The organism is Mumia sp. Pv4-285 (genome assembly GCF_041320275.1).
Lineage (GTDB): Bacteria > Actinomycetota > Actinomycetes > Propionibacteriales > Nocardioidaceae > Mumia > Mumia qirimensis.
Genome location: NZ_CP162023.1, coordinates 1 through 113,200, shown reverse-complemented (window position 1 = coordinate 113,200; position 113,200 = coordinate 1). Strand labels below are relative to the sequence as shown.

Below are 113,200 nucleotides of genomic sequence, written 5' to 3'. Positions count from 1 at the left end.
ACGTCGAACACGGCGTGCTCGGTGTAGACGCGGCTCACGCAGGCGAGCCCCGTCACCGGGTAGCTGAGCGACTCCACCAGCTTGCTCGACCCGTCCTTCGCGAACAGCGACATCATCACGAACACGCGCTTCGCGCCGACCGCCAGGTCCATCGCGCCGCCGACCGCTGGGATGGCGTCCGGCGCGCCGGTGTGCCAGTTGGCGAGGTCGCCGTGCTGCGACACCTGGAAGGCACCCAGGACGCAGACGTCGAGGTGGCCGCCGCGCATCATGGCGAACGAGTCGGCGTGGTGGAAGTACGAGGCGCCGGCGAGCTCCGTGACCGGGACCTTGCCGGCGTTGACCAGGTCGGGGTCGACAGCGTCGCCGGAGGCAGCGGGCCCCATGCCGAGCATGCCGTTCTCGGTGTGCAGGACGACGCCCGACTCGATGTCGAGGTGGTTCGCGACCAGCGTCGGCTGGCCGATGCCGAGGTTCACGTACGACCCGGCCTCGATGTCGCGGGCGATCGCCTGCGCCATCTCATCGCGTGACAGGGGTCCACGGTCGGCGTGCTCGACGGTGCGTACCGGAGAATCGACGGCGGTCATGCGCTCGCTCCTTCGCGGGCGGCGACGCGCTGCTCGGCACCGAGGGCGACGACGCGGTCGACGAAGATGCCCGGCGTGACGACGGCCTCGGGATCGATCGCGCCGGCCTCGACGACGTCGTCGACCTCGGCGATGGTGAGCGTCGCCGCGGTCGCCATCACGGGGCCGAAGTTGCGCGCGGTCTTGTGGAAGAGCAGGTTGCCGGCCGTGTCCGCACGGCGCGCGGCGATCAGGGCGACGTCACCGCGCAACGGGTACTCGAGGACGTAGCCGCGACCGTCGATGGTCCGCGCCTCCTTGCCCTCGGCGAGCATCGTGCCGTACCCGGTCGGCGTGAAGAACGCCCCGATGCCGGCCCCGGCAGCCCGCATGCGCTCGGCGAGGTTGCCCTGCGGGACGACCTCGAGCTCGATCTTGCCGGAGCGGTAGAGCTCGTCGAACACGTACGAGTCGGCCTGCCGCGGGAACGAGCAGATCATCTTGCGGACCTGACCTGCGGCGAGCAGAGCGGCGAGACCCGTGTCGCCGTTGCCGGCGTTGTTGCTCACCACAGTCAAGTCGCGAGCGCCCTGACTGACGAGAGCGTCGACCAGGGTGAAAGGCATGCCGGCGGTGCCGAAGCCGCCGATGAGGACCGTCGAACCGTCCGCGACGTCGGCGACGGCTGTCTCGGCGTCCACCACCCGCATCAGGCCGACGCCCCACCCTCGGAGGAGCCGGTGTTCTCGAGGACGACCGCCAGGCCCTGGCCGACACCGATGCAGATCGCGGCGACGCCCCAGCGCTGGTTGGTCGTACGGAGCACGGCGGCGAGCGTGCCGAGGATCCGGCCACCCGAGGCACCGAGGGGGTGACCGATCGCGATCGCGCCGCCCCACTGGTTGACGATGTCGGCGTCGATCGGCCACGCGTCGACGCAGGCGAGGCTCTGGACGGCGAAGGCCTCGTTGAGCTCGACGGCGCCGACCTGGTCCCAGCCGATCCCGGCACGAGCGAGCGCGCGGTTGGCCGCCTCGACGGGGGCGTACCCGAAGGCTTGGGGCTCCAGAGCCATCACACCGCGACCGGCGATTCGGGCCAGGGGATCGCGCCCGATGAGCTCCGCACCGCGCTCGGATCCGAGGAGGACCGCGGACGCTCCGTCGTTGAGCGGCGACGCGTTGCCGGCGGTGATCGTTCCGTCGGGGCGGAACGACGGCTTGAGCCGCGCGAGGGTCTCCGCCGAGGAGTCGGGACGGATGCCCTCGTCGCGCGTGAGCTCGGCGCCCTCGACGCCGACGACGAGGTCGTCGTAGTGACCGGCCTCCCAGGCGGCGTACGCCCGCTGGTGCGACGCCGCCGCGAACGCGTCCTGCCGCTCGCGGGAGATACCGAAGCGCTCCTGGAGCTGTTCGTTGGACTCGCCGAGGGAGATGGTCCACTCCTTCGGCATCGCCGGGTTCACCAGGCGCCAACCGAGTGTGGTCGACACGGCCTCGACGTTGCCGGCAGGGAACGCGCGGCTCGGCTTCGGCATGACCCACGGCGCGCGGCTCATCGACTCGACGCCCCCGGTCAGGACCACGTCGGCGTCGCCGACCTCGATGGCGCGCGAGCCGGTGATCGCGGCGTCGAGGCTGGAGCCGCAGAGGCGGTTGATCGTCGTGCCGGGGACGCCGACGGGCAGTCCGGCGAGGAGTGCGGCCATGCGGCCGACGTTGCGATTCTCCTCGCCGGCACCGTTGGCGTTGCCCCACACCACGTCACCGATGGCCTCGGGGTCGAGTGCCGGGGACCGCTCGAGCGTCGTACGGACGACGGTCGCGGCGAGGTCGTCCGGTCGGACGCCGGAGAGAGCGCCGCCGTAACGGCCGAAGGGGGTCCGGACGGCGTCGTACACGTACGCGGACATCGTGCTCCTCGAAGATCTGCGATGTTCGCTATGCGAACACAAGTGCGTTACGTGAACACGTTAGCACGATCGGCGCTCAGGTCTCCTGGTCCAGATCGGCGAAGACGCCCTGCATCACAGCGAGCGAGGCGTTCGTGACGGGCACCCCGGCGTACACCCCCGTGTGCAGCAGCACCTCGGCGATCTCTTCGCGCGTCAGCCCGTTGCGCAACGCCGCCCGGACGTGCATCGCGAGCTCCTTCTCGTGCCCGAGCGCGGCGAGCAGCGCCAGCGTGATCATCGACCGACTCCGGCGGTCGAGCCCGTCGCGCCCCCAGACGTCCCCCCATGCGTACCGGGTGATCAGCTCCTGGAACGGACGTGTCAACGGGTCCGCGTTCGCGGTGGCGCGGTCGACGTGCGCGTCTCCGAGCACCGCGCGCCGTACGTCCATGCCCCGCGCGTACGCATCCGCAGCGTCCGCGATTTGTGCAGGTGATCCAGGTTCTGTCCCCGGGATTCCTTGACCAACTGCACGAATCGCGGACGCTACCTCCGCCGGCGCCTCCACAGGGGCGAGATGCGCGACGTCGGGGAGGAGGAGCAGCTCGCCGTCCTGCACTCCGGCGACGATCTCCTCGAGCTTCGCGGGCGGGGTCGCGACGTCATGAGCGCCTGCGACCGCGAGCACAGGGACGGTGATCTCGCCCAGCCGATCACGCACGTCGAACGTCGTCAACGCCTCACACACCTGCGCGTACCCCTCCGCGTCCGCACCCTGCAGCACGTGCAGCAGCGCCGACCCGGCCGCGGGCTCACGCTCGAGGAACCCCGGCGCGAACCAGCGCTGAGCCGACGTCGTCACCAGCGCCGGCGTCCCCGACGCGCGTGCGGTCGCGGCGCGCTCCTGCCACATCGCGGCGTCCCCGATCTGCGCGCCGGTGCAGAGCAGGACCGCGGCGGTGACGGCGTCGGGGGCGTCGAGCATCAGCTGCAACCCGACCGCTCCACCGACGGAGTCACCCGCGTACGCGAACCGCAGTGCCTCGTCCCCTCGCGCCTCGGCCGCACCGCCGGCGAAGGCGAGGACGCCCTCGGCCAGCTCAGCGATCGAGAACGCCCCTCGGACGGGTCCGTCGGCGTGACCCGGCAGGTCCCACCCGATCACGTGGAAGGCGTCGCCGAGCTCCTTGGCCGCAGCCGACCACAGCGCCCGAGCCGACGTCCCGAGCGACGGACCGACGACGAGGAGGGGGAGCGCGCCGTGCCCGGCCAGCTCGACGCCGGTGATGCGGGGGACGGTCATGCAGGTTCCTCCAGGAAGGTACGGGCGCGGGCGAGCGCCGTGTCCACGAGCAGGTCGGTGGCGCCGAGGTACGAATCGGCGGTGTGGTCATCCGCGGGCGTGGTGGTGGCCGAGGCCCCCGATGCGAGCCGCCGGATGCCGTCCCGCTCGGCGAGGACTCCCGGCCGAGCAGCATCGAGGTTGGCGCGCATCCGCTCGGCATCGACCCGCAGTCCCGCGAGGAGCTCACCGGCCTGCGACGAGGCGACGACGGCCCGGCGCGCGAGCGTACGAAGGGTGTCCCACTCGGCGTGCCAGGAGCCGTCCGGTCGCTGGTCCACGGCGAGCGAGGCGGCGGTGTGCAGCAAGGAGGCGAGCGGGGGCGCGGCGAGCGCGGCGCGACGCAGGAGCACCGACAGGACCGGGTTCTGCTTCTGGGGCATGGTCGACGAACCTCCACGCCCCTCCTTCGCAGGCTCGGCCAGCTCACCGATCTCGGGGCGGGAGAGCGTGACGACGTCGGTCGCGATCTGGCCCCACACGTCGGTGGCCGCGACCAGCGCGTCACCGACCCGCGTGACCGGCCCGCGGCGTACGTGCCAAGGCCGCGCCGCGACCAGCCCGAGCGATCCTGCGGTCTGCTGCGCGACCCGAGCTGCCGTCGACTCCGGATCAGGCAGACCCGCGAGCCGCGCCAGCTCCGTGCTCGCCGCCAGCGTGCCGACGGCGCCACCCACCTGGACGGGGAGCGACGCGCGGACCCGACCGATCTCCTCGCCGGCGTCGACCACGCCGTCCAGCCACCCGGAGGCGACGAGCCCGAAGGTCGTCGGCCCGGCGTGCTGGGTCAGCGTGCGTCCGACCATCGTCGTCGAGCGGTGCGCCTCGACGAGCCCGATCAGCGATGCCGTCTGGTCGCGGACGTCGGCCGTGATCCGGTCGAGAGCGTCGCGGACGACGAGCATGAGCCCGGTGTCGACGACGTCCTGGCTCGTGAGGCCCCGGTGGATCCAGCTCGCGTCGGACTCCACCGCACCGGGCGGCACCGCGCGCTCGCGCAGGAGCGTCACGAGCCCGATCACGGGATTGCCGCCGCCCTCCGCGCCGGCCGCCAGCGCCGACACGTCGTCCGGACCGACGAGGCCGACCAGGTCGAGCGCCTTCGGGGCGAGCCCGGCGTCGACGAGCGCATCGAGCCAGGCCTGCTCGACCTGGACCATCGCCGCGAGGACGGCCGCGTCGGACAGCAGGCCTCCGGCCCGCTCGTCACCGGGCCAGAGCAGATCCGTCATGGGTCTCAGTGTCCCGGAAATCGGAGGAAGACCGTCTCGTCCGCGCCCTGGAGGCGGATGTCGAAGCGCAACCCCTGCGCGTCCTCGACCGCCAGCAGCGTCCCCCGACGGTCCTCGTCGACGGAGCCGAGCAGCCGATCCGCGGCCAGCGCGGCGTCGTCACCCGGGACGTACGCGCGCGTGAACAGGCGGTTCGTCAACCCCCGCGCGAACACCGTGACCGCGAAGAACGCCGCCGCGCCCTCCTCGGTCGGCCCCGGCACCAGCGTCGAGAGGGAGTACGTCCCGTCGCGCCGCGTGCTCGCCCGCCCGAAGCCGGTGAACGTCCAGCCGTCGCGCCGCAGCGAGCCCGGCTGCTGGACGACCGTGCCGTCATGGGCGGCCTGCCAGATCTCGATCAGCGCGTCGGGGATCGGCGCGCCCGCGCCGTCGTACACCGTGCCGTGCAGCTGGATCGCCCCTGCCGTGCCCGGCGGCACGATCTCGCGGTCGCCGTCGTACGGGAGGGCGTAGTGGAAGAACGGTCCGACGGTCTGGCCGGGCGTGGGGGTAAGGGCGCTCATGCTGTTCCTTCGCTCGAATCAGCCTCGGGCTCCATGTAGGTCCGGTTGCTGCCGGTGAGCACGATGTCCCAGCGGTAGCCGGTGGCCCACTCGTGGCTGGTGACATCGTGGTCGTACGTCGCCACGAGCCGCTCGCGCGCCTTCGCGTCGGTGACGGTCTGATAGATCGGGTCGAGGGGGAAGAGCGGGTCGCCCGGGAAGTACATCTGCGTGACCATCCGCTGCGTGAACTCGGTGCCGAAGAGCGAGAAGTGGATGTGCGCCGGACGCCAGGCGTTGTGGTGGTTCTTCCACGGGTACGGCCCGGGCTTGATCGTCTGGAACCGGTAGACCCCGTCGGCGTCGGTGAGGCAGCGCCCGATGCCGGTGAAGTTCGGGTCGAGCGGCGCGGGGTGCTGGTCGCGCTTGTGGATGTAGCGGCCGCCGGCGTTGGCCTGCCAGAGCTCGACCAGCTGGTGGCGTACGGGGCGCCCCTCTCCGTCGACCACACGACCAGTGACGACCATGCGCTCACCGATCGGCTCGCCGTTGTGCTGGATCGTCAGGTCAGCCTCGAGCGGATCGACGTCGCGGTGCCCGAAGCAGGGCGCCCAGAGCTCGATCGTCTCCGGGTCGGCGTGGTGGAGGTCCTTCGTCGGGTGGCGCAGGATGCTGCTGCGGTACGGCGGGTAGTCGCGCCGAGGCTGCGTCTCCTCGACGCCGGAGCGCTGGTAGGCGGCCTCGATCTCCCGGATCTCGGCGGTGACCTCGGCCTGGGAAGCCATCGCGCTGTCGGAGCTGGGCGGAGGTGTGGTCATGTCCCGCACGCTAGGTGACCGCGCTCACGCGATGAAGACTATGATTCCGTCCAGCGGAAGGATCCGTACGAGGGACGTGAGGCGGCCATGGCGGGCAACACGTCGGCACCCGGCACCACGGTCGCCACACGCATCCTCGCGCTGCTCTCGGCGTTCGACGCCGACCACCGACGGCTCACCCTCAGCGAGCTCGCCCGCCGTGCCGACCTCCCGGTGCCGACAGCGCACCGCCTCGTCGGGGAGCTCGCCACCGCTGGCGCGCTGTCGCGGCGCCCGGACGGCCGGTACGTCATCGGCCGCCTGATCTGGGACATCGGGCTGCTCGCGCCGGTGGAGGCCGGCCTCCGTCAGGTTGCCGAGCCGTTCCTCCACGACATCTACGCCGCCACGCTCGCGACCGTGCACCTGGCGGTGCGCGACGGCGACGAGGTGCTCTACCTGGAGCGGATGCGCGGTCGCACGTCGGTGCCGGTGGTCAGCAGCATCGGCTCCACGCTGCCGATGCACGCGACCGGCGTCGGCAAGGTGCTGCTCGCCTACGCGCCGGACGACGTACGCCGCCGCGTCCTCGCGTCGCTGACCCGCGTGACTCCCTACACCGTCACCCAGCCGGGGATCCTCGAGGACCAGCTCGTCCGGGTCCGGCGCGACGGCTACGCGACAACGTACGAGGAGATGTCGCTCGGCGCCTGCTCGGCCGCCGTCCCCGTACGCCGCGGCGACCAGGTCGTCGCGTCGATCGGCGTGGTCGTCCCGAACCTCAAGCGCGACCGCGGCCGCCTCGTCGCCGCCCTGCAGGTCGCGTCGCAGGGGATCGGGCGCCAGCTGTGACCAGGCGGGTTTCGCCCAGCGGAAGGCTTCGTTCGCGGCTCGACCGGTCGCGCGGTGCAATGGCGCCATGAATCCCGCACCGTCCCGCACCCAGGTCGCCATCATCGGCGCCGGACCCGCCGGTCTCCTGCTCTCGCACCTGCTCGCCGCCCGCGGGATCGACTCGGTCGTCCTCGAGACCCGCAGCCAGGAGTACGTCGGAGCGCGCATCCGCGCCGGGATCCTCGAGCAGAGCAGCGTCGACCTCCTCACCGAGGTCGGGCTCGGCGACCGGCTGGCACGCGAGGGCGACCAGCACCGCGGCATCTACCTGCAGTTCCCGCACGAGCGGCACCACATCGACTTCCAGGGCCTGATCGGCCGCAGCGTCTACGTCTACGGGCAGACCGAGGTGCAGAAGGATCTCGTCGACGCCCGCGCCGCCGCGGGGCAGCAGTGGGTCTACGAGATCAGCGACACCGAGCTCCACGACCTGGACAGCGACCGCCCGTCCGTGACCTACCGGGACGCCGACGGCGCACCGCAACGCCTGGAGGCCGACGCGATCGCCGGCTGCGACGGTTCGTTCGGCCCGAGTCGCTCCGCGATCCCCGGCGGTACGACCTGGGAGCGGACCTACCCGTACTCGTGGTTCGGCATCCTCGCCGACGTCGCGCCCTCCACCGACGAGCTGATCTACGCCTGGCACCCGAACGGGTTCGCGCTGCACTCCATGCGCTCGGAGAGCGTGAGCCGGCTGTACCTCCAGGTCGAGCCCGGCACCGATCCCGACTCGTGGTCGGACGACCGGATCTGGGACGAGCTCGCGACCCGTCTCGGCCACGGCCAGGACGGCTGGCAGCTGGAGCCCGGACCGATCACGGACAAGAGCGTGCTGCCGATGCGTTCGTACGTCCATGCTCCGATGAGCCACGGGCGCCTGTTCCTCGCCGGCGACGCGGCCCACATCGTCCCCCCGACGGGAGCCAAGGGCCTCAACCTCGCGATCGCGGACGTCGCGCTGCTGGCGCCCGCGCTGGCCGAGCTCGTCGGCAAGGGCGATGCGCGGCTCACCGACGCCTACTCCGACACCGCGCTGCGCCGCGTCTGGCGCTGCACCCACTTCTCCTGGTGGATGACGACCATGCTGCACCACAACGGCGACCCGTTCGACGAGCAGCTCCAGCTCTCGCAGCTGCGCTGGGTCACGTCGTCCGAGGCCGGAGCGAAGGGGCTGGCCGAGAACTACGCCGGCATGCCGTTCGAGATCTGACACGGACGGCTCGGTTGTCGGCGGGGCGCTCTAGGGTGCGTCGCATGGGAGGTCAGCCGCCGACGTACGCGTTCGAGTCCCGGGTCTGGTGCGTGCCCGGCGACGCGGCCTGGCACTTCGTCACGCTGCCGGCCGATGTCTCCGACGACATCCGGGCGCGGAGCGACGGCGGCGGCCGGCCTGGGTTCGGGTCGGTTCCGGTCCACGTACGGGTCGGTGAGAGCCGGTGGGAGACGTCGGTGTTCCCCGACGCTCGCAGCGGCTGCTACGTGCTGCCGCTCAAGAAGCCGGTGCGGCAGGCCGAGGGCCTGGAGGAGGGCGACGCCGTCACCGTCGAGGTCACGGCGCGCTAGCGACGTCCGGCGCGTCACTCCTTCGCGGCGTCGGCCGGACGGTCACCCTCCAGGAAACGCGGCCCCGGACCGAACGCCGCCGCGCGATCACCAGGGTTCGACAGCTTGCAGCGGTTGAGCGACAGGCAGCCGCACCCGATGCACGCGTCGAGCGTGTCCCGCAGGCGCTCCAGCTCGGCGATCTGGGCGTCGAGACGGGGGCGCCAGGCGCGTGACAACCTGCTCCAGTCCTTCTTGGTCGGGGTGCGGCCCTCCGGCAGCGTCGCCAGGGCGTCGCGGATCTCGTCCAGGCTGAGACCGACACGCGACGCCGTGCGGACGAAGGCGATGCGGCGCAGCGTGCTGCGGGCGTAGCGGCGCTGGTTGCCGGCGGTCCGCTCGGACTGGATCAGCCCCAGTGACTCGTAGTAGCGCAGTCCGGACGGCGCCACGCCGCTGCGCTGGGCGGCCTCGCCGATCGTGAGGTGGGGCTCGGTGATCACGTCGCTCCTCCCGAAGGCTTGATCTCAAGTGAACTTTAACTTGCACGATAGCCGGTATGACCACGACGACCGTCCCGCCGCCCGTCCTCGGGCTCCTCGCGCGCATCACCGGTGACGAGAAGCACGACCCGAGCGCCCACTCGACCCTCGACGTCGTGTGGGTGCTGTACGACCAGGTCCTCGACGTCGCGCCCGACCGGACCGACGACCCGGGACGCGACCGCTTCCTGCTGTCGAAGGGCCACGGCCCGGCCTCGACGTACGCCGTCCTCGCCGCGAAGGGGTTCATCCCGCACGCCTGGCTCGACGACGTCGCCTCGTGGGAGTCGCGCCTCGGCCACCACCCCGACCGCGTCCTCGTCCCCGGGATCGAGATCGGCAGCGGCTCGCTCGGGCACGGCCTCCCGATCGCCGTCGGTCTCGCGCTCGGCCTGCGCATCCAGCACAGCTCCGCCCGCGTCGTCGTCCTGGTCGGCGACGGCGAGCTCGACGAGGGGAGCAACGCGGAGGCGATCGCGACGGCCGCGCGGCTCGGGCTCGGCAACCTCACCTGCGTCGTCGTCGACAACCGCAGCGACAAGCTCGGCTGGCCGGGCGGGATCGCCGCCCGCTTCGCCGTAGAGGGATGGGTCAGCGCCGACGTCGCCGGACGCGACCACGCGGCCCTCCGTACGGCGCTCCTCCGCACCGCGCCCGACCGGCCGACCGTGGTCGTCGCGGCCACGACCGACGAGTTCCGTGGAGCCGACCAGTCAGATACGGCAGTGACCGATCTCACCGCGAAGGGAGCAGCCGCATGACCCGTACGCCGATGCGCGAACGCTTCTACGCCGAGCTCGGCTCCGTCCTGGACGAGGATCCGCGCGTTGCGGTCGTCCTCGCCGTGATCGGGGCCGCCGCGCTGGCCGACACCTCCGCCCGCCATCCCGACCGCGTGATCGACGTCGGGATCCGTGAGCAGACGATGGTCGGTGTCGCCGGCGGACTCGCGCTCGCAGGGATGCGGCCGATCGTGCACACCTACGCGCCGTTCCTCGTCGAGCGAGCGTACGAGCAGGTGAAGCTCGACCTCGGCCACCAGGACGTCGGCGCCCTCCTCGTCAGCACCGGTGCCTCGTACGACGCGAGCACCGCAGGCCGCACCCACCAGGCGCCGGCCGACGTCGCGTTGATCTCGGCGCTGCCGGGTTGGACGGTCCACGTCCCGGGCCACGCCGACGAGCTGGCCCGCATCGTGCGCCGCGAGGCGTCGACGAGCCGACGCGTGTACGTCCGGATGTCGTCGCTGCAGAATGCAACGGCCCACCCCGTCGACGGTCTGCTCCACCTCGTCCGTGGGGGCGCACACGCGCTGCCGCTGGTCGTCGCGGTCGGGCCGCTCCTCGACACCGTGCTCGAGGCGACGAGCGACCTGCCGGTGCGGGTCGCCTACACGTCGACACCGCACCCTCTCGACACGCAGGGCCTCCGGACGCTGGCCGGCCCGGCGCCGAGCCTGGCGCTGGTCGAGCCGTACCTCGAGGGCACCAGCGCCGCCGCCGTCGCTGCCGCACTCGCCGACCGACCGAGCCGCGTGCTGCACGTCGGCGTCCCCCGTGGGCAGGAGCTGCGCCGCTACGGGTCACCCAAGGACCATGCCGCCGCGCACGGGCTCGACGCAGCCGGGATCCGTGCGCGGGTGAAGGAGCTGCTCGGATGACCACCGTCGCAAGAACGGCACTCGACGCACCCGACGTCCCGTGCCGCGTCCTCGGGCCGGACCTGTGGTTCGCCGAGCAGTCGGGCGACGTCGAGCGGGCGAAGGCGTTGTGCCTGGAGTGCCCGATCCGCGCGGAGTGCCTCGCTGCCGCGCTCGACCGCCAGGAGCCTTGGGGCGTCTGGGGCGGAGAGGTGTTCGTGAAGGGGCGTCCGGTCGACCACAAGCGCGGCCGCGGTCGGCCCCGCGTACGCCGCGCAACCCCGGACGAGGAGCGCGAGGACTGCGAGCCCTGCGCGGCGTGACGTCAGGCCGATCGCACGCTGGATCGCTAGGCGTCGCGTCGCTCTCCGTCCGTCCCGAACCCGTCGAGAGACCGCCGCTCATCGAGCGTCATCAGCTCCTCGAACAGGGTGATCTGCAGGCCCGCAGGAGCGTCGAGGCGCGAGTTGAGGGAACGCCACGGCGTCTCGCGAGGGGACGCGACGAGCGTCGCACCGGCGTCCACCAGACGCCTCGTACGTGCCTCGCCGTCGAGAACCTCGAACGCGACGCGGAGGCGCGGAGTGGTCGGGCGCCCGACCTCGACGTCGTCGATCATGCGCCGCTGCGCCGGGTTGGCCAGCTCGAGCGTCGCCCGTCCGGCGTCCAGGATCGTGACGCGGGCGTCGCCGTCGCCTTCGTACGCGGCTTGCTCGGGCAGACCCAGGACGTCGCGGTAGAACCGCACCGCCTCGTCGTAGTCGTCGGCCTCGACGACGAGTCGCAGCTGCAGGACCGGGTTGTCAGTGGTCATCTCCGCAGGCTAAACCCTGACATCACTGTGAAGGTCAAGTGCGGGAGGGACTCGCGGTCAGCCCTGAAGCACCGACGCCGGCGCGAACCCGGCCTCGACCATCTTCTGGTTCATGGCGTCCCTCAGCGCGATCACGGCCGACAGCGGCCGGACCATCACGGTGAACTCGCTGATCAGTCCGTCGTCGTCCAGCTGGAGCAGGTCGAGCCCGTGGATCGCCTTGCCGGCGACGTTCGCCCGGAAGACGAGGATCTCCGACGGCACCGCGTCGCCTTCGTCGGCACGCGAGCCGGTGCCCTCCAGCTCACCCACGTAGCGGAAGTCCTCGAACACCTGTGTCACGAAGCCGAGGACGGCCATCACCATCGCCTTGCCCGCGAACGGCGAGAACTTCACCGGGCTGTGGAACGTCACGTCGTCGGCGAGCAGCGCCTCGGCCGAGGCGATGTCGCCGCTCTCGACGGCGGCGCGGAACCGGTCAGCGGTGGTGGACATGGTGCTCCTCGGTGTTGAAGGGTCGATCAGTGAAGGCTCAGTCGTCGGTGTTGAAGAAGGTGCGGTGCGCCGACAGCAGGTCGAGCCCGGGGCGACCCGCGACGAACTGCTCGACGCGGTCCAGGACGTCGATGACGTGCGCGTTGTCGCCGGAGACGGCCGCGACACCGACCGTCGCCCTGCGGTACAGGTCCTGGTTGTCGGTCTCCGCCACCGACACGTCGAACGTGCGCCGCACGTCGGCGACCAACGGTCGCACGAAGGAGCGCTTCTCCTTCAACGTGTGCACGTCACCCAGAAGCAGGTCGAACTCGATCGTGCCGACCCACATGCTCAGGAGTCGGAGAGGCTCGAGTCGAGGACGTTGCGCGCACCCGGCGTCGCGTCGACGGAGTCGGGGTGGATGACGACGACGGTCGCGCTGGCGTGGCGGACGACCTGCTCGCTCACCGATCCCAGGACCAGGCCCTTGAACCCTCCGAGCCCACGGCGTCCGACGACGACCATCGACGCCTTCTCGGAGGCCTCGATCAGTCGCGGTGCGGGCTTGCCGTGGACAGCGCACGTGCGGACGTCCACGTCGGCGAAGTCGGTGCGGAGGGGGACGAGGTCCTCCTCGAGCCGCTCCACGACCGCTTCGGCGAAGTCTTCGAGCGGCGGCATGTAGCCAGGCTCCCAGGTGCGGGGACGCGGCGCGGTGGTCAGCACCCACGCCCGGACGACGGTCACCGGCTGACCGGTGAGCTTGCCGTACTCGAGAGCCCAGAGGACCGCCTGGTCAGAGAAGTCGGACCCGTCGTGCCCGACCAGGATCCCGCCGTCGAAGTCGATCTCCTTCGTGGTCATGCCTCACGGTATCGCGCGACGCTCGAGGTCGGTGAGCCCGATGCCCGGCCCGACCTCGCGCACGCCGACGACGACGAAGCCGAGCCCGGCGTACAGGGCGAGGGCCGGTGCGTTGACGGAGCCGGTCGACACGATCGTGCGGTGCGTGGGCTCGAGGAGGGCCAGCATCTCCAGCAGCGTCGACGCGATGCCCTGGCGGTGGGCGTCGGGGTGCACGAAGAGGCGGTAGATGTCGACGGTCCCGTCGTCGAGCCGCTTCCACGAGACGGCCCCGACGAGCACCCCGTCGGCGTACGCCCCCAGGAACTCCTCGTCGCTCGCCATCAGCTCGTCGAGCGTCTCGTGCAGCATGGGGAGCTCCGGGAATCCGATCAGCTCCGCCTCGATCGCGTACGACGCCCGCTGCACCGACAGCAGCGCGACGGCGACCTCGTCGTCGGTCAGGTCCAGCGGCACGATGTCGAGGGCTTTCACCCCGCCACCGTACGGCGCACTCAGCCCGCGGCGCGGTGTTGTGCGGAGGCTGCCAGCTCGAGCAGGGCGCGACGGTCGTGCGCGTTGCCGGCCAACGTGGCGGCGCTCTCGAACTCCGCCGCTGCCTCGGCGTCTCGACCGAGCCGGACGAGCAGGTCCGCGCGCACGCTGGGGAGCAGGTGGTAGGCGGCCATCCTGGGGTCGCGCCGCAGCGGCTCCAGCGCTTCCAACGCCTCGCCGGGCCCGTACGCCCGGCTGACCGCGACCGCCCTGTTCAGCGTGATCACGGGTGACGGGTTGAGCTCGGCCAGGGCGTCGTACAGGGCGACGATGCGCTTCCAGTCGGTGTCGCCCGGCGTTGCGGCGCGCGCGTGGCAGGCAGCGATCGCCGCCTGGAGCGTGTACGGCCCGAGCGGGCGCTTGAGCGCGACCGACCGGTCGATCGCGCCCAGGCCGTGGCGGATGAGAGTACGGTCCCAGCGGCCGCGGTCCTGGTCGTCGAGCAGGACCGGGGCCCCGTGACGGTCGGTACGCGCCGAGAACCGCGACGCCTGGATCTCCATCAGGGCGACCAGCCCGTACGGCTCGGGCTCGCGCGGCAGCAGAGCAGTCAGGACGCGCCCGAGCCGCATCGCCTCGCGGCACAGGTCGTCGCGGATCACACGGTCGCCGGAGCTCGCCGAGTAGCCCTCGTTGAAGATCAGGTAGACGACCTCGAGCACCGCTGCCAGCCGCGCCGGGAGGTCTTGCGCGGAGGGGATCTCGAAAGGGACCTGCGCCGCCGTGAGAGTCCGCTTCGCCCGCGAGATGCGTTGTCCGACGGTCGCCGACGGTGCGAGGAAGGCGCGGGCGATCTCGTCGGTCGACAAGCCGCCCAGCATCCGCAGGGTCAGGGCGACCTGCGCATCACGGGCCAGGACGGGGTGGCAGGCGACGAACACCAGCCGCAGCACGTCGTCACCGACCGGATCCTCCACGATCGCGTCCGGATCGGGGGTGGCGGCGCGGCGGTCGTCCTCGAGGTCGGGGGCGAGCACCGCGTACTTGCGGGTGAGGTTCTGGTCGCGCCGGACCCGGTCCACCGCGAGGTTGCGCGCGACCTTGGTCAGCCACGCGCCGGGGTTGTCGGGGATGCCGTCGCGCGGCCACTTCTCGAGCGCGAGGACGAGCGCGTCCTGCGCAAGGTCCTCGGCGTAGCCGACGTCGTTCACGACACGCACGAGCCCGGCGACGACCCTCGCCGACTCGATGCGCCAGATCGCATCGATCGTGCGATGGGTCTCGCCAGGCATCGTCGTGTCGTCCCTCTGCTCCGCTCGTTCGCCGTCAGGAGCCGTGCTGCTGCTGGATCGTCTCGCGGAGCTGATCGTCCTGCTGGCGCAGCTCCGGCGTGTACTCGTCGCCGAAGTCCGCGGCCTCGTGGAGGGGTCGCAGCTCGAGCTGGCTCGGCTCGGACGGGTCGTGGGGGCAGCGCTTGGCCCACTCGACGGCCTCCTCGAACGACTTGACCTCCCAGATCCAGTAGCCGGCCAGCAGCTCCTTGCTCTCGGTGAACGGGCCGTCGACGACCCGGGTCTCGCCTTCGCCGAAGACGACTCGGGCGCCCTCGTCGCTGTTCTTGAGGCCGTCGCCGTCCAGCATGATGCCGGCCTTGACGAGCTCCTCGTTGTACTTGCCCATCGCCTCGAGCATCTCGGTGGTGGGGATCTGCCCCTCGGCCTCCCAGGCGGGGGTGGACTGGACCATGACCATGACGCGCATGATGTTCTCCCTTGTCGGTTCGGTGCCGCCTCGACCCTAGTGCCGGAGGGGCCTCTCACCCCTACGCCGAACGGGCGCCCCGGGTTTTCGACAGAGTGCGCGAACTTTCTGGAGATTTCTTTCCGACCTGGTCGCGGACCAGAGCCTCGAGCTGGTCGGCGAGCTCCGACGGGCGGCTGAGCGCGACGAGGTGACCGCCCGGCATCTCGTACGGGTCGAGCCCCAGCCGGTCCTGCGCGACGCGACGTTGGAAGGCGATCGGGAAGATCCGGTCGTCGGTCCCGGCGATCACGGCGGTCCGAACCTCGGGCCACGCGTCCAACGGCCAGGGCTCGGCGAACGAACGATCCGACGGCTCGCGGTCCCCGTTGGCGAGGATCTCGGCCGCGAGGTCGTCCGGCACGTCGTGGAAGAAGTCGCGCGCGACGTCGAAGTCGTCCCAGCCTGCCTCACGGCGCGCGGCGGACGACCCGGTCGCCGACCACCACTCGCTGGCGGTCTCGCCCGGCGACGGGATCATCGGATTCAGCAGGACGAGCAGGTCGGCCGGGACCCGGGTGCAGACGACCGGGCCGATGAACGCCCCCATCGACTGCGCGACCACGACAAGCTTCTCGCCGCTCGGGGCGTCCTTCGCGGTCATCGCCTCGAGCACGGTCTGCACGTGGTCCTGGATCCCCGTCGACGCGTCGTGCTGCGGCACGTCGACGGGGATCGCGGTGTGGTCGCGGCGTTCGAGCTCGGGCACCAGGAGCGACCAGTACGCAGGGTCGCCGCCGGCTCCGGGAATGAGGACGAAGGTAGTCATGAAGGAACGACCCCGTGCTGCGGCCGAACTCATCGCGGTGAGCCACACGTACCAGTGGTGAGCGCGGGTTCAGTACCGTCGCTCACCACCGGCAGACGTGGCTCACCGTACGGGTGGGGCCGGGTGGCCCCCTACGCGTCAGTGCAGGAGCTCGACGATCCCGCGGTCGGCGATGTCGTCGGCGATCTGCGCGAGGTGGTACGCCTCGTTGCCGAGCGTCCGCTCGAGCACCGTGAGGCGCGCGGCGTAGTGGCCGATCGAGTACTCGGCAGTGACGCCGATGCCGCCGTGCAGCTGAATCGACTCCTGGCTGATGTGGCGAGCCGTACGACCGAGCTCGGCCTGCAGCCGCGCGGCCACGAGGACGTCGGGTCCCTTCTCCGCGAGCGACATCGTGGCCCACAGAGAGATGGAACGAGCGAGCTCGAGCGACGTGTAGATGTCGGCCGCACGGAAGGTCAGCGCCTGGAACTTCGACAGCGTGACACCGAACTGCTTGCGCGTCTTGAGGTAGCCGACGGTGGTCTCGACCGAGACCTCCATCGCGCCGACCGCTTCTGCGCCGTACGCCGTCTGGAGTCGGGCGAATGCGGACGCCAGCGCTGCCTCGCCTCCCTCGCCGAGCGGGGTCGCTGCCGCGCCCGAGAACACGATGCGAGCCGCGAACCCGTCGTCGGGAGTCGCGTACGTCGTACGGGTGACGCCGTCGGCCGTCGCGTCGACGACGAAGAGACGGGTCGTGTCGCCGTCCTTCGCGCTGACGATCAAGACGTCGGCCACACCGCCGTGGCGTACCGGCTCCTTGACGCCGTCGAGGGTCCAGCCGCCGTCGGCGGACGTGGCCGTCACGCCGTAGGCCGCGGTGCCGTGGGGCGCGCGCGCCTCGCTGTGCGCGATGACCGCGACCAGCTCGCCGGAGGCGATCTTAGGGAGGAGGTCCTGCTTCTGCTCGTCGGTACCCGCGTCGGCGATCAGCTCGCCGGCGCCGACGACCACGTCGATGAAGGGTTCGGGAGCGAGGACGCGCCCGATCTCCTGAGCGACGATCCCGACCTCGACCGCGGTCGCGCCGGCACCGTCGTACGCCTCGTCGAACGGCAGGCCCAGCAGGCCCATGTCGGCGAGCTTGCTCCAGACGTCGCGGTCCCAGCCGGGCTCGGTCGCCGTGACCTTCTCACGGTTGCCGGCCGACTCGCCGAGGATGCCGCGGACCGCGCCACGAAGGGCGGTCTGCTCCTTGTCGTAGTTGAAATCCATGTCAGTCCCTCACAGTCCCAGGATCGTGCCGGCGATGATCGTGCGCTGGATCTCGTTGGACCCGCCGAAGATCGACACCTTGCGGAGGTTCAGGTAGGTCGGCACCGAGTGGCCCGCCCACGACGGAACGTCGGAGTCGTCGTCGGCACCCGCGGCCAGGACGTCGCCGCCGGCCAGGTCGACGGCGAGCTCGCTGACCTCCTGGATGAGCACCGAGCCGCGGAGCTTGAGGATCGACGAGACCGGGTCGGGCTTGCCGTCCTTCGAGGCGCCCGCAACGCGGAGCGCGGTGAGCTCGAGCGCGAGCAGCTGGTTCTCGAGCGATGCGAACCGTGCGGCGACGGCAGGGTCGTCGATCGGGCGGCTGCCGTCGGCGAGAGGCACGGAGGCGTGCTCCTTGAGGACCTCGAGGCGGAGCTTGGTGCTGCCGGTCGCACCGATGCCGTCACGCTCGTTGCCGAGGAGGAACTTCGCGTAGTCCCAGCCTCGGTTCTCCTCCCCGACGAGCTGGTCGGCAGGAACACGAACGTTGTCGAAGAAGACCTCGTTGACCTCGTAGCCACCGTCGATCAGCTTGATCGGGCGCACGGTCACGCCAGGCGTCGACATCTCGAACAGCACGAACGAGATCCCCTGCTGCCGCTTCGGCGCGTCCGGGTTCGTGCGGACGAGGCAGAAGATCCAGTCGGCGAACTGGCCGAGCGTGGTCCACGTCTTCTGGCCGTTCACCACCCACTCGTCACCGTCACGGACGGCGGTCGTGCGCAGCGAGGCGAGGTCGGAGCCGGCGTCCGGCTCGGAGAAGCCCTGGCACCACCAGATGTCGAGGTTCGCGGTCGGAGGGAGGAAGCGCTCCTTCTGCTCCTGCGAGCCGAACGTCGCGATCACCGGACCGACCATGCTGGCGTTGAACGCGAGCGGCGCGGGAACAGCGGCGGTCTGCATCTCGTCCAGCCAGATGTGGCGCTGCAGCGGCGTCCATCCCTTGCCGCCCCACTCGACGGGCCAGTTCGGCACCGCGTACCCGCCAGCGTTGAGCACCCGCTGAGCCTCGATGATCTGCTCCTTGGTGAGCTCCCCACCGCTGCGGACGGTGTCGCGGATCTCCTGCGGAACCTTGGTGGTGAAGAACTCGCGCAGCTCCTGCTGGAGCTGTGCGTCCTCCGCTGACAGGGCAAGCCTCATGTTCGCTCTCCTGGTGGCGTACGACCTGGTGATGGGGACAGCCTAGGTAAGCGCGCGCTTAGCCGGCTACCCGGGGGTAGGTATCCAGCCTAGGCCCCGCTCTGCCGGTCGACCCGGCGCGCTGCCGACGCCGACGCGAGCTCGGCGAGCAGCCCTTCGGTGACGTCCCAGCCGATGCACGCGTCGGTGACGCTCTGACCGTACGTGAGGCCGGCCGGCGCCGGCGCCTGCTTGCCGGGGACCAGGAAGCTCTCCAGCATCACCGCGGCGATCCCGCGGTCACCGGCCGCGACGTCGTGCGCGAGCTCGCGCACCACCGCGGCCTGGCGTACGTGGTCCTTCCCCGAGTTGCCGTGGCTCGCGTCGACGACGAGCCGCTGCGGCATGCCGGCCCGCTCGAGCAGCTCGAGCGCAGCGCGCCGCGACGCCACGCCGTAGTTGGGGCCGTCGTGGCCGCCCCGCAGGATGACGTGGCAGTCGGGGTTGCCGCTGGTCGACACGACGCTCGCCCGCCCGTCGCCGTCGATCCCGAAGAACGTCTGCGCTGCGGCTGCCGCACGGCACCCGTCGACGGCTGCCTGGACCGACCCGTCGGTGGCGTTCTTGAAGCCCACCGGCATCGACAGCCCCGACACCATCTGCCGGTGCACCTGGCTCTCCGGCGTACGCGCACCGATCGCCCCCCACGAGACCGCGTCGGCGAGGTACTGCGGGCTCGTGGGCTCGAGGAGCTCGGTGCCCGCCGGCAACCCGGTCGCGAGCACGTCGAGCAGCACCGACCGGGCGAGGCGCAGCCCGCGCCGCACGTCGTACGACTCGTCCATGCCGGGATCGTTGATGAGGCCCTTCCACCCGACCGTCGTCCGCGGCTTCTCGAAGTAGACGCGCATGACGATCTCGAGGTCGTCGGCGTACGCGGTCCGCAGCGGCGCGAGGCGGTGGGCGTAGTCGAGCGCGGCGCTCGGGTCGTGGATCGAGCACGGCCCCACCACGACGAGGAGCCGGTCGTCTCGGCCGGACATGATCGCGGCAGCCGCATCCCGCGAGGCCGCCACCAGATCGGCCGCCGCGTCGTTGAGCGGGCGAGCCGCGACGACCTCGCGCGGCGGCTCGAGCGGTTCGAGCGACTGCACGCGCAGGTCGCTCGTACGGGGCGGGGTCGTGGTTCCGGTCTGGACCGGGGCTGTCGATGACATCGGCGCTTCCTCTCGGCGGCGCCGATGTCGAGCCGGCACCGCCACGAATGACGAAAGGCACGGACCGTGTGGTCCGTGCCTGTGCTGGCTAGCTGTGCGAGTCGGAAAGGTCAGACGCCGACCGCTGGCTGCACCAGCACGTCGCGCCCATAAAATCGTCCGCTCATCACGTCGCAGACGCTAGCACGACGGCACCAGCGGAACGCGCGCGGGGGAATGGGAAGACCCCGACCGCTGCTGACGGGGGATACAGCAACGACCGGGGTCTGACGTGAACTCTAAGGCATCCTGTACAGGCGTTCAAGAGGGCATTTTGTGACCTGGCTCACGCGCCGTACGAAGACCGGCCGAGGCCCTCAGCGGACGGTGATCTGACGGTTCGCGAGACCGTTCCTGGCGCCCCGCTGCTCGGTCGTCAACGGCGTCGAATCCGCTAGCGCGTCGTTCAGGCGTGACTGGAACGCCGCCACCGGTCCTTCGAGCTCAGCGGCCTCGGTGGGCTTCTCCATCTCCCACACCGGGACGAGGAGACCGTGCGCGCGGAACGAGCCGATGAGGCGTACGTCGTCGCCCAGGCGGTCGTCACCGGCGACGTGGAGCCGGGCGAGCGCGCTGAGCAGCGTCTCCTCGTCGTGGGGCATCACCCAGCGCAGGAACTGGCGCTCGCCGAGCTGGGTCCAGTAGGCGGCGTCGACCTCCTCGAGGCGCGCCGTCGGAGTCGCCAGCTGGTTGGCCTGCTCCATGCCGGCAGCGATGTCACCGGTCGGGTCGTCCACGCCGGCGGTCCAGAAGTCGAAGCCCTCCTGGACATCGACGGCGAACTCCGACGCGGGGTCGACGATCTCCTGCAGGCGTGGACCGACGCCAGGGTCGGTGGCGACGATCTCGGAGCCCGGCTCGAGTCCGAGACCCTGCTCGATCGCTGCAGCGATGTCACGGCTCACGTCACCGAAGTTGTGGGTCACCTGGAGGCCGACCCAGAGCTCTCCGTCGGGACGGACGAGTCCGGGCGCTGCCGCCGGCAGAAGGGTGCAGACCCGGACGGTGGCGTCCACCGCGATCTCCGGTCGGAGCGTGACGACCGCCGTGGCCGACGGCACGAACTCGCGCATGGCCACCCAGTCGCACTCACCGGGCAGCCCCTCGAACGTGCGCGCGCGGAACGGCACCCGCTCGACCTTCGCCGGCTTGACGCGACGACGCGACTTCTTGCCCATGGTGGGTTCTCCTGAGTGAGTGACGGGTACGACGCGGGTCGAGGCGGCTCAGCGGCCGCTGCTCGGACCCTGCGGCGGGTAGGGGCCCTGGCCGTACGGAGGCTGCTGGCCCTGCTGGCCCGGCTGACCGTACGGCGGCTGCTGGGGCTGCTGGCCGTACGGCGGCTGCTGGGGCTGCTGGCCGGGCTGACCGGGCTGGCCCGGCTGGCCGTAGTGGGGCTGGCCGTACGAAGGCTGGCCCGGTTGACCGTACGAGGGCTGTGGCTGGCCGTACGGCTGCTGCGGACGCTGACCGTACGGCTGCTGGCTCGGCAGCTGCTGCGTCGGCTCCGGCTGCGAGGAGGGCTGACCGTACGGGGAGGGCGCCGGCGCGGCAGGCGCCTTGCGCGACCCCAGGATGCCGAGGATGCCCAGGACGAGACCCAGCGCGACCAGCGCGGTGCCTCCACCGACGAGCAGGTAGCCGGTGACTGCGTCGTCGACGTCGTCGGCGCTCTCGACGCCGCTCGTCATGGCGGCGCCGGCACCCGCGACGATCCCGCCGAGCACGACGACACCCAGGCCGGCCCATCCGACGATCGTGCGGCCGCGTCCACCGGCGAGCGCGACGGCCCAGAGAGCAAGGGCGACCAGCACGACGACGACGGTCGCCACGACGAGGATCGAGTTGAGCGAGTCACTGTCCTCGGCGACGCTGCGGCTGACCGAGCCCGGGTCGTCGGCGAGGTCGGCGAAGATGCCGCGACGCGACGTCAGTGCGTAGATCGCGTAGCCCAGCGACACCAGCGCCGCGATGGCGAGCGCGACGACGGCGACCATGCCCCACGGGGAGGACGACGACTCGACGTCACGGCCACGCGAGGTCGGAGGAGCGTGCGGCGTGGACCAGTGCTGACCGCCCTGCTGCTGCCCGGGCTGGCCACCCTGGCCACCCTGGGACGACGGAGCGGGCGAACCGCCCCACGACGAGCCTGCGGGCTGTCCGGGACCAGAGCCGTACGGGCGTCCATACGGGTCCTGCGGGCCTTGCGACATGAATCCTCCTCGGGCCGGTACCGCCCATGCGCCCGGCGGGGTCAGCCTAACGAACGCCTGCGCCGGGAGGACAGTTGTGGCTGCTGAGAGGATGGACGGCATGGAGGAGATCACCATCCCGACCGTCGAGGTCGCAGGCGTTCCGGAACCCGTTCCCGCAGGCCTCGTCGTCGTCGACGTCCGCGAGCCAGATGAGTGGGCGAGCGGTCACATCGACGGCGCGCTTCACATCCCCCTCGGCGACCTCCCGTCTCGCGCGGACGAGATCCCCGCCGACGGCCAGGTGCTCGTCTACTGCCATGTCGGCGGCCGTTCGGCTCGCGCCACCGCGTTCCTGCAGCAGCGCGGCGTCGACGCGGTCAACCTCGCCGGCGGTGTGATCGCCTGGCACCAGGCCGGCCGTCCGCTGGTCTGACCTCACCCCCGCTGGTCTGACCTCACCCCCAGTGGTCGAGGCGCGAAGCGATCGAGACCGCGCCACCTCACCCCCGCTGGTCGAGGCGCGAAGCGATCGAGACCGCGCCACCTCACCCCCGCTGGTCGAGGCCGGAGCGCCAGCGGAGGATCGAGACCCCTACCGCAGCAGCTTCGACATCCGCCGGTCGGCGAGCGGCTTGCCGCCGGTCTGGCAGGTCGGGCAGTACTGCAGGGACGAGTCGGCGAACGACACCTCGCGGACGGTGTCGCCGCAGACCTCGCAGGTCTCACCCGTACGGGCGTGGACGCGCAGCCCCGACTTCTTCTCCCGCTTGAGCTCGGACGCGGCCAGTCCGTCGGAGCGGGCGATCGCGTCGCGCAGCGTCGTACCGATCGCCGCGTACAGCGTCTCGAGGTCCTCGTCGGACGCGACGATCGCGCTCGCCGGCTTGAACGGCGACATCTTCGCGACGTGCAGGATCTCGTCGGAGTAGGCGTTGCCGATGCCGGCGATCTGGGACTGGTCGCGCAGCACGCCCTTGATCTGCGACCGGCCTGCCGCCTCGAGGATGCCGCGGAAGACGTCGAGCGTGAACGCGTCGTCGAGCGGCTCGGGTCCGAGCCGGGCGATGCCGGGGACCTCGGCGGGGTCGCGTACGAGGTAGACCGCGAGCCCCTTCTTGGTGCCGGCCTCCGTGAGGTCGAAGCCCGACCCGTCGTCGAGGACCACACGGAAGGCGAGGGGGTTCTTGCCGCCACCCGGTCGCGGTGGCGCCTTCGGCTGCTCGTCCTTCCACCGCAGCCATCCCGCACGGGCGAGGTGGATGACGAGGTGGAGACCCCCTGCGGAGATGTCGAGGAACTTGCCGCGGCGCGTGACGTCGTCGACGAGGAGGCCGGCGAGCGCGCTCACGGGCGGGTCGTACGTCTTCAGTGCACTGATCGCGGCCGGGTACGCGGCGACGATCGCACGGGGCTCTCCCTCGGAGACGCCCAGGCGACGCGACAGGTCGCCGACCAGCGCATCGACCTCCGGGAGCTCAGGCACGCCACCAGTGTGCCGTCCCGTCCCCGATTTGTGCAGTGGGACAAGGAATCGGAGATGAGTTCCCTTGTCCCGCTGCACAAATCGGGGTCGGGGCGTGCGGAAACGCGAGGGACCCCGGGTCGCTGGTGCGTACCCGGGGTCCCTTCGGTGGAACGTCTTACTTGACGGCGCCCTTGAGCTTGCTGCCCGCGGTGACCTTCACGCCGTAACCGGCGGGGATCTCCAGGGTCTCGCCGGTCGCGGGGTTGCGGCCGGTGCGCGCGGCGCGCTCAACGCGCTCGACGGTCAGCAGGCCCGGGATCTGGACCTTCTCGCCCTTGCCGACGGCGTCGATGAGCGTGTCACCGAAGGCGCTGAGGACCGCGTCGGCGTCGGCCTTGGTGGTGCCGGCGGTCTCGGCGACGGCGGCTACGAGTTCAGTACGGTTCACGGGATTCCTCCGACGTGCGTTGGACGGTTGTCTTGTGTCCACACCAGCATAGGAAGAAATGCCAGAATTCCCCGTATTTACGGGCTCCCACGCCGGTGTGGTGCGACTCGACAGTAGCCCACGACGCGCACGGTTTCAGCGCCACGGACCCGGTAACGGCGTTTCGAGGACCTGCGGGAGCGCCTCGAGGTACTTCTCGCGGGGCCACTCCTCGACCCCCAGCGAGGCCAGGTGCGGGGTCAGCCACTGGGTGTCCACGAGGCGCTGGTCGGCATGCTCGTCCGACAGCATCTCCACGAGCCCGACGAGCGCCGCCTTGGAGGCGTCGCGCTCACGGTGAAACATGCTCTCACCTGCGAAAAGGCCACCGATCGCGACGCCGTACAGACCGCCTGCGAGCGCGCCTCCAGCGGTCCGGACCTCGATCGAGTGAGCCCATCCGAGACGGTGCAGACGGCCGTACGCGTCGGCGATCTGGCCGTCGATCCACGCGCCCTCGCGGACAGGGTCCGCGCAGGCCGCGACGACCTCGTCGAAAGCCGTGTCGATGGTCACGGCGAAATGTCGCGTCGACTTGCGCAACGAGCGGGTCACCCGGAGCTTGGAGAGCTCCAGGACGCCACGCCGTACGGGTGACCACCACCCGATCGGGCCGCCCGGCTCCACCGGCATGGGAAACATCCCCGCCGCGTAGGCGGCGACCAGCGTCCCCGGCTCCAGGTCGGCACCGACCCCGACGAAGTCGTCGTCGACCGGCCAGTCGTCGCGCCCGAAGTCCCATCGGTTCAGCGGAAGCGGCTTCGGTGTCACCCTTCAAGTATCTCGCGCCACGTGAGCCCTGTCGGGTCGTTGACGATCCTCGTCTGCACGTCCGGACGTGGTTGAGCGGCCGTCCTACGATGGGGAGTACCCCGTCCACAGGAGGCTGAAGGTGGGCATCGCCAGATCGACCGCCAAGCTCGTAGGCCCGCGGGTCGCGTCCGCCGCAGGGCCGAAGGTCACGTCGGGCTACGTCCGTGTGCTGCTCGAGCGCGCGATCGACGGCGCCGGTCCGTTCAAGCCCGTCCGGGTCGCCGCCGACGCACGGCTCGCGCTCGCGGGTGGACGCGTGGAGGACGCCATCGACGACGTCGTACGCGTCCACGTGCGCTACGCCAGCGCGCAGGGGTTCCTCACGAACGTCGGCGGGGTCGCGTCCATGGTCGTCACCGTGCCTGCGAACGTGACAGGCCTCGCCGTCCTCCAGTGCCACATGGTGGCAGCGATCGCCTACCTGCGCGGCTACGACCTCGACGACCCGCGCGTCCGCAACGCAGTGATGGCGTGCCTTCTCGGCAAGGACGAGGTCACCAAGGCGATCAAGGACCAGCGCCTCCCGTCGACCCCCATGGGTCTGGCGACGTCGCCCGTCCACGACCCGCTGCTCGACGACCGGATCGCCCGCGAGGTCACGACGGCGATGTTCGGGCGGGTCAGCGGCAAGCAGGGCGCGTCGGTCCTCATCCGCAAGGTGCCGATCCTCGGCGGCAGCGTCGGCGCGGTGAGCGACGCGGTCCACACCGCCAAGCTCGCGGGGTACGCCCGCTCCGAGCTCCGCGACCGCCGTCTCGCCCTGCCCCGCTGAGCACGTAGGGCGGCACGTCTGGCGGCCTTCACTCTGCGTTGGCCCCCACGAAGACGCCACGCCCCACCGCAGGTGATCGGTGGGGCGCGACGGTTGCGTGGGGGCCAACGCAGAGTGTCAGACGGTCACTTCAGGTCGAAGCGGTCCGCCTCCATGACCTTGACCCAGGCTGCGACGAAGTCGCCGATGAACTTCTCCTTGGCGTCGTCGCTCGCGTAGACCTCGGCGACCGCGCGCAGCTCGGAGTTCGAGCCGAACAGGAGGTCGACGCGGCTGCCGGTCCACAGCTGCTCTCCGGTCTTCCCGGAGAGGCACGCGTAGATGCCCTCGGATCCGTCGACCGACTTCCAGGTGTTGCCGAGGTCGAGCAGGTTCACGAAGAAGTCGTTCGTCAGAGCGCCCGGAGTCTCGGTGAGGACACCCAGGTCGGTGCCGCCGTAGTTCGCGCCTAGGACCCGCAGGCCACCGACGAGGACCGTTGCTTCGGGCGCGCTCAGACCGAGCAGACTCGCGCGATCGACGAACAGGAACTCCGCCGGAAGCGGGTGCCCCTTGCCGAGGTAGTTGCGGAACCCGTCATGGGTGGGCTCGAGGTAGGAGAACGACTCGACGTCGGTCAGCTCCTGTGTGGCGTCTCCACGACCAGGAGTGAACGGCACCGTGACCGAGTAGCCAGCGGCCTCGGCGGCCTTCTCGACGCCGACGCCGCCGGCGAGGACGACCAGGTCGGCGAACGAGACCTGCTTGCCGCCCTCGGCGTTGAACGCCTCCTGGATGCTCTCGAGCGCCCGGACGACCTGCGCCAGCGCGTCGGGCTCGTTGACCTCCCAGGCACTCTGCGGCTCGAGGCGGATCCGGCCGCCGTTCGCGCCGCCGCGCTTGTCGCTGCTGCGGAAGCTCGACGCGGACGCCCAGGCGGTCGACACCAGCTGCGCGACCGAGAGGCCGGACTCGGCGATCCTGGCCTTCAGCGCCGCGACCTCGGCGTCGCCGAGGGGCTCGCCCTCCGGCGCGGGAACCGGGTCCTGCCAGAGCAGCGTCTCGCTCGGGACCTCCGGGCCGAGGTAGCGCTCGACAGGACCCATGTCGCGGTGCGTCAGCTTGAACCAGGCCCGTGCGAACGCGTCGGCGAACTCCTCGGGGTGCTCCAGGAACCGGCGCGAGACCTGCTCGTAGACCGGGTCGAGCCGCAGGGCGAGATCGGTCGTCAGCATCCGCGGCTCACGACGGCCGTCACCGAACGCCTCGGGCACCATGTCGCTGCCGGCACCGTTCTTCGGGCTCCACTGGTGCGCACCGGCCGGCGACGCCGTCAGCTCCCAGTCGTACGCGAAGAGGATGTGGAAGAACTCGTTGTCCCAGCGGGTCGGGTGGTAGGTCCAGGTGACCTCGAGCCCGCTCGTGACCGTGTCGGGCCCCACACCGGTGCCGTACCCGTTCTTCCAGCCGAGGCCCTGCGCCTCGAGGGGCGACGCCTCCGGGTCCGGGTCGAGTCGGTCGTCGGGGTGGGCGCCGTGGGTCTTGCCGAAGGTGTGCCCACCGGCGATGAGCGCGACGGTCTCCTCGTCGTTCATCGCCATCCGGCCGAAGGTCTCACGGATGTCGCGAGCCGCGGCGACTGGGTCCGGCACGCCCTCGGGGCCCTCGGGGTTCACGTAGATGAGCCCCATGTGAGTCGCGCCGAGCGGCTTCTCCAACTCGCGCTTGTCACCGCCCGAGATGCGCTTGTCGCTGCCGAGCCACTCGGTCTCGGCACCCCAGTAGACGTCGTTGTCGGGCTCCCACACGTCTTCACGGCCACCGGCGAAGCCGAACGTCTCGAGGCCCATGGACTCGAGCGCGACGTTGCCCGAGAGGACCATGAGGTCGGCCCAGGAGAGCTTCTTGCCGTACTTCTTCTTCACCGGCCAGAGCAGACGGCGGGCCTTGTCGAGGCTGACGTTGTCGGGCCAGCTGTTGAGGGGGGCAAAGCGCTGCTGGCCTGCGCCCGCGCCTCCGCGCCCGTCGCTCACCCGGTAGGTGCCGGCGCTGTGCCAGGCCATCCGGATCATCAGCGGGCCGTAGTGCCCGAAGTCCGCGGGCCACCACGGCTGCGAGGTCGTCAGCACCTCGAGGATGTCCCGCTTGACCGCAGGCAGGTCGAGGGTCTCGAACTCGGCGGCGTAGTCGAAGTCGTCGTCCATCGGATCCTTGGCCGGGGCGTGCTTGGCCAGGATGTTCAGGTTGAGCCGGTTCGGCCACCACACACGGTTCGCGTCGCCCTGGGTCGGGTGCGGCATGCGGCCGTCGTGGGCGACGGGGCACCCGCCCGCCGCGCGCTCCTCCTCCGGCAGGTCCTCGTCGGTGACGGTGACGCCGTGCTCGTTGGCGCCGTGCGGGTTCTCGGTCATCGTTCTATTCCTTCCGATGGACGGGCATGAGGGAGTTCGGTGATCAGGAGTCGGCAGCCATGCAGTCGGGGCACGTCCCCCAGTAGATGACCTCGGCCTCGTCGATGACGAAGCCGTGGTCGTCGGCGGCAGTCAGGCAGGGAGCCTCACCGACGGCGCAGTCGACGTCGGCGATCTCTCCGCAGGAGCGGCAGACGACGTGGTGGTGGTTGTCGCCGATGCGGGCCTCGTAGCGGGCCAGAGAGCCGGACGGCTGGATACGGCGTACGAGTCCGTGCGCGGTCAGCGTGTGGAGCGAGTCGTACACGGCCTGGTGAGAGACGGCCGGCAGCTCCGCGCGTACGGCCTCGAGGACCGTGTCGGTGTCGGCGTGCGGCAGCGCATGGACGGCGGTCAGCACCGCGACCCGAGGACGTGTCACCCGCAGCTCCGAGGCACGGAGCATCTGCTCGACATCGCTGGCGGTGGGCACCTCGCCAGTCTGCCTCGCTTTCTTGAATGAGTCAAAGAAAGTTCGCGCCAACGCAGTGGCTGCTGACCCTCTCCGTGTGCTGCCATGGTCGGACGAGAACTGACGAGTCAAGGGGGACATCATGGCCAGACGTGGGGTACGAATCGGGGCAGTTGCCGCAGCGACGGTCCTGGCCGTCGGGCTGGTGCCGGGAACTGCGCACGCGGCGACCGGGAACGTGAACGACCCGCGCGGCGACGCGCCGAAGGTCGCCGACATCACCAAGCTGAAGTTCAAGAACGGCACCTACCGCGCCACCGGCGTGATCACGGTGCCGCACCGCAAGCTCAAGAAGCTGGCCTTCACCAACCTGGAGATCAAGCCGAAGCGCAACGCGGGATGGATCTACATCGTGTCGATCCACCGCGACGCCGCCGGCAAGGTCACCGACAAGACGCTCGCCTGGCAGCAGGGCGACGACCCGAGCACCTACACGCCGGTCCCGTGCACCGGCATCCGGCAGGCGTGGATCGGCAAGCGGACCAAGATCTCGGTCCCGCAGTCCTGCCTGACCAAGCACCACGGCACGCGCTTGAAGGCACGCGCCGGCATCCTCGCGCGGGTCGGTCCGGGGCACGACTTCTACGACGACCGCACCCGCTACACGCGCTACCTCAAGCGCGGTTGAGCGCGCGCCGGTTCGATCACGCACGGACGGCCCGAGATCCGAGTCACCTGGTGGCTCGGATCTTCGGCGATCATCCTGCCGCGAGGGCCCGCACGACCGCGGACGGCGACGGGCGACCGAGCTGCTCCGCCATCCACGTGCTCGTCTGGACGAGAGCGGGCAGATCGACGCCGTGCGCCACGCCGAGACCGTCGAGCATCCACACCAGGTCCTCGGTGGCGAGGTTGCCGGTCGCGGACTTCGCGTACGGACACCCGCCGAGGCCGCCCGCGGAGGCGTCGAAGGTCGTGACGCCGCGCCGTAGAGCCGCGTACGCATTGGCGAGCGCCTGACCGTACGTGTCGTGGAAGTGCATGGCGAGCCGATCGGTCCCGACCCCGGCGGCGGCGAACGCGTCGAGCATCGCCTCCACGTGGTGCGCCGTCCCCACGCCGATCGTGTCGCCGATCGACAGCTCGTACGCCCCCAGGTCGAGGAGCCGCTTGCCCGCGGTGACGACGCGGTCGATGGCGACCTCGCCCTCCCAAGGGTCTCCGAAACACATCGACAGGTACGCCCGCACCGCCACGCCGGCGTCGAGCGCACGGCGTACGACCGGTTCGAACATCGCGAACTGCGTCTCGTAGGTGCTGTTGAGGTTCTTGGTCGCGAAGGTCTCCGTCGCGCTGGCGAAGATCGCGACGTGGGTGACGCCAGCCTCCAGGGCACGGTCGAGGCCACGCTCGTTGGGGACCAGGACCGGGTACGGGACGACGCCGTCCAGGTCGAGGCGAGCCACCAGGTCGGCGGCGTCGGCGAGCTGCGGAACCCACTTCGGGTGGACGAAGCTGGTCGCCTCGACGATCGGCAGACCCGCGGCGGTGAGCCGCTGCACGAAGTCGAGCTTGGTCTCGAGCGGGACCAGCGCGGACTCGTTCTGGAGGCCGTCACGCGCGCCGACCTCATAGATGGTCACGCCCTCCGGCAGCGCCGGGTCACGGTGCACCGCGGGGAGACTCATGCGTCGTCTCCAGCAGGTGCGTCGAGACCGTCCACGCGGAACAGCAGCGCACCCAGCGCGACCTGGTCGCCGACCGCCGCACCGACGCGGGCGACCGTGCCGGCGTAGGGCGCCTTGAGCGCGATCTCCATCTTCATCGCCTCCACCACTCCGAGGACCTGCCCTTCGTCCACGGTCTCACCTGCGGACACCGCGACCGACAGCACGGTGCCGGGCATCGGCGACACGACGTCGGCGTCGCCGATGCCCTCGCCGGCGCGGTCGCGGGCTGGATCGGGATGGCGGAAGGTCCACGCCTGCCCCTCGTACGCGACGACGACACCGGCGTGGTCCACGACCGACGTTCCGTCCTCGGGACCGGGGACCTCGTAAGACCCGGGGGCGAGCGCGAGCTCGGTCGGCGCGCCGTCGACGTCGACGAGCGACACCAGCACCGGCGCTGGCCCGGCTGCGGAGCGCCATCCGTCGGCAGCCCCGAACGGGTCGTCGGCGGGGGACACGTACGACCGCGCCCAGGCCCGAGCAGCGGAGCGGGCGGCTCCCTCGGGTACGGCGGGGCGGGTGGTGAGCTCCTCGGCCGCGGACGAGTCGAGCCACGCGGTGTGGATCGTCGCGTCGCGGAACGCGTCGGATGCCACGAGCCGCCGCAGGAATCCGGCGTTGGTGGTGACACCCAGGACGGCGGTCCGGTCGAGAGCGTCGACGAGCGCAGCACGAGCCGCCTCGCGGTCGGGTCCGTGCGCGATCAGCTTGCCGAGCATCGGGTCGTACGCCGTCGTGACCTCGGCGCCCGACTCCAGGGCGGCGTCGACCCGCACGTGCTCCGGCCAGACCACCGTGGTGGCGCGGCCTGCCTGGGGGAGGAATCCCGTGTACGGGTCCTCGGCGTAGACGCGCGCCTCGATCGCGTGACCGGTCGCGGCCACGTCCTCCTGCGTGATCCCGAGCGGCAGGCCCTGCGCGACGCGCAGCTGGATCGCGACGAGGTCGAGGCCGGTGATCGCCTCGGTCACGGGGTGCTCGACCTGGAGGCGCGTGTTCATCTCGAGGAACGCGATCGCGCTGTCGTCCTCGCCGTGCACCAGGAACTCGACGGTGCCGGCGTTGACGTAGCCGACCTCGCGGCACAGCGCGACCGCCGCCTCGGTCAGGCGGGCGCGGGTGGCGTCGGAGATGGTCGGTGCCGGCGCCTCCTCGAGCACCTTCTGGTGGCGACGCTGTGCTGAGCAGTCCCGCTCGAACAGGTGCAGCACGGTGCCGTGCTCGTCACCGACGACCTGCACCTCGACGTGCCGACCGCGCTCGACGTACTCCTCGACGAGCAGCGTGTCGTCACCGAACGCCGACGCGGCCTCGCGGCGCGCGGAAGCGACGGCGGCCTCCAGGTCGGCGGGGTCGCGGACGACCCGCATGCCCTTGCCGCCTCCGCCGGCCGCGGCCTTGACCAGGACGGGGTACGCGACGGCGCCAGCACCACGACCGCTGGTCGAGGCCGGAGCGCCAGCACCACGACCGCTGGTCGAGGCCGGAGCGCCAGCGGAGGATCGAGACCCCACCGGCACGTCGTACCGGCGCGTCACCGGCACCCCCGCGCGCTCGGCGACCTCGCGGGCGCGGTCCTTGCGCCCCATCAGGTCGATGACGTCCGCGGTCGGCCCGATCCAGACGAGACCCGCTCCGACCACGGCACGGGCCGCGTCGGCGCGCTCCGACAGGAATCCGTAGCCGGGGTGCACGGCCTGGGCGCCGCTGCGGCGGGCGGCGTCGAGGATCGCGTCGAGCGACAGGTACGGAACGGTGGTGGCGGCTCGTAGCGGCTCGGCGTGATCGGCGAGGAGGACGTGTGGGGCTCGCGCATCGGCGTCGGAGTGCACCGCGATCGCCCGGAGCCCCGCGGCCTGCACGGCGCGGACGATGCGTACGGCGATCTCGCCGCGGTTGGCGACGAGCACGCTGTTGAATCTCTGGGTCATCGCACTCACATCCGGAAGACGCCGTAGTGGGGTTCTGGGATCGGCGCGTTCGACGACGCCTGCAGCGCCATGCCGAGTACGCGCCGGGTGTCGGCGGGGTCGATGATCCCGTCGTCCCAGAGCCGGGCGGTGGAGTAGTAGGCCGAGCCCTGCTCCTCGTACTGCGCGCGGATCGGCGCCCGGAACGCCTCCTCGTCCTCGGAGCTCCACTCCTCGCCGCGCGCCTCGATGCCGTCGCGGCGGACGGTCGCGAGCACGGACGACGCCTGCTCGCCGCCCATCACGGAGATCTTGGCGTTGGGCCACATCCAGAGGAACCGCGGGTCGTACGCCCGGCCGGACATGCCGTAGTTGCCGGCACCGTACGAGCCGCCGATGACGACCGTGAACCGCGGCACGACCGAGGAGGCGACCGCCGTGACGAGCTTGGCGCCGTCCTTCGCGATGCCGCCGTTCTCGTACTCGCGCCCGACCATGAAGCCGGAGATGTTCTGGAGGAAGACGAGCGGCACACCCCGCTGGTTGGCGAGCTCGATGAAGTGTGCGCCCTTGAGCGACGACTCCGAGAAGAGGATGCCGTTGTTGGCGACGATCGCGACCGGGTAGCCCCAGATCCGGGCGAACGCACACACGAGGGTCTCGCCGTAGAGCGGCTTGAACTCGTGGAACGTCGAGCCGTCGACCACGCGCCGGATCACGTCGCGCACGTCGTACGGGGTGCGCGAGTCGGTCGGCACCACGTCGTACAGGGTGTCGGGCGCCTCGAGCGGCTCCACCACGGCGCTGCGCTCGAGGCTCGGCGGCGTGCGGCGTTCGAAGGTGGAGACGATGCTGCGCAGGATCGCGAGCGCGTGGGCGTCGTCGTCCGCCAGGTGGTCGACCACGCCGGACCGGCGTGCGTGGACCTCTCCGCCACCGAGCTCCTCCGCCGTGACGACCTCGCCGGTCGCGGCCTTCACCAGCGGGGGACCGCCGAGGAAGATCGTGCCCTGGTCGCGGACGATGACGGTCTCGTCGCTCATCGCGGGGACGTACGCGCCGCCGGCGGTGCACGAGCCCATCACGGCCGCGATCTGGGGGATGCCCCGCGCCGACATCTGCGCCTGGTTGAAGAAGATGCGTCCGAAGTGCTCACGGTCTGGGAACACCTCGTCCTGCATCGGCAGGAAGGCGCCGCCGGAGTCGACGAGATAGAGGCACGGGAGGTGGTTCTCGGCGGCGATCGTCTGGGCACGGAGGTGTTTCTTGACGGTCAACGGGTAGTAGGTGCCGCCCTTGACGGTCGCGTCGTTCGCGACGATCACGCACTCGCGCCCCGACACGCGGCCGATGCCGGCGACCGCACCGGCGCTCGGGACCGCGTACGGGTCGCCGTCGGCGCCGTACATCCCGTACGCCGCGAGCGGCGCGATCTCGAGGAAGGGCGAGCCGGGGTCGAGGAGACGGTCGACGCGGTCGCGGACGAACAGCTTGCCGCGCTTCTCGTGCTTGTCGCGGGCACGGGCGGGGCCGCCGGTGCGCACGGTGCCGAGGCGTTCGCGCAGCTCGGCGACGAGCTCGCGCATGCCGGTGGGGTGCATGCGTCGATGTTAACGGTTGTTAACCTCCGGCACCAACGGTGCGACGACGAGCAGCGTCTTGCCGATCGCCGTACGCTCCTCCAGCCCTCGGTGCGCGTCCGCGGCCGCGTCGAGCGGGTACCGCTGCCGGATCACCGGCGACCACCTCCCACCCCTCAGCATCTCCAGCGCCTGGACGGTCAGCGCCCGGATGTCTTCGTCCGCGAGCTGAACACCCGCGATGCCGTCCACTTGGAGTCCCCGGCGGCGGACCTCGCGCTCGTCCGGCTCCAGAAACCCACCCGCTGCCCCGTACGCGACCAGCCGGCCGCCATCGGCCAGCACCGTGAACGCCTCCTGTCCTGGCGTCCCACCGGCACCGTCGAGCAGGACCGTCGGCGGCTGACCACCCAGCGCGGCGACGACCTTCTCCGTCCACCCGGGCAGCGAGTAGTCGACCGCCTCGGCTCCGAGCTCGCGGACCAGCGCGAGCTTGCGCTCACCGCGCGCAGCCCCGACCACGGTCGCACCACGCTCGAGCGCCGCCTGGACGACGAGCGCCCCGCAGCCGCCCGTCGCCGCGTTGACCAGCACCCGGTCGCCCGCACCGACACGGGTGACGTCGAGCAGGCGGAGCGCCGTCACACCGTCCCGGGACAGCGCCGCGGCCTCCTCGTCGCCGACCTCGTCCGGCAGTGCGACGGCCAGCACGTCGGCGACCGCGACACGCTCGGCGTACGCCCCCTGCGTCCCCGAGCGAGCGACGACCCGCTCGCCGATCCGCGCCGGGTCGACCCCGACACCGACCGCGGCGACCGTGCCGGCGACGGCACCACCACCGACGTACGGGGTCGACATCCCCCAGCCCTCGCCACCACCGCCGCGCAGCAGGGCATCCAGGAAGATCACGTCCGCGACCGCGACGTCGACCACGAGCTCACCTGGTCCGGGCACCGGAGGCGGGAGGTCGACGACCTTCATCACCTCGGGATCTCCGTACTGCTGCACCTGCACCGCTCGCATCGTCGCCTCGCTCGGGGTCATGGTGACCCAGTGTCGATGCTCAAGTCGACTTGAGGTCAAGCCCTCTCAGTGCGCGTCGAACTGCACCGACACCCAGTGGTCCGACGACGGCCACGCCGGGACGACGAGCGTGTGCGCCCGATGGGAACCACGCGGCACCGCACGGAGCCGGATGCCGCTGAACCGGCGCGGCGCCGGAAGGTACTGGTCGACGCCGGTGATGAACGGGACCGCGGCGAACGCGGCGATCGGCTGACCCAGCACGCTGGTGCCGTCCGCGAGCTGGTCGCCGACCGCGATGCCGATCGCACGCTTGGTCCGGGGCGCGATCCCGTCGAGGATCTCGGCGCCGTCGATGCTGAGGGTGTCGTTGCGGTCGCCCTGGTCGCTCCACCACTCCTTGTTGCGGCTGATCGTGAGGTTCGTGTGCCGTGGCGACGCCGTCATGATGCTGCGGACGATGCCGCCCGGCTGGTCGGTCATGAGGCGGACGAACCGGTCCGAGCGCGTGAAGGGCTCCGTGTAGAAGTGGTGGGTGATCTCGCCGCGGGTGAGCTCGAACTCGTACCGCGCGAACGGCGCGGCCACGAACGGGCCGAACGCACCGTCGGTGACCGCGAACGTCGACACGGGACGGCCGACGCGAGCACCGTTCAGCCTGTTGACGCGATAGACCTTCAGCGTCCCGTCGACCACGGGCAGGTTGCTCACGAAGAAGTGGACCCGGCCCGAGACCACGCGGCGACCGCGCTCGGGGCGGACGTCGACGGTTGCCGGCGCACGGCCGGTGAAGAACCGGAACATCTCGCGGAAGCTCTTCTCGGAGGTGACTGCCTCGGTGTGCCCCTGCTCGCCGAGATCGACGTTCGTCGCACCGGTGATCTCGCGCGTCACACCGGGGTAGCGCCACGGCTCGGCCCACAGCGCCAGAGTGTCGACGCCTCCGGGCGGCGCGGTCGCCGTGACGCCGTCGATGTTCACGTAGTGGGCCACGCGAGCGGCCCGATCGGGGGAGCTGTTGAGGTACTGCTGGGAGACGTAGGTGCCGAGCGAGTGCCCCACGAGGTCGACACGGTCCGAACCCGTACGGCGCAGCAGCGCCGCGACCGCGGCGTCGATCCGCGCGTGGACCTGGGCGAGCGTGTTGGTCTGGAACTGGGTGTCGTACTCGACGGCCTCGATGTCCTCCGCCTCGTACCCGTTGCTCGCGAAACGCAGCGCCGGTGTCTGGAACTGGCTGGCCGAGCCCGCGGACCCGTGCACGAAGACGATGGGACGGACTTCACGGTCATGACCACGGGACCCGCCAGGGGACCCGGCCGACGCCGGTGACGCGAGGACGGCGAGGAGGAGCAGGAGGACGACGACGACCGAACCGAGCGCACGCTTCACGGAATCTCCTGAGGGCCGGAATGTGATCCACGACACTAAGCGCCCGCTCAGGTGCGGTCAACGGACGAGGCGCGAGACGGCGTCTCACGCGTCACCACACCGCAGAGCCCGCCCGTCCGCGGTCGTGACTAGAGTCCGACCGTGAGCACTCAACACGTCACCGTCGTCACGGGCGGCACCCGGGGGATCGGCGCCGCCGTCGCACGTCGGCTCGCCCGGGACGGACACGCGCTCGTGCTCGGCTACGCCCGCGACGACGCGGCGGCGGCCTTGCTGCGCGACGAGCTCGCGACCACCACCGCGGTCGAGATCGTCCGTGCGGACGTGACGACAGACGACGGCGTCGAGGCGGTCTTCTCCGCCGCCGACCGGCTCGGTCCCCTGACGGGTCTCGTCAACAACGCCGGAGCCACGCTCCACGTCGGCCCGCTCGCCGAGACGCCGACCGAGACGGTCCGTCGCGTCGTCGACCTCAACCTCACCGCCGCCGTGCTGTGCGCACGTCGGGCGGTGATCGCCTTCGACGCCGTCGGCGCCGCGGGCACGATCGTCAACATCTCGTCGGGTGCGGCGACGACCGGCTCTCCGGGCGAGTACGTCCACTACGCGGCTGCCAAGGCCGGTGTCGACGCGCTCACCCTCGGGCTCGCCAAGGAGGTCGCCGGGCGAGGCATCCGGGTGGTCGGCGTCGCGCCCGGGACGATCGAGACGCGCATCCATGCCGATGCCGGCGACCCTGGCCGCCCGGCCCGTGTCGCGGCGCGCATCCCGCTGGGCCGCGCGGGGGTCCCCGACGACATCGCGCCGGCCGTCGCCTGGCTGCTCTCGGACGAGGCGTCGTACGTGACCGGCTCGACCTTGCGGATCGCCGGCGGGCTCTGACCGCTAGAGCCAGCCCCGACGCTTCGCCGCGACACCGAGCTGCAGGCGCGTCTCGACCTCGGCCTTCTCCATGAGGTTGCTCATGCGGCGCTGGACCGTACGCGCGGAGAGCCCCAGCTGGTTGGCGACCTTGTGGTCGGTGAGGCCCGCATTGAGCAGTCGGAGGATCCGTGCGTCGGTCTCGTCGAGCTCGCTCGGACCTCCCTCGGCGGCCGCGCTCTCGAGCAGCGGCGCACCGGCTGTCCAGAGCCCTTCGAACAGCGCGATGAGACTGTCGAGGAGTCCGCTGCGGTGCACGATCAGCGCGCCGCCGCTCAGGTCGTCCGGCGCCGCCATCACCGGCACCATCGCGATCTCCGAGTCGACGATCAGCAGGCGGGACGGGAGCGAGGCGGCGAGGCGTACGTCCAGGCCCTGCCCGTCACGGAACTCGCCGAACGAGTTCGGGCGATCGAGCACGCCACGCTCGGAGAGCAGGCGGAACGTCACGCCGCGGTCCAGCGCGCGGCGCTCCTCCACGAAGTCGTAGCCGTCCGAGGTCAGCTTGGTCGTCCGGATGGTCATCCGCGCCTCCCGGCGGGCACCGCGGAGCAGCTGGTTGATCCGCTGCATGCCGGCCTCGCGTCCGGGCACGAGGTCGACGAGGTCGGAGGCGGTCCGGTCGTCGGCCGCCTTCCGGTAGAGGTCGTTGAGGCGCTCGAGCTCGATCTCGGCCCGCCGCAGCCAGCGCTGCCGCTCGACGATGAGCGACCCGATCGCGACCGTCGGCGGCGACGCGGTGAAGTGGGCGGGGTGCTCGTTCTCGTGCCTGCTGACGAGTCCTCGCTGCTCGAGCGAGGCGAGGAAAGCGGCGACCTCGTCGGTGTCCATGCCGACCGTCGCGGCGAGCTCCGCCGCCGTGGCGCTCGCGACCTCGACGAGCGCGCGGTACAGGTCGAACTCGTCGCGGGAGAAGCCCAGCACCTCGAGCACGTTCCACCTCCCTCGTTCTCTCTTCTCGATGCGCGATCGTCCCACGTGGACTACGGCCCCTGTCCTGGAATTGCGGGAATCACAGGGCACGCCGCCATCGTGTGGCGTATTAATGACATGGCTGCATTCTGCCATTCCCACAGCGGTGAATTCATGGCAGATTTCTCTCTGTAACACCCCGAACCTCTTCCGCGCGGCCCCCGTGACGCGGAGGAGAAGCGTTCGTGAGCGGACCCGAGACCGCTCACGGACCAGCGGCCGGCGGTTCTCCGCCGGCCGCTTTTTTTCACGCACTTCTCTCTGGTCCGGGCGCCGACAGGGACGGGCGTACCGCTGCGGCCTAGCATGGCCGCGTGGCCACCACCCGTCAGGAGCAGATCCTCACCACCGCAGCCTCGCTCTTCGCCGAGCGCGGTTTCCACGGCGTCTCCGTGCACGACATCGGCGCCGCGTGCGGAGTGTCGGGTCCGGCGCTCTACCGTCACTTCGCCGGCAAGGACGCGATCCTGTCCGAGATGCTGATCGGCATCAGCCACACCCTCCGCAGCGGCGGTCGTACGCGGGTCGACGAGGCGACCGACGCCAAGGAGGCCCTCGACGCACTGGTCGCGTTCCACATCGACTTCGCACTCTCCAACCCGGCGCTGATCGTCGTGCAGGAGCGCGAGTGGACCAACCTCGACGAGGCGAGCCAGGAGAGCGTGCGCGAGCTCCAGCTCGACTACGTCGACACCTGGGTCACCGCCCTCCGCAGCCTCCGCCCGGAGCTCGACCAGCGCACCGCCCGCGCTGCCGTGCAGGCGACGTTCGGCCTGCTGAACTCCACCCCGCACAGCGCCCGGATCTCGACCGACGCGATGGCCGAGCTCCTCACGCAGATGGCCCGACGCGCCCTGCTCGGATGAGCACCCGCCCGGTCGTGGCACGATCGGCTGCATGACCGACGCACCTCTGCTCCGCACCATCGGCGGGACCAGCCCTGACCTCGATCCGACCTCGTACGTCGCACCGACGGCCGTGCTCACCGGCAGCGTGACGCTCGGGCCGCAGGCGAGCGTCTGGTACGGCGCCGTGCTCCGCGCCGACAACGCCCCCATCACCATCGGCGAACGCAGCAACGTCCAGGACGGGTGCGTCTTCCACGTCGACACCGACAAGCCCGTGAGCCTCGGCGCCGGTGTCTCCGTCGGCCACCGGGCGGTGCTGCACGGCTGCACCGTCGAGGACGACTGCCTGATCGGGATGGGCGCGGTCGTGCTCAACGGTGCTCACATCGGCGCCGGTTCGATGGTCGCCGCGGGCGCCGTCGTCCTCCAGGACACCGAGGTTCCGCCGGGATCGCTCGTCGCGGGCGTCCCGGGCAAGGTGCGGCGCCCGCTCACCGACGAGGAGCGTGAAGGGTTGAAGACCAATGCCCGCAACTACCTCGCGCTGAGCGAGCTGCACCGCGACGCGGACTGACCCCGGACGCGCCCGTCCCCGATTTGGCGGGTTTGACAAGGAATCCGGTCACGAAAACCTTGTCGTACCCCCCAAATCGGGGACGAGGTGGGACCCGCTACTGCAGCAGCGTGCCGTTGGCGGAGAACGCCGGCTTGAGACCCCGCATCTGGGTCCGGTTCACCTCCGCCGCCGGTCCGCCGTACACCGCGTTGTAGAGCAGGTTGAACGACGAGCGGGGCAGCGACCGGAACGTGATCTCCGACCCGTACGTCACCACCTTGCCCTTGCCGATGTCGAACGACACCACGTTGGCGTCACCCGCGATGTGCTCCTCGCCCTTGAGGTAGCCGCTGGCGAGCACGTTCGACTCCGGGTACGTGGAGACCACGTCCGCCTTGCGACCCGTCGGCGTCCACGCCTGCGTGTTGTACAGCCACACCGGCCACTCGTCCGGCATGCCCCACGCCACCATGTCGGTGTTGTCGAACTCGTGGTTCAGCAGGCTGCCGCCGGTCGCGAACTCGTCACGGTCGGTCGGCAGCGACGGCTCGATCGGCAGGTCCAGCAGCTCCTTGGCCGTCGCCACCGACGACCCGATCGCGAGCAGCGTGCCGCCCTGGCGGACGAACTGGCGCAGCTTCTTCCAGCCCTCCTCACCGACGCCGTACGCCCACGCGAACTCCTCGTCGTAGCGCTCCGGGTCGAGCCCGTCGACGATGCGCGACTTGGAGATGCCCTGCGGCAGCACGATCGTGTCGTACACATCGATGAGCTTCCCGCTCTGGAAGTCCTGAGCACCGACGACCTCGTAGTTGACCTTGTACTGGTCCATCAGCCACATGTCCCAGCCGCCGGGCATGTTGTTCGCCCCACGGAGCAGGCCGACCCGCGTACGCGGCTTGAGCTGGATGCCCTCGACCCTCGGAGCCGCCGCGGTCGCCGCCACCGGGACGCCGACCTTCTTGCTCGCCGTCGCCAGGACGGAGCGCGCCTGCGGCGTCGCCGGGACCACGTACGTGCCCGCCGGGTACGTCGTGCCACCGTCGGCGAACTCCTTGCCGGCGCGGAAGGTGGTGATGTTGGACTTCTGCAGCGCCGCCACCATCTGGATCGTGCCGTACGACTCAGGCCGTACGAGGTACGCCCCGGATGCGCCCGGCGCTGCCGGCATCGTCACCTCGGGAACCTCCACCGACTCGACCCGCTCGACCTGCGCCTGGACCGGCTCCTTCACCTCGTCGACCGCGACGCCCATCTGGATCGGTAGGCTCGTCGTCGCCTCGGCGTACGGCAGGTCGTCGGTCGGGTAGGTGTCCTTGCCGAGCACCTGGTCGACCCAGTTGCCGCGCGGCTGCTTGGTCTGGATCACGTACGACCCGGCGGCGTACTCCTTGCCGCCGGCGGTGAACGGGGCGGTCGCCCGATCGATCTCGACCTGTGTCCAGTCGAGGCGCTGCAGCATCTCGTACGTCGCGTACGGGTCGCGCTGCTCGGCGTCGACGACGTACGCCTGGACCCCGGACTTCACACCGTTCTCCATGTACTCCTGCGGGACCGCGAAAAGGTTGTCGTACAGCAGCTTCTCGCCGTTCTGCGCGACGTACTCCATGCCCGCGTACGTGGCCGTGTTGGCGTACTCGACGATGTCCTTGAGCGTCCAGGTGTCCTTCTCGTACGGCTCGATCAGCGCCTGGGTCGGGACCTGCGGGCCGAGCGGCTTGCCGTCGTTCGACTTCTGCGGGTACGCGAGGTCGACGGCCGAGGCGAGCTCGGTGAGGTACGCGCCGGTGCCCGTGAACGGGAAGAATCCGACGGGCTGCTCCAGGGTCCAGAAGATGTGGTAGTCGTCCGTCCCCACACCGGACTTGCCCTCCGCCGCGAGCTGCCGCATCGCGTGCTGACCGACGGCGGAGCTGAGGGCGTTCATGTTGGGCGGCACGTTGGCGCTGGTCACGCCCCCGTACGGCGGAACGAAGAGGCGCTCACCGGAGTTGCCCTGCTGATGCAGGATGTGCGTCATCACCGGGCGGTACTTCTTCTCCAGCTCGAGGCGGTACTGAGCCTCGATCTGCGTGAACATCGTCCAGTCACGGTTGTCGTCGTGCCCGGTGTACTTGTGGTAGAGGTCCGGGTACGTCCTCGCCAGGTTGGTGCCCGCGGTCCGGTTGAAGTGGTCCACGACGAGGTGCTGGCCGTCAGGGTTCTGCGACGGCACGAGCATGATGACCGAGTTGGTGAGGACCTCTTCGGTGAACTCGGAGTCCTCGGTCGCGAGGCGGTGCACGATGTCGTTGATCGCCTGCCCGTTGCCGACCTCGGTCGAGTGGATCGTGGCCTCGAGGTGGTAGATCGGAAGGCTGTTCTTGGCGAGCGCCTTCGCCTCGGCCTCCGACGTGTTGCGCGGGTCGGACAGCTTCTGGTTGGCCGCGACGATCTCGTCGAGCCGCTCGAGGTTCTTCGGTGCGCTGATGAAGACGGTCGCGTACTCGTTCCCCATCGTCGTCTCGCCGACCGTCTCGTAGTCGACCCGGTCGGAGCTCTTGGCGATGGACTTCATGTAGTCGAGGACGTCGGGGTACGCGGCGAGCTTCCCCTCCGCTCCCATCTCGAACCCGAAGAACTCCTCGGGTGTCTGGATGCCTTCCGCTGCGGCCGGCAAGGTGACCCGGTACGGCGCCTCCGCGGTGGCGGTGGACGCGACCAGGCTGGTCCCGAGCAAGGCGACCGACGCCGTGACGACGGCGGCGGAGAGCAATCGGCTGTGTCTCATGTGCTGCCCTTCCACGTGAGCCCGCCGCTGGTGCGCGGCGGGGTTGCCTCACGTTAATGAGCGTTCACGAGACCGGACCTGTCGCGATTGTTCGGCATTGTGCGGACTTCCCGGTAGGACACGTGTCCGCTTCCGGACAGCGGAGTGGCGGCAGGTCGCCAGCCGGGTTAAGAATTCACCATGACGGGAAGGCATCGTCGACTCAGCGTGTCGATGCCGGCTGCTGAGCTCGCCGCCGGCGTGACAGAGCCGTCCGCCCGCGGGATCGCCGACCACGTCTCGCGCCTGATCCGCCAGGGGACGCTCCCCGACGGCACGCGGCTGCCTACCGTCCGCGCGACCGCCTCCGCGCTGCACGTCGGTGCGACAACGGTGGCGACCGCGTGGACGCTGCTGCGCCACGAGCACCTCGTCCGGTCCGACGGCCGCAACGGCACCTTCGTCCACGACCTCAGCACGCTGTCGTCCCGCCCGGAAGCCGGTGCCGAGACCCCGGTACGGATCGACCTCGACGCGCCGGCGTACGACGTCGACCTCGTCCCGGACCCCGGCCCGTACCTCACGGCCGCCGCAGAACGGCTCGCGTGGCACCGCACGGAGACGAGCGAGGTCGACGAAGACCTCGCAGGAGTCGCGTACGACTCGTGGCCGTTCGTGCCGGACGGGCTCGCCGTCGCGTGGGGATACGCCGATGCGCTCGCGCAGCTCGCCGCGCTGGTCGTGCACCCCGGCGACCGGGTCGCGGTCGAGTCGGCATGCTCACCGGACACGAGCGCGGTCCTGGCTGCCGTCCGCGCGCAGGTCGTCCATGTCCCGTGCGACGAGGCGGGCATGATCCCCGAGGCCCTCGAGGAGGCGCTTGCGTCGCGACCGGTGATGGTCGTGATCCAGCCACGGATGGCCGACCCGCTCGCCCACCACCTGACAGCGGGCCGGGCCCGCGCGCTCGCCACCGTGCTGGCCGAGCGCGCCGTCCTCGTCGTCGAGGAGGACGGTGCGGCGAGCCTCGCGAACCGGTCCGCGGCATCGGTCGGACGCTGGCTCCCGGACCAGTCCGTGCTCGTCCGCGGCTATCAGCGCTCGCTCGGCCCCACGATCCGGATGGCGCTCGTCGGCGGTTCGGCCGCCGTCACGGACCGGCTCCGCGCCCGCCAGGACATCACCGGTTCCTTCACCCCGCTGACGGCGCAGCGGAAGGTCGCCCTGATGCTCGGCGACCCCGCCGTCCAGGCGATGGTGTCGCAGGCGGCCTCGCGGTACGAACAGCGGTGGCACACGCTCGCAGGCGCACTGCGGCGCCGGGGCATCAGCGTCCCGGGCGTGAACGGGCTCGCGCTGTGGGTGCGGGTCTCGGACGCGCCGGCCGCTGCTCGGCGTCTCGCTCGCGCCGGCATCCGCGCGGGACTGGGAACCGAGATCTCCGGGCCGGTCGAAGGATCACGCCACCTTCGACTCGCGACGGCCGGGCTCCGCTTCGAGCACGACATCGTCGCGTGGCTCGTCGCGTCCGGTCAGCGCTTGGCCTCCTGACCACGCCTTCCTCGATTCGCTCGGTCGCGGACTTCACTTGCCTACCTTGAGCGTCCGGCGATCAGCCTCTCTGGCTTCTTCGAGTCCGCGCCCGCCGATTTGACGCCGTATCCACGTTCTCGCCGCCAGATTCGGTGGATAACGCGTCAAATCGTGGGGCGCACCCGGTCACCGCCCTCTCGCGCCGGCCTCCTGGCGAGCGACCTGGCCGCGACCCGTGATCAGGTAGCCGACGAAGCCGATCGCGAGTGCGGCGACGACGCCGAGGTTGGCGAACGCCCACTCGCCCTCCTTGCCGCCGAGTCCCAGCGGACCGAGCAGGTAGCCCTGCCAGGACAGCCAGTCCGCGAACGTGTTGATGACGGTGCCCCATCCGACGACGACCGCGACCAGGAACCAGACCACGGTCCACACGTTCCAGGCGCCGTACCGCCCCGAGGGGTCGTACAGGTCGAGCGCCGCGTAGTCGCGCCGCCGCAGCGCGATGTCGGCGATGAAGATGCCCGCCCAGGCCGCGATCGGCACGGCGAGCGTGATGAGGAAGCCCTGGAACGGCCCGAAGAAGTCGTCGGCGAACCACAGGAAGTAGATCGCGCCGATCACCATGATGACGCCGTCGATCCCGGCCGCGACCCAGCGCGGCGTCTTCAGACCGAGCGTGAGCAGCGCCAGGCCCGAGGAGTAGATGTCGAGCACGGCGCCACCGACCAGCCCCGCGAGAGCGACGAGGAAGAACGGGACGAGGTACCAGGTCGGCAGCAGCGTCACGAGGGTGCCGATCGGGTCGGCGCTGAGCGAGGCGAGCAGCGCCGCATCGGATCCCGCGAGCAGCAGGCCGTACACCACAAGGAACACCGGAGCGACCGCCCCGCCGAGCGTGGTCCAGAGGACGACCCCGCCGGCCGGGGCCGTACGAGGCAGGTAGCGCGAGTAGTCCGCGCCCGAGTTCACCCAGCTGATCCCGAACCCCGCGGTCGCGAAGATCGCGAGCCCGACGACCGCGGCCGTCCCGCCCGACGGCAACGACGACGCGACGTCCCAGTCGACGTGGTCGATCGTCAGCGCCACGTAGCCGACCGTGAGGACCGCGGTCGCGATCGTGATCCACCGCTGCAGCCGCATGATCGTGTCGAAACCGAGGATGCCGGCGCCGATCACGACGGCTGCAGTGAGGACGAACCCGAGGATCCGTGCGCCGTCGCCGCCGGTCCCACCGAGCTCCTCGATCACCGCAGCGCTCGCGAGCGCTGCGAGGGCGACGAGCACCGTCTCCCAGCCGACCAGCAGCACGTACGAGACCGCGCTCGGGAGCGCGTTGCCGCGTACGCCGAACGCCGCACGCGAGAGCACCATCGTCGGCGCCGAACCGCGCTTGCCTGCGATGGAGACGATGCCGACGAGCAGGAACGACAGGATCGTCCCGATCAGGCCCGCGACGAGCGCCTGCCAGAAGGACACGCCGAAACCGAGGAAGTACGCCCCGTACGCGACGCCGAAGACCGAGATGTTGGACGCGCACCACGGCCAGAACAGCGAACGAGGCGTGCCTTTGCGCTCGGACTCGTCGATGACGTTGATGCCGTTCGCCTCGATGGCGCTGGCGGGCGCACTCACTGGGCCGGCTCCGGGCGGTGGCGTGGACGGGTCGGGGAAGTCGTAGCGGGACATCAGGTCTCCTCGGGCTCTTCGGCGTCCGGCAGGGTAGCGGCAAGGATGCTGTGGATCGTGCTGCCGAACCCGGTGGCGGCGGCTGCTGCGGTCTCGACCACGGCGTCGGGGTCGGTGATCTCGGGGTGCCGTCCGTCGGCGTCGAGCTCGGTGGTGGTGACGACGGAGATGCCGAGGACCTCCATCCCGGCGGCTCGGGCGGCGATCGCCTCGTGCACGGTCGACATGCCGACCGCGTCCGCACCGAGCGCGCGGAGCATCCGCAGCTCGGCCACCGTCTGGTACTCCGGACCGCGCAGCATCGCGTACGTGCCCTCGACCAGGCATGGGTCGAGCTCGCGCGCGACCTCACGCAGCCGCGGGGACCAGCAGTCGGTGAGATCGACGAAGGCCGCCCCCTCCAGCGGCGAAGTCGCAGTGAGGTTGAGGTGGTCGGCGACGAGCATGCCCGTCCCCGCGTCCCACTCGTCGCGCAGGCACCCGTTCGCGCTGGTGAGCACGCACACCCGAGCACCGCACGCGGCGGCGGTCCGGACGCCGTGCGCGACCGCCTCGACGCCGCGCTCCTCGTACAGGTGCGTGCGTCCGCTCAGGATCAGCACGTGCACCACCTTGCCGTGGTCCGTGCGCAGAGGCACGGAGGCGACGGCACCGGCGTGCCCGGGTGCGGTGGGCGCCGCGAAGCCCGGGAGGTCCGTCGCCGCCGCGGTCCAGGTCGGGTCGCCGATCGACTGCAGCGCCCCGCTCCAGCCGGACCCGAGCACGACGACCGCGTCGTGGCGAGCCACGCCGCTCGCCTCGGCGATCGCCATCGCTGCCTGCCGGGCGCGATCCTCGTGCATGACGGCATATTTGCACGGGTTTAGCCACGCGTGCGCTGGGTAACGTGCTACGACCCGCCATCCGGACTGAATGTTCTGTGGCGGTATTTCCTCCGAGCGAAACAAATTCAGGCTCTAGACGGATCGTACGAACGAGCCTACGTTTGCTCGGGTCAACCGTTGCAGAAGGGGAGAGAAGTCTTGAGACGACTCAGCACGGCACTCATCACGATCGGCGTCGCGGCCTCGTTCGGCGCCGCGTACGCCTCACCGGGATCGGCGTCTCCGGCACCGCCCGTCACCGCCGCCGAGAAGTCGGCGAAGGACCACGAGCTTCCGAACCCGCTCGAGGACAAGCGTCGGGCCCTCCGCGAGGAGGCGATCACCTCGGTCGTCAACGGCGAGTCGAAGCCCGTCACCAAGAACGGCACGAGTGTCGTCAAGGTCGGCAAGTCCTACTCGCCCGCCGAGGCCGCCGCGCTCGGCACCGCCCGCGGCCGCAAGGCGCTCGCGAAGGCCGGGACCAAGGCCCAGAAGCAGGACCAGTACGTCGAGCTCGAGCAGGAGCGCGCCGACAAGATCTTCGTGATCCTCACCGAGTTCGGCGACGAGCGTCACCCCGACTACCCCGACGACGGTTGGGAGACCGAGGAGGGCGCGGTCGAGCCGCAGCGCTTCGGCGGCCCTCTGCACAACGAGATCCCTGAGCCCGACCGCACCAAGGACAACTCGACGGTCTGGCAGGCGGACTACAACCGCGAGCACTACGAGGACGTGTACTTCAAGACCGGCAAGAAGGCCGAGTCCGTGAAGACCTACTACGAGGCACAGTCGTCGGGTCGCTACACCGTCGACGGCGCCGTCTCGGACTGGGTGAAGGTCCCCTACAACGAGGCCCGCTATGGCCGCACCACGTTTGACGAGGACGGCAACCCCGACGAGACCAACTCGTGGGCCTTGATCAAGGACGGCGTCACCGCCTGGGTCGCCGACCAGAAGGCCAAGGGTCAGACCGACGCCCAGATCAAGCAGACGCTCGCCTCGTACGACGCCTACGACCGCTACGACTTCGACGGCGACGGCAACTTCAACGAGTCCGACGGCTACATCGACCACTTCCAGATCGTCCACGCGGGCGGCGACGAGGCCGACGGTGACCCGATCTACGGCAGCGATGCGCTGTGGTCGCACCGCTGGTACGCCTACATCACCGACGCCGGCATCACCGGCCCGGCGGAGAACCCGCTCGGCGGCACGCAGATCGGCAACACCGGCCTGTGGGTCGGCGACTACACGCTCCAGCCTGAGAACGGCGGCCTGTCGGTCTTCGTCCACGAGTACGGTCACGACCTCGGTCTGCCGGACGCGTACGACACCTCCAGCAAGGGCGACAACTCCAACGAGTACTGGACGCTGATGGCGCAGAGCCGCCTCAACGACGCCGGCGAGCCGCTGGGCACCCGCCCCGGCGACCTCGGCGCGTGGGAGAAGCTGCAGCTCGGCTGGCTCGACTACGAGGTGGTCGCGGCCAACCAGAAGAAGAAGCTGGAGCTCGGCCCGCAGGAGTGGAACTCCGACAAGGCGCAGGGCGCGGTCGTCGTGCTGCCGAAGAAGCCGGTCACGCGCAGCTACGGCGCACCTGCCTCCGGGACGAAGCAGTTCTTCTCCGGTGCAGGCGACGACCTGGCGAACTCGATGACGACGGAGCTCGACCTCACCGGCAAGACGTCGGCGTCGTTCGCAGCGAAGGCGCGTTGGGACATCGAGGCCGGGTACGACTACGCGTACTTCCAGGCGTCCACCGACGGTGGCAAGTCGTGGACGTCGCTCGACGGCACGGTCGACGGCAACCCGTTCGACCGCGACGCCTCCGACGCCCCGGCTCTCGACGGCGCCCACCCGGCCTGGGGCAACCTGGTCGTGCCGCTGGACGCGTACGCGGGGCAGAAGATCCTGTTCCGGTCGTACTACAAGACCGACGGCGGCCTCACTCGTCCCGGTCTGTTCCTCGACGACATCGTGGTGACCGCCGACGGTGCGACGGTCCTGTCCGACGGTGCCGAGGACGGCGGCGCGGCCTGGACCTTCGACGGCTACAGCATCGTCGGGGCGACCACGACCATGCTCTACAACAACTACTACGTGATGGGCCACCGGTCGTACGTCGGGTACGACAAGTACCTGCAGACCGGGCCGTACAACTTCGGCTGGCTCAACACGAAGCCCGACTGGGTGGAGCACTACCGCTACGGCCAGGGCCTGCTGATCTCGTACTGGGACACGTCGGTCGCTGACAACAACACGACCGACCACCCCGGTCAGGGTCGGAACCTGCCGATCGACGCCCACCCGGAGCCGATCATCAACCTCGCGACGGGCGCCCCCTGGCGTGCACGCATCCAGGTGTACGACGCGCCGTTCGGGCTGAAGAAGGCCGACTCGATGACGCTGCACACCAACGGCCAGCCCAGCTACATCCGGGCACAGCCTGCGCAGCCGGTGTTCAACGACACCAAGAAGTACTGGTACGCCGAGCTGCCGAACCACGGGGTCAAGCTCCCCGCGGTCGGCGTCAAGGTGAAGGTGCTCGAGCAGCAGGGCACCTCGATGACGGTCAAGTTCAACTGACCTGACTCGACGACGGGAGCGGGCCCTGGGGAGAGATCCCCGGGGCCCGTTCTCGTGTGCGTCCGCCCGCCTCCGCGTTTGAGGTGCTCACACCGCAAGCGCTGGGATCGCACCCCATATTCGAGGTGGGATCCCCTCGTTTGAGGTGTTCACACCCCAAACGGGGAGCGGTCAGCGCTCGGCGTCGCGCAGCGTGAACCACGAGACGGCCGCGGCGCCCAGCGCGACGAGGATCGCGATGGTCGTGGTGGTCTGGATCGCGTGGTCGAACGCGAGGTGAGCCGACGACGCCAGCCAGTCACCGACCTGGGCGGGCAGCGACGACGCGAGGTCCATCGCACCCCCGAGCGTCTCCCCGGCGGCCTCGCGCTCCGTGTCGGTGGTGCCGACCAGCGGCGGCACCACGACCTCCGACCGGTACGTCGCGGTCAGCACGCCTCCGAGCACCGCCGTACCGAGCACGGCACCGATCTCGTACGCGGTCTCTGACAGCGCGGACGCGGCTCCCGACTTCTCGGCCGGGACGCTCGAGACGACGACGTCGTTGGTCAGGGTCTCGGCGAACCCGATGCCGGTCCCGAGCACGAGGAACGCGATGGCGATCGACGTGGCCGACGGCACCGTCCCGGCGAACGCGGCGATCGCGTAGCCGGCGGCCGACAGCCCGAAGCTGGTGGTCACGACGGCGCGGACACCGAACAGCGGGACGAGCCGTACGACCAGGAGACCGGCCGCGATGGTGGCGACGAGACCCGGGACGAGCACGAGGGCGGCGTCCATCGGCTCGAGCCCGACGACGAGCTGCAGGAACTGCGCCGCGAAGAGCAGGAATCCTGTCAAACCCATCAGGCTCAGCAGGTTGGCGACGAGCGCGCCGGAGAAGACCCGGTTGCTGAACATCCGGACGTCGACCAGCGGGTGCTCCCGGACGAGCTGACGCCGGACGAACACGACGAGGCTGGCGACGCCGAGGGCGAGCGCCCAGCCGACGACACCGGTGAAGCCGTGCTCGGCGAAACCCTTGATCGCGTAGACGATCGGGATCATCGCCGTCATCGACAGCGCGATGCTGGTCGGGTCTACCGGACCCGGGAACGGGTCGCGCGACTCCGGGACGAGCCACAGCGCCAGGGGCACGAGGATCGCGACGACCGGCAGGTTGATGAGGAACACCGAGCCCCAGCTGAAGTGCTCGAGCAGGTAGCCCCCGATCACCGGCCCGAGCGCGGCCCCGGCCGAGAAGCCGGCGGCCCACACGGCGATCGCGACGCGGCGCTGCTGCCGGTCGACGAAGATGTTGCGCAGGAGCGACAGCGTCGAGGGCATCAGGGTCGCACCGAAGACGCCGAGCAGGGCGCGCGCGGCGATGAGCTGGCCGATGTCGGACGAGAACGCGGCGAAGAACGACACCGCACCGAACCCGACGGCACCACCGATCAGGAGCCGGCGGCGCCCGATGCGGTCGCCGAGCGAGCCCATCGCGACGAGCAGGCCGGCGAGCATCAGCGCGTAGATGTCGACGACCCACAGGAGCGCGGTGCCCGAGGGGTGCAGCGAGGAGCTGATGTCGGGCAGCGCGAAGCTGAGGACGGTGTTGTCCATGCTCACCATGAGCACGGGCAGCATGAGGACCGCGAGCGCGCTCCACTGGCGCCAGCCGGCACGGTCAGGGGTCGGCGTGTACGCACGGGGGTTGGTCGTGGTGGTCATCGGGTCCTCCTCACGGGTTCATGGTGTCTAACCGTCCAGACGGTACAGTCATTCCCGTCCAGACGGTACAGTCCCGAATCCGTGCGGCTCAAGCCGATTTGTGGTGTTCTGCGCCACGCGCCGCGGGGCTACCCCAGGAAGTGGTCGGCGGTGACCGGCAGCGAACGCACCCGTACCCCGGTCGCGTGGTACGCCGCGTTGGCGACGGCGGCAGCCGTGCCGACGATCCCGATCTCGCCGATCCCACGCGACCCCATCGGGTTGAACCGATCGTCCGACTCCTCGAGCCACTCGGCCTCGATGCCGAGCACGTCGGCGTGCGAGGCGACGTGATAGGTCGCCAGGTCCTGCGTCACCACGTGGCCGAAGCGCGCATCGCGGTACGACTCCTCGAACAGCGCCGCGGACAGACCCATGACGAGTCCTCCGAGGAGCTGCGAGCGAGCCGTGGTCGGGTTGACGACCCGCCCCACCGAGTAGACGCCGAGCATCCGCGGCACCCGGATCTCACCGGTCCAGCGGTGCACGCGCGTCTCCGCGAACACGGCTCCGAACGAGTGGAACGCGTACTCCTTCATTGCCGGGTCGTCGGCCGCCGACGCTGTCGTCTCGACCCCCGGATCAGGCGTGTCCCCGTGGTCGGCGCGGAAGCGCTGCGCAGCCGCGACGATCGCCGTACCCCACGAGCTCGTTCCCGAGGACCCGCCCGCGACGCTCGCCGGCGGCAGCGACGAGTCGGCGATCTCGAGCGCGATCGCGTCCGCCTCGACGCCGAGCGCGTCGGCGGCGATCTGGGTCAGCACGGTCCGGGCGCCGGTCCCGATGTCGACGGCACCGATCGCGACGGCGTACCGACCGTCGTCGAGCGAACGCACCCGCGCGGCGTTGCCGGGCATCCGCATCGCCGGGTACGTCGACGAGGCGACGCCGGTCCCGACCCACCAGTCGCCGTCGACCGTCGCCCGCGGTTCGGTGGGTCGGCCGGCCCAGCCGAACCGGTCCGCACCCCGACGCAGGCACTCGATCAGCCGCCGGTCGTTGAATGGCTTCCCGGTCTCGGGGTCGACCTCCGGCTCGTTGCGGACGCGCAGGTCGATCGGGTCGACGCCGGCCGCGACCGCCAGCTCGTCCATGGCGATCTCGAGCGCGACCATCCCGGGCATCTCGCCCGGTGCACGCATCCACGACGGGACCGCCACGTCGAGCCGCGCGAGGCGGTGGCTGGTCCGCCGGTTCTCGGCGGCGTACATCATCCGGGTCGGCGACGCCGACTGCTCGGCGTACTCGCGGACGGCCGAGGTCTGCTCCTGAACCGCGTGCTCGATCGCCGTGAGCGTGCCGTCCGGGCGGGCGCCGAGGCGTAGGTGCGAGATCGTCGCGGTGCGGTAGCCGGTCAGTGCGAACATCTGCTGCCTCGTGACCGCGAGCTTCACGGGACGTCCGTCGGTCGTACGCGCTGCCAGCGCCGCAGCCATCACGTGCGCGTGCGCCTCGCCCTTGCTCCCGAAGCCGCCGCCGACGTACGGCGCGCGGACCCGCACCTGGTCCGGCTCGAGACCGAGCATGGGGAAGAGCGACTGCACGACGCCGTGGACGCCCTGCGTCGAGTCGTACATCGTGAGGGTCGGGCGGCCGTCCTCCTCACCCCACCACGCCAGGGTGGCGTGCGGCTCGATCGGGTTGTTGTGCTCGTACGGCGTGCGATACGTCGCGTCCACGACGACGTCGGCCGCGGCCAGGGCGGCGTCCACGTCGCCCTCGGCGGTGTCGGTCGCCTGGCCCGCGTTCACCTCGTCCGGCTCGTACGTCGCGTTGTCCTCGCGCAGCTCGGCCTCGTGCGGCTCGGCGTCGTACCGGACGTGGACGAGCGCCGCACCCTCGCGTGCTGCCTCGGGCGTCTCCGCCAGGACCAGCGCGACGATCTGACCGCGGAAGTGCACCGCGCCGTCCTGGAGGATCGCGAGCTCGCCGTTCGTGGTGTCGTCCAGCCGGGGCGCCGTGGTGTGGTCGATCACGGCCACGACGCCGGCGTGCTCCAGCGCGGCGTGACCGTCCACGTCGACGACCCGACCCTTGGCGACGGTCGACTGCACGAGCCACAGGTGCAGCGGGTCCGCGAGTCCGTCGGACGCGGCGTGCTCGAAGGCGTACGTGGCGCGGCCGGTCACCTTCTCGACGCCGTCGACGCGTCGCAGGTCCGTTCCCATCGACCGGGCCTCGATCGGCCGCGTCTGCTGCTCGGTCATCGCGTCCTCCCCTCCGCCAGAGCGAGCAGCGTCCACGCCGTCGCGTTCCTCACCATGGCGGGCTTGTACGCCGTCTCGTCGTTGGTCTGCGCCGCCTCGAGCTCTTGGTCCACGGCCGCCCGGACGTTCTCGTCCGTCAGCGGACGCCCGGCGAGCGCCGCCTCGGCACGCTCGGCCCGCCACGGCTTGTGCGCGACGCCACCCCACGCGACGCGTACGTCGCGCACGACACCGTCGTCGAGCTGGAGCGCGGCCGCCACCGACACGAGGGCGAAGGCGTACGAGGCACGGTCGCGCACCTTCGTGTAGGTCGAGCAGCGCGCCACCTCCGACCACGGGACGTCGATCGCCGTGATCAGCTCACCGTGCGCGAGCGTCGTGTCGCGCTCGGGATGGTGACCGGGCAACCGGTGCAGGTCCTGGAACGGCACGCGCCGTTCGCCGTCCGCGCCGAGCACCACGACGGTGGCGTCGAGAGCGACGAGCGCCACCGCCAGGTCGCTGGGATGCGTGGCCACGCACGCCTCGCTCGCCCCGAGGATCGCGTTGTAGCGCCCGTACCCGTCGATCGCCGAGCAGCCGCTGCCGGGATCGCGCTTGTTGCACGGCGTGGTGACGTCCTGGAAGTAGACGCACCGCGTGCGCTGGAGGAGGTTGCCCCCCGTCGTCGCCTGATGGCGGATCTGTCCGGACGCTCCGGCCAGCAGCGCGCGGGCGAGCACCGGGAGCCGCGACCGGACCGACGGGTGTGCGGCGAGATCGCTGTTGCGGACGTTCGCGCCGATCCGCAGGCCGCCGCCCTCCTCGGCGTACTCCTCCACCTGGTCCATCGGCAGCCTGCTGACGTCGACGAGGACCTCGGGCGACGTGACGCCGAGCTTGAGGTGGTCGACCAGGTTGGTGCCCCCGCCGAGGAAGCGCGCCCGGGGGTTGTCGGTCACCGCGGCCACGGCGTCCTCCGCACTCTGCGGGCGGACGTACTCGAGGGGCCTCATCGGCCCGCCACCTGGCGGACCGCGGCGAGGATGCCGGCGTACGCACCGCAACGACACAGGTTGCCGCTCATCCGCTCGCGGATCTCGTCGTCGCTCAGCTCGACGTCGCCTTCGAGGTCGTCGGTCACGTGGCTCGGGTGGCCCTGCTTCGCCTCGTCGATCACCCCGACGGCCGAGCAGACCTGGCCCGGCGTGCAGTAGCCGCACTGGAAGCCGTCGTGCTCCAGGAACGCCTCCTGCACGGGGTCGAGCCTGTCGGCGGCGAGGCCGTCGGCCGTCACGATCTCCGCTCCGTCGTACGCGACGGCGAGCGCGAGGCAGGTGAGGTGACGGCGTCCATCGAGGAGGACCGTGCACGATCCGCACTGACCGTGGTCGCACCCCTTCTTGGGGGACGTGACGGCGAGCCGCTCCCGCAGCGCGTCGAGCAGCGTCGTACGGGTGTCGACCTTCAGCGTCCTCGAGCGACCGTCGACGGTCAGCGTGATGTCAGCGTCCATGCTGTCCCTTTACCCGTTGGTGCCGCGACCCATGCCGCCTGCGCCGCCTCGCTAGAGTGCTCGCATGCCCGCCCGTACCGACGGCGCCTCCACCCGCGACCGTATCCTCGACGCGTTCGAGACGCTCCTCGTCGAGGGCGGCGGCAAGATCGCGACGCTCGACGCCGTCGCCGCGCGGGCCGAGGTGTCGAAGGGCGGTCTGCTCTACCACTTCCCGAGCAAGGACGCGATGGTCGACGCGATGCTCGACCGGCTCCGCGAGCAGGGGCGTGCCGACGTCGTGAAGATGAAGCAGGCGTCCCAGGGGCCGGTCCGTTACTACCTCGAGACTTCGGTCGACACCGGCTCGGCGTTCGACCGCGGACTCATCGCGGCGTCGCGGGTCGCGCAGGACGACGTCCGTGCACGCGAGACGCTGGCGGAGCTGCGCAACGGATGGTTCGAGGTGCTCGCCGAGCACTACGGCGACAACGCACTCGCCCGTACGGTGCAGCTGATCGGGGACGGGCTGTACTTCGACGACACCACCGGACTCGCGCACAAGCGTTCGCTCGACCACGTCCGCGACGTGCTCGGCCGCCTCGACGCCCTCTGACGCTGAGGCCCCGTCCCCGATTTGTGCAGTTGATCAAGGTCCTTGTGGCGCAGAACCTTGACCAAGTGCACAAATCGGGGAGGAGACGGGGGAGTGCGACGTCGCGGAAGCGCGAACCCTTGACCCCGAGCGGGCAGGAGGTCGTGGTCGCCGCCCACAGGTCCTCCTGTCACGCTGCCTCAATCCGCAATAGTTGCCATCTGATGGTGGCCAAACCGTCACACGTTGTGGGAGCGATCGTTACCGCAAGTCGCTAGGGTCAGCGCATCCACGTCATTTCGAGGAGTCCCCTGATGCGACCGAGCCACCGTACTCTTCTCCGGCGATCAACCCTCTTCGCCGCCACCGCCGCGCTCGTCGCGGCCCCCCTCGCCGCCGTCCCCGCCGCGTACGCCGCACCGGAGGACGAGGTCACGCTGACCTTCTTGGGCATCAACGACTTCCACGGTCGGATCGACTCCAACACGGTGAAGTTCGCCGGCACCGTCGAGCAACTCCGCGCCGCCGGCGGCGAGGACAACACGGTGTTCGTCGCGGCAGGCGACAACATCGGCGCCTCGCTGTTCGCCTCGGCCGTCGACCAGGACAACCCGACGATCGACGTCCTCAAGGCGCTGCAGCTCGACAACTCGGCCGTCGGCAACCACGAGTTCGACCAGGGCTTCGAGGACCTCACCGGCCGCGTGATCCCGCGGATGGGCGACAACCGGTTCGGCACGCCGGTGTTCCTCGGCGCCAACGTGTACGAGAAGGGCACCGAGACGCCGGCGCTCCCCGAGTTCGCCGAGTACACGGTGGCCGGCGTCGACGTCGCGATCATCGGCGTCGTGACCGAGGAGACCGCGTCTCTGGTCAGCCCGGCGGGCATCGCCGACCTGGAGTTCGGTGATCCGGTCGCGGCCGTGAACCGCGTCGCAGGCGAGCTCAAGGACGGCGACGACGCCAACGGCGAGGCCGACCTGGTCATTGCCAGCTATCACGAGGGCGCTCCGTTGTCCGAGCCTGCCGCGACCCTTCCGCAGCAGGTCGCCGCGAGCCCCGTCTTCGCGCACATGGTCAACGACACGGTGGCGTCGGTGGACGCGATCTTCACCGGCCACACCCACCAGCGCTACGCGTACGACGCGCCGATCCCCGGCGGCAGCGGCACGCGTCCGCTCGTCCAGTCCGGCAACTACGGCGAGGGCGTCGCGAAGGTCGAGATCACGTACGACACCGCGACCGACGACGTGACGACCTACACCCGCTCGGTGGTCGCCCGCACCACCACCGACGACGCGACCCTCGTGTCGACCTACCCGCGGGTCGCCGCGGTCAAGACGATCGTCGACGCGGCGCTCGCCAACTCGGCGGCCGTCGGCAACACGCCCGTCGCTGAGATCAGCAACGACATCACGACCGCCCTGACCGGCGGGACCTACGAGAACGGCGTCTACACCCACCCGACGCCGACCGCGACCGGCGTCCGCGACGACCGCGCCTCGGAGTCGACCCTGGGCAACCTCGTCGCCAACTCGCTCCGCGACAGCCTCGACGACGAGCAGGGTGGCAACGCCGAGATCGGTGTCGTCAACCCGGGCGGTCTGCGTTCGGACCTCATGTACGCCCCGGACCCGGCGATCCCGACCGACGCCGACGGCGTGGTGACGTACGCGCAGGCGAACGCCGTGCTCCCGTTCGTCAACAACCTCTGGTCCGTCACGCTCACCGGCGAACAGTTCGTGACGATGCTCGAGCAGCAGTGGCAGCGCAACGCCGACGGGACGGTGCCGTCGCGCTCCTACCTCCAGCTCGGCCTGTCCGACAACGTCGAATACACGTTCCACGAGATCGACGACCCGGCCATCGCCGGCGCCAAGAAGGGCGTCATCGACTCGGTGACCATCGACGGCGTGCCGATCGACCTGGCCAAGAGCTACCGCATCGGCACGTTCAGCTTCCTCGCGACCGGCGGCGACAACTTCCGCATCTTCACCGAGGGTGAGGCTCCGAAGGACTCGGGCCTGGTCGACCGCGAGGCATGGATCGCGTACCTCGAGGAGGGCTCGCCGGTCAGCCCGGTGTTCGAGCGGCGCTCGGTCAAGCTCGATGCAGCGGCGCCGACCGGGCTCCTGCCTGGCGCCTCCGCCAGCGTCACGCTCCCGAAGCTCGACCTCACCTCGCTCGACAGCCCGCAGAACACGACGGTCTCGGCCACGCTGAACGGGACCTCGCTCGGCACCTTCCCCGTCACCAACGGGTCCGCGACCGTGACGTTCACCGCCCCGGCGAGCGCGGGGACGTACGACCTGGTCGTGACGGCGCAGCCGACGGGGACGACCGCACGGATCCCGGTCACCGTGGTGAAGGGCTCCTCCTCGGTCAAGGCGGTCGTCCGCGGCAACGCGTACGGCAACGGCGGCGCCGTCCAGGCGACCGTCACCCCCGCCACCGCGACCGGCACCGTCACGGTCAAGCTCGGCACCAAGGTCCTGGGCACCGGCACGGTGAAGAACGGCAAGGTCACCATCCCGATCAAGAAGAAGGCTCTGCTGCCCGGCACGCACACGTTGACCGTCGCCTACTCGGGTGACGGCGCGACGAACGCGTCGAGCACCACGGTCAGGCTCTCCGTCACCAAGGCGGTCTCCGCGACGAAGGCCAAGAAGAAGACCAAGACGATCCGGGCCAAGAAGACGAAGGCAAAGATCACCGTCGCCGTCCTCGCTCCGGCCGGAGTGCCCGCCAACGGCAAGGCCACCGTCACCTACAAGGGCAAGAAGGTCGGCACGGCCACCGTCCGCAACGGCAAGGCCACCGTCACGCTCAAGAAGTTCTCGAGCAAGGGCAAGAAGAAGCTCCGCATCACCTACGGGGGTTCCTCCACCGTGAGGGCCAGCTTCGACAGGCTGACCATCACCGTCAAGAAGCGCGGCTAGCACCACCGACGGCCCGGGCACACACGCGAACCACGTGTGCCCGGGCCGTTCTCATCTCTGGAACAGCACGGTCGAAACAGCACAGTCCTGACAGCACGGATCCAGGAGGATCAAGGTGTCTTCACCCATCCCACGCGCCTTCCGCGCGACGTCGCTGCTGGCTGCGGGTGCGCTCGCTGCCGGCACGCTGGCGGCGGTCGCTGCAGCGCCTGCCAGCGCCGCGCCCGCAGACCATCTCGTCATCAACGAGGCCTATCTCAACGGCGGCAGCGCCGGCGCCACGTACCTCAACAAGTTCGTCGAGCTCTACAACCCCACCGACGCGCCGATCGAGGTGGACGGTTGGACGGTCCAGTACCGCTCGTACAGCTCGACCACGGCGTTCACCGGCAAGATCGCGCTGACCGGCACGATCCCGGCGGGTGCGCACTACCTCGTGAGCGGCAACGCTAACTCGACCAACGGGGCCGCGCTGCCGACGCCGGACGCCCCCTCGACGATCGCCTTCTCGGGCAACGCGAACGGCGGCACCCTCGCCCTGACGAAGACCGCTGACACGCTCTCGGGTGACGGCGCGACCGTCGTCGCCAACCCGAACGTCGTCGACCTCCTCGGCTACGGCGTGTCCAACACGTCCGAGACCGCCCCCGTCGCGAGCGGCTACTCGGTAACGGCGTCGGTCAACCGGACCGACGGGATCGACACCGACAACAACAGCGCCGACTTCACCTCAGCGGCTCCGTCGCCGACTGCCTGCGGCGAGGACTGCGTCCCGGTACCGAACCCGGTCGAGGAGTACGCGATCGCTGACATCCAGGGCGCCGGTGCCACGAGCGACCTCCAGGGCGACACCGTGATCACGCAGGGCGTCGTCACCGCGGCGTACCCGACGGGCGGCTTCAACGGCTTCTACCTGCAGACGGCAGGCAGCGGCGGAGCCACCGACGCGACTGCCGGCAAGTCCGACGGCATCTTCGTCTTCGGCAGCGCAGCGGTGGCGAAGGTCGCGGTCGGCGACCACGTGAAGGTGACGGGCGGGGTCAGCGAGTTCGGAGGCATGACACAGATCACTCCGGCGGCTGCCGACGTGGTGGTGCTCGACGAGCCGGCCGAGGCGGTCAAGCCGACCGAGCTCGCGCTTCCGCTCGGCGACGCGGCCCGCGAGGCCCTCGAGGGCATGCTGGTCACCCCGAAGGGTCCCTTCACCGTGACGAACAACTACACGACCAACACGTTCGCCGAGATCGGTCTCGCAGCGGGTGACTCCCCGCTGTACGTCCCGACCGAGATCGCCGCTCCCGGTGCCGCTTCGCAGGCGGTGGACGCCGAGAACGCGACCAAGCGGATCACGCTCGACGACGGCTCCTCCACGAACTACACCGGTGCGGGCAAGGACACGCCGCAGCCGTGGATCGACGCGGACACCACCATCCGCGTGGGTGCGTCGGCGACGTTCACCAAGGACGTCGTCCTCGACTACCGCAACAGCACGTGGAAGCTGCAGCCTCTCGCGCAGCTGACCGCGGCCGACGCCAACGGCGTGCTTCCGGCGACCTTCACGGGTGCCGAGCGGCCGCAGTCGCCCCCGCAGGTCGGCGGCGACTTCACCCTCGCCGCGTTCAACGTCCTCAACTACTTCGTCACCACCGGCGAGGAGTACGAGGCGACCACGGGCATCTCGTGCGAGTACTTCGTCGACCGCGCCGGCGTCCCGACGACCGTCGACGAGTGCGTCGGCCAGGCGGGTCCGCGCGGAGCTGCCAGCGCCGTGCAGCTCGAACGCCAGGAGAAGAAGATCGTCGCCGCGATCAACGCCCTCGACGCCGACGTGGTGTCGCTGGAGGAGATCGAGAACTCCGTGCAGTTCGGCAAGGACCGCGACGCGGCGCTCGCCTCGCTCACCGACGCGCTCAACGAGGCGGCCGGTGCGGGCACCTGGGCGTACGTCCCGTCACCCGACCCGTCGGCGCTGCCGCCGGTCGCGGAGCAGGACCTCATCCGTACGGCGTTCATCTACAAGCCGGCGGTGCTCGCAACGGTCGGCACGTCGACGGTCCTCGTCGGCGACCCGGCGTTCGCGGATGCTCGCGAGCCGCTCGCCCAGGCCTTCCAGCCGGTCGCCGGCACCGAGGACGACCGGTTCGTCGCGATCGTGAACCACTTCAAGTCGAAGCGTTCCGGCACTCCCGATCCCGACCAGGGGGCGGGCAACGTCGAGCGGGTCGCGCAGGCCAACGCCCTGGTCGCGTTCGCCGACTCGGTGAAGGCCGCCGCGGGGACCGACAAGGTCTACCTCACCGGTGACCTCAACGCGTACTCGAAGGAGGACCCGATCACGGTCCTGCGCAACGCGGGCTACGTCGACCTCGAGGAGACGTACGAGACGGCGGAGACCTACCAGTTCGACGGCGAGATCGGGTCTCTCGACCACGTGTTCGCGTCGCCGGCCGCTGCCCCGGACATCACGGGCATGGGGGTCTGGTCGATCAACGCCATGGAGCCGATCGCGTACGAGTACAGCCGCTACAACAACAACGCGACGCTGTTCTACGACGAGAGCGCGTTCCGCTCCAGCGACCACGATCCGGCGCTCGTCGGCATCGCGCTCGAGGAGCAGCTCACGCCGACGACCGTGAGCGCGGTCGCCACGCCGGGCATCGCCCCGTTGTTCGGTCCGATCGTGGCGGCTCAGGTGAAGCCGAGGGCGACCGGCACGATCCAGGTCCTCAAGGGCACCACCGTGCTGACGACCCAGAGGCTCGTTCTCGGTGTCGCCATCGCCGCAGTGCCCGCGAAGGCGCTGCCGCCGGGCAAGCACACCCTGACCGTCCGCTACTCCGGTGACGCGACCCACGCGCCTTCGGAGACGACGGTGACGGCCCGCGTGCTCGGGTTCTGACGGGACCCCGCGAGACAAGGAAGGTCGACAGCGCGGTAGGTCCGAGCCACCCCGTGGCTCGGGCCTACCGCGCTCCTGCACCACCGGTCGTACGCCTGAGGGTGGTCAGGGACATCCCTGAAATCGGTCTCCGACCGCTTACCGGGACCTGGCTGAACGTTAGTCTTGTCGGACTATGCGCAAGATGACGACGGACCTGCTGACGCGGGTCGCCCAGCGGACCTTGCTGCGGTCGCAGAAGGACGGCATCGATCTCTCGAAGCTCACCTTCGTCCCGAACCGATGGCTGATGCCGCTGCGTCGTGTCGGAGTCGATCCCGTCCCGCAGCTCGGCCGGGTCCGTGCCGAGGCGCCGGTCAAGCGTCTCGCCGGCCTGTTCGGGATGAACATCTGGCTGGTCAGCGGCTACGCCGAAGCCCAGGCGGTGCTCGCCGACCGCACCTCGTACAGCAACGACATCCGCCCGTTCGTCGGAGAGGTCGGGGCGGCCGACGGCGACATCGGCGGGCTCGGGTTCACCGATCCTCCCGAGCACACGCGGCTGCGCAAGCTCCTGACACCCGAGTTCACGATGCGCCGCCTCTCTCGCCTCACCCCCAAGATCGACGAGATCATCGAGCACCAGCTCGACCTCATGGAGCAGAAGGGCCCCGAGGTCGACCTCATGGCCGACTTCGCGTTCGCCGTCCCGTTCCTGGTGATCTGCGAGCTGCTGGGCCTCCCGGACGAGTCGCGCGAGGAGTTCTTCGCGCTCGGCTCCGCCCGATTCGACGTGTCGGGGGGCGGCGCCGCCAGCTTCGGCGCGATCTCGGAGTCGCGCACCTTCCTGATGAACGCCACCAAGGCGCAACGCGATGCCCCGGGCGACGGCCTCATCGGCAAGATCATCGAGGAGGTCGGCGACGGCATCTCCGACTACGACCTCGGCGGTCTCGCCGACGGCGTGTTCACCGGCGGGCACGAGACGACGGCGAGCACGATCGCCCTCGGCGCGATGATCCTGATGAACGATCCCGACGCGCGCGACCGCCTGATCGCCGACGACTCCTTCGCCGATCCCGTGGTCGAGGAGATGCTGCGCTATCTCACCGTCGTCCAGATCGCGTTCCCACGCTTCGCGAAGGTCGACCACGACCTCTTCGGCAAGCGGATCACCGCCGGGGACGTCGTCGTCTGCTCGCTGTCGGGTGCGAACCGCGACCACCGTACGGCCGACGCCGACCTCGAGCGCTTCAACCCGCACCGCGACTGGCCGGTCTCCCACGTCGCGTTCGGCTACGGCTTCCACCGCTGCGTCGGGGCCGAGCTCGCCCGGATGGAGCTGCGCTCGGCGTACCCCCGCCTGTTCCGCAGGTTCCCCGACATCACGCTCGCATGCGACCCGCGGGAGCTCGCGTTCCGGCAGCGGTCGATCGTCTACGGCGTCGAGAAGATGCCTGTCCGCCTGTACGGCTGACGCCGCCCTCTTCGCGACCCGGCTCCCACGTCGGCATCGGCAGCGCAACGCCCCACGGCCCTGGTCGCAGCGTGGGGCGTTGGCGTCTGCAGGCAGCTAGCCGAGCTGCTTGAGGTCCTTGCGGATCATGAAGGCGGAGACCAGCCAGAAGAGGCCGATCAGGATCGCGTAGATGCCGATCAGGACGATGAGGGTCTTGGCGGCGATGTCGGGCCACGCGATGAGCACGATGCCGAAGAGGATCGAGACGATGCCGGCCGTGAGGAGCCAGCCCCATCCGCTGCCGGGCACCTCACGGATCTGGAGTGCACCGGAGATCTCGAGGGCGCCGATCATGATCGACCAGAAGGCGATCACGATGACGATCGCGAGCCCCACCGTCTCGGGTGCACGGAACGCGATGATGCCCGCCGTGACACCGAGGACTCCCTCGAGGAGCAGCCACCCCCAGGAGCGTCCGCGGTGGGTGAAGATGCTGACGAGCGCGATGATGCCGTCGACGAGCGCCCACACGCCGAAGAGCGCGATGATCACCTTCGCGGTCGGCCCTGGCCAGACCAGAGCGACGATGCCGAGCCCGACGGCGACGACGCCACGGACGACGATGATCCACCATGCGGTCCTCGCCGCGGATGTCACCGACATTGTCAGGTCGCTCATGGCTTCCCCTTCGCTCGCCGTGCAGTGCTTTTCACCCTAGAGCCGCTGGGAGGACTGGGATGCGCGGACACGCCGCGCGTCAGGGGAGCGGGACGCGCAGGAACGCCGGACGGTAGAGGAACGGGTTGCGAGCGACCTTGCCCACGTCGGTGTTGTTGCGGCTGTACGAGACGACGACCGAGCCGCGCTCGGGAAGGATGCCCGGGTGGGCCAGCGGCATGTAGCGCAGCTGGCCCGTCGCCGCGTCCGACGGGATCGTCGCCGCGGTCGACGCCACGGTGAACGGTCCCGTGGGGGACGGCGCCTTCCAGATCACGAGGTTGTGGCCGAGGAACTCGTCCTGCTTGCTCACCGCGTACCACGAGCCGTCCTGCTCGAACACGCTCAACGTCTGCGAGACGCCGCCCTGGGCGGAGATGAGCGCCTGGGCGGTGTCGGCGTCGCGCCGCCACCGGCTCCCGTCCCAGTAGCGCCACGCGGTCTGGTCGCGGATGTCGTCGATGCGCACGCGCGCCACGCGCATCGAGTAGCCGAAGACGCCGTCGGTCTCCGGGTTTGCGGTGCCGTACAGGTAGACCCAGTCGTCGTGCACCGCGACGGCGGCACCCCAGGTCGGGCGCGTACGGCTCGCGTCGTCGGGTCCGAGATCCTTCACCTCGACGAGCTGTGGGGTCCCACCCCGCTTCACGTGGAACACCGCGATCGCCGGTCCGAGGTTCTCGAACTCGGAGGTGTTGGGGCCGCCGGTGCTGCGGACCCGCTGGACGCCGACGCCCACGACGTCGGTGTCACCGCGCTGCACCCGCCCGACCGACATCGGCCAGTAGCCGACGCCGTCGGCGCGGTCTGGGATGAGTGCACCGTTGTCCTCGGGCAGCACCGTCCGTGCGCAGCCCGGTGAGATCAGCAGCATCGAGTTGCGTACGAACCGCTGCCCGTCGAAGTCGTCGGACCGCAGCGTGTCGCCGACGACCCAGATGCGCCGGCCGTCCTGGAGCTCGAGGTCGGCGCCGACATCCCCGCCCTGGAGCTCGGGGCCACCTCGCACCGTGTCCACGATCGTCTGCAGGTCGTCGATCGTCCGGAGCTCGGGGATCGCGACGCAGGCCGTCTCGTACGCCCCGCTGCCGGCCGAGGGTGCGTCCTCGTCGTCGCCCCGGAGGACACCGGGAAGGAGGACGGCAGCGACCACGAGGGCGGCGACGACCACGAGGGCGGACACGACGACCAGCACCGCGGTGCCGATCCGTCGACCCGGGGTGCTCGCCGGTCGGTGCTGCTCGGGATCGTCCATGCTCGCTCTCCTTCGACGTTAGAGCGTGGCGGTGCCCCGGACACGGGATCGCGGCGTGACGTCCGTGACGCTGCCGGACAACGGGTCTCGACGGAGTACGCCGGGATGTGCGATATTGTCGCCACCCTCTCGAAACGTCGTTCCATGAGGCGGAACACGGACTTCAAGGAGCACGTCATGCGTACCCCCACCCGAACGGCCACTACTGCGTTGGCCTTCGCCGCCGCGGTCGCGGCTGCTGCGATGGCGGGCAGTCCCGCCGCCGCCACCGACGGCACCTCGCCCTTCACCCGGACGCTCGTCGCCGAGGACGTCGTCGGTCCGGCCTTCACCTCCGTCGGCGACCTCGTCGGTGACTCGCGACCCGAGCTGGTCTCCACCAGCTACGGCAAGCTCACGATGCAGGGTCCGGCGGCCTTCCCCGAGCCTGGCTCGGTCACCGTCTACGAGAACGCCGGCAAGAGGCGCGACGGCGGCGTCGACTCCTGGACCACGACGTCAGTGGTCGAGCCGTCGGACGGCATCATCTTCCCGAGCGAGCCGACCCTCGCCGACGTGGACCGTGACGGCGACGTCGACATCATCCAGCCGGCCGGCTACTTCTGGGACACCGGCATGGGCTTCAGCCGCGGATCGCTGACCTGGTGGGAGAACCACGACACCCCCCGCAGCGTGCGCGAGATCCTCGCGCTCGCGAAGTGCCCGCTGACCTCGCAGACGCTCGCGGCGCTCAAGGCGTGCATCGCCGAGCTGCGCGACTGGGAGCGGCACGACATCGTGACCGGCAGCCCTTTCGCGTACCACGACCTGCAGTTCGTGGACTTCGACGGCGACGGCCGCAAGGACATCGTCACGGTCGGCGAGCAGGGCTTCGTCCCGTCGAGCACGACCGACGACGTCGTCGCGCTCCAGTTCTTCAAGGGTGACGGCAAGGGCGGCTTCGCCGAGCCCATCAAGCTCGCGGACCGAGGCGGCAGCAGCCCGGTGGTCGCCGACGTCGACGGTGACGGCGACCTCGACATCGCCTCCGCGCAGTACTTCGGCGTCAGCCCGGTGGTCCTCGGACCCCCGAGCGGCGAAGCGTCGTTCGTGTGGTTCGAGCGTGTGGGCGACGCGACCGACGGCCTCTCGGCGTCCGACTTCCAGATGCACGAGATCAGCCGCGGCCAGGGCCCGTCGTTCAGCATCCACAAGGCGGACGACCTCTTCGGGGACGGCGTCGACCGCTGGGTCGGCGTCAACCACACCAACCTCGACAACGCGGGGCCGCCGGCCGTCCTTCGCGCCAAGCCGGACGTCTTCCTCCTGACCCCGGGTGCCGACCCGCGCACCCGCTGGACCGTCGCGCCGCTCGCCGCAGGCGTCGATCCTGGAGCGGAGTTCGTCGGGAGCACCCGTCCGGGCCAGGCAGCGCCGGGCAAGACCGGGTTCGGCGACATCGACGGTGACGGCGACACCGACCTCGCCGTGTCGGGTGACGGTGCTTTCCGTCTGTACTGGTTCGAGCAGACCGCCTCCGGCGTCTTCCAGCAGCGGTTGCTGCCGGAGTCGGAGGGCTGGGGTCAGGCCGGTGGCGCCAAGATCGCCGACCTCGACCGCAACGGCTCGAGCGACATCGTGTTCTCGAGCTTCGAGAACAACAAGATCGGGATCTGGAGCCACACCCCCTAACGCTTCCAGACCCTCGGAGGGCGGGCCGTCGATCATCGACGGTCCGCCCTTCGGCTTGTCCCACTCTTGCGCTGGCTCGACCTGCGGTCTACAGTCCTTCTTATACGTATATTGATACGCATAGCAGAACGGACTACGATGAGCGCATGCCGAACAAGACGATCTACGTCTCCGACAGCGACCTGCCGGTCTACCAACGCGCTCAGGAGCTCGTCGGAGGCAACCTCTCCAAGGCGATCGCCACAGCCCTCCGACGGTTCGTCGACACCGAGGAGGGCAAGCTCGAAGGCTTCTCGGAGATCACCGTCAAGGTCGGCGTCGGCAAGGGCCACCGCCAGCGGTTCGTCGCGGTCCAGCTCGCCGAGTGGGGCCGTTCCACGAAGGACCGGTACGAACGCTTCCGCGTCTACCAGGGCCGTACGGGCAAGTTCGTCGTCCACACCGAGCGCTCACCGGAGGTCGTCGCCACCGCAGGCGCCGACGGGAAGGCGACCGGATGGCGCCGACACTTCGCGAGCGACCAGACGTGGGGCACGGGTGTCGCGACCGCCTCCCTCGACGTCTACGACACACCCGCCGAGCTCGAGGCCCACGTCCCGGCCGAGCTGTACGCCCTCGTGAGCTCCGCCGTGGCCACACCGCCTGTCGAAGACCTCGACGTCTGACCCACGGTCCTCGCGACCGCCACCACCTACGCCGTCTGAACCCCGGCGGGCGCGAGCCTGCCCTCCTGCCGCACCCCATCTCTCGAGACGAGGAACCCATGACCACCCACGATCCGCGACCGCCCGCCCTCGAAGCAGCCGGTCTCCGCAAGTCCTACGGCGACAAGGTCGTCCTCGACGGCATCGACATCACCGTCGCCGCCGGTACGGTCTTCGCACTCCTGGGCCCGAACGGCGCAGGCAAGACCACGGCCGTCGAGATCCTGTCGACCCTCATCACCTCGGACGCCGGTGACGCTCGCGTCCTCGGCCACGACCTCGCGACCGCGCCCGACTCCGTCCGCGCACTGATCGGCGTCACCGGGCAGTTCTCGGCGGTCGACGGACTCCTCACCGCGGAGGAGAACCTCCTCCTCATCGCGGACCTGGTCCACCTCGACCGTGCGGAGGGCCGCCGACGCGCAGCCGACCTGCTCGCGCGGTTCGACCTCTCCGACGTCGCCACGCAGCGCGCTGCGACGTTCTCCGGCGGGATGAAGCGCCGCCTGGACCTCGCCATGACGCTGATGGGAGACCCACGCCTGATCTTCCTCGACGAGCCGACGACCGGTCTCGACCCGCGCAGCCGCCGGGCGGTGTGGGACATCGTCCGGGAGCTCGTCGCCGACGGCGTGACGATCTTCCTCACCACCCAGTACCTCGAGGAGGCCGACCAGCTCGCCGACACGATCGCGGTGCTCGACCACGGCAGGCTGATCGCCCAGGGCACGAGTGCCGAGCTCAAGCGGCTCGTCCCGCTCGGCCACGTCGACGTCGCCCTCACCGGCGGAGAGACGCAGCGGCTTCCGTACGACGGCGACGTCCGCACGCTCCGCGCCATCCTCGACGACCTCGACGCCTCGGGCGAGCAGGTCGCCGATCTCACGATCCACACCCCCGACCTCGATGACGTCTTCCTCGCCCTGACCGGCAACGAGTTGCCCGGCACACCGCAGCCCCAGGAGGCAGGACGATGACCACCGCTCTCGCACCCACCAACCGCCCGCAGGTCGTCCGCGACTCCGTCACGATGCTCCGCCGCAACCTCCTGCACGCGCTGCGCTACCCCGGCATGTCCGCGTGGACGATCGTGCAGCCGGTGATGTTCCTCGTCCTCTTCGGCGTCGTCTTCGGTGAAGCGTTCGGAGCCGGCGTCGGCGACGGCGGACGCGCGGCGTACATCACCTACATCACGCCGGCGATCCTCGCCATGACGGTGGCCATCGGGTCGATGATGACTGCGGTGTCGGTAGCGTCCGACATGACCGAGGGCATCATCGCCCGCTTCCGGACGATGGCGATCGCGCCGTCGTCGGTGCTGACGGGGCACGTGCTGGGCAGCCTGATCCTCAACGTGCTCGGGCTCGTCCTGGTCCTCGCGTTCGCCTTCGTCATCGGCTACCGCGCCGACGGGGGAGTCGGCGGCGTCCTCGCGGCGTTCGGGCTGCTGGTCGTGTTCGCGTACGCCCTCACGTGGCTCGGCGTGGCGCTCGGTCTGTCCAGCAAGACCGTCGAGGGAGCGAGCAACGTCATCCTGCCGATCATGCTGCTGCCGTTCTTCGGGAGCGGGTTCGTCCCGGTCGACACCATGCCGAGCGGCATCCGCTGGTTCGCCGAGTACCAGCCGTTCACCCCCATCATCGAGACCGTGCGTGGACTGGTCGAGAGCACGGACGTCGGCGGGACCACCCTGGCGCTCGCGATCGGGTGGACGGTCGTGATCGGAGTCGGCGGGTACGTGTGGGCGCGTGCGCTCTACCGTCGCGACGCGGTGCGCCGCTGACTCGTACGAGGTGACCGTACGACCGGGCCCGGGTTGCCGATGAGTTCGGCGGCCCGGCGCGGTCGTTCCTGCGACGTCCGAGAAGAGGAGAGCCATGGATCTGCAGGCCCGTGTCACCGAAGCCGTCGCCCCCTACGCCGCACGGTCCGAGCCGCCGGGGCTTGCCTGGCTCGTCGTACGCGGGGACGAGACCGCCGTCGGTGCCCACGGGTCGTACGGGCCCGACGACCCGACGCCCGTCCGACCCGACACCCCCTTCCGGATCTCGTCGGTCACGAAGCCGGTCGTCGCCGCGGCGGCCCTGTCCCTTCTCGACGACGGCACGCTGACCCTCGACGCCCCGGTCGAACGCTGGCTCCCCGAGCTCGCTGATCGCCGCGTCCTGCGCGACCCCGCCGGGCCGCTCGACGCTGATCCGTCCAAGAACACCGTCCCGGCCGACCGGGCCATCACGGTCGCCGACGTCCTCGAGCTCCGGCTCGGCCTTGGCCTGGACTTCAACGGACCGTTCCCGGGGCCTGTGCTCTCAGCACTCGCCGGCCTCGGTCTGCAGGCCGGCCCGCCGGCGCCGCAGACCAATCCCGACCCGGACACGTGGATGCGGGCGGTCGGGTCGGTGCCGTTGTCCTACCAGCCCGGAGAGCGTTGGCTCTACCACACGGGCTGCGAGGTTCTCGGTGTGCTGATCGCGCGGGCGGCAGGCGCGCCGCTTCCCGAGGTGCTCGCCGAACGCGTCCTCGACCCGCTCGGGATGACCAGCACCGGGTTCGGCGTACGACCGGAGCAGGCCGGCCGCCTCGGCCCGCACTGGCTGCCGCCGGACGGTGGGGCACTCACGGCGTACGACCCCGTCGACGGTCAGTGGTCCCGTCCTCCCGCCTTCCCCAACGGCGGCGACGGCCTGGTGTCGACCGTCGCCGACCTCGCCGCGTTCGGGCGGATGCTCCGCTCGGGCGGCGTCGCCGAGGACGGAGCACGGGTCCTCTCGGAGGAGGTCCTCGCAGACGCGACCAGACCGCGCGTGGGACAGATCGACGAGGACGGCCTCTCCGACTGGGGACTCGGGTTCGGGGTGAAGACCGGCGACCAGCCCGACGGACGCGGCACCGGGTCGTACGGGTGGGACGGAGGCATGGGCTCCACGCTGTGGATCGACCCCGCGGCGGACGTCGTGGCGGTGCTGCTCACCAACCAGATGTGGTCCTCGCCGCAGCCGACCGGGGTGTTCGAGGCGTTCTGGCGCGCCGCATGGGCGTGAGGCTCACTCGGACACCGTGACGACGACCTTGCCCAGGACGTCGCCCCTGACGAGCTTCCGCATCGCGTCGGGCATCGCGTCGAGCGGGTACGTGCTGTCGATCACCGGCCGGATCTCCCCCCGGGCCGCGAGATCGGCGACCGTCGCGAGGTCGTCGGCCTTGGTGACCGAGATGAACGACGCGAGCCGCTGACGGAGGAAGGGCGAGCGGACGAGCGCGATCAGCTGGCGCTCCAGGCCGCCGAGCCACCGCCCGCCACCCTCGCCACCGGTGAAGACGAGCGTCCCCTGCGGTGTGAGGAGCCGCCGCAGCCGCGAGATGGAGCGCAGCCCGCCGATGTCGAGGACGACGTCGAACCGACCGTCGACGCGCGTGAGGTCGTCGTGCACGTAGTCGAGGACGGGGTCGGCGCCCAACGCGCGCACGCCGTCGACCTTGTCGGTCCGGCACACACCGGCGACCTCGGCGCCGAGGACGCGCGCGAGCTGGACGGCGTACGACCCGACACCACCGGACGCGCCGATGACGAGGACGCGGTCGCCGGCCTTCACGCGGCCGACGTCGCGGACCGCCTGGAGGGCCGTCACGGCGGAGACCGGAAGCGCGGCAGCCTCGACGAACGTGAGCTCGGCGGGCTTCGGGACGAGATGCTTCGCCTTCGCGCGGGCCCGTTCTGCGTACGTGGCGGTGCCTGCTCCGAGCACCTCGTCGCCGACCGCGTGCTGGGTGACACCCTCACCGACCGCGCTCACCACGCCGGCGACCTCGATGCCTGCCGGCCATCGCGGTCGCCGGACACCCATCGCCACCCGCCCGACCAGAGGCCGACCCGTCATGAGGTGCCAGGCACCGCGGTCGAGGCCGGAGGCGCGGACATCGAGCACGACCTCGCCCCTGCCCGGCACGGGGTCGGGGACGTCGCGGAGCTCCAAGACGTCTGCGTCGCCGTACTCGTCTTGAACGACTGCCTTCACCTGAACCACAACCTTACGTTGTAAGGGGACGCTTCCACGCTAGCCTTACGTTGTAAGCCCGCGCAAGCCCTTTGCAGGAGGTTCCATGTCCCGGCGGCCGCCGCTGACCCGCGACGCCGTGCTCCGCACCGCGGTCGCGCTCGCCGACGAGTCCGGCGCCGCGTCCCTCACGATGCGTGCGCTGGCGCGCGAGCTGGGCGTCGAGGCGATGTCGCTCTACCACCACGTCGCCAACAAGGACGCGCTGCTCGACGGCATGGTCGACCTGGTCTTCGCGGAGATCGACCTGCCCGCCGCGGGAGGAGACTGGCGACCGGAGATCCGACGACGGTGCACCTCCGCCCGCGAGGTGCTGCTGCGTCATCCGTGGGCGGTCGGGTTCGTCGAGTCCCGCTCCGCGCCCGGCCCCGCGACGTTGCGCCACCACGAGGCGGTGCTGGCGTGCCTGCGGCAGGGCGGGTTCTCCGTCGTCCTCGCAGCGCACGCCTTCGCACTGCTCGACGCCCAGCTCTTCGGGCAGGTCGTGCAGGAGGTCAGCCTGCCGTTCGACGAACCGGACGGTGCCGGCGAGCTCGCGGCCGACATCCTGGGAGGGGCCGCTCCCGAAGACCTGCCCTACCTCACCGAGATCGCCGTCGAGCACGTCATGAAGCCCGGGTACGCGTTCGGCGACGAGTACGCGTACGGGCTCGACCTCATCCTGGACGCCCTCGAGCAGCGCCGGAACGCGGAGGCGTGACGCACCCGCCCTGTCGTACGGTCGGTCCATGGCATCACGGATCTCGCACACGACCATCGACGCGCACGACGCGTACGCCCAGTCGGAGTGGTGGAAGCAGGTGCTCGCCGGCTACACCGACGTCCCGGGCGACCCGAACGAGCCCGGCCACGACGAGTGCATGATCGTCCCGCCGACCGACGGCAGCGCCGGTGCGGCGGGCCCGGTGCTCTTCATCGAGGTGCCGGAGGACAAGGCGATCAAGAACCGCATCCATCTCGACCTGCGGCCGACGGACCGGTCACGCGACGAGGAGGTCGAACGGGTGGTCGCCCTCGGTGCGACCGCGCTCGACGATCGCCGCAACCCCGACGGCACGGGCTGGGTCGTGCTGGCCGATCCGGAGGGCAACGAGTTCTGCATCCTCCGCAGCGACGGCGAGGTCGCGGCGCAGGACGGCTGAGCCGCGATCAGGCGGCCGACCAGGACACGGTGGCCTGGAGGACGGCCTCGTCCAGCGCCTGCGTACGCCAGTGCGTGACCTGCTGGTAGTCCGGGTCGGCGACCATGCGGCTGAAGTGCTCGCGCGACGGGTACCGGACGAGCAGCACGGCATCCCATGCGCCCTGGCCCTCCTCGGCCACGAGCGTGGTGGACCCGTCCGCCGCGAAGATCACCTCCCCGCCGTACTTCGGCAAGAACGTCTCCTCGAGCGCGGCGGCGTACTTGTCATAGAGGTCGCGACCGTCCTCGGCGAACCGGAGCAGGTTCAGCATGACCACGGGGCCACCCGGGTCGTCGGCGAGGTAGCGCTTGAGGTCGGCACCGCGGGGATCGACAGCCATGGGGTGCATGATCGCACGCAGGCGGCGCATCATCGAGGCGCGCGGAACCCTGCCGCCTCGGCTGCGGCGGCGGACGCGAAGCACTCCTCCGGCACGGTCCGGGCGTACCACCGGGTGCCGGGCAGGTGATAGATGCGATCGCCGACGCCGTCGGGGACGTTGCCCTTGACCGGCTCCGCGGCAGGGCAGCTCGTGGGCTCCGGCGCGCCGTCCGAGCCGCCCGGCGCGGCCGCCTTCGCGAAACCCGCCGCGTACGACCACGTCGACTGCGGCAGCGCCGCCAGGTCGGCCGGCGTGCCGACGACCCGGGTGCAGCCGTCGAGGACGCGGGCGATCGCCGCCTTCAGCGGTGCGGTGACCCGCATGGCGTACGCGGACGCGACCCGCGTGAAGCGGATGGCGTAGGTGCAGCGGTACGGCTTGCTCGGCGGAAGCCACGCATCGGGCCCCGAGTCGGACTTGCTGGAGTTGGTCGGTCCGTCGACCGCGAGCAGGTTGAGCGGGTCGTTCGCGAATGCGACGCGTTTGCCCACCGGCCACTGCTGCGCGCCGAGCTGCCAGCTCAGCGACAGCGGGACCACGTGGTCGATCTGCACGGCCGCCGCCTCGGCCTTGCGGAAGGCGATCGTCGTGCCGGTGTAGGGGTCGTCGAGGCTGCCGGCGACGACCACGCACGCGTTGCGCCTCTCGACGTCGCGCAGGTCGCGGCCGAGGACGTTGTCACGGGTGCCGCAGCCGGTGCGGGTGACGTCGGCCCACGCCTGGCCGTACCGGGCGGCCCGGTCGTAGCCGGTCTTGGGTGCGCGTCCCGCGACCTGGAGCCCGTCGAGCATCGCGCGCGCCTTGCCGACCTGATCGGCGACCTCGGCGGGCGCGACGGGCGCGGCGGAGGCGGGCGCTCCCTGCGCGGTCTGCTCGCCGTCGACGGGGCCGCACGCCGACACGGCAAGGAGTGCGGCGGAGGCGGCCAGGACGAGACGTCGCGTACGGAGGGGCACCCGACGGTTCTACAGGACGGCTCGGACGGTGCGACGTCCTGCACCCGGCAGCGCTACCGTCGGAATCATGGACACCGAGTGGCATGATCCCGATGCGGTCTCGCTGATGCTGGACGACCTCGAGACCTGGGCCGTCGTCGGACTCTCCGGCGACCGGTCGCGTACGGCCTACCGGATCGCCGAGGCCCTCCAGGCGCGTGGCAAACGCATCGTCCCGATCCACCCCGACGCCCCGACGGTCCTGGGGGAGCAGGGGTACGCGACGCTGGCCGACGTCCCCTTCCCGGTGGACGTCGTGGACGTGTTCCGGCGCTCGGATGCGGCCGGGCCCTTCGCCGACCAGGCCGTCGAGATCGGCGCCAAGGCCGTGTGGTTCCAGCTCGGCGTCATCGACGAGGCCGCCTTCGAGCGCACCCGCTCCGCAGGGCTGGCCATGGTGATGGACACCTGCCCGATGATCGAGTGGTCACGCACCGACCGCGGGAACGGAGCGCCGTGAGCCCTTCGGCGACCGGACCCCTCCTCGTACCCCCGGGCCCGGGCAACCCCGGCGGCCTCGTCGTGCCCGAGGACGAGATCGACGAGCGCTTCTCGCGCTCACCCGGCCCTGGCGGGCAGTCGGTGAACACGACCGACAGCCGCGTGGAGATCGTCTTCGACGTCGCCGCGTCCCAGGCACTGACACCTCAGCAGCGCGACCGCGTCGTGGCCGCGCTCGGTCCCCGGATCAGCGTGACCGCCTCCGAGCACCGGTCCCAGCTGCGAAACCGGGTCGCTGCCCGGGAGCGGCTCGCGGAGCGACTGCGCACCGCGCTCGCGCCACCGCCTCGCCCGCGGGTCGCGACGAAGCCGACCCGCGGCTCGCAACGTCGTCGGATGGATGCGAAGCGCCGTCGCGGCGAGACGAAGGCCGGTCGCGGTCGGGTCCGCGACGAGTAGCCCCTCCGCCGGCTGAACGCGTGGAGCGCGTCGATACCCGCGGGGATACGCTCACACCATGACCGACGAGCAGCCTGAGAACACCGGCCCGGACCGCTGGACCGACGAGGCGAAGGACTCGTTCGTCCGTGCCGCCGAGGCCCTGACGTCCGCCCTCCGCACCCACACCGTGGCGGTCGCCGCTGCGGGGTCCGAGGCCGACGTCGCCACGATCACCGCGGCCAAGGACGCGCTCGCCGCAGCCCTCGAGGCGTACGACGAGGCGCAGTACGACTACAGCGGCACCTTCCCGCCGTTCGCGATCATCGAGGAAGACGTCGAGGACGGCCACGACCACACCCACGAGCCCGATCCCGACGCCGCGCCGCTCACGGACGAGGCGATCTCCGGCGTGACGATCCTCCAGCGCACCGACTACCGGATCACGGATCCCCAGGCGGTCCTCGCCGCGGGCATCGTCGCCCAGCGTGCCGCTCCGGACGAGATCGAGGGCCCGGTCGCCGACCTCGGCACTGCCCTCTACGCCCTCGCGCACGGCAGCGGGCCGGGCGGCTGGAGCCGCCTCGCCGACACCTCTGGCGTCGATCCGGTGGCGCAGGTGACGCTCGCCGTCGCCAACGAAGGGCTGCTGCCCGGCGACCCCGACGAGTGGCCCGAGGACTCGCTCAGCGTCGAGGAGGGCGAGCTCATCTTCCAGGAGGGCGCGACCTGGGTCGACTGAGACCCGCGGACGGCCCGGCTCACGAGCCGGGCCGCACCATCCACCGGCTGGGATCGTCGACGACCGCGAACGCCTCCCGCTCGTACAGACCGTGGGCGTCCCACCAAGTCAGGGGACGATGAACGTGAAGTCGGTGTTGGTCGCGGCGCCGGAGTCCCGCACCAGGGTGAACACGCCGAGCTCGTCGGCGTTGCAGAAGAAGCCGCCGAGAGTCGTCGCCGGCGTCGCGACGACACTGAACCACGTGGACGAGACCACGGCCGAGTTCAGCCGCGCGCGAGAGATCGGCGTCTTGAAGGAGATGCAGTAGTTCCCGACCGCCATGCCGGGGGCTCGACGCACGGCCGCGACCGAGGGCGACGCCGCCCCCAGGCTCGGCCCACTTCCGAGCACGTGCCCGTACGCGGTCGCGCTCCCCGCCGCGCCCGTCGCACCCCGCGCGCCCGTGGCACCCCGAGGCCCGACCGGACCTCGCGTCGCGATCGAGCGCTTCTTGGTCTTCTTCGGGCACTTTCCTTTGGTGCTCGCGCCGACGACGACACCCTTCTTGGTGACGCAGACCTTCACGCCGGCAGCCTGGAGCGACTGGGTTGCCGCTGCGGTGCCTCCGACGAGCACGGCTGCCGCGACGACCGCGCCGACGGCGAGCAGGGCTGGTGCTTTCATGGGCTTCTCCTGGGTTCGCGGTAGCGGGCGGACCCGACCGGCCCGCTCGTACCAGTGGTGAGGAAGTCTGACGGCCCCCTGTGTCCAGGGTGGGCGGGTTTGCATCACGGTCTGATCTCCCCGCACTGCTGCCTTCGTCGCGGCTGTTCCCTCTAGCGAAACACTGTTCCGACCGAGTAGGGTGCGGCGCATGACGACCGCGGTGATCACGGGCAGCAGCAAGGGGATCGGCTACGGCTTGGCGGTGGAGCTGCGGCGCCGCGGCTACGACGTCGTGGTGAGCGGGCGCGGCGAGGAGTCCGTCGCCGACGCCGCGAAGCGGATCGAGCAGACGGAGGGCACCGGTCAGGTCCTCGGCGTGGCCTGCGACGTGTCGGACCCCGCGTCGGTGCAGCAGCTGTGGGACCAGGCCGCGGCCGAGCTCGGCGCCGTCGACCTGTGGATCAACAACGCCGGCGTCGCCCGTACGGTCCACCCGGTCGTCGACCTCCGGCCCGAGTGGATCGTCGAGATGGTGACCTCCAACATGGTCGGCACGATCCTCGGCAGCCGCGTCGCCGTACGCGGCATGACCGCTCAGGGTCACGGCCAGCTCGTCAACATCCTCGGCGGTGGCTCGCACGGCAAGATCCGCCCCGGCATGACCGTGTACGGATCGACCAAGCGCGGCCTGCGCGCCTTCACGGAAGCACTCGTCCGGGAGACCGCGGACGGGCCGGTGAAGATCGCCTCGGTCAGCCCCGGCGTCGTCGTCACCGACGGCATGGTCCGCGAGGCCCACGAGCTCGGCCCCGAGGAGTTCGCCAAGGTCCGCAAGGCGATGAACGTCATCGCCGACCCGGTCAGCGAGGCTGCGCCGGCGATCGTCGACATGATCCTGTCGAGCCCCAAGCACGGTGCGAGCCTGCGCCGTGTCAGCGGCCTCGACATCGGGCTGCGGTTCGCCAAGGGCGGCAAGGGCCGCGACGTCTTCGCGGAGGTCGGGCTCTAGCCGAGGACGGTGCGCTCCAGGAACGCGTTGCGGAAGCACCCGTCGGGGTCGAGGCGGTCGGCGAGCTCGACGAAGTCGGGAAGCCGCGGATAGAGCTGCGCGATCCGGTCGGCATCCATCCCGAACCACTTGCCCCAGTGCGGCCGCGCCTCGAACGGCGCGAGCGCCTCTTCGATCTCCGGCAGGAGCCGGCGTACGCCGTCGGGGTCGCGGACGAGGGTGAAGTGGACCGCGACGGTGTCGCGTCCGTACGAAGGGCTCAGCCACAGGTCGCCGCCGGGCATCGTCCGGATCTCTGTCACCTGGAGCAGCGGGTCGATCCGGGGACCGAGCTCGCGCAAGGCCTCCAACGCAGGCACCGCGTGGTCGCGCGGCAGGAGGTACTCCGCCTGGATCTCCGCCCCGACGCTCGGCGTGAACCCCATCCGGAAGTGCGGCAGGCGCTCGTACCACGGGCCGCCGACTCCACCCTGCGCCGTCGCGTGGGCCGGATCCACGCCGAGGATCGGGTGCTGGTCGGAGGTCGCCGCAACGCCCCACGCCACCGAGGTGGCAGTCACGCCGCGAGTCTTCATCCACACCTGGTCGACCACGTCGGTGCTCCACCGCGTGAAGAGGCTGACGCTGTCGGCGGAGGCCGTCACGGCGTCGAGGTCGCCGAGCACCGAGTCCCAGGGAACCGCGTTGCGGACGAGCTGACCGACCTCGTACGCCGGCTCGACGCGCAGAGTCACTCGGGTCACGATCCCGAGCGCGCCCAGGCTCACCACGGCACCGGCGAAATCAGGGTCGCCCTCGCGCAGCGTCACGACGTCGCCGTCCGCACCGACGAGCTCGAGAGCCACGACGGCATCGGACAGCGTGGGGATCCGGTCGCCCGACCCGTGCGTGCCGGTCGCGATCGCGCCCGCGACCGAGATGTGCGGGAGGGACGCCATCGCCGCGAGCGCCCACCCGGCATCGTGCAGGACGGGCGCGATGTCGCCGTACCGTCTCCCCGCTCCCACGGTCGCCGTCCGCGCCTCGGGGTCGACGACCACCTCGGCCGGCATCGCGTCGAGGCTGACCAGGACACCGGGGGAGTCCGCGAGGTCGTGGAACGCGTGCCGGGTCCCGAGCGCACGGATCCGCGCGGCGGCGGCCACCGTGCGCCGAAGCTCGTCCATGCTCGTCGGGCGATGCAGGGCAGCAGCCTCGTACGTGTGGGTCTCTGCCCAGTTGCGTCCCGGCGTCGTCACGTCTCCACGGTCCCACGGGTACGGCGGAGCACGCACGAAGAAGGCCCCCGTCCGCTGGTCGCAGGACAGGGGCCTTCGGGTGTGGTGCGCGAGGGGGGACTTGAACCCCCACGTCCTTACGGACACTGGCACCTGAAGCCAGCGCGTCTGCCATTCCGCCACTCGCGCGAGTGCGAGGCAACTCTAACAGTCGGCCCCAATGGTGGATTCCGGGGGTGCGCCGTGCCCACACGGCGTACGAGCGCTCCGTCGCACACACCTGCCCGATACGATCAGGTGGACGCGCGGTGCTCTCGTCCGAAAGAGTACGCGTGTCCGTACGACGACGGCACCGACGACTGGAGGAGGTCGCAGCGATGGGAGTGCTGCAGCGCTTCGAGCAACGGCTCGAGAATGCTGTGTCGGGTGCCTTTGCCCGGGTGTTCCAGAGCGCCGTGCAGCCCGTCGAGATCGCAGCCGCCCTGCAGCGCGAGCTCGACAGCGGCGCCCAGATCCTGTCGCGCGATCGTGTCCTGGTCCCCAACGACTTCACCGTCGAGCTGGCAGAGACCGACTACGAGCGCCTCGCCCCGTACGGAGGCACGCTGTCGGGCGAGCTCTCGGAGCTGGTGCACGAGCACGTCGCCGAGCAGCACTACACGCTCGCGGGCCCTCTCAAGATGGAGTTCGTCCACCAGCCCGACCTCACGACCGGCCGGTTCCGCATCCGCTCGCGCGCGTCGGCCGCGGTGACGCCGGCTGCCGGCGTCCGCATGACCGACACCGCGGTCGCCAAGGCACCGCTCGTGCTCGAGGTCAACGGCGTCCGCCATCCCGTCGAGCCCCCCGGCGTCGTGATCGGCCGCGGCACCGAGGCCCAGCTGCGCATCAACGACCCCGGTGTCTCGCGTCGTCACGCCCAGGTGCGGCTGATCGTCGAGGGTGCCGGGGTGCGCGTCGCGATCGAGGACCTCGGGTCCACCAACGGCATCGTGGTCGACGGTCGGCGCGTGACCCATGCCGTGCTGGCCGACGGCTCTCGGATCCAGCTCGGCAACACGCTCATCGTGGTCCGCAACCCCCACGCCCGCCCCGGTCCTCCCGTCGGTCCGACCGGCCCGGTCGCACCGTCCGGCCCGCGCCCGTCCGCTCCGTCGGGCCCGATGCCCAGCTCGGGGCCGATCCCACCCGCAGGACCGCCTCCGCAGGCCGGTCCGCAAGGTGGTCGCTGGTGACCGACCTGACGCTGACCCTCATCCAGCTCGGATTCCTCGCGGTTCTCTGGCTGTTCGTCCTGTCCGCCGTGTCCGTGATCCGGTCCGACATCTTCGGCGCCAAGGTCGACACCCCGCGCGCGCCCAAGCAGCCCCGCCAGAAGGCCCCCAAGCAGAAGACACCCAAGGGTGGCCGCAAGCCGAAGCGCGGCATGCCGTCCACCCTCGTCGTCATCGACGGCCCCAACGCCGGTCAGATGGTCCCCGTCACCGGTGCCGACATCCTCCTCGGACGCGGCACCGACGCTGCGATCCGCCTCGACGACGACTACGTGTCGACCCGCCACGCACGCTTCTCCACCAACGGCCAGCAGTGGTACGTCGAGGACCTCGGCTCCACCAACGGCACCTACCTCGGCAGCACACGCGTGACGTCCCCCGTCCCGGTCGACCTTGGCGTCGCCGTACGCCTCGGCAAGACCGTGGTGGAGCTCCGGAAGTAGGACGGCGCCGTGACGACCCAACAGCTCCGCCTCGGCTACACCTACGTCGCGCTCTCCGACGTGGGGCGGCGTCGTTCGTCCAACCAGGACTCCGGCTTCGCCAGCCAGCACATGCTGGTGATCGCGGACGGCATGGGCGGCGCCGCGGCCGGTGACCTGGCGTCGTCCGAGGTCATGCACGTCGTACGCCGCCTGGACGGTCCCCCCTCGGGCGACGTGATCGAGGCGCTCGCCGGCGCCGTCCACCGCGCCAACGACCGTCTCGCCGAGGTCATCGAGGACGACCCGAGCGTCGAAGGCATGGGCACGACCCTCACGGCGCTGCTGTGGAACGGCACGACGTTCGGCCTCGCCCACATCGGCGACTCCCGCGCGTACCTCATGCGCGAGGGACAGCTGCACCAGATCACGAAGGACCACACCCTGGTCCAGAGCCTGGTCGACGAAGGCCGGCTCACCCGTGAGGGCGCACGGACGCACCCCAACCGCTCGCTGATCCTGCGCGTGCTGCTCGGACGCGACGAGTCCGAGCCCGACCTCACGCTCATCGAGCCCCAGGTCGGCGACCGCTACCTCCTCTGCAGCGACGGCCTCTCCGACATGGTCGACGACCAGGGCATCGCCGACGTGCTGCGCACCGCCCCCAACGTCGACGCGGCGGCCGTCGAGCTCGTCCAGCGCGCGCTCGCCGCGGGTGGAGCCGACAACGTGACGGTGATCCTCGGCGAGATGATCGACCTCGACGCGCCGGTCGATCCGTCACTGGCCAGCGCCGACGGCCAGCCCATGCTCGTCGGCGCGGCCGCCGAGCAGGCACGCCGCGGTGGCCGCCAGACGTCCACGTCGACGAGCCTGGACGCCGTGGAGGCGGTCGACGAGGACGAGACCGACGGCGTCGACGGCGCCCGCCGCGAGTCGAACGACCCCGAAGCCCTCCGCTACGCGCCGCGACCGCCTCGTCGCCATCCCTGGGTCCGCCGGTTGGCGGTGCTCCTGGTCGTCGTCGGTCTCCTCGCCCTCGCGGGCAAGCTCGCGTACGACTGGACCCAGGACCAGTTCTACGTCGGCACGTCCGACGGCAACGTCACCATCTTCCGCGGCATCCAGGCCGACGTGCCTCTGATCGACCTCGACAGCGTCGAAGAGGTCACCGACGTCACGGTCGCCTCGCTGCCCACCTTCCGGGCCGAGCAGGTTGAGAAGGGCATCACGTCGACGTCGCTCGACGACGCGCGCGACACCGTCCAGCAGCTGCGCGAGATCGCGGCGCTGTGCGCCGACCCCGCCCGGGCCAACACGCCCGGCGCCGAGTGCGGAGGTGCCGAATGAGCACACCGACTCCCTCCAGCGCCGTCGTCTACCGCAAGCGCCGAGGCGCCGAGGCGGTCCTCGTCGCCCTGGCACTGTGCATCGTGATCGCCGCGTTCTGTGCGGTCGGGCTCGGAGCCCGCGACAAGATCCCCGGGTTCGTGGTCGGTCTCTCGGTGTGCCTCGTCGTGATCGCGGTCGCCACCCATCTCGTGGTGCGGTTCATCGCCCCGTACGCCGACCCGGTGCTCGTGCCGCTCGTCGTCACCCTCAATGGCCTGGGCGTGGCGATGATCTACCGGATCGACCTCGCCGAGATCGACAAGTCCGGCGCCGACGCCAACCAGTTCGCGGGCAGGCAGGTGCTGTGGACGGTGCTGGGTCTCGCGCTGTTCGTCGCCGTCCTGCTGATCGTGCGCGACCACCGCAAGCTCCAGCGCTTCACCTACACCTTCGGACTCGTCGCGTTCGTGCTGCTGCTCCTGCCGCTCCTTCCCGTGATCGGCACCGAGATCAACGGCGCCCGCATCTGGGTCCGCGTCGGTGCGTTCAGCCTGCAGCCGGGCGAGTTCGCCAAGATCTGCCTCGCCATCTTCTTCGCCGGCTACCTCGTCGTGAAGCGCGACGCCCTCGCTCTGGCGGGTCGCCGGTTCATGGGCATCGACTTCCCCCGTGGACGCGACCTCGGCCCGATCCTCGTCGCCTGGCTCGTCAGCCTCGGCGTCCTCGTCTTCCAGCGCGACCTCGGTTCCTCGCTGCTCTTCTTCGGCCTGTTCGTCGTGATGCTCTACATCGCGACCGAGCGGCCCGGCTGGCTCGTCGTCGGCACCACGCTGTTCCTCGGTGGTGCGACGTTCGCCGCGATGACGTTCAGCCACGTGCAGTCGCGGATCGACGCATGGCTCCACCCGTTCCCGGTGAGCGACAGCACGTTCCAGCTGGTGCAGGGCCTGTACGGCATGGCCTGGGGCGGTCTCCTCGGTCGCGGGCTGGGGCAGGGCAGCCCCGAGATCACGCCGTTCGGCTACTCCGACTTCATCTTCGCCTCGATCGGCGAGGAGCTGGGCCTGGCCGGGGCGATGGCGGTCATCCTCATGTACGCCCTGATCGTCGAGCGTGGCCTGCGCACGGCGCTGCTGTGCCGTGACGCGTTCGGCAAGCTCCTCGCGGCAGGCCTCGCCGTCTCGATCGCGCTCCAGGTCTTCGTCGTCGTCGGCGGCGTCACCCGGGTCATCCCGTTGACCGGTCTGACGACGCCGTTCATGTCGTACGGCGGATCGTCGATCCTCGCGAACTGGGCGATCATCGCCCTGCTGCTGCGCATCAGCGACCAGAGCCGTCGCCCGCCGCCGGAGTCCGCCCCGCTCCAGATGGACGACGCGACCCAGGTGGTGAAGCTGTGAACCGGCCGATCCGCGTGATGTCGCTCGTGTGCCTGGCGCTCTTCGTGTCGCTGCTCCTCGCCGTCAACTACATCCAGTTCGTCGACGCCGAGACGCTGAACGCCAAGAACGGCAACCGCCGCGTCATCGACGAGGAGTTCTCCCGCGAGCGCGGTCCGATCCTGGTCGGCGACCGTCCGATCGCCGAGAGCGTCCCGGTCGACGACCAGTGGCAGTTCCAGCGTCGCTATCCCGACGGCAAGCTGTACGCCGACATCACCGGCTACTTCAGCTACACGTACGGACGCAGCGCGCTCGAGCAGTCCCAGAACTCGATCCTGTCGGGCAGCGACAGCCGCCTGTTCGTCAACCGTGTGGTCGACCTCATCGGTTCCAACCAGCCCCGCGGCGGCAGCGTCTCGCTGACGGTCAACCGCAAGGCGCAGCGCGCCGCAGCAGAGGGCCTCGCCGACCTGCCCGGTGACGCCAAGGGCGCCGCCGTCGCCATCGACCCGAGCACCGGGGCCGTTCTCGCGATGACCGGCACCCCGACGTACAACCCCAACGTGCTCGCGAGCCACGACCTGAGTGCCGTGTCCGACGCGTGGGAGCGGCTCAACGCCAACGACAACCAGCCGATGCTCAACCGCAGCACCCAGCAGAGCCTGCCGCCGGGGTCGACCTTCAAGATCGTCACCGCGGCGGCCGCGATGGAGAAGCTCGGCCTCAAGCCCGACAGCACGGTCAAGGGCGGGTCGTCGCTCTCGGCGCCCGGCTTCGGGTCGTACGAGCTGGTCAACCAGGGCGGCGGCAACTGCGGCGGCAACAAGATCACGCTCACGCAGGCGCTCGAGGTGTCCTGCAACGTCACCTTCGGCGACCTGGCGATGCAGGTCGGTCAGGCCGGGATGCAGGAGCAGGCTGACGCGTTCGGCTTCTCGCGCCGCCCGATCGACCAGGTCCCCAGCAACCCGAGCCAGTTCACGCAAGATCCCGACGTCGAGCTCGAGCCCCCGCAGCTCGCGCAGAGCGGCATCGGGCAGTTCGAGGTGTCGGCGACCCCCTTGCAGATGGCGATGGCGACCGGCGCGATCGCGAACGGCGGCGCGCTGATGCAGCCCTACCTCGTCTCGACCGTGCGCTCCCCGGATCTCAAGACCATTGAGACCGCCGAGCCCGAGAAGATCAGGGACGCGATCTCCGGCGGGACGGCTGCCAGCCTCAGCCAGATGATGGTCGACGTGGTGGACAACGGCACCGGCGCACCGGCCGCGATCTCGGGCGTCGAGGTCGGTGGCAAGACGGGGACTGCACAGTCCACGCCTGACCGTCCTCCCTACGCGTGGTTCGTCTCGTTCGCCCCTGCCGACGACCCCAAGGTCGCCGTCGCGGTGGTGGTCGAGTCGTCCAGCACGGGACGCGACGACATCTCCGGCGGCCGCCTCGCCGGACCCATCGCGAAGTCGATCATCGAGGCGGTGATCGGCCGATGACGTGGCCTCGCACACGGCATCTCACCGCCGAGCCGCTATTTTTGAGCAGTTGCCATGAAGGAAGCAGGAGACGATGACCGAAACGCCCACCGGCCCCGGACAGGGCTACGCAGGGCCTCCAGGAGCGTACGGACGCCTCGGCGACCGCTACGAGATCGGTGGCCTGCTGGGCAGTGGCGGCATGGCCGAGGTCCGGATCGGCCGTGACCTGCGGCTCGGCCGCACGGTGGCGATCAAGCGCCTCCGCACCGACCTGGCCAGCGATCCGACCTTCCTCGCCCGGTTCAGGCGTGAAGCCCAGTCCGCGGCGGCCCTCAACCACCCGTCCATCGTCGCCGTGTACGACACGGGTGAGGCCACCGGTCCCGACGGCCACACCGTGCCGTTCATCGTGATGGAGTACGTCGAGGGACGCACGCTGCGCGACCTGCTGCGCGAGATGGAGCGCGAGGGCCGCAAGATCCTGCCCGAGCGCACCCTCGAGATCACCGCCGACATCCTGGCGGCCCTCGACTACAGCCACCGCGCCGGCATCATCCACCGCGACATCAAGCCCGCCAACGTGATGCTGACCCCGTCGGGTCAGGTCAAGGTGATGGACTTCGGCATCGCGCGAGCGATCGCCGACACCTCCTCGGCGATGACCCAGACTGCGGCCGTCGTCGGCACCGCGCAATACCTCTCGCCCGAGCAGGCGCGTGGTGAGACCGTCGACGCCCGCAGCGACATCTACTCGACCGGTTGCCTCCTGTACGAGCTGCTGACCGGCAGGCCCCCGTTCCAGGGCGACAGCCCGCTGTCGGTCGCCCTCCAGCACGTCCGCGAGCAGGCGCCGCCGCCGTCCGCGTTCAATCCCGAGGTCACGCCCGCGATCGACCGGGTTGTGGCGACGGCGCTCGCCAAGCGCACCGACGAGCGCTACCAGAGCGCAGCCGCGATGCGCTCCGACATCGAGCGTGTCCTCGCCGGGCAGCCCACGGCGGCGTCCGCCGCACCGACGGCCCAGTACGCCGCTGTCGCCGCCGCGCCGGCCACCGAAGCCCTGGCGCCGGCCGTGCTCCCGTCTGCCGACGACGAGGACGAGGGCAAGAGCAAGCGCTGGATCTGGATCCTGTCGGCGGTCGTCGCCCTCCTGGTGGTCGGGCTCGCCGCCTGGGGCATCCCCAAGCTGATCGCCGGCAACGACCCGCCACCCGTGGCGAAGGTCGCGATGCCCGACGTCACCAACATGGACCGCGATGCCGCCGAGCGCCGGCTCACGGGCGACGAGTACGGCTTCACCCTGGGCGACGTCACGGAGCAGCCGAGTGCCGACGTCGAGGCCGGCAATGTCATCTCCACCGACCCGGTCGCAGGGATCGACGTTCCCAAGGGCGCCGACACGACCGTCAACATGGTCGTCAGCACCGGACCCGAGCTGGTGGAGATCCCGTACCTCATCGGCAAGAAGGCCAAGCAGGCGCGTGAGGAGCTCGACGCGCTGGGCCTGAAGGCCGAGGTCGTCGAGCAGCAGGACGACGCCCCCAAGAACGAGGTCCTCAAGACCGACCCGGTCCCGGGCGAGAAGGTCGATCCCGGGACGTCGGTGACGCTGACCGTCTCCGCCGGCAAGACCGACGTCCCCGACGTCGTCGGCAAGATGCGCGACGAGGCCGAGCAGATCCTCAAGGACGCCGGCTTCGAGGTGCGGGTCATCGAGACCCAGTCCGACCAGCCCGCGGGGACCGTCACGGAGCAGATCCCCGGTGCCGGCGAGCAGGCCGACCCGGGCGCGCAGATCATCCTCACGGTGTCCACGGGACCGGAGACGACCGACCCGACGGTCCCGGAGGATCCGGTCGAGCCTCCGCCGGACCCGTTCGACCCGGAGGGTGACGGCGGATAGCGCTCGCTCGTACGCCGAAGGCCCTGGGATCGGTGATCCCAGGGCCTTCGTCGTCCACAGGTGTTATCCCCAATGTGGAGAACTACACCGGTGTAAGTCGGTCGCGCGGTCGTTCAGGAACGCGTCATTCCCACTTCATCGCGAAGCCGAAGGCGGCGACGATGAAGCCCATCCCGACGACGAGGTTCCACGAGCCGAGATCCTTCATGCCGGGGATCTCGTTGCCCGCCACGTAGAAGGCGACGATCCACAGCAGACCGATCACGGCACACGCGATCATCAGCGGCGCAGCCCAGCGGTTGCCGATCTTGACCGGCTTGGCGTTCTTGCGGGGCTCCTTGGCGGGCGCGGCCGCTGCCTCGCGCTTCGCGGGGTTTCCGGACCGCGCTGCGGACTTGTTGGACTCGGCTTCGGACACTCAGGACACCTCGACAGGGAAGGGCGCACCCCTGACGGGGCGGCGAGGACAGTTGGTTCTGTCCGCTAGCGTAGTCGTCGCACCTCGGGGTCGAGAAGGAGAGCACCCGTGACGGTCCAGGACGACGATGCGACGGGGCCCCGCAAGCGGCTTCGTACGTGGCGGCACAGCCCGTGGCGGATCGCCGTGCCCGTGACCACCGCGCTCGCCGGTGTCCTCCTGGTGACCAGCGCGATCAGCGCCGAAGGCGACGACCTCCGCAAGGAGGTCACCGACCTCCCGACGCTGCTCGACCAGCGGCGCGACAAGGTCGCCTCGCAGCAGCAGGTGGTCGACGACCTCGGTCGGCAGATCGAGTCTCTGACCGACGAGGTCGACAACCGTGACGTCGTCGAGGCCCGGCGCGAGGTCCGCCAGCTCAGAGGGCCGGCGGGATTCACCGAAGTCACCGGTCCGGGGCTGAGGGTCGTCCTCGAGGACGCGCCCCGTGAGGTCGACGAGCCGGGGCTCGACCCCAACCTCCTCGTCGTCCACCAGCAGGACATCCAGGCCTTCGTCAACGCCTTGTGGGAGGGCGGCGCCTCGGCGGTCACGCTCCAGGGGCAGCGGCTCATCTCGACCACCGGCATCAAGTGCGTCGGCAACACCGTCATCCTCAACGGCGTCCCCTACTCACCGCCGTACGTGATCGAGGGCGTCGGCGACGTCTCCGACCTGTACGCCGGGCTGAGCCGGTCCGGCGCGGTGGAGATCTATCGCGACTATGCCGACCGCTACCAGCTGGGCCTGGAGATCGACTCCAAGACCGAGATCGTGGCACCCGCCTACTCGGGGACGGTCGACCTCAAGTACGCGACCCGCGTCGACCAGTGAGGCGAGCGCGCTAGCTCAGCTGGAGCGTCCGCAGGATCGTCACGGCGACGATCCCGACCCACACGGCACCGAACGCCGCGTACTGGACGAGCGCCCGACGCGCGCGGGGCGCGTAGGCGAACGCCGCACCGAGCACGAGGCCGGTCACGAACCCGCCGAGGTGGCCCTGCCAGCTGATGTCCAGGCCGGGCAGGAACGTGATCACCACGTTGATGGCGACCAGCGCGAGAAGTCCGCGGACGTCCTGTCCCTGCTTGAACATGATGACCAGCGCCATCCCGAACAGTGCGAAGATCGCCCCTGAAGCACCGAGCGTCGGCACGTTGGGCGGCGTCAGCACGTAGACGAACACCGATGCCGCGACCGCCGAGGTCAGGTAGGCGGCAACGAACCGCACCGTGCCCAGGTAGCGCTCGAGCACGGGCCCGAAGAGGTACAGCGCATACATGTTGAACGCGATGTGCAGCACGCTGGCGTGCAGGAACGCCGACGTGAGCAGCCGCCAGTAGGCGCCGTCGGCGACACCCCGCAGCACCTCGAGCGACTCGCCGTTGGCGAAGACCGCCGTGTCGCCGAGCATGACGCCCCACGACCACAGCACGCTGTCGCCGAGGCCGCCGGTCGCCATCATCAGGACGTAGGCGACGACGTTGATGCCGATCAGCGTGGTCGACACCACACCCGGCCGTCCGGGGACGAGCCCCCCACCGGCCGTACGGGCCTGGCGCACCTGCGCCTGCCCCGCACGCAGGCAGTTGGGGCACTGGTAGCCCACCGACGCCTCGTGCATGCAGTCCGGGCAGATCGGCCGGCCACAACGCTGGCACGCGATGTAGGTCTCGCGGTCGGGGTGCAGGTAGCACCGGGGCGGCACCTGTCGAGGTGTCGCCCCGGCCTCGTGCGGGGGTTGGGTCATCGCCGTGGCGTCCGGTTCAGGGTGCTCAGGCCTCGGAGACGACGACCGACTCGATCACGACCGGCTGGGACGGACGGTCCATGCGGCCGGTCGGGGTGCTGCCGATCGCATCGACGACCGCTTTGCTCTCGTCGTCGGCGACCTCGCCGAAGATCGTGTGGCGGCGGTTGAGGTGCGGCGTCGCCACAGTGGTGATGAAGAACTGCGAGCCGTTCGTGCCCGGGCCGGCGTTGGCCATCGCGAGCAGGTAGGGACGATCGAACTGGAGCTCGGGGTGGAACTCGTCCTCGAACTGGTAGCCCGGGCCGCCGGTGCCGGTGCCGAGCGGGTCGCCGCCCTGGATCATGAACTGGTCGATGACCCGGTGGAAGGTCGTCCCGTCGTACAGCGGGGCGTTGCTCTCCTCACCGGTGCTCGGATCGCGCCAGGTCTTGGAACCGGTCGCCAGACCCACGAAGTTCTCCACGGTCTTGGGTGCGTGGTCGGGGAAGAGCGTGATGGTGATGTCACCACGGTTGGTCTTCAGGGTCACAGACTGGTCAGCCACGGTTGCCTCTCGTTTCGGTGCTTCTGCCGTCCATCCTCCCACGCAGGTCCCAGACCCGAGCCATCAGCGGTGGCACCGCCAGATCGGTACGGTGGACAGAGACCACGCCGTTCCACGGAAAGGCCCATCATGTTGCTGCGTAAGAAGAAGTCCAAGAGCGAGGTGCTCGCCGACAAGGCCGGAGACCTCTGGGAGAGTGCCTCCCAGTCCGTCTCGGACGCGGCGGACTCCCTCGTCAGCACCGTCGGTCCCAAGGTCGGCGAAGCCCGCGAGGCTGCCGCCCCGGTGGTGGCCCAGACGGTCACCGACACGCAGGAGCGAGCCAAGGCGGCCGCGGACCTGTCCAAGCGCCAGGCCAAGAAGGCGCGCAAGCGTGCTGCCGAGCTCGCCGCCCTTGCTGCGGCAGCGGCAGCGGTGAAGGCTCAGGAGCAGGCGGACGCCGATGCGGAGTCGTTGGGCAAGCCGAAGAAGAAGCACCGCGTACGCAAGCTCTTCTTCGTCGCCGCGATCGGTGGCGCGATCGCGTTCGCCGTCAAGAAGTTGACGTCGTCACCGTCGGGCGGCAGCTACACGCCGCCTCCGCCGCCTCCGGAGCCGGTCCGGCCGACCGAGAAGGTCGTCGTTCCTCCGAGTCCGTCCGCCCCCCAGCCCCCTGAGGGCCAGGACCTGGGCACGGGTGGTGCACACCTCGGAGACGACCCCGACTCGGGACCTGAGCGGACGTCCGACAAGATCTGAGGGTGACTGTCACCCTGACGCGTGATCCGAGCGGTGCCGCGACCCTCACGTTCGCGGCACCGCCGGTCAACCTCTACTCGCTCGAGCTCCACCAGGGGTTCGAGGACGCCCTCGACGCGCTGGCAGCGGATCCACCCCGCGCCCTCCTGATCCGCGCCGAGGGCAAGGTCGTCTCCGGCGGGGTCGACGTCTCGCTCTTCGACGCACAGACGTCCGCGGCCGAGGGCAAGGTCCTCTTCGACCGGATGCTCGAGCTGCCGCTGCGTATCGCCGCGCTCGACTACCCGGTCGTGTTCGCCGCCCATGCGCTCTGTCTCACCTGGGCCCTCGAGGTCGCGCTGGCCTGCGACATCATCGTCGCTTCGGACCGGGCCAAGTTCGGCCTCGTCGAGAAGGTCGTCGGCCTGACACCCACGATGGGCGGCACCCAGCGCCTCGCCTCGCGGGCCGGCATCGGCCGCGCCAAGGAGTTCGTGATGACGGGTGACCTGTACGCCGCCGCGACGCTCGAGCAGTGGGGCGTCGTCAACCGCGTGCACACGGTCGACGAGTTCGACGATGCCGTCGCGGCACTGGTGACGTCGCTGGCCTCGGGGCCGACCCGCGCTCACGCGGCGACGAAGGACGTCCTGAGGGCGGTCGAGCGGGGCGGTGTGGCTGCCGCCGATGCCGAGATCACGACGATCGCTGCGGCGTTGTACGACACCGAGGACATGCGCAGCGCGATCCGGTCCTTCCTCGAGGACGGGCCCGGCAACGCGACGTACGCCGGTCGTTGACCGCCGTCGAGTGCCAGAGGGCCTAGCGGGTCGCGGCGGCCTCTGCCTCGGCCTCGTACGTGGCCCACAGCTCCTTGGTGTGCTGCGTCGCCCGGTGCTCGGCCCAGAACGACACGAAGGGCACCGTGGCCAGCAGCATCGTGGTGAGCGTGAACCCGACGGTCCATCCGGCCTGCCGCGACAGGACCGCGGTGATCACGAGCAGCACCATGTAGAACACACCGTGGATCGGCGAGATCGACGCCGTGAACTCGCCGATGTCGTGCAACGTCGTGCCTTCGGTGACGACCATCTTGATGATCCAGCCGCCGACGACGGCGATCACGAAGAAGCTGACGACGAGCGCGAGGATCCGGTACGCGGTGAGTGTCTTGGGCACCGTTCGAGGGTACCCGCGCGGCTCAACGCACCGACGACGACGTGTCTTCGCGCGCACCGTCCGCCCGGGCACGCGCGGCTTCGTGAGCGGCCCGCTTCGCTGCCGGGACGCGTGTCGGCTCGGGGGTGCCTGAGCTGCCGGAGCGACGGACGTCCTGGCACATGCGCCACCACATGAAGATCGCGAAGGCTCCGAAGATCCACCACTCGATGGCGTAGAAGAGGTTGCGGATCCCCGCCGAGCTGTCGACGACCGGTTCGGGGACCTCGGCCGGCGTCAGACCCGCCTCGTCGGCGGGGTCCTGCGCGGTGACGATCCCGTACCCGCCGTAGAGGTCGTACGGCATCTCGTTGACCAGCCGCGGGATCCGCACGCCGTCGAGGGTCCGGGTCTCCTCGTCGAAGCCTGACCCACGCGCGTCGCTCGCCTGGAGCACTGCCTCGATCTCCACCGTGCCCTCCGGCACCGCCGGGAAGGCGCCCGCTCCGATGTCGGCGACCCACCCTCGTACGACCAGGAGCGCAGGATCGCGGTCCGAGGTCGACTCGGCGTCGCCGACGACCACCGGCGCGACGAGCCAGTAGCCGACCTCACCGTCCTGCTCCCGGCCGGACACCCAGACCTGTTCGTCAGCGGGCGCGTACGAGCCTGTGAACGTCACGTGCTGGTACGAGGCCGAGGTGGTGAACGGCTCGTCGGGCTTCAGCACCTCGGACAGCGGCATGGCCGGAGCGTCCTGGTGAGGCGTACCGGCCTCCGCTCGGCGGTCGTCGTAGACGCCCATCTGCCACAGCCCCAGCGACACCGTGAAGGCGACCGCGACGACGACCAGGGCGTGCAGGCCCCACAGTCGCGGTGACAACCACCCCACGGGTCGGGAGGACGAGGCAGGAGGCGTGCTCACGCCAGCGGCGCCAGCGACGGATAGAGCGGGAAGCGGTCCGTCAGTGCCGTGACGCGCTTGCGCAGCGACTCCGCGTCGACCAGCTCGGGCTGGAGGGCATCGGCGATGATGTCGGCGACCTCGCGGAACTCGTCCGCGCCGAAGCCGCGCGTCGCGAGCGCCGGCGTGCCGATGCGGAGCCCCGAGGTGACCATCGGCGGACGCGGGTCGTTGGGGATGGCGTTGCGGTTGACCGTGATACCGACGTCGTGAAGGCGGTCCTCGGCCTGCTGGCCGTCGAGCGTCGAGTCGCGCAGGTCGACGAGGACGAGGTGGACCTCGGTGCCGCCGGTCAGGACGCTGACCCCGACGTTCTTCATGTCGTCGGCGGTGAGGCGCTCGGCGAGGATGCGCGCGCCTTCGAGCGTGCGCTCCTGGCGATCCTTGAACTCCGGCTGCGCGGCCATCTTGAACGCGACCGCCTTCGCGGCGATGACGTGCTCGAGCGGGCCGCCCTGCTGGCCGGGGAAGACCGCGGAGCGGATCTTCTTGCCGACCTCCTCGTCGTTGGTCAGGATCACACCGCCGCGGGGGCCGCCGAGCGTCTTGTGCGTCGTGGAGGTGACGACGTGTGCGTGCGGGAGCGGGCTGGGGTGCAGGCCCGCGGCGACGAGACCGGCGAAGTGCGCCATGTCGACCATCAGCTTGGCGTCGACCTCGTCGGCGATCGCGCGGAACTCGGCGAAGTCGAGCTGGCGCGGGTACGCCGACCAGCCGGCGATGATGAGCTTCGGGCGGTGCTCGTGGGCGAGGCGACGGACCTCCTCCATGTCGACGAGGTGGTCCTCGTCCCGGACGTGGTACGCCACGACGTTGTAGAGCTTGCCCGAGAAGTTGATCTTCATGCCGTGCGTCAGGTGGCCGCCGTGAGCAAGGTCGAGACCGAGGATGGTGTCGCCGGGCTTGATCAGCGCGTGCATCGCCGAGGCGTTGGCCTGGGCCCCCGAGTGGGGCTGGACGTTGACGTACGCGGCGTCGAACAGCGCCTTGAGACGGTCGATCGCCAGGTTCTCGGTGACGTCGACGAACTCGCAGCCGGCGTAGTAGCGCTTGCCCGGGTATCCCTCGGCGTACTTGTTGGTCATGACCCCGCCCTGGGCCTGGAGGACACCGAGCGGCGCGAAGTTCTCCGACGCGATCATCTCGAGGGTGTCGCGCTGACGGCCGAGCTCGGCGTCGATGGCGGCGGCGACCTCGGGATCGAACTCGGCGAGCGACTGGTTCAGCGCGGAGGGCTGGTTGGTGGTCATCGAGTGACTCCTGTGCACGGCGACGGGCGGAAGGCGGAGGATTCGCCCTCCCAGCCTAACCGGCGGCCCGTACGGCCGACCCTCAGGCGTGGGCCGAGAGGGACGGCGGCGGCCACCGAGAAGTGGTGCCCGGCTTGGTAACAGTCGCGTGAAGGTTGCCCCCCGCGCCTAGGTCCGCACGACGGGGCAGGGGTAGCGTGCCGTCGGGCTGTCCGGAATACGGACTGTCTTCCTGACGACGCTCTGCCGGGCGAGAGATCCTTCGGCCGGGCACCTCCGACACGAGGAGAACGACGTGAAGAAGCTGAGAGCAGCTGCCGCTCTCGCGGGTGCCACGGCCTTGGCCCTGGGCGCCTCGGCGTGCGGCGCAGGCAACAACAGCGACGGTGACTCGAGCTCGGGCGGTGACAGCCTCGTCGTCGGAACGACCGACAAGGTCGTCTCGATCGACCCGGCCGCCGCGTACGACAACGGTTCGCTCATGGTCCAGACGCAGGTCTACCAGTACCTGCTGAACTTCCCCGAGGGCGAGACGGAGCCCCAGCCCGACGCGGCGGAGAAGTGCGATTTCGACACGCCGACGACCTACACGTGCACGATCAAGGACGGTCTGACGTTCGCCAACGGCAACCCGCTCACCGCCAAGTCGGTGGCGTTCTCGTTCCAGCGCATCGTCGACATCGAGGACCCGAACGGCCCGGCGTCGCTGCTGGTCAACATGGCCAAGGTCGAGGCGAAGGACGACAAGACCGTCGTCTTCACCCTCAAGACGCCGAACGACCAGACCTTCCCGCAGGTGCTCGTGACCTCGGCCGGTCCGATCGTCGACGAGCAGACGTACCCGGCCGACAAGGCGCTCTCCGACGAGGAGGCCGTCGAGGCCAACGGCTTCTCAGGCCCCTTCACCATCGGCAAGTACGAGAAGGGCCAGCTCGCGGAGTTCAAGGCGAACGACGACTACGACGGCGCCTACAACGACCCGAAGGTCGACACGGTCACCCTGAAGACGTACGCCGACAGCAACAACCTCAAGCTCGACATCGAGAAGAAGAACATCGACGTCGCGTGGCGGTCGCTGACCCCGACGGACATCGACAGCCTCGAGGACACCGACGGCGTCACCGTCCACAAGGGTGCCGGCGGCGAGCTCCGCTACATCGTCTTCAACCTCAAGACGATGCCCGGCGCCGACGACGCGCAGAAGCTCGCCATCCGCAAGGCCGTCGCCTCGTCGGTCGACCGCGACGCGATCTCCGAGCAGGTCTACAAGGGCACCTACGTGCCGGCGTACTCGCCGATCCCCGAGGGTCTGCCGGGCGCGACCGAGGCCTTCAAGGAGCTGTACGGCGAGAAGCCGGACAAGGCTGCGGCCGAGAAGTTCCTCACCGACGCCGGGGTCAAGACGCCGGTGACGATCGCACTCCAGTACAACCCCGACCACTACGGCGGCAGCTCCGACCAGGAGTACAACGAGGTCAAGCGCCAGCTCGAGGAGACCGGCCTCTTCACGGTCGACCTGCAGTCGGCGGAGTGGACGACGTACAACGAGGAGCGGGTCAACGACTCGTACCCGGTCTACCAGCTCGGCTGGTTCCCGGACTTCCCGGACGCGGACAACTACGTCACGCCGTTCTTCGACAAGGGCAACTTCATCGGCAACCACTACGAGGACCCGCAGATGACGGCCCTCCTCGCGGCGGAGCGCACCGAGCCCGACAAGGCGAAGCGCGAGCAGATCCTCGGCGACGTGCAGAAGCTCGCCGCGGAGCAGATCTCGACGCTGCCGCTCCTGACGGGTGCGCAGGTCGCGGTCGCGACCGACGACGTGAAGGGCGTGGAGAACACGCTCGACGCGGCGTTCAAGTTCCGTCTGACCTCGCTGTCGAAGTGACGGACTGCTCGATCGACGTTTCAGGCGGTTCGAGCACCACCTGAACGAGGGGCGGGTCCCGGCCACGGCCGGGGCTCGCCCCTGCTCGTCTGCACCCCTGAACGCACCCTCCTGAAAGTTGAGCCGATGGCGACGACCGAGCTCCTGACCGGTCCTGATCAGCCCGAGGCGCCGAGTCCCCGGCGTGGGTCGGGGGGCCTCAGCCCGCTGACCCGCTACCTCCTCGTCCGTCTCGCACTCGTGGTCCCGATGGTGTGGATCCTCGTGACGTTCGTGTTCTTCCTGATGCGCGTGATCGGCGATCCGATCAGCGCGGCGCAGGGCGGGCGGCTCACGCCTGAGCAGATCGACGAGCGGAAGGCGGCCGCGGGCCTCGACGCACCGCTCTTCCAGCAGTACTGGGACTACCTCACCGGGATCCTCCACGGTGACTTCGGCACCGCGATGACCGACGGACGCGCGATCTCCGACGTGTTCATCGTCAACGGCGCCGCCACCCTCGAGCTCGCGTTCTGGGCGCTGCTCGTCGCGTTCGCGATCGGCGTCCCGCTCGGTCGCCTCGCGGCACGCCACCGCGACACCTGGCCCGACGCGATGCTCCGGGTCTTCTCGATCCTGGTCTACGCGGCGCCGGTGTTCTTCGTGGGCCTGCTGCTCAAGCTGGCGTTCGTGCCCCTGGGTCTCCCGGTCGCCGGACGGGCGAGCACATCGGTGGAGCTGGCGCTGCAGGACGTCGACCCGCAGACGCACATCATGATCGTCGACGCCATCCTGTGGGGCGATCCTGCGTACGTGTGGGACGTGCTCAAGCACGCGATCCTGCCCGCGATCGCGCTCGGACTCCTCACGGGCGGCGTCTTCCTCCGACTGGTGCGCGTCAACCTGATCCAGACCCTGCGCACTGACCACGTGACCGCGACCCGCGCGCGCGGGATCGCGGAGCGCCGTGTCGTCCGCAAGCACGCCTATCGCAACGCCCTCGTCCCGGTCGTCACCGTGATGGGCCTGCAGGTGGCGCTGCTGCTCGGCGGAGCGGTCCTCACCGAGACGACGTTCGAGTGGCAGGGGCTCGGCTACACGCTGGCCGACTACCTCGTGAAACGCGACTTCATCGCCGTCCAGGGCATCGTCACGGTCATCGCGATCGTCGTGGCGGTCGCGAGTCTCCTGATCGATGTCATCGTCGCGTTCGTCGACCCCCGCGTGCGGTTCTGAGGAGACACCGATGATCTCTCTGCTCAAGTCCACCCGTGGCCTCCAGCGCGGCATGCTCGTCGCCGGCCTGGTCCTCGTCACGGTCTTCCTCATCCTCGCCGTCTTCGCGCCGTGGCTGGCGCCGTACGGGTTCAACGAGACCCGCGTCGACGGAGTCCCGTTCGGCACGCAGCAGCCGCCGTCCTCCGAGCACTGGTGGGGCACGACCGTCGGCGGCCAGGACGTGCTGTCGCGCGTGATCTACGGCGCTCGTACGGCGGTCGCCGTCATCGTGCTCGCCGTCTCGTTCTCGCTCGTCATCGGTGTCCCGCTCGGACTGCTGTCGGGATTCCTGTCGGGCCCCATCGACCGCGGCCTCGTGCTGGTGATGGACGCCCTGTACGCGTTCCCGTCGCTGCTGCTCGCGATCGTCGTCGCGATCGTCGTCGGCGGTGGTTCGTCCGGGGTGGTGGGCGGTGTCCTCGCCGCCGCGATCGCGCTCACGGTCGTGTTCATCCCTCAGTACTTCCGGGTCGTCCGCAACGCCACGCTCGCGGTGAAGGTCGAGCCGTACGTCGATGCCGCGCGCGTCGTCGGCACCCGCACCCCGCGCATCCTCTTCCGCCACATCCTCGCCAACGTGCGGCAGACGGTCCCGGTCATCGCGACCCTCAACGCCTCCGAGGCGATCCTGACCCTGGCCGCGCTCGGCTTCCTCGGCTTCGGCATCGAGCCGTCCTCGGCGGCGGAGTGGGGCTACGACCTCAACAAGGCGATGTCGGACGCCACGAACGGCATCTGGTGGACCGGCGTCTTCCCCGGCATGGCCATCGTGCTGATGGTGATGGGCGTGACTCTCGTGGGGGAGAGCCTCAACGACGTCCTCAACCCGCTCCTCAAGGCACGCGGTGGCGACACGACCACCGTGGACGAGCAGGAGATCAGCGAGGAGTACGACGAGGCGGTCGCGGAGTCCGGTCTCGACGAGAGCGTCGCCGAGGAGGCGGCCGCCGTCGACGAGGACGTACGCCGGGTGGCGTCGTTGAGCCTCACGGACCTGGCCGTCACCTTCCACACCGGAGGAGCGCCCGTACGCGCGGTCAAGGGCGTCAGCTTCGACGTCGCCCCGGGCGAGGTGGTGGCGGTCGTGGGCGAGTCCGGCTCCGGCAAGTCCGTGACCTCCCGCGCGGTGATGGGACTACTCCCGGCCACGGCCTCGGTGTCGGGCTCGGCGCTCCTCCGGACGTCGGGCGACGACTCCCGGGAGCTGATCGGGATGTCGGAGCGCAAGCTCCGCGCTGTCCGCGGCGACCAGGTCTCGATGATCTTCCAGGAGCCCGGTACGGCCCTGGACCCGGTCTACACGGTCGGCTGGCAGATCGTCGAGATGATCCGGGCGCACCGTGACATGTCGAAGAGGGCCGCGCGGGCTCGTGCCGTCGAGCTGCTCGAGCTGGTGGGGCTGCCCGATCCCGAGCGACGGGTCGACTACTACCCGCACCAGCTGTCGGGAGGCCAGAAGCAGCGGGTGATGATCGCGATGGCGATCGCCCTCGAGCCCGACGTGATCATCGCGGACGAGCCCACGACGGCACTCGACGTGACCGTCCAGGCCGCGATCATCGAGCTGTTGCTCGACCTGCGCGACCGGCTCGGCACCGCGATCGTCCTCATCACGCACAACATGGGTGTGGTCGCGGACGTCGCGGACCGTGCCGTCGTGATGTACCGGGGCGAGATCGTCGAGCAGGCCTCGGTCGACCGGCTCTTCTCCGAGCCTCGCCACCCCTACACGCGGCGCCTCCTCGACGCCGTGCCTCACCTGGGCCACGGCGCGGGAGCACCGCCCGTGGACGAGTCGGCACCCGCGGTTCTCACGATGCAGGGCGTGACCGTCGAGTTCGCCGGACGCCTGGGCCAGCCGTCGTTCCGCGCGGTCGACGACGTCGACGTGGTGCTGCGGCGCGGCGAGGTGCTCGGGCTCGTGGGTGAGTCGGGCAGCGGCAAGTCCACGCTCGGACGCGTCGCCGTCGGCCTCCAGAAGGCGACGCACGGCACGGTGCTGATCGGTGATGACGACATCACCACGCTCTCCGACCGCCGGCTGCGTCCTCACCGTGGGCGCTTCGGGTTCGTCTTCCAGGACCCGGCTGCCTCGCTCAACCCGTACCTCACGATCAGCGAGTGCGTCGCCGAGCCGCTCAAGGTGCAGAGCGACCTGTCGTCCGCCGACCAGCGGGCCAAGGTCACAGCACTTCTCGACCGTGTGCAGCTGCCCGCGACGTACGCGGGCCGGTACCCCCACGAGCTGTCGGGCGGTCAGCGCCAGCGGGTGAGCCTCGCCAGGGCGCTCGCGCTCGACCCCGACCTGCTCATCGCGGACGAGCCGACGTCCGCCCTCGACGTGTCGGTCCAGGCGAAGGTGCTCGACCTGTTCGCCGAGCTGCAGCGCGAGCTCCAGTTCGCGTGCCTCTTCATCAGCCACGACCTGGCCGTGGTCGACGCCCTCGCCAACCGGGTCGCTGTGATGCGGCACGGGCGGATCGTCGAGGAGGGGACGCGGCAGGAGGTTCTCCACACGCCGCGCGAGGAGTACACCCGGCAGCTCATCGCGGCCGTCCCGGTGCCGGACCCTGCGGAGCAGCGTCGCCGGCGCGAGGTCCGCGGGCAGCTGCTCTCCGACGTGGAGTGACAGTCTGGCGGCGGGCGCCGGGTCCGGCGCTCGCCGCAGCTATCGTTCCTGGCATGGCAACCTATCGACGCTTCGTGGCACTCGGTGACAGCACCACGGAGGGCGTCGGCGACGAGCCGTACGCCGACGGTTCGCCGCGCGGCTGGGCCGACCGTTTCGCGGTGCTGCTGTCGGAGGCGGACCGGACAGTCGGCTACGCCAACCTCGCCGTACGCGGCAAGGTGACGGCCGAGGTGCGCGCGGAGCAGCTCGCGCCTGCACTCGCCCTGCGTCCCGACCTCGCCAGCCTGGTCGTCGCCATGAACGACCTGATCCGGCCGACGTTCTCCGCCGACCGCATCCTCACCGACGTCGACGCCATGGTCGGCGCCCTGCGGAGGCAGGGATCCGCGGTCCTGGTGATGACGTTCCCCGACCTCTCTGCCGTCACGCCGATCGGGCGGGCGATCTCCGGCCGGGTGATCGCCCTCAACCGCGGGTTCCGTACGATCGCCGCCCGCTACGGCGCGACGCTCCTCGACATCGGGGCGGTGCCGGCGGCGGGCGATCCGCGCGTCTGGGCGGACGACCGGCTCCATCTCAACCCTGACGGCCACGACCTCCTCGCCCACGCGATGGCGTCGGCGGCAGGGCTGCCGGGTGCCGGCGAGACGTGGCGCGATCCGTTGCCGCCGCCGTCGCGGCGTTCGGTCCGGACCAGGGTCGCCACCGAGGTGGCGTGGTCCCGCAACCATCTCGGACCGTGGCTCGGGCGACGGATCACCGGTCGGTCGTCAGGCGACGGTCGTACGCCGAAGCGCCCGCAGCTCGAGCCGGTCGTGGTCGGCTGAAGACTACGAGGCAGTGCTGTCCCGTACGGACGAGCGTGACGAGGGGCAGCAGGTCGGCACAGCCCAACGGCACCCCGTACCGTCGGCGGTGTGAAACCGCTCCTGCTTCTGAGCATCCGTGAGGACGACGATGCCGCGGACGAGGAGTACGCCGCCTTCCTGCGCTTCGGCGGGCTCAGCGAAGCATCGCTGCGGCGCGTCCGGATGGAAGCAGCCCCGCTGGGCGCGCTCGCGCTCGACGACTACGCGGGCATCGTCCTCGGAGGCGGTCCGTTCAACGCGAGCGATCCCGAGGATGCCAAGTCCGCCGTGCAGAGCCGCGTCGAGCGCGAGCTCGCCGACCTGCTCGACGTCGTCGTCGCGCAGGACATCCCGTTCCTCGGCGCGTGCTACGGCATCGGTGTCGTGGGGACGCACCAGGGCGCGACCGTCGACCGGACGTTCGCCGAACCGATCGGCTGCGTGCCGGTGACCCTGACCACGGCCGGTCGCGAGGACCCGGTGTTCTCAGCGCTCCCGGACACGTTCGACGCCTTCGTCGGCCACAAGGAGGCGATCAGTGTGCTCCCGAGGACTGCGGTCGTTCTGGCCTCGTCCCCAGGATGTCCCGTGCAGGCGTTCCGGGTCGGGCGGAACGTCTACGCGACGCAGTTCCATCCCGAGCTCGACGTCGACGGCCTGTGCACCCGGATCACGACCTATCGCCACCACGGCTACTACGACCCTCCTGAGCACGATGCGCTCCACGCGATGGCGCGTGCCAGCGTCGTCGTCCACCCGACGAGCGTCGTGCAGCGCTTCGTGGCCGTGGCCCGAGGTTCGCGAGCTCGACGCGCGGTGCCGTGAGCCCACCCGGCCGCGAGACGACGAACACCCTCGGCCATCGGCCAAGGGTGTTCGTCATGCGTCTTCGGTGGAGCTGAGGGGACTCGAACCCCTAACCCCCTGCTTGCAAAGCAGGTGCGCTACCAATTGCGCCACAGCCCCGGACGGCGCCGGCGCAAGGTGCGCCTGGCGGTCAGTCAGACCTTGTCGGTCGTGTCTGCCCACGGCTGAGCAGTGCTCCCGGCCTTCTTCTTCCGGTTCACCACCACGAAGAGACCAGCAGCGGCGACAGCGGCGATCACGAGCTTCTTCATCTGACACTCCTCTAGGTGGGGGTCGAGTGGGCCTAACAGGACTTGAACCTGTGACCTCTTCCTTATCAGGGAAGCGCTCTAACCAAGCTGAGCTATAGGCCCTCGGTCTCCGATGCGGTGAACCGTCGGAGACTTTACCTGGTGCTCGGGCGCCCGCCCAAATCGGGGTCGGGCAGCACCAGGTGACGTGTCACTCGTCCTCGGCGAGGGTGACCTCGAAACCACCGAGGAGCTGGGCCGCGAGGTTGTAGAGGAAGGCTCCGACGGTGGCCAGCGCAGTGATGAGGATGACATCGATGGCCGCGATGACGATGGTCAGACCGATGATGCGGCCGAACCCGACGTACTCGCCGATGTCGAACGCGTCAGCGTTGTCGTTGAGGACCGTCGCCACGGTCGAGTTGATCGCGTCCCAGACGCCGGCGGCGCCGAGGACCGCCCACACGAGCGTGACGGCGACGACCGTGACGATCCCGAGGGCGATCGCCAACGCGAACGACATCTTCATCACGGACCAGGGATCGACGCGGTGGACACGCAGGCGTGCCTTCCGGGTCGTGCCCTTGGCGGGGGCCTTCTTCTGGGTCGGAGCCTCGTCGTACGGCTTGGGCCGGCGCTGCTTGCCGGTGCGGGCCTGCTCGGCCGGGGCCACGGTCGGCACCGACACGACGGGCTGGCTCACCGTCGTGGCCTCGGAGGCCTTGGCCTCGGCCTCGGCGATCGATCCGGCGGTCTGGACGGGGGCCTTCGGCGTCGCTGAGGTCGACTCGTCACCCTTGCGGGCGGCGACGGCGCCAGCGGAGGCTGCCGCCGCGGCAGCGCCTGCCTGCACGGCGGGCTTCTGACGCGAGTCGGGCGCCGGCGCGGACGGCTGGCCCTGCTGTGCAGGGGCCTGGGCCGGCTTGGCCGGGTTCGGCTGCGCGGGCTTCGGCTGCTGCGGGGGCGCCGTCTGCTGCTGAGCCGGGCCACCGGGCCGCTGCGCAGGCGCAGCACTCGGCGCACCGGTGCGGCCCTGTCCCTGCGGCGGGGCGGGCTGGGCCGAACGTGGAGCGGGCTGCTGCGGCGGCTGAGGAGCAGACGGCGTTGCAGTCGGTGCGGGCCGTTCCGGGGCCGCCGGGGGCGGAGCCTGCTGCGGTCGGCCGTTCGACCCTGCCGGGGACGCCGACGGCGTCGGCGGGGCAGGAGGGCTCGAAGGCCGCTGCGCCGGACGACCCCCGTTCAGGCTCCCTGGCGTGGGCTGAGCGGGTCGACGCTGGCCACCGTTGGTGGCGCTGCTGTCGGGCGCGCTCTGCCGCGGCCGCTCGGGAGCCGAGGGGTTCGGCTTGCGGTCCGTCATGCTTCCTCCTGGGCGTCGGGGGCGTTGGTCTCGGGCTCCGTTGCCTCGACCGTCTCCTCGGCGTCGGACTCGTCGACAGTATCCAACAGTGTCGAGTTCTCTTCATTCCGCGCAAGGGCGACCACTTCGTCGTCCCCCTTCACGCCGACGAACTTGACGCCCATCGTGTCACGGCCGGTAAAAGTCACGTCGGCGACGCGGGACCGGGTGACCTGGCCGCTCGCCTTGATCGCGATGATCTCGTCCTCGTCGTCGACGACCATGGCCCCGACAAGCGATCCGCGCTCGTCCTGGAGCTTCATGGCCTTGATGCCGAGACCGCCGCGTCCCTGGACCCGGTACTGCCCGACTGGGGTCTTCTTGGCGTACCCGCCGTTGGTGGCGGTGAAGACGAACTGCTCGTCCTCGTGCGTCCCCGGCTGGATCACGGCCATCGAGAGCAGCTCGTCGGTCTCGCGGAACTTCATGCCGGTGACGCCGGACGTGGCCCGGCCCATCGGACGCAGCGCGTCGTCGTCCGCCGTGAATCGGATCGACTGCGCCCGGCGGGAGAAGAGCACCAGGTCGTCGTCCGGGCTCACGAGCTCGGCGCCGACCAGCTCGTCGTCGGGGTCGCGGAAGTTGATGGCGATCACGCCGGCCTGGCGCGGGCTGTTGTAGTCGGCGAGCCGCGTCTTCTTGACGAGGCCGTGCTTGGTCGCGAGGACCAGGTACGGCGACTGGAAGTAGTCGCGGATCGCCAGCACCTGGGCGATGCGCTCGTCCGGCTGGAACTGGAGAAGACCGGCGACGTGCCCGCCCTTGGCGTCTCGGCCTGCCTCGGGCAGCTGGTACGCCTTGGCGCGGTAGACGCGGCCGGCGGTGGTGAAGAAGAGGATCCACTGGTGGGTCGTCGTCGCGAACAGGTGGTCGACGATGTCGTCACCGCGCAGCGTGGCACCGCGGACGCCCTTGCCGCCGCGCTTCTGCACGCGGTAGAGGTCGGTCTTGGTGCGCTTGACGTAGCCGCCGCGGGTGATCGTGACGACGACGTCCTCGTCGGGGATCAGATCCTCCATCGACAGGTCGCCGTCGGCGGGGATGATGCGCGTACGGCGGTCGTCGCCGTACTTCTCGACGATCGTGGTGAGCTCCTCGGCCACGATCGAACGCTGGCGCGTGACGTTGGCGAGGATGTCCTTGTAGTCGGCGATCTCGGACTCGATCTCGGCGAGCTCGTCGATGATCTTCTGGCGCTCGAGCGCGGCAAGGCGACGCAGCTGCATGTCGAGGATGGCGCGAGCCTGGATCTCGTCGATCTCGAGCAGGCGGATCAGCCCGTCGCTCGCATCCTCGGTCGTCTGGCTCGCTCGGATGAGCGCGATGACCTCGTCGAGCATGTCGAGCGCCTTGACGAGTCCGCGCAGCACGTGGGCGCGCTCCTCGGCCTTGCGGAGGAGGTACTCGGTGCGACGCCGGATGACCTCGACCTGGTGCTCGATCCAGTTGGTGATGAACTGGTCGAGCGTCAGGGTGCGGGGCACCTCGTCGACGAGCGCGAGCATGTTGGCCGAGAAGTTGGACTGCAGCTCGGTGTGCTTGTAGAGGTTGTTGAGCACGACTCGCGCGATCGCGTCGCGGCGGAGCTCGACGACCAGGCGGCGTCCGACGCGCGAGCTCGACTCGTCACGGACGTCCGAGATGCCCTGGACACGACCCGAGTTGACCAGGTCGGCGATCTTGGTCAGCAGGTTGTCGGGGTTGACCTGGTAGGGCAGCTCCTTGACGACGAGCTGGATCTTGCCCTTCGAGTCCTCCTCGATGTCGACGACGGCGCGCATCGGCACCGAACCACGACCGGTCCGGTAGACGTCCTCGATGCCCTTGGTGCCGACGATCATCGCATTGGTGGGGAAGTCGGGGCCCTTGATGCGCTCCATGAGTGCGTCGAGGAGCTCTTCGCGCGACGCGTCAGGGTGCTCGAGCGCCCAGATCGCTCCCTCGGCCACCTCGCGGAGGTTGTGCGGCGGGATGTTGGTCGCCATGCCGACGGCGATGCCGGCCGAGCCGTTGACGAGAAGGTTCGGGATGCGTGCTGGCAGGACCGTCGGCTCCATCGACCGGCCGTCGTAGTTCGGCGTGAAGTCGACGGTCTCCTTGTCGATGTCGCGGACCATCTCCATCGCGATCGGCGCGAGTCGGCACTCGGTGTAGCGCATCGCCGCGGCGTCGTCGTTGCCCGGCGAACCGAAGTTGCCCTGGCCCGCCACCATCGGGTAGCGGAGCACCCACGGCTGCGCCAGGCGTACGAGGGTGTCGTAGATCGCGGTGTCGCCGTGCGGGTGGTACTGACCCATGACGTCACCGACGATGCGCGAGCACTTGCTGAAGCCACGGTCGGGGCGGTAGCCGCCGTCGTACATCGCGTACAGCACCCGGCGGTGCACCGGCTTCAGACCGTCGCGGACGTCGGGCAGCGCGCGGGCGACGATGACGCTCATCGCGTAGTCGATGTACGACCGCTGCATCTCGGTCTGCAGCTCGACGCGTTCGATCCGCTCCGGCGGCATGGGGGTCTCGGTCACGAGAGGCTTCCTTCGTACGGGTCAGTCTGTGTGGGTCAGTTCGTGCTCGATGACTGTGCTTGTTGTGGACACCTGTTGCGGGGCTCGGCTCCGGATGGCCGCTCGTTCCTCGCGCCCATCTCTCCGCCTCACTCCTCTCAGATGTCCAAGAAACGCACGTCCTTCGCGTTGCGCTGGATGAACGCGCGTCGCTGTTCGACGTCCTCGCCCATTAGCACGGTGAAGATCTCGTCGGCGTTGGCGGCGTCGTCGAGGGTGACCTGACGCAGGATCCGCTGCGCCGGGTCCATCGTGGTCTCCCAGAGCTCGTGGTCGTTCATCTCGCCCAGACCCTTGTAGCGCTGGACCGGAGCTTCCTTGGGGAGGCGCTTGCCGGCTTCCTTGCCGGCGGCGAGCAGCGCATCGCGCTCGCGGTCGGAGTAGGCCAGCTCGGGGGCGGTGTTCGACCACTTGATCTTGAACAGCGGCGGCTGGGCGAGATAGACATAGCCGCCGTCGATCAGCGGCTTCATGAAGCGGAAGAGCAGCGTGAGCAGCAGCGTCGAGATGTGCTGGCCGTCCACGTCGGCGTCAGCCATCAGCACGATCTTGTGGTAGCGCAGCTTGTCGATGTCGAAGTCGTCGGTGACACCGGTGCCGAGCGCGGAGATGATCGCCTGGACCTCGGCGTTCTGGAGGATCTTGTCGATCCGGGCCTTCTCGACGTTGAGGATCTTGCCGCGCAGCGGAAGGATGGCCTGGATGCGGGGGTCGCGCCCGCCCTTGGCGGAGCCGCCGGCGGAGTTGCCCTCGACGATGAAGACCTCGCACTCCTCCGGGTTGCGCGAGGAGCAGTCTGCGAGCTTGCCGGGGAGACCGGCGCCGCCGAGGAGGCTCTTGCGGTTGCGGGCGAGATCACGCGCCTTGCGGGCGGCCATGCGGGCGGTGGCCGCGTCGATGCTCTTGCGGACGATGATCTTTCCCTCGGCGGGGTTCTGCTCGAACCACGCACCGAGGTGGTCGTTGGTGACCGTCTGGACGTAGGACCGGGCCTCGGTGTTGCCGAGCTTGGTCTTGGTCTGTCCCTCGAACTGCGGCTCGGCGAGCTTGATCGAGATGATGGCGGCCAGGCCCTCACGGATGTCGTCACCCGAGAGGCGGTCCTCCTTCTTCTTGATCAGGCCCTGGTCCTCGGCGAACTTGTTGACCGTGTAGGTCAACGCCGAGCGGAAGCCCTCTTCGTGGGTGCCGCCCTCGTGGGTGTTGATCGCGTTGGCGAACGTGTGGACCGACTCGGTGAACGAGGTGTTCCACTGCATCGCGATCTCGAGACCGAGGCCCGCGTCGGGGTTGTGCGACTCGAACGCGATCACGTCGCGGTTCAGGGGGGTGCGGTTGCCCGTGTTGATGTGGTGGACGTAGTCGATCAGACCGTCGTCGTACTTGAAGCGGCGCTCCATCGCACCCTCGGCGGTGCCACCGATGGCACTGTCGTCGGCGGTGATGTCCTGCGAGGCCTCCGCGCTCTGCAGGGCGTCGGCCACCTCGCCCGCCGACGGTCGCTCGTCGCGGACACGGATCTCGAGGCCCTTGTTGAGGAACGCCATCTCACGGAAACGGGTGGCGAGGGTCTCGAACGAGTACGTGGTGGTCTCGAAGATGTCGTCGCTGGCGTAGAACGTGATGATCGTGCCGGTCTCGGTCGACTCCTCGCCCCGCTCCAGCGGCGCGTCCGGGACGCCGTACGTGAAGGACTGGCGCCAGACGTAGCCGTCGCGCCGGACCTCGACGAACAGCTTGGTCGACAGCGCGTTCACCACGGAGACGCCGACGCCGTGCAGACCACCCGACACCTTGTATCCGCCGCCGCCGAACTTGCCGCCGGCGTGCAGCGAGGTCAGGACCAGCGTCACCGTGGGGATCTTCTCCACGGGGTGCTCCTTCACCGGGATGCCTCGGCCGTCGTCGACGACCTTCACGCCGCCGTCGGCCAGGAGCGTCACCTCGATGAGATCGCAGTAGCCGCCCATCGCCTCGTCGACGGAGTTGTCGACGACCTCCTGGACCAGGTGGTGGAGTCCACGCTCACCGGTGGAGCCGATGTACATGCCGGGGCGCTTGCGAACGGCGTCCAGACCCTCGAGGACCTGGATGTCCCCGGCGTCGTAGGAAGATCCCGAAGGTGCGGGGCCGGTCTCTGGGGTGGGGATCGACTCGCTCACAGCCGGGTGGCCTCCTTGTGGTCGTCGGCACAGCGTTCACGGAACTCGCAGACGTCCCGACCTTGGCGGCTCGCTGCCGGGGCGAGCGCGGTCGGGACGCGACTGATCCAGTGTAGCCGGTTGAGGCCCTTCTACAGGCATCCTCCTCGCTGGACTGGGGGCGGCAGCCAGGCGAGGAGGGTTGTGAGAGGCCACAGAGGGCGTCTGTGGTCGCCTGGGACCCGTCGACCGATGCCCTGTATGCGCCCCTGGTCCGCCGAGGACCGCACACAGGCCCTCACACAGACCCGCTCTCGGGATGCGGCTCTCGGACGAAGTTGCGTGATGCGGCAAGGTAGATGGCATGGCACCATCGACGGTCGCGCCCGCGCCGTCCGCGTCGCGCACCCCTGGACGCGGGCGGACCATCGCTGCTGCCCTCGGGCTGCTCGTGGTCTCGGGCACGAGCCTCTACCTCGTGGTCTCCTACCTGCTGGAGACGCGTGCGGGCCAGCGCCTCGACCAGTCCGCCATGGAGGCGGTGTACGCCCGGCGCGAGGCGCTCGAGCACCTTCTGTCGGTCCTCGGCTACCTGTCGATCGGCACGATGGCTGCCGCCATGGCCGTGCTGGTCGCGATGGCTGTCATCCGCCGCCGTTTTGCCGCGGCGCTCGGTGCCGTCGCCCTGCTCGTCGGCGCCAACGTGACGACGCAGCTCCTCAAGCGCGCCATCCTCGACCGCCCGGACTACAGCTACGGGTGGCACGTCAACAGCCTCCCGAGCGGTCACACCACCGCAGCGATCTCCCTCGTCCTCGCAGCACTCCTCGTCGCACCGGTCGCGCTCCGCTGGCTGGTGGTCATGGCAGGTTCGGCCGTCGTCGTCCTGACAGGCGTCTCGACCGTCGTCGCCGGCTGGCACCGGCCGGCCGACGTCCTGGCCGCGCTCGCCGTCGGTCTCCTCTGGGGTGCCGCGGTCGTTCTCGTCCTCGCGTCCCGACGCGGCGGCCCCCCTGCAGGCACGTTCCTCGGCTCGCTCGGCCTCGCGCTCCTCGGTGCTGCCGCCGCGGGCGCCGCACTCCTCGTCATCGGCGTACGACCCGACGGCGGCTGGTCAGGACTCGGACCCGCCGCAGGAGTCATGGCCATGCTCGGCTTCGCGACCGCGCTGTCGGTCGCGGTGTTCGACAGGCTGTCGTCGGTCTTCGCGCGCTGACGCGCGGCGCCTGCTCACCCGTAGGTGTCTCGGGGGCCGCGTCCGCGGACTCGCAACGCACCCTTCGCCCAGGTCGGTCCTTGGGGACCGCGGACGTTGATCCGCGTGACCGTACCGTCCCCGAGGCGCTCGTTGAGCCGGCCGACGACGGTGGGTGCGAGCAGCCGGAGCTGGGTCGCCCACGCCGTCGAGTCGGCGAGCACGGTGAGCTGTCCGTCGTCGTACGCCTCCGGTCGGCAGTGCTCGGCGATGTCGGAGCCGACGATCTCGGCCCACCGGCCGAACAGCCCGTGCACGGCGACCTCCGTGTCCCACCCGTGCTCGCTGACCAGGCGGTCGAGCGTCGACTCGAGCAGCTGCGGATCCCGGTCGTCCGGGTGTGCGCCCGACGCACTGGGCGTGGTCCGCTTCCTGCGACGCGGGCGGCCCTTCCCGCCACGCGGGGCTGCCGGGCCGATGCCGCGGTAGGAGCGGGCGATGCTGCGCGCGAGCTCGATGCCGTCCGAGCGGTGCTCCGGCTCGGCACTGCCCGGCTCGGGCACGTCGCCGCGCTCGGCCGAGGCCGCGCGGTCGGGGTCGGCCGTGCCGTCGTCCGGCTGCGCCTGGTCCTCAGGCATCTGTCGCCTCCTCCGCGCGCGTCGCCGTGCCGGCACCGACGTCGTACCGCCGCCCGCGAAGCCCTGCGGGCACGTCCTCGGCGACCGCGGCCGTCACGAGCACCTGCTCCGCGTCGGTCACCCGCGCGGCCAGGTGCGATCGCCGGTCACGGTCGAGCTCGGCGAACACGTCGTCCAGGATCAGGATCGGGTCGTCGCCGTCGGCGCGCAAGAGGTCGTACGACGCCAGGCGCAGTGCGAGCGCGAACGACCACGACTCGCCGTGGCTCGCGTACCCCTTCGCCGGGAGGTCCCCGAGAGAGAGCACGACCTCGTCACGGTGGGGGCCGACGAGGCTGATCCCCCGGTCGATCTCGTCACGTCGGCGCTCTCGCATCTCGGCGGCCATCGCCTCGCGGAGGACGTCGCGGTCGCGCGTGTCGGGATGCGCGAACGACGGCTTGTACGTCGCCACCGCGGCGATGCGCTCGGCGGCCGCCGACGCGGCGACGTCACGGTACGCCTCGGCGAGGTAGGGACCGAGCTCGTCGAGCAGGGCGAGACGGGCCGCAAGAAGCTCGCCGCCGAAGGTCGCGAGCTGGCCGTCCCAGACGTCGAGCGTGTCGAGCGCGCCGCCCCCGCGTCCGGCCTGCCGTGCGGTCTTGAGCAGCGAGTTGCGCTGTCGCAGCGCGCGGTCGTAGTCGGCGCGCACACCGGCGAACCGTGGTGAGCGCAGGACCAGGAGGGCGTCGAGGAAGTGACGCCGGTCGCTCGGGTCACCCTTGACGAGGCGAAGATCCTCGGGAGAGAAGACCACCGACCTCAGCCATCCGAGCAGGTCGCGCGGGCGGGGGAGCGGGCCGCGGTTGACCCGCGCCCGGTTGGACCGGCCCGGCGTGATCTCGATCTCCAGCAGCGCCGCGCGGTCGCCTCGCTCGACCGACGCACGTACGACCGCACGCTCGGCTCCCACTCGGACCAGGGGTGCGTCGGCGGCGACACGGTGCGATCCCAGGGTCGCGAGGTAGTCGATCGCCTCGACCAGGTTGGTCTTGCCCTGACCGTTGGCGCCGATGAAGGCACTGGCTCCTGGTTCGAGGGCGAGCTCGAGTTCGGGATAGGAACGGAAGTCGTGGAGCGAGAGGTGGGTGACGTGCACGATCCTCTGGCTACTCCGACTTCACCGCGTGGCCGCCGAACTGGTTGCGCATCGCGGCGATCGCCTTCATCGCAGGCGAGTCGTCCTGTCGCGACGAGAACCGCGCGAAGAGGGACGCGGCGATCGCGGGCGTCGGCACGGCGTTGTCGATCGCCGCCTCGACCGTCCACCGGCCCTCGCCCGAGTCCTCCGCGTAGCCGCGGATCTTCGCGAGGCCAGGGTCCTCCTCGAGCGCCTTGACCAGCAGGTCGAGCAGCCAGGAGCGTACGACGGTGCCCTCGCGCCACGAGCCGAACACCTCGGTGACGTCGTCGACCAGGTCGACCTTCTCGAGGAGCTCGTAGCCCTCGGCGTACGCCTGCATCATCGCGTACTCGATGCCGTTGTGGACCATCTTGGAGAAGTGCCCCGCGCCTACGCTGCCCGCGCGGACGAACCCGGTCGTGGGGCTCGGACGGAGCGCGTCGAAGGCCGGCTGCACCTTGGCGATGTCGTCGGGGGCACCGCCGACCATGAGGGCGTAACCCTCGGTCAGGCCCCAGACGCCACCGCTCACGCCGCAGTCGACGAACCCGATGCCCTTCTCGGAGAGCTCGCCGGCGTGCCGGAGGTCGTCGGTCCACCGGGAGTTGCCTCCGTCGACCACGACGTCGCCTTGCCCGAGCAGGTCACGGAGCTGCGCGATGGTCTCGTGGGTCGGGTCACCAGCAGGGACCATCACCCAGAGGACCTTCGGCGAGGGGAGCGCCTCGACGAGTGCTCCGAGGGACGCGACGTCGGCGAGGTCCGGGTTGCGGTCGTACCCGACGACGGTGATGCCGGCTCGGCGCATGCGCTCGCGCATGTTGCCGCCCATCTTGCCCAGACCGATCAGTCCGATGTCCATGGCTCTCCTTCGTGCTGGGTACGGGTCCTCGAGGCTGCACGCTCAGGACGTGCGGGTGCTGTGGGGGAGGTCAGCCCGGCAGCCGCATCGGCATGATGAGGTACCGGAAGGACGTGTTGGGCTCGCCGCCGAGCTCCTGGACGCCGGCCAGCGTCGCCGGGCGGCTCGCCTGCGTGAACGACAGGTGGACGGCCGGCTCCGTCATGACTTGGAGGCCCTCGAGGAGGAACGTCGGGTTGAAGCCGACGACGATGTCGTCACCGTCGACGCGCGCCTCGAGCGTCTCCTGCGCCTGGGCGTCGTCGCCGCTGCCCGACTCGAGCAGGACCTGACCGTCGGAGAACGTGAGGCGGACCGGAGTGTTGCGCTCGGCGACCAGTGAGACTCGACGCACCGCGTCGATGAGCTCCTGGCGGTCGACGTAGGCGACGGTGAGCGCGTTGGCGGCGAACAGCTGACGCACCTTCGGGAACTCGCCCTCCAGCATCCGCGTCGTCGTGCGGCGCGTCCCGGAGGACGTCGAGCCTTCGAAGCCGATGAGTCCCGGACCCTGATCGCCCGTGGCCACGGCCATCGTCAGCTCTCCGCCCGCGGTGAACGACTTGGCGATGTCGGACAGGGTCTTGGCCGGCACGACCGCCGTCGCGGAGGCGTCTGGCGACTCGGGGAACCACGACAGCTCACGCAGGCTGGCCCGGAAGCGGTCGGTGGCGAGCAGCGAGATCGTCGAGCCCTCGAGCTCGATCCGGACGCCGGTCAGGAGCTGGAGCACGTCGTCGCGGCCCGCAGCGGCGACGGCCTGGGCCACGGCCGTGGCGAAGTCGTCGGAGCTCACGGTGCCGGACGACGTCGGCATCGTCGGGAGCTGCGGGTAGTCCTCGACCGGCATGGTCTGGAGGCTGAACCGGCTGCTCCCGCACACCAGAGAGACCTTGGTGCCGTCCACGGAGACGTCGACCGGTCGAGCCGGGAGCGACTTGCAGATGTCGGCGAGGAGTCGGCCCGAGACGAGAGCGCGCCCGTCGTCGGCGACGTCGGCGTCGACGGTGGAGCGGGCCGAGGTCTCGTAGTCGAAGCCCGAGAGGGCGATGCCGGCGTCGGTGCTCTCGACCATCAGGCCGGCGAGCACGGGGACGGTCGGGCGGGTCGGCAGGCTCCGAGCCGTCCAGGCGACTGCGTCGGCCAAGGCGTCGCGGTCGATGCGGAACTTCACAGCGATGTGCCTCCGGACGGGTGGTCCCGGCCACGACTCGGCCGAGGGAATGACATGTTTCCTGGAATCCTGCCACGGCTGCGGCTCCGGCGACCACTCAGGGATCTTGTCATTCGTCATCCCCAGGTTCGGCCTGTGGATGACTTCGAACGAATCTCGAGAGATTGATGTTCTCACCATAGGAGTAGGTCCTGTGCACGACGTGGATAACTGTTGTCCTTCCAGGTCAGGGCGGCTTTTTGCCTGCGCGAACGATGTGGACGACGCAGCGCGTGGCTGTGTGGACCGGTGGACGACGAGACCGGCCTCCCCAGGGCGTGCACCGTTGTGAGCAGCCCTGTGCATGAAGTCGTGCCGTTATCCCCAGGTGTATCCCCAGGTGTGGGTAGTTCAGAAAGACAAGAAAATGGGGCCGGTACGGGTGTCGTACCGGCCCCATCGGGTCGTTCGCGCAGCGATGGTGAACGCTCTCGCGGAGTCTGACGAGCCTCAGCCGGCCTGGCGCGCCTGCTGCTTGATGCGGTTGGTGAGCTCGGTGACGTGGTTGAAGACCACGCGGCGTTCGGCCATCAGTGTGCGGATCTTGCGGTCGGCATGCATGACGGTGGTGTGGTCTCGCCCGCCGAAGTGCTGCCCGATCTTGGGCAGGGACAGCTCGGTGAGCTCCCGGCACAGGTACATCGCGATCTGCCGCGCCTGCACGAGGCCGCGGGACCGGCTCGCGCCGCAGATCTCCTCGATCGAGTACTCCAGGTAGGAGGCCGTCTGAGCGATGATCAGCCCCGCTGTGATCTCGGGTTCGCCGCCCTCGGGGATGAGGTCCTTGAGGACGATCTCTGCCAGTGGCAGGTCGACGGCCTGGTGGTTGAGGCTGGCGAACGCGGTGGCACGGATGAGGGCGCCCTCGAGCTCGCGGATGTTGGTCTGGATGCGGCTGGCGATGAACTCGAGGACCTCGGGCGGCACCGTCAGCTTCTCGATCTCAGCCTTTTTGCTGAGGATCGCGATGCGTGTCTCGAGGTCCGGCGGCTGGACATCGGTGGTGAGCCCCCATTCGAACCGGCTCCGAAGGCGGTCCTCGAGCGACTCCAGCCCTCGTGGCGGGCGGTCCGACGTGATGACGATCTGCTTGTTCGACCCGTGGAGCGTGTTGAACGTGTGGAAGAACTCCTCCTGGGTCTGGATCTTCCCTTCGAGGAACTGGATGTCGTCGATGAGGAGGACGTCGGTGTCGCGGTACCGACGCTGCAGTGCCGGCATCTTGTCGTCGCGGATCGCGTTGATGAAGTCGTTGGTGAACTCCTCGGTGCTGACGTAGCGCACACGTGCGTTCGCGTAGAGGCTGCGCACGTAGTGGCCGATCGCGTGGAGGAGGTGCGTCTTGCCGAGGCCCGACTCGCCGTAGATCATCAGCGGGTTGTAGGCCCTGCCGGGGGCCTCGGCGACGGCGACGGCGGCTGCGTGCGCGAAGCGGTTGGACGATCCGATCACGAAGTTCTCGAAGTGGTAGCGCGGGTTGAGACGCGTCTCCGCCGCGCGCACGTGCTGCGGGGGGCGGGCCTGGCTGGTGGTCGGGACGAAGGCCGGGGTCGAGTCCTCGAGCAGCGACGGCTCCGGATCCGCAAGCTGGCGGTGCGGCGAGACGTGCGGCGCCGGCTGCGAGAGGGACTGCGCGGCGGGGTCCGTGGCCTCGGGGATGCGGGGAGCCGGCGTCGGCTCGTACGCCTCCCGCTGGACCGGCTCACCCAGCCGATCGATGTCACTTTCGCGCTTTGTCGACAAGACGATTTCTTCGTCGTCCTGCGGCTGCGACGCTGGAAGCACGTCGGGGTCGACGGTGACGGCGATGCGGATCTCCCGCCCGAACGAGTCCGAGAGTGCGCGCTCGAGCTGGGGGCGCAGGCGCGCTTCCATCTGGGTCCGCGTGAAGTCGTTGGGGACTCCCACGAGCAGCGTGTTCTCGTGCAGCGTGATCGGGACGGAGCTGGTGACCCACGCTCGGGTGGTGACGGGCAGCACCTCCGTGATCGCGTTCCACCGGCTGCGCAACGCCTCGGCGTCGCCTGTGTCACTCGATTGAGGCTCGGGCTCCTGCCGGTTGCTGGGTGGCGTCAGCTGGTCGTCCAT

104 protein-coding genes and 3 tRNA genes (1 of these 107 cut by a window edge) are annotated in these 113,200 nt (G+C 70.3%); 44 read left to right on the top strand and 63 right to left on the bottom strand.

The genetic code is table 11. The features are described 5' to 3' along the window. From AB3M34_RS00535 to pcaH, 7 genes are all read right to left on the bottom strand, one after another. Positions 1 to 590 carry the 5' portion of a 3-oxoacid CoA-transferase subunit B gene (locus AB3M34_RS00535; RefSeq protein WP_370617130.1) on the bottom strand. It extends 97 nt beyond the left edge of the window, so the window shows 590 of its 687 coding nt (coding positions 1-590); the start codon lies at positions 588 to 590; its stop codon lies off the left edge, out of view. After that, positions 587 to 1,279 (bottom strand): 3-oxoacid CoA-transferase subunit A, encoded by a 693-nt coding sequence (locus tag AB3M34_RS00530; RefSeq protein ID WP_370617129.1) that lies wholly within the window; start codon positions 1,277 to 1,279, stop codon positions 587 to 589. The genes AB3M34_RS00535 and AB3M34_RS00530 overlap by 4 nt, the downstream gene beginning before the upstream one ends. Then, positions 1,279 to 2,481, bottom strand: a complete 1,203-nt coding sequence (locus AB3M34_RS00525) for a thiolase family protein (RefSeq protein ID WP_370617128.1) — start codon at positions 2,479 to 2,481, stop codon at positions 1,279 to 1,281. The genes AB3M34_RS00530 and AB3M34_RS00525 overlap by 1 nt, the downstream gene beginning before the upstream one ends. A 76-nt stretch (positions 2,482 to 2,557) precedes the next feature. Continuing rightward, positions 2,558 to 3,766 carry a 4-carboxymuconolactone decarboxylase gene (pcaC, locus tag AB3M34_RS00520; RefSeq protein WP_370617127.1) on the bottom strand — a complete coding sequence of 403 codons (1,209 nt, stop codon included), beginning with the start codon at positions 3,764 to 3,766 and terminating at the stop codon, positions 2,558 to 2,560. Beyond that, the gene (locus AB3M34_RS00515) at positions 3,763 to 5,037 is read right to left on the bottom strand and encodes a lyase family protein (RefSeq protein ID WP_370617126.1); all 1,275 of its coding nucleotides are present in this window, start codon (positions 5,035 to 5,037) and stop codon (positions 3,763 to 3,765) included. The genes pcaC and AB3M34_RS00515 overlap by 4 nt, the downstream gene beginning before the upstream one ends. A gap of 5 nt (positions 5,038 to 5,042) precedes the next feature. Continuing rightward, positions 5,043 to 5,600, bottom strand: a complete 558-nt coding sequence (gene pcaG / locus AB3M34_RS00510; RefSeq protein ID WP_370617125.1) for a protocatechuate 3,4-dioxygenase subunit alpha — start codon at positions 5,598 to 5,600, stop codon at positions 5,043 to 5,045. After that, the gene (pcaH, locus tag AB3M34_RS00505) at positions 5,597 to 6,397 is read right to left on the bottom strand and encodes a protocatechuate 3,4-dioxygenase subunit beta (RefSeq protein WP_370617124.1); all 801 of its coding nucleotides are present in this window, start codon (positions 6,395 to 6,397) and stop codon (positions 5,597 to 5,599) included. Before pcaH ends, pcaG begins: the two co-directional genes overlap by 4 nt. Positions 6,398 to 6,484: 87 nt before the next feature. On the opposite strand from pcaH, the gene AB3M34_RS00500 reads away from it, so the two are divergent. The 3 genes from AB3M34_RS00500 (at position 6,485) to AB3M34_RS00490 (ending at position 8,833) form a co-directional block, all read left to right on the top strand. Next, positions 6,485 to 7,228, top strand: a complete 744-nt coding sequence (locus AB3M34_RS00500; RefSeq protein ID WP_370617123.1) for an IclR family transcriptional regulator — start codon at positions 6,485 to 6,487, stop codon at positions 7,226 to 7,228. 67 nt (positions 7,229 to 7,295) lie between these two features. Then, the gene (locus tag AB3M34_RS00495; RefSeq protein WP_370617122.1) at positions 7,296 to 8,480 is read left to right on the top strand and encodes a 4-hydroxybenzoate 3-monooxygenase; all 1,185 of its coding nucleotides are present in this window, start codon (positions 7,296 to 7,298) and stop codon (positions 8,478 to 8,480) included. 44 nt (positions 8,481 to 8,524) lie between these two features. Further along, the gene (locus tag AB3M34_RS00490; protein WP_370617121.1) at positions 8,525 to 8,833 is read left to right on the top strand and encodes a DUF1905 domain-containing protein; all 309 of its coding nucleotides are present in this window, start codon (positions 8,525 to 8,527) and stop codon (positions 8,831 to 8,833) included. 14 nt (positions 8,834 to 8,847) lie between these two features. Here AB3M34_RS00490 and soxR read toward each other — a convergent pair whose 3' ends face one another. Beyond that, on the bottom strand, positions 8,848 to 9,315 hold the full coding sequence (soxR, locus tag AB3M34_RS00485; protein WP_370617120.1) for a redox-sensitive transcriptional activator SoxR: 468 nt from the start codon (positions 9,313 to 9,315) through the stop codon (positions 8,848 to 8,850). 56 nt (positions 9,316 to 9,371) lie between these two features. Here soxR and AB3M34_RS00480 point away from each other — a divergent pair, with 56 nt between their 5' ends. From AB3M34_RS00480 to AB3M34_RS00470, 3 genes are read left to right on the top strand one after another with little or no spacing between them, the layout of a single operon-like run. Then, positions 9,372 to 10,115, top strand: a complete 744-nt coding sequence (locus AB3M34_RS00480) for a thiamine pyrophosphate-dependent enzyme (protein WP_370617119.1) — start codon at positions 9,372 to 9,374, stop codon at positions 10,113 to 10,115. Beyond that, entirely contained in the window at positions 10,112 to 11,014 is a 903-nt protein-coding gene (locus AB3M34_RS00475) for a transketolase family protein (protein WP_370617118.1), read from the top strand. Before AB3M34_RS00480 ends, AB3M34_RS00475 begins: the two co-directional genes overlap by 4 nt. Beyond that, on the top strand, positions 11,011 to 11,316 hold the full coding sequence (locus AB3M34_RS00470; RefSeq protein WP_370617117.1) for a WhiB family transcriptional regulator: 306 nt from the start codon (positions 11,011 to 11,013) through the stop codon (positions 11,314 to 11,316). Before AB3M34_RS00475 ends, AB3M34_RS00470 begins: the two co-directional genes overlap by 4 nt. 26 nt (positions 11,317 to 11,342) lie before the next feature. On the opposite strand, the gene AB3M34_RS00465 is transcribed toward AB3M34_RS00470, so the two are convergent. The 13 genes from AB3M34_RS00465 to AB3M34_RS00405 form a co-directional block, all read right to left on the bottom strand. Then, positions 11,343 to 11,807: a VOC family protein gene (locus AB3M34_RS00465; RefSeq protein WP_370617116.1), complete on the bottom strand. Its 465-nt coding sequence runs from the start codon at positions 11,805 to 11,807 to the stop codon at positions 11,343 to 11,345. 57 nt (positions 11,808 to 11,864) lie between these two features. Next, a complete protein-coding gene (locus AB3M34_RS00460) occupies positions 11,865 to 12,302 on the bottom strand; it encodes a nuclear transport factor 2 family protein (RefSeq protein ID WP_370617115.1) in 438 nt (145 codons plus the stop codon). Positions 12,303 to 12,339: 37 nt separating this feature from the next. Continuing rightward, positions 12,340 to 12,633 (bottom strand): DUF503 domain-containing protein, encoded by a 294-nt coding sequence (locus tag AB3M34_RS00455; protein ID WP_370617114.1) that lies wholly within the window; start codon positions 12,631 to 12,633, stop codon positions 12,340 to 12,342. 2 nt (positions 12,634 to 12,635) lie between these two features. Next, on the bottom strand, positions 12,636 to 13,148 hold the full coding sequence (locus tag AB3M34_RS00450) for a universal stress protein (RefSeq protein WP_370617113.1): 513 nt from the start codon (positions 13,146 to 13,148) through the stop codon (positions 12,636 to 12,638). A gap of 3 nt (positions 13,149 to 13,151) precedes the next feature. Beyond that, positions 13,152 to 13,622, bottom strand: coding sequence for a GNAT family N-acetyltransferase (locus tag AB3M34_RS00445; RefSeq protein WP_370617112.1), 471 nt, complete (start codon positions 13,620 to 13,622; stop codon positions 13,152 to 13,154). Between the two features lie 20 nt (positions 13,623 to 13,642). Further along, positions 13,643 to 14,914 (bottom strand): RNA polymerase sigma factor, encoded by a 1,272-nt coding sequence (locus tag AB3M34_RS00440; protein ID WP_370617111.1) that lies wholly within the window; start codon positions 14,912 to 14,914, stop codon positions 13,643 to 13,645. 34 nt (positions 14,915 to 14,948) lie between these two features. Continuing rightward, complete coding sequence (locus AB3M34_RS00435) at positions 14,949 to 15,383, bottom strand: YciI family protein (RefSeq protein ID WP_370617110.1); 435 nt, start codon at positions 15,381 to 15,383, stop codon at positions 14,949 to 14,951. A gap of 61 nt (positions 15,384 to 15,444) precedes the next feature. Beyond that, entirely contained in the window at positions 15,445 to 16,191 is a 747-nt protein-coding gene (locus AB3M34_RS00430) for an alpha/beta fold hydrolase (protein WP_370617109.1), read from the bottom strand. A 138-nt stretch (positions 16,192 to 16,329) separates the two neighbouring features. Next, entirely contained in the window at positions 16,330 to 17,448 is a 1,119-nt protein-coding gene (locus AB3M34_RS00425) for an acyl-CoA dehydrogenase family protein (RefSeq protein ID WP_370617108.1), read from the bottom strand. 9 nt (positions 17,449 to 17,457) lie between these two features. Then, on the bottom strand, positions 17,458 to 18,633 hold the full coding sequence (locus AB3M34_RS00420; RefSeq protein WP_370617107.1) for an acyl-CoA dehydrogenase family protein: 1,176 nt from the start codon (positions 18,631 to 18,633) through the stop codon (positions 17,458 to 17,460). Between the two features lie 89 nt (positions 18,634 to 18,722). Beyond that, positions 18,723 to 19,829, bottom strand: a complete 1,107-nt coding sequence (locus AB3M34_RS00415; protein WP_370617106.1) for a 3-deoxy-7-phosphoheptulonate synthase — start codon at positions 19,827 to 19,829, stop codon at positions 18,723 to 18,725. A 356-nt stretch (positions 19,830 to 20,185) separates the two neighbouring features. Continuing rightward, on the bottom strand, positions 20,186 to 21,046 hold the full coding sequence (locus AB3M34_RS00410; RefSeq protein ID WP_370617105.1) for a DUF5926 family protein: 861 nt from the start codon (positions 21,044 to 21,046) through the stop codon (positions 20,186 to 20,188). Between the two features lie 48 nt (positions 21,047 to 21,094). Then, positions 21,095 to 22,081, bottom strand: coding sequence for a hypothetical protein (locus AB3M34_RS00405; protein ID WP_370617104.1), 987 nt, complete (start codon positions 22,079 to 22,081; stop codon positions 21,095 to 21,097). A gap of 100 nt (positions 22,082 to 22,181) precedes the next feature. Here AB3M34_RS00405 and AB3M34_RS00400 point away from each other — a divergent pair, with 100 nt between their 5' ends. Further along, positions 22,182 to 22,496, top strand: a complete 315-nt coding sequence (locus AB3M34_RS00400; protein WP_370617103.1) for a rhodanese-like domain-containing protein — start codon at positions 22,182 to 22,184, stop codon at positions 22,494 to 22,496. Positions 22,497 to 22,655: 159 nt separating this feature from the next. On the opposite strand, the gene AB3M34_RS00395 is transcribed toward AB3M34_RS00400, so the two are convergent. The 3 genes from AB3M34_RS00395 to aat form a co-directional block, all read right to left on the bottom strand. After that, the gene (locus AB3M34_RS00395) at positions 22,656 to 23,546 is read right to left on the bottom strand and encodes a DNA-formamidopyrimidine glycosylase family protein (RefSeq protein WP_370617102.1); all 891 of its coding nucleotides are present in this window, start codon (positions 23,544 to 23,546) and stop codon (positions 22,656 to 22,658) included. Between the two features lie 157 nt (positions 23,547 to 23,703). Next, on the bottom strand, positions 23,704 to 23,976 hold the full coding sequence (locus AB3M34_RS00390; RefSeq protein WP_370617101.1) for an HU family DNA-binding protein: 273 nt from the start codon (positions 23,974 to 23,976) through the stop codon (positions 23,704 to 23,706). A 135-nt stretch (positions 23,977 to 24,111) separates the two neighbouring features. Then, positions 24,112 to 24,786: a leucyl/phenylalanyl-tRNA--protein transferase gene (gene aat / locus AB3M34_RS00385; protein ID WP_370617100.1), complete on the bottom strand. Its 675-nt coding sequence runs from the start codon at positions 24,784 to 24,786 to the stop codon at positions 24,112 to 24,114. A 121-nt stretch (positions 24,787 to 24,907) separates the two neighbouring features. On the opposite strand from aat, the gene AB3M34_RS00380 reads away from it, so the two are divergent. After that, on the top strand, positions 24,908 to 25,600 hold the full coding sequence (locus AB3M34_RS00380; protein WP_370617099.1) for an EcsC family protein: 693 nt from the start codon (positions 24,908 to 24,910) through the stop codon (positions 25,598 to 25,600). A gap of 125 nt (positions 25,601 to 25,725) precedes the next feature. Here AB3M34_RS00380 and katG read toward each other — a convergent pair whose 3' ends face one another. After that, the gene (katG, locus tag AB3M34_RS00375) at positions 25,726 to 27,990 is read right to left on the bottom strand and encodes a catalase/peroxidase HPI (RefSeq protein ID WP_370617098.1); all 2,265 of its coding nucleotides are present in this window, start codon (positions 27,988 to 27,990) and stop codon (positions 25,726 to 25,728) included. 43 nt (positions 27,991 to 28,033) lie between these two features. Next, positions 28,034 to 28,435, bottom strand: coding sequence for a Fur family transcriptional regulator (locus AB3M34_RS00370; protein ID WP_370620101.1), 402 nt, complete (start codon positions 28,433 to 28,435; stop codon positions 28,034 to 28,036). 148 nt (positions 28,436 to 28,583) lie between these two features. Between AB3M34_RS00370 and AB3M34_RS00365 the strand changes: the two genes are divergently transcribed. Then, positions 28,584 to 29,129 carry a hypothetical protein gene (locus AB3M34_RS00365; protein WP_370617097.1) on the top strand — a complete coding sequence of 182 codons (546 nt, stop codon included), beginning with the start codon at positions 28,584 to 28,586 and terminating at the stop codon, positions 29,127 to 29,129. Between the two features lie 70 nt (positions 29,130 to 29,199). Here the strand turns inward: AB3M34_RS00365 and AB3M34_RS00360 are convergent, their stop codons facing one another. From AB3M34_RS00360 to AB3M34_RS00340, 5 genes are read right to left on the bottom strand one after another with little or no spacing between them, the layout of a single operon-like run. Then, positions 29,200 to 30,129 (bottom strand): hydroxymethylglutaryl-CoA lyase, encoded by a 930-nt coding sequence (locus AB3M34_RS00360; protein ID WP_370617096.1) that lies wholly within the window; start codon positions 30,127 to 30,129, stop codon positions 29,200 to 29,202. Next, the gene (locus tag AB3M34_RS00355) at positions 30,126 to 32,102 is read right to left on the bottom strand and encodes a biotin carboxylase N-terminal domain-containing protein (protein ID WP_370617095.1); all 1,977 of its coding nucleotides are present in this window, start codon (positions 32,100 to 32,102) and stop codon (positions 30,126 to 30,128) included. The genes AB3M34_RS00360 and AB3M34_RS00355 overlap by 4 nt, the downstream gene beginning before the upstream one ends. Before the next feature lie 5 nt (positions 32,103 to 32,107). Beyond that, positions 32,108 to 33,682: a carboxyl transferase domain-containing protein gene (locus AB3M34_RS00350; RefSeq protein WP_370617094.1), complete on the bottom strand. Its 1,575-nt coding sequence runs from the start codon at positions 33,680 to 33,682 to the stop codon at positions 32,108 to 32,110. A gap of 9 nt (positions 33,683 to 33,691) precedes the next feature. Further along, on the bottom strand, positions 33,692 to 34,705 hold the full coding sequence (locus AB3M34_RS00345; protein WP_370617093.1) for a zinc-binding dehydrogenase: 1,014 nt from the start codon (positions 34,703 to 34,705) through the stop codon (positions 33,692 to 33,694). Between the two features lie 45 nt (positions 34,706 to 34,750). Beyond that, complete coding sequence (locus AB3M34_RS00340) at positions 34,751 to 36,076, bottom strand: alpha/beta fold hydrolase (RefSeq protein WP_370617092.1); 1,326 nt, start codon at positions 36,074 to 36,076, stop codon at positions 34,751 to 34,753. A gap of 141 nt (positions 36,077 to 36,217) precedes the next feature. On the opposite strand from AB3M34_RS00340, the gene AB3M34_RS00335 reads away from it, so the two are divergent. Next, positions 36,218 to 36,958, top strand: coding sequence for an SDR family NAD(P)-dependent oxidoreductase (locus AB3M34_RS00335; protein WP_370617091.1), 741 nt, complete (start codon positions 36,218 to 36,220; stop codon positions 36,956 to 36,958). A 3-nt stretch (positions 36,959 to 36,961) separates the two neighbouring features. Here AB3M34_RS00335 and AB3M34_RS00330 read toward each other — a convergent pair whose 3' ends face one another. Continuing rightward, on the bottom strand, positions 36,962 to 37,930 hold the full coding sequence (locus tag AB3M34_RS00330) for a helix-turn-helix domain-containing protein (RefSeq protein ID WP_370617090.1): 969 nt from the start codon (positions 37,928 to 37,930) through the stop codon (positions 36,962 to 36,964). 353 nt (positions 37,931 to 38,283) lie between these two features. Here AB3M34_RS00330 and AB3M34_RS00325 point away from each other — a divergent pair, with 353 nt between their 5' ends. After that, positions 38,284 to 38,835, top strand: coding sequence for a TetR/AcrR family transcriptional regulator (locus AB3M34_RS00325; RefSeq protein WP_370617089.1), 552 nt, complete (start codon positions 38,284 to 38,286; stop codon positions 38,833 to 38,835). A gap of 31 nt (positions 38,836 to 38,866) precedes the next feature. After that, a complete protein-coding gene (locus tag AB3M34_RS00320) occupies positions 38,867 to 39,391 on the top strand; it encodes a gamma carbonic anhydrase family protein (RefSeq protein ID WP_370617088.1) in 525 nt (174 codons plus the stop codon). Positions 39,392 to 39,488: 97 nt separating this feature from the next. Here the strand turns inward: AB3M34_RS00320 and AB3M34_RS00315 are convergent, their stop codons facing one another. Beyond that, the gene (locus AB3M34_RS00315) at positions 39,489 to 42,143 is read right to left on the bottom strand and encodes a M14 family zinc carboxypeptidase (RefSeq protein WP_370617087.1); all 2,655 of its coding nucleotides are present in this window, start codon (positions 42,141 to 42,143) and stop codon (positions 39,489 to 39,491) included. Between the two features lie 180 nt (positions 42,144 to 42,323). On the opposite strand from AB3M34_RS00315, the gene AB3M34_RS00310 reads away from it, so the two are divergent. Further along, a complete protein-coding gene (locus AB3M34_RS00310) occupies positions 42,324 to 43,673 on the top strand; it encodes an aminotransferase class I/II-fold pyridoxal phosphate-dependent enzyme (RefSeq protein ID WP_370617086.1) in 1,350 nt (449 codons plus the stop codon). A 168-nt stretch (positions 43,674 to 43,841) separates the two neighbouring features. Here the strand turns inward: AB3M34_RS00310 and AB3M34_RS00305 are convergent, their stop codons facing one another. Continuing rightward, positions 43,842 to 45,341 (bottom strand): purine-cytosine permease family protein, encoded by a 1,500-nt coding sequence (locus tag AB3M34_RS00305; protein WP_370617085.1) that lies wholly within the window; start codon positions 45,339 to 45,341, stop codon positions 43,842 to 43,844. After that, positions 45,341 to 46,183, bottom strand: coding sequence for a purine-nucleoside phosphorylase (locus AB3M34_RS00300; RefSeq protein WP_370617084.1), 843 nt, complete (start codon positions 46,181 to 46,183; stop codon positions 45,341 to 45,343). The genes AB3M34_RS00305 and AB3M34_RS00300 overlap by 1 nt, the downstream gene beginning before the upstream one ends. 180 nt (positions 46,184 to 46,363) lie before the next feature. Between AB3M34_RS00300 and AB3M34_RS00295 the strand changes: the two genes are divergently transcribed. Beyond that, a complete protein-coding gene (locus AB3M34_RS00295; protein ID WP_370617083.1) occupies positions 46,364 to 48,790 on the top strand; it encodes an immune inhibitor A domain-containing protein in 2,427 nt (808 codons plus the stop codon). Between the two features lie 171 nt (positions 48,791 to 48,961). Here the strand turns inward: AB3M34_RS00295 and AB3M34_RS00290 are convergent, their stop codons facing one another. The 4 genes from AB3M34_RS00290 to AB3M34_RS00275 all read right to left on the bottom strand — a co-directional run bounded on the left by AB3M34_RS00290 (position 48,962) and on the right by AB3M34_RS00275 (position 54,241). After that, complete coding sequence (locus AB3M34_RS00290; protein WP_370617082.1) at positions 48,962 to 50,500, bottom strand: MFS transporter; 1,539 nt, start codon at positions 50,498 to 50,500, stop codon at positions 48,962 to 48,964. A 128-nt stretch (positions 50,501 to 50,628) separates the two neighbouring features. Next, a complete protein-coding gene (locus AB3M34_RS00285) occupies positions 50,629 to 52,746 on the bottom strand; it encodes a xanthine dehydrogenase family protein molybdopterin-binding subunit (RefSeq protein WP_370617081.1) in 2,118 nt (705 codons plus the stop codon). Continuing rightward, on the bottom strand, positions 52,743 to 53,741 hold the full coding sequence (locus AB3M34_RS00280; RefSeq protein ID WP_370617080.1) for an FAD binding domain-containing protein: 999 nt from the start codon (positions 53,739 to 53,741) through the stop codon (positions 52,743 to 52,745). Before AB3M34_RS00280 ends, AB3M34_RS00285 begins: the two co-directional genes overlap by 4 nt. Continuing rightward, entirely contained in the window at positions 53,738 to 54,241 is a 504-nt protein-coding gene (locus AB3M34_RS00275) for a 2Fe-2S iron-sulfur cluster-binding protein (RefSeq protein WP_370617079.1), read from the bottom strand. The genes AB3M34_RS00280 and AB3M34_RS00275 overlap by 4 nt, the downstream gene beginning before the upstream one ends. 64 nt (positions 54,242 to 54,305) lie before the next feature. On the opposite strand from AB3M34_RS00275, the gene AB3M34_RS00270 reads away from it, so the two are divergent. The 4 genes from AB3M34_RS00270 to AB3M34_RS00255 all read left to right on the top strand — a co-directional run bounded on the left by AB3M34_RS00270 (position 54,306) and on the right by AB3M34_RS00255 (position 62,109). Continuing rightward, positions 54,306 to 54,836: a TetR/AcrR family transcriptional regulator gene (locus AB3M34_RS00270; RefSeq protein WP_370617078.1), complete on the top strand. Its 531-nt coding sequence runs from the start codon at positions 54,306 to 54,308 to the stop codon at positions 54,834 to 54,836. A gap of 293 nt (positions 54,837 to 55,129) precedes the next feature. Continuing rightward, positions 55,130 to 57,754 (top strand): 5'-nucleotidase C-terminal domain-containing protein, encoded by a 2,625-nt coding sequence (locus tag AB3M34_RS00265; RefSeq protein ID WP_370617077.1) that lies wholly within the window; start codon positions 55,130 to 55,132, stop codon positions 57,752 to 57,754. A gap of 115 nt (positions 57,755 to 57,869) precedes the next feature. Further along, entirely contained in the window at positions 57,870 to 60,653 is a 2,784-nt protein-coding gene (locus tag AB3M34_RS00260) for an ExeM/NucH family extracellular endonuclease (RefSeq protein WP_370617076.1), read from the top strand. Positions 60,654 to 60,837: 184 nt separating this feature from the next. Continuing rightward, positions 60,838 to 62,109, top strand: coding sequence for a cytochrome P450 (locus AB3M34_RS00255; protein WP_370617075.1), 1,272 nt, complete (start codon positions 60,838 to 60,840; stop codon positions 62,107 to 62,109). Positions 62,110 to 62,205: 96 nt separating this feature from the next. On the opposite strand, the gene AB3M34_RS00250 is transcribed toward AB3M34_RS00255, so the two are convergent. Together AB3M34_RS00250 and AB3M34_RS00245 are read right to left on the bottom strand one after the other, a co-directional pair. Beyond that, positions 62,206 to 62,769 (bottom strand): HdeD family acid-resistance protein, encoded by a 564-nt coding sequence (locus AB3M34_RS00250; RefSeq protein ID WP_370617074.1) that lies wholly within the window; start codon positions 62,767 to 62,769, stop codon positions 62,206 to 62,208. 79 nt (positions 62,770 to 62,848) lie between these two features. Continuing rightward, positions 62,849 to 64,063 (bottom strand): DUF4185 domain-containing protein, encoded by a 1,215-nt coding sequence (locus AB3M34_RS00245; protein ID WP_370617073.1) that lies wholly within the window; start codon positions 64,061 to 64,063, stop codon positions 62,849 to 62,851. Positions 64,064 to 64,240: 177 nt separating this feature from the next. Between AB3M34_RS00245 and AB3M34_RS00240 the strand changes: the two genes are divergently transcribed. The 5 genes from AB3M34_RS00240 (at position 64,241) to AB3M34_RS00220 (ending at position 69,479) form a co-directional block, all read left to right on the top strand. Beyond that, complete coding sequence (locus tag AB3M34_RS00240) at positions 64,241 to 65,734, top strand: FG-GAP repeat domain-containing protein (RefSeq protein ID WP_370617072.1); 1,494 nt, start codon at positions 64,241 to 64,243, stop codon at positions 65,732 to 65,734. A gap of 146 nt (positions 65,735 to 65,880) precedes the next feature. Beyond that, positions 65,881 to 66,399 (top strand): EXLDI protein, encoded by a 519-nt coding sequence (locus AB3M34_RS00235; protein ID WP_370617071.1) that lies wholly within the window; start codon positions 65,881 to 65,883, stop codon positions 66,397 to 66,399. Positions 66,400 to 66,497: 98 nt separating this feature from the next. Beyond that, entirely contained in the window at positions 66,498 to 67,415 is a 918-nt protein-coding gene (locus tag AB3M34_RS00230; RefSeq protein WP_370617070.1) for an ABC transporter ATP-binding protein, read from the top strand. Continuing rightward, positions 67,412 to 68,221 carry an ABC transporter permease gene (locus AB3M34_RS00225; protein WP_370617069.1) on the top strand — a complete coding sequence of 270 codons (810 nt, stop codon included), beginning with the start codon at positions 67,412 to 67,414 and terminating at the stop codon, positions 68,219 to 68,221. Before AB3M34_RS00230 ends, AB3M34_RS00225 begins: the two co-directional genes overlap by 4 nt. A 94-nt stretch (positions 68,222 to 68,315) precedes the next feature. Then, positions 68,316 to 69,479 carry a serine hydrolase domain-containing protein gene (locus tag AB3M34_RS00220; protein WP_370617068.1) on the top strand — a complete coding sequence of 388 codons (1,164 nt, stop codon included), beginning with the start codon at positions 68,316 to 68,318 and terminating at the stop codon, positions 69,477 to 69,479. A 3-nt stretch (positions 69,480 to 69,482) separates the two neighbouring features. On the opposite strand, the gene AB3M34_RS00215 is transcribed toward AB3M34_RS00220, so the two are convergent. After that, positions 69,483 to 70,454 (bottom strand): NAD(P)-dependent alcohol dehydrogenase, encoded by a 972-nt coding sequence (locus tag AB3M34_RS00215; RefSeq protein WP_370617067.1) that lies wholly within the window; start codon positions 70,452 to 70,454, stop codon positions 69,483 to 69,485. Between the two features lie 85 nt (positions 70,455 to 70,539). Between AB3M34_RS00215 and AB3M34_RS00210 the strand changes: the two genes are divergently transcribed. After that, positions 70,540 to 71,193: a TetR/AcrR family transcriptional regulator C-terminal domain-containing protein gene (locus tag AB3M34_RS00210; protein WP_370617066.1), complete on the top strand. Its 654-nt coding sequence runs from the start codon at positions 70,540 to 70,542 to the stop codon at positions 71,191 to 71,193. A gap of 28 nt (positions 71,194 to 71,221) precedes the next feature. Then, a complete protein-coding gene (locus AB3M34_RS00205) occupies positions 71,222 to 71,635 on the top strand; it encodes a VOC family protein (RefSeq protein ID WP_370617065.1) in 414 nt (137 codons plus the stop codon). Between the two features lie 7 nt (positions 71,636 to 71,642). Here AB3M34_RS00205 and AB3M34_RS00200 read toward each other — a convergent pair whose 3' ends face one another. Both AB3M34_RS00200 and AB3M34_RS00195 read right to left on the bottom strand, forming a co-directional pair. After that, positions 71,643 to 72,017, bottom strand: coding sequence for a DUF1330 domain-containing protein (locus AB3M34_RS00200; protein ID WP_370617064.1), 375 nt, complete (start codon positions 72,015 to 72,017; stop codon positions 71,643 to 71,645). Positions 72,018 to 72,046: 29 nt separating this feature from the next. Beyond that, positions 72,047 to 73,015 (bottom strand): HNH endonuclease family protein, encoded by a 969-nt coding sequence (locus AB3M34_RS00195; RefSeq protein ID WP_370617063.1) that lies wholly within the window; start codon positions 73,013 to 73,015, stop codon positions 72,047 to 72,049. Between the two features lie 67 nt (positions 73,016 to 73,082). On the opposite strand from AB3M34_RS00195, the gene AB3M34_RS00190 reads away from it, so the two are divergent. Genes AB3M34_RS00190 through AB3M34_RS00180 form a run of 3 tightly spaced genes read left to right on the top strand, consistent with a single transcriptional unit; the run spans position 73,083 to position 74,675 of the window. Next, positions 73,083 to 73,514: a CoA-binding protein gene (locus AB3M34_RS00190; protein ID WP_370617062.1), complete on the top strand. Its 432-nt coding sequence runs from the start codon at positions 73,083 to 73,085 to the stop codon at positions 73,512 to 73,514. Continuing rightward, complete coding sequence (gene arfB / locus AB3M34_RS00185) at positions 73,511 to 73,954, top strand: alternative ribosome rescue aminoacyl-tRNA hydrolase ArfB (RefSeq protein WP_370617061.1); 444 nt, start codon at positions 73,511 to 73,513, stop codon at positions 73,952 to 73,954. The genes AB3M34_RS00190 and arfB overlap by 4 nt, the downstream gene beginning before the upstream one ends. 58 nt (positions 73,955 to 74,012) lie before the next feature. Continuing rightward, complete coding sequence (locus AB3M34_RS00180; protein WP_370617060.1) at positions 74,013 to 74,675, top strand: hypothetical protein; 663 nt, start codon at positions 74,013 to 74,015, stop codon at positions 74,673 to 74,675. 108 nt (positions 74,676 to 74,783) lie between these two features. Here AB3M34_RS00180 and AB3M34_RS00175 read toward each other — a convergent pair whose 3' ends face one another. Then, on the bottom strand, positions 74,784 to 75,341 hold the full coding sequence (locus AB3M34_RS00175) for a hypothetical protein (protein WP_370617059.1): 558 nt from the start codon (positions 75,339 to 75,341) through the stop codon (positions 74,784 to 74,786). 190 nt (positions 75,342 to 75,531) lie between these two features. Here AB3M34_RS00175 and AB3M34_RS00170 point away from each other — a divergent pair, with 190 nt between their 5' ends. Then, positions 75,532 to 76,332 carry an SDR family oxidoreductase gene (locus AB3M34_RS00170; protein ID WP_370617058.1) on the top strand — a complete coding sequence of 267 codons (801 nt, stop codon included), beginning with the start codon at positions 75,532 to 75,534 and terminating at the stop codon, positions 76,330 to 76,332. Here the strand turns inward: AB3M34_RS00170 and AB3M34_RS00165 are convergent. Then, positions 76,329 to 77,570: an FAD-binding protein gene (locus AB3M34_RS00165; RefSeq protein ID WP_370617057.1), complete on the bottom strand. Its 1,242-nt coding sequence runs from the start codon at positions 77,568 to 77,570 to the stop codon at positions 76,329 to 76,331. The two genes, AB3M34_RS00170 and AB3M34_RS00165, sit on opposite strands and share 4 nt — an antisense overlap. Positions 77,571 to 77,652: 82 nt before the next feature. Next, positions 77,653 to 77,738: transfer RNA gene (locus AB3M34_RS00160), tRNA-Leu, on the bottom strand. 188 nt (positions 77,739 to 77,926) lie between these two features. Here AB3M34_RS00160 and AB3M34_RS00155 point away from each other — a divergent pair. The 6 genes from AB3M34_RS00155 to pknB all read left to right on the top strand — a co-directional run bounded on the left by AB3M34_RS00155 (position 77,927) and on the right by pknB (position 85,334). Further along, positions 77,927 to 78,784: an FhaA domain-containing protein gene (locus AB3M34_RS00155; protein ID WP_370617056.1), complete on the top strand. Its 858-nt coding sequence runs from the start codon at positions 77,927 to 77,929 to the stop codon at positions 78,782 to 78,784. Then, on the top strand, positions 78,781 to 79,266 hold the full coding sequence (locus AB3M34_RS00150; protein ID WP_370617055.1) for an FHA domain-containing protein FhaB/FipA: 486 nt from the start codon (positions 78,781 to 78,783) through the stop codon (positions 79,264 to 79,266). Before AB3M34_RS00155 ends, AB3M34_RS00150 begins: the two co-directional genes overlap by 4 nt. Before the next feature lie 9 nt (positions 79,267 to 79,275). Continuing rightward, positions 79,276 to 80,595: a PP2C family protein-serine/threonine phosphatase gene (locus tag AB3M34_RS00145; protein ID WP_370617054.1), complete on the top strand. Its 1,320-nt coding sequence runs from the start codon at positions 79,276 to 79,278 to the stop codon at positions 80,593 to 80,595. Beyond that, a complete protein-coding gene (locus AB3M34_RS00140) occupies positions 80,592 to 81,977 on the top strand; it encodes an FtsW/RodA/SpoVE family cell cycle protein (RefSeq protein ID WP_370617053.1) in 1,386 nt (461 codons plus the stop codon). Before AB3M34_RS00145 ends, AB3M34_RS00140 begins: the two co-directional genes overlap by 4 nt. After that, a complete protein-coding gene (locus AB3M34_RS00135) occupies positions 81,974 to 83,449 on the top strand; it encodes a peptidoglycan D,D-transpeptidase FtsI family protein (RefSeq protein WP_370617052.1) in 1,476 nt (491 codons plus the stop codon). Before AB3M34_RS00140 ends, AB3M34_RS00135 begins: the two co-directional genes overlap by 4 nt. A 73-nt stretch (positions 83,450 to 83,522) precedes the next feature. Beyond that, complete coding sequence (gene pknB, locus AB3M34_RS00130) at positions 83,523 to 85,334, top strand: Stk1 family PASTA domain-containing Ser/Thr kinase (RefSeq protein ID WP_370617051.1); 1,812 nt, start codon at positions 83,523 to 83,525, stop codon at positions 85,332 to 85,334. A gap of 124 nt (positions 85,335 to 85,458) precedes the next feature. Here pknB and AB3M34_RS00125 read toward each other — a convergent pair whose 3' ends face one another. Then, the gene (locus AB3M34_RS00125; protein ID WP_370617050.1) at positions 85,459 to 85,752 is read right to left on the bottom strand and encodes a cell division protein CrgA; all 294 of its coding nucleotides are present in this window, start codon (positions 85,750 to 85,752) and stop codon (positions 85,459 to 85,461) included. A gap of 108 nt (positions 85,753 to 85,860) precedes the next feature. On the opposite strand from AB3M34_RS00125, the gene AB3M34_RS00120 reads away from it, so the two are divergent. After that, entirely contained in the window at positions 85,861 to 86,625 is a 765-nt protein-coding gene (locus AB3M34_RS00120) for a DUF881 domain-containing protein (RefSeq protein WP_370617049.1), read from the top strand. A 10-nt stretch (positions 86,626 to 86,635) separates the two neighbouring features. Here AB3M34_RS00120 and AB3M34_RS00115 read toward each other — a convergent pair whose 3' ends face one another. Then, a complete protein-coding gene (locus AB3M34_RS00115) occupies positions 86,636 to 87,541 on the bottom strand; it encodes a rhomboid family intramembrane serine protease (protein WP_370617048.1) in 906 nt (301 codons plus the stop codon). Between the two features lie 25 nt (positions 87,542 to 87,566). After that, positions 87,567 to 88,088, bottom strand: coding sequence for a peptidylprolyl isomerase (locus AB3M34_RS00110; RefSeq protein ID WP_370617047.1), 522 nt, complete (start codon positions 88,086 to 88,088; stop codon positions 87,567 to 87,569). Positions 88,089 to 88,217: 129 nt separating this feature from the next. Here AB3M34_RS00110 and AB3M34_RS00105 point away from each other — a divergent pair, with 129 nt between their 5' ends. Both AB3M34_RS00105 and AB3M34_RS00100 read left to right on the top strand, forming a co-directional pair. After that, on the top strand, positions 88,218 to 88,826 hold the full coding sequence (locus AB3M34_RS00105; protein WP_370617046.1) for a hypothetical protein: 609 nt from the start codon (positions 88,218 to 88,220) through the stop codon (positions 88,824 to 88,826). Between the two features lie 2 nt (positions 88,827 to 88,828). Continuing rightward, the gene (locus AB3M34_RS00100; RefSeq protein WP_370617045.1) at positions 88,829 to 89,605 is read left to right on the top strand and encodes an enoyl-CoA hydratase/isomerase family protein; all 777 of its coding nucleotides are present in this window, start codon (positions 88,829 to 88,831) and stop codon (positions 89,603 to 89,605) included. 22 nt (positions 89,606 to 89,627) lie between these two features. Here AB3M34_RS00100 and AB3M34_RS00095 read toward each other — a convergent pair whose 3' ends face one another. The 3 genes from AB3M34_RS00095 to glyA are packed head-to-tail and all read right to left on the bottom strand — an operon-like array spanning position 89,628 to position 92,177. After that, the gene (locus AB3M34_RS00095; RefSeq protein ID WP_370617044.1) at positions 89,628 to 89,984 is read right to left on the bottom strand and encodes a DUF3817 domain-containing protein; all 357 of its coding nucleotides are present in this window, start codon (positions 89,982 to 89,984) and stop codon (positions 89,628 to 89,630) included. Positions 89,985 to 90,006: 22 nt separating this feature from the next. Beyond that, a complete protein-coding gene (locus AB3M34_RS00090) occupies positions 90,007 to 90,888 on the bottom strand; it encodes an SURF1 family protein (protein WP_370617043.1) in 882 nt (293 codons plus the stop codon). Continuing rightward, a complete protein-coding gene (gene glyA, locus AB3M34_RS00085; RefSeq protein WP_370617042.1) occupies positions 90,885 to 92,177 on the bottom strand; it encodes a serine hydroxymethyltransferase in 1,293 nt (430 codons plus the stop codon). The genes AB3M34_RS00090 and glyA overlap by 4 nt, the downstream gene beginning before the upstream one ends. A gap of 295 nt (positions 92,178 to 92,472) precedes the next feature. Here glyA and AB3M34_RS00080 point away from each other — a divergent pair, with 295 nt between their 5' ends. From AB3M34_RS00080 to AB3M34_RS00060, 5 genes are all read left to right on the top strand, one after another. Continuing rightward, positions 92,473 to 94,068, top strand: a complete 1,596-nt coding sequence (locus AB3M34_RS00080) for an ABC transporter substrate-binding protein (RefSeq protein WP_370617041.1) — start codon at positions 92,473 to 92,475, stop codon at positions 94,066 to 94,068. A gap of 126 nt (positions 94,069 to 94,194) precedes the next feature. Then, the gene (locus AB3M34_RS00075; RefSeq protein WP_370617040.1) at positions 94,195 to 95,283 is read left to right on the top strand and encodes an ABC transporter permease; all 1,089 of its coding nucleotides are present in this window, start codon (positions 94,195 to 94,197) and stop codon (positions 95,281 to 95,283) included. A gap of 10 nt (positions 95,284 to 95,293) precedes the next feature. Beyond that, the gene (locus tag AB3M34_RS00070) at positions 95,294 to 97,954 is read left to right on the top strand and encodes a dipeptide ABC transporter ATP-binding protein (protein WP_370617039.1); all 2,661 of its coding nucleotides are present in this window, start codon (positions 95,294 to 95,296) and stop codon (positions 97,952 to 97,954) included. A gap of 53 nt (positions 97,955 to 98,007) precedes the next feature. After that, a complete protein-coding gene (locus tag AB3M34_RS00065; protein WP_370617038.1) occupies positions 98,008 to 98,784 on the top strand; it encodes an SGNH/GDSL hydrolase family protein in 777 nt (258 codons plus the stop codon). Between the two features lie 90 nt (positions 98,785 to 98,874). Continuing rightward, entirely contained in the window at positions 98,875 to 99,630 is a 756-nt protein-coding gene (locus AB3M34_RS00060; protein WP_370617037.1) for a glutamine amidotransferase, read from the top strand. 68 nt (positions 99,631 to 99,698) lie between these two features. Here the strand turns inward: AB3M34_RS00060 and AB3M34_RS00055 are convergent. The 5 genes from AB3M34_RS00055 to gyrB all read right to left on the bottom strand — a co-directional run bounded on the left by AB3M34_RS00055 (position 99,699) and on the right by gyrB (position 106,024). After that, positions 99,699 to 99,771, bottom strand: a tRNA-Ala gene (locus AB3M34_RS00055). Positions 99,772 to 99,950: 179 nt separating this feature from the next. Beyond that, positions 99,951 to 100,025, bottom strand: a tRNA-Ile gene (locus AB3M34_RS00050). An 88-nt stretch (positions 100,026 to 100,113) separates the two neighbouring features. After that, positions 100,114 to 101,259 (bottom strand): DUF3566 domain-containing protein, encoded by a 1,146-nt coding sequence (locus AB3M34_RS00045; protein ID WP_370617036.1) that lies wholly within the window; start codon positions 101,257 to 101,259, stop codon positions 100,114 to 100,116. After that, complete coding sequence (gene gyrA, locus AB3M34_RS00040) at positions 101,256 to 103,808, bottom strand: DNA gyrase subunit A (protein WP_370620099.1); 2,553 nt, start codon at positions 103,806 to 103,808, stop codon at positions 101,256 to 101,258. The genes AB3M34_RS00045 and gyrA overlap by 4 nt, the downstream gene beginning before the upstream one ends. A gap of 152 nt (positions 103,809 to 103,960) precedes the next feature. After that, on the bottom strand, positions 103,961 to 106,024 hold the full coding sequence (gyrB, locus tag AB3M34_RS00035) for a DNA topoisomerase (ATP-hydrolyzing) subunit B (protein WP_370617035.1): 2,064 nt from the start codon (positions 106,022 to 106,024) through the stop codon (positions 103,961 to 103,963). A 343-nt stretch (positions 106,025 to 106,367) separates the two neighbouring features. Here gyrB and AB3M34_RS00030 point away from each other — a divergent pair, with 343 nt between their 5' ends. Then, positions 106,368 to 107,219, top strand: a complete 852-nt coding sequence (locus tag AB3M34_RS00030; RefSeq protein WP_370617034.1) for a phosphatase PAP2 family protein — start codon at positions 106,368 to 106,370, stop codon at positions 107,217 to 107,219. A 14-nt stretch (positions 107,220 to 107,233) separates the two neighbouring features. On the opposite strand, the gene AB3M34_RS00025 is transcribed toward AB3M34_RS00030, so the two are convergent. The 5 genes from AB3M34_RS00025 to dnaA all read right to left on the bottom strand — a co-directional run bounded on the left by AB3M34_RS00025 (position 107,234) and on the right by dnaA (position 113,200). Further along, a complete protein-coding gene (locus AB3M34_RS00025) occupies positions 107,234 to 107,836 on the bottom strand; it encodes a DUF721 domain-containing protein (protein WP_370617033.1) in 603 nt (200 codons plus the stop codon). After that, entirely contained in the window at positions 107,829 to 108,974 is a 1,146-nt protein-coding gene (gene recF / locus AB3M34_RS00020; protein ID WP_370617032.1) for a DNA replication/repair protein RecF, read from the bottom strand. The genes AB3M34_RS00025 and recF overlap by 8 nt, the downstream gene beginning before the upstream one ends. Before the next feature lie 10 nt (positions 108,975 to 108,984). Further along, positions 108,985 to 109,860: a phosphogluconate dehydrogenase (NAD(+)-dependent, decarboxylating) gene (gnd, locus tag AB3M34_RS00015; protein ID WP_370617031.1), complete on the bottom strand. Its 876-nt coding sequence runs from the start codon at positions 109,858 to 109,860 to the stop codon at positions 108,985 to 108,987. 70 nt (positions 109,861 to 109,930) lie between these two features. Continuing rightward, positions 109,931 to 111,073, bottom strand: coding sequence for a DNA polymerase III subunit beta (dnaN, locus tag AB3M34_RS00010; RefSeq protein WP_370617030.1), 1,143 nt, complete (start codon positions 111,071 to 111,073; stop codon positions 109,931 to 109,933). Positions 111,074 to 111,562: 489 nt separating this feature from the next. Continuing rightward, the gene (gene dnaA, locus AB3M34_RS00005) at positions 111,563 to 113,200 is read right to left on the bottom strand and encodes a chromosomal replication initiator protein DnaA (RefSeq protein WP_370617029.1); all 1,638 of its coding nucleotides are present in this window, start codon (positions 113,198 to 113,200) and stop codon (positions 111,563 to 111,565) included.

Excerpts from the sequence above, each read along its gene's own strand:
- AB3M34_RS00515 (WP_370617126.1), bottom strand. The coding sequence starts at position 5,037 with ATGACGGATCTGCTCTGGCCCGGTGACGAGCGGGCCGGAGGCCTGCTG.
- AB3M34_RS00200 (WP_370617064.1), bottom strand. The coding sequence starts at position 72,017 with ATGGCTGTCGATCCCCGCGGTGCCGACCTCAAGCGCTACCTCGCCGAC.
- AB3M34_RS00025 (WP_370617033.1), bottom strand. The coding sequence starts at position 107,836 with ATGCCTGAGGACCAGGCGCAGCCGGACGACGGCACGGCCGACCCCGAC.
- AB3M34_RS00490 (WP_370617121.1), top strand. The coding sequence starts at position 8,525 with ATGGGAGGTCAGCCGCCGACGTACGCGTTCGAGTCCCGGGTCTGGTGC.
- AB3M34_RS00475 (WP_370617118.1), top strand. The coding sequence starts at position 10,112 with ATGACCCGTACGCCGATGCGCGAACGCTTCTACGCCGAGCTCGGCTCC.
- AB3M34_RS00415 (WP_370617106.1), bottom strand. The coding sequence starts at position 19,829 with ATGTCATCGACAGCCCCGGTCCAGACCGGAACCACGACCCCGCCCCGT.
- AB3M34_RS00255 (WP_370617075.1), top strand. The coding sequence starts at position 60,838 with ATGACGACGGACCTGCTGACGCGGGTCGCCCAGCGGACCTTGCTGCGG.
- glyA (WP_370617042.1), bottom strand. The coding sequence starts at position 92,177 with ATGACCACCAACCAGCCCTCCGCGCTGAACCAGTCGCTCGCCGAGTTC.
- AB3M34_RS00030 (WP_370617034.1), top strand. The coding sequence starts at position 106,368 with ATGGCACCATCGACGGTCGCGCCCGCGCCGTCCGCGTCGCGCACCCCT.
- AB3M34_RS00210 (WP_370617066.1), top strand. The coding sequence starts at position 70,540 with ATGTCCCGGCGGCCGCCGCTGACCCGCGACGCCGTGCTCCGCACCGCG.
- AB3M34_RS00425 (WP_370617108.1), bottom strand. The coding sequence starts at position 17,448 with ATGGATTTCAACTACGACAAGGAGCAGACCGCCCTTCGTGGCGCGGTC.
- AB3M34_RS00105 (WP_370617046.1), top strand. The coding sequence starts at position 88,218 with ATGTTGCTGCGTAAGAAGAAGTCCAAGAGCGAGGTGCTCGCCGACAAG.
- AB3M34_RS00070 (WP_370617039.1), top strand. The coding sequence starts at position 95,294 with ATGATCTCTCTGCTCAAGTCCACCCGTGGCCTCCAGCGCGGCATGCTC.
- AB3M34_RS00270 (WP_370617078.1), top strand. The coding sequence starts at position 54,306 with ATGCCCGCCCGTACCGACGGCGCCTCCACCCGCGACCGTATCCTCGAC.
- AB3M34_RS00410 (WP_370617105.1), bottom strand. The coding sequence starts at position 21,046 with ATGGGCAAGAAGTCGCGTCGTCGCGTCAAGCCGGCGAAGGTCGAGCGG.
- AB3M34_RS00400 (WP_370617103.1), top strand. The coding sequence starts at position 22,182 with ATGGAGGAGATCACCATCCCGACCGTCGAGGTCGCAGGCGTTCCGGAA.
- AB3M34_RS00265 (WP_370617077.1), top strand. The coding sequence starts at position 55,130 with ATGCGACCGAGCCACCGTACTCTTCTCCGGCGATCAACCCTCTTCGCC.
- AB3M34_RS00300 (WP_370617084.1), bottom strand. The coding sequence starts at position 46,183 with ATGCACGAGGATCGCGCCCGGCAGGCAGCGATGGCGATCGCCGAGGCG.
- AB3M34_RS00140 (WP_370617053.1), top strand. The coding sequence starts at position 80,592 with ATGAGCACACCGACTCCCTCCAGCGCCGTCGTCTACCGCAAGCGCCGA.
- AB3M34_RS00250 (WP_370617074.1), bottom strand. The coding sequence starts at position 62,769 with ATGAGCGACCTGACAATGTCGGTGACATCCGCGGCGAGGACCGCATGG.
- AB3M34_RS00180 (WP_370617060.1), top strand. The coding sequence starts at position 74,013 with ATGACCGACGAGCAGCCTGAGAACACCGGCCCGGACCGCTGGACCGAC.
- AB3M34_RS00230 (WP_370617070.1), top strand. The coding sequence starts at position 66,498 with ATGACCACCCACGATCCGCGACCGCCCGCCCTCGAAGCAGCCGGTCTC.
- pcaC (WP_370617127.1), bottom strand. The coding sequence starts at position 3,766 with ATGACCGTCCCCCGCATCACCGGCGTCGAGCTGGCCGGGCACGGCGCG.
- AB3M34_RS00320 (WP_370617088.1), top strand. The coding sequence starts at position 38,867 with ATGACCGACGCACCTCTGCTCCGCACCATCGGCGGGACCAGCCCTGAC.
- AB3M34_RS00245 (WP_370617073.1), bottom strand. The coding sequence starts at position 64,063 with ATGGACGATCCCGAGCAGCACCGACCGGCGAGCACCCCGGGTCGACGG.
- AB3M34_RS00450 (WP_370617113.1), bottom strand. The coding sequence starts at position 13,148 with ATGACCACGAAGGAGATCGACTTCGACGGCGGGATCCTGGTCGGGCAC.
- AB3M34_RS00065 (WP_370617038.1), top strand. The coding sequence starts at position 98,008 with ATGGCAACCTATCGACGCTTCGTGGCACTCGGTGACAGCACCACGGAG.
- AB3M34_RS00175 (WP_370617059.1), bottom strand. The coding sequence starts at position 75,341 with ATGAAAGCACCAGCCCTGCTCGCCGTCGGCGCGGTCGTCGCGGCAGCC.
- pcaH (WP_370617124.1), bottom strand. The coding sequence starts at position 6,397 with ATGACCACACCTCCGCCCAGCTCCGACAGCGCGATGGCTTCCCAGGCC.
- AB3M34_RS00045 (WP_370617036.1), bottom strand. The coding sequence starts at position 101,259 with ATGACGGACCGCAAGCCGAACCCCTCGGCTCCCGAGCGGCCGCGGCAG.
- AB3M34_RS00220 (WP_370617068.1), top strand. The coding sequence starts at position 68,316 with ATGGATCTGCAGGCCCGTGTCACCGAAGCCGTCGCCCCCTACGCCGCA.
- AB3M34_RS00240 (WP_370617072.1), top strand. The coding sequence starts at position 64,241 with ATGCGTACCCCCACCCGAACGGCCACTACTGCGTTGGCCTTCGCCGCC.
- AB3M34_RS00480 (WP_370617119.1), top strand. The coding sequence starts at position 9,372 with ATGACCACGACGACCGTCCCGCCGCCCGTCCTCGGGCTCCTCGCGCGC.
- AB3M34_RS00355 (WP_370617095.1), bottom strand. The coding sequence starts at position 32,102 with ATGACCCAGAGATTCAACAGCGTGCTCGTCGCCAACCGCGGCGAGATC.
- AB3M34_RS00345 (WP_370617093.1), bottom strand. The coding sequence starts at position 34,705 with ATGACCCCGAGCGAGGCGACGATGCGAGCGGTGCAGGTGCAGCAGTAC.
- AB3M34_RS00460 (WP_370617115.1), bottom strand. The coding sequence starts at position 12,302 with ATGTCCACCACCGCTGACCGGTTCCGCGCCGCCGTCGAGAGCGGCGAC.
- gyrA (WP_370620099.1), bottom strand. The coding sequence starts at position 103,808 with ATGCCGCCGGAGCGGATCGAACGCGTCGAGCTGCAGACCGAGATGCAG.
- AB3M34_RS00500 (WP_370617123.1), top strand. The coding sequence starts at position 6,485 with ATGGCGGGCAACACGTCGGCACCCGGCACCACGGTCGCCACACGCATC.
- AB3M34_RS00225 (WP_370617069.1), top strand. The coding sequence starts at position 67,412 with ATGACCACCGCTCTCGCACCCACCAACCGCCCGCAGGTCGTCCGCGAC.
- AB3M34_RS00075 (WP_370617040.1), top strand. The coding sequence starts at position 94,195 with ATGGCGACGACCGAGCTCCTGACCGGTCCTGATCAGCCCGAGGCGCCG.
- AB3M34_RS00285 (WP_370617081.1), bottom strand. The coding sequence starts at position 52,746 with ATGACCGAGCAGCAGACGCGGCCGATCGAGGCCCGGTCGATGGGAACG.
- AB3M34_RS00310 (WP_370617086.1), top strand. The coding sequence starts at position 42,324 with ATGACGGGAAGGCATCGTCGACTCAGCGTGTCGATGCCGGCTGCTGAG.
- dnaA (WP_370617029.1), bottom strand. The coding sequence starts at position 113,200 with ATGGACGACCAGCTGACGCCACCCAGCAACCGGCAGGAGCCCGAGCCT.
- AB3M34_RS00275 (WP_370617079.1), bottom strand. The coding sequence starts at position 54,241 with ATGGACGCTGACATCACGCTGACCGTCGACGGTCGCTCGAGGACGCTG.
- AB3M34_RS00305 (WP_370617085.1), bottom strand. The coding sequence starts at position 45,341 with ATGTCCCGCTACGACTTCCCCGACCCGTCCACGCCACCGCCCGGAGCC.
- AB3M34_RS00470 (WP_370617117.1), top strand. The coding sequence starts at position 11,011 with ATGACCACCGTCGCAAGAACGGCACTCGACGCACCCGACGTCCCGTGC.
- AB3M34_RS00315 (WP_370617087.1), bottom strand. The coding sequence starts at position 42,143 with ATGAGACACAGCCGATTGCTCTCCGCCGCCGTCGTCACGGCGTCGGTC.
- AB3M34_RS00155 (WP_370617056.1), top strand. The coding sequence starts at position 77,927 with ATGGGAGTGCTGCAGCGCTTCGAGCAACGGCTCGAGAATGCTGTGTCG.
- AB3M34_RS00370 (WP_370620101.1), bottom strand. The coding sequence starts at position 28,435 with ATGCTCCGTGCCTCGGAGCTGCGGGTGACACGTCCTCGGGTCGCGGTG.
- pknB (WP_370617051.1), top strand. The coding sequence starts at position 83,523 with ATGACCGAAACGCCCACCGGCCCCGGACAGGGCTACGCAGGGCCTCCA.
- AB3M34_RS00360 (WP_370617096.1), bottom strand. The coding sequence starts at position 30,129 with ATGAGTCTCCCCGCGGTGCACCGTGACCCGGCGCTGCCGGAGGGCGTG.
- AB3M34_RS00495 (WP_370617122.1), top strand. The coding sequence starts at position 7,296 with ATGAATCCCGCACCGTCCCGCACCCAGGTCGCCATCATCGGCGCCGGA.
- AB3M34_RS00530 (WP_370617129.1), bottom strand. The coding sequence starts at position 1,279 with ATGCGGGTGGTGGACGCCGAGACAGCCGTCGCCGACGTCGCGGACGGT.
- AB3M34_RS00440 (WP_370617111.1), bottom strand. The coding sequence starts at position 14,914 with ATGCCTGGCGAGACCCATCGCACGATCGATGCGATCTGGCGCATCGAG.
- gnd (WP_370617031.1), bottom strand. The coding sequence starts at position 109,860 with ATGGACATCGGACTGATCGGTCTGGGCAAGATGGGCGGCAACATGCGC.
- AB3M34_RS00350 (WP_370617094.1), bottom strand. The coding sequence starts at position 33,682 with ATGCACCCCACCGGCATGCGCGAGCTCGTCGCCGAGCTGCGCGAACGC.
- AB3M34_RS00465 (WP_370617116.1), bottom strand. The coding sequence starts at position 11,807 with ATGACCACTGACAACCCGGTCCTGCAGCTGCGACTCGTCGTCGAGGCC.
- AB3M34_RS00115 (WP_370617048.1), bottom strand. The coding sequence starts at position 87,541 with ATGACCCAACCCCCGCACGAGGCCGGGGCGACACCTCGACAGGTGCCG.
- AB3M34_RS00290 (WP_370617082.1), bottom strand. The coding sequence starts at position 50,500 with ATGACCACCACGACCAACCCCCGTGCGTACACGCCGACCCCTGACCGT.
- AB3M34_RS00235 (WP_370617071.1), top strand. The coding sequence starts at position 65,881 with ATGCCGAACAAGACGATCTACGTCTCCGACAGCGACCTGCCGGTCTAC.
- AB3M34_RS00365 (WP_370617097.1), top strand. The coding sequence starts at position 28,584 with ATGGCCAGACGTGGGGTACGAATCGGGGCAGTTGCCGCAGCGACGGTC.
- AB3M34_RS00280 (WP_370617080.1), bottom strand. The coding sequence starts at position 53,741 with ATGAGGCCCCTCGAGTACGTCCGCCCGCAGAGTGCGGAGGACGCCGTG.
- AB3M34_RS00205 (WP_370617065.1), top strand. The coding sequence starts at position 71,222 with ATGGCATCACGGATCTCGCACACGACCATCGACGCGCACGACGCGTAC.
- AB3M34_RS00190 (WP_370617062.1), top strand. The coding sequence starts at position 73,083 with ATGGACACCGAGTGGCATGATCCCGATGCGGTCTCGCTGATGCTGGAC.
- AB3M34_RS00170 (WP_370617058.1), top strand. The coding sequence starts at position 75,532 with ATGACGACCGCGGTGATCACGGGCAGCAGCAAGGGGATCGGCTACGGC.
- AB3M34_RS00430 (WP_370617109.1), bottom strand. The coding sequence starts at position 16,191 with ATGACTACCTTCGTCCTCATTCCCGGAGCCGGCGGCGACCCTGCGTAC.
- AB3M34_RS00420 (WP_370617107.1), bottom strand. The coding sequence starts at position 18,633 with ATGAGGCTTGCCCTGTCAGCGGAGGACGCACAGCTCCAGCAGGAGCTG.
- pcaG (WP_370617125.1), bottom strand. The coding sequence starts at position 5,600 with ATGAGCGCCCTTACCCCCACGCCCGGCCAGACCGTCGGACCGTTCTTC.
- AB3M34_RS00455 (WP_370617114.1), bottom strand. The coding sequence starts at position 12,633 with ATGTGGGTCGGCACGATCGAGTTCGACCTGCTTCTGGGTGACGTGCAC.
- AB3M34_RS00435 (WP_370617110.1), bottom strand. The coding sequence starts at position 15,383 with ATGCGCGTCATGGTCATGGTCCAGTCCACCCCCGCCTGGGAGGCCGAG.
- AB3M34_RS00405 (WP_370617104.1), bottom strand. The coding sequence starts at position 22,081 with ATGTCGCAAGGCCCGCAGGACCCGTATGGACGCCCGTACGGCTCTGGT.
- AB3M34_RS00525 (WP_370617128.1), bottom strand. The coding sequence starts at position 2,481 with ATGTCCGCGTACGTGTACGACGCCGTCCGGACCCCCTTCGGCCGTTAC.
- katG (WP_370617098.1), bottom strand. The coding sequence starts at position 27,990 with ATGACCGAGAACCCGCACGGCGCCAACGAGCACGGCGTCACCGTCACC.